Source organism: Blautia sp. MSK.20.85, from assembly GCF_013317245.1.
Classification (GTDB): Bacteria; Bacillota; Clostridia; order Lachnospirales; family Lachnospiraceae; genus Blautia_A.
Window position 1 is genome coordinate 1 of record NZ_JAAIUN010000011.1, and the last position, 104,944, is coordinate 104,944.

Genomic DNA, 104,944 nt, shown 5'->3' on the forward strand with positions numbered 1-104,944 from the left:
TGTCAATGAGAAAGAAAAGGTTCGTAGTAAGTTTGCGTCCAATTAAGTATTTAGAAGAGCTTTTAGAAGCTTAAAAAGTAGAAAAAAATAGAATTTGCAGTTGCTAACCATTCATGCGTTTGTCGTGCAGATTTTATCATAACTATGGAATTATAATAAGAAATCTGGTATAATGATAGATAACTTATGGTTTTTATTACGTTGAGAACAGGAAAAAGCAATGAACAACAAAGTCAAATTTAAAGGGCCTATGAAACACTTCATGCACTGGCCACTGTATCTTTCGGTTCTGGTGGTGCTGCTGGACCTGCTGGTGTTTATTGTAAGTGTGAAGGCCGGAATTCTGGTGTCTGTAGGTACTGTTATTTATATTTTTATCGCAGTACAGCTTTTCCGATATCACAAACCGCTGATCATCAATGATATGATAGCATTTGCCAATCAGTATGATGTGGTGGAAAAGAGGATGCTGGAAGAACTGGCACTTCCCTATGCCATTATGGATATGGAAGGCCGTATGATCTGGTCCAACCGGATCTTTTCGGAGATCACGGGCAGAGATCAGTTTTATAAAAAAAATATCAGCACAGTTTTTCCGGACATTACTCCGGACAAGCTTCCGGTAGCCGATGAGCTGGAAATTTCCGAGATGAGTACGCATTTCGGGGATCGGATCTATCGTGTGTCCATGCAGAGGGTGACCATGGGAGAAGTGGTAAGCCATGCAGATATTCTGGAGGATATGTCCCAGAATGTTAGCCTGATCGCCATGTATCTTTATGATGAGACAGAGCTTAAGGAATACATTCAGAAGAATGAAGATAATAAGCTTGTAGTAGCCCTGGCTTATCTGGATAATTATGAGGAAGCTCTTGAAAGTGTGGAGGATGTGCGGAGATCTCTTCTGATCGCACTGATCGACCGTAAGATCACGAAGTACTTTTCCAACTTTGACGGTCTTGTAAAGAAGCTGGAGAAAGATAAATATCTCCTGATCATGCGCCAGAGCTCGCTGGAAATTCTGAAGGAACAGAGATTCCATATTCTGGATGAGGTAAAGACTGTTAACATCGGAAACGAGATGGCAGTGACTTTAAGTATTGGAATCGGTCTGAATGCTTCCACTTATATTCAGAATTATGAATATGCCAGAATTGCCATTGAGATGGCACTGGGACGTGGCGGCGACCAGGTAGTGATCAAAAATGGCAATAATATCACCTACATTGGCGGTAAAGCTCAGCAGATGGAGAAATCCACCCGTGTAAAGGCCCGCGTGAAGGCCCAGGCGCTGAAGGAATTTATGAGTACCAAGGATCGTGTGGTTGTCATGGGACATAAGATCACCGATGTGGATGCTCTGGGAGCAGGCATTGGTATTTACCGTGCAGGCAAGACTCTTGGTAAGCCGGTGCACATTGTAATTAATGATCCGACCACATCCATCCGGCCTCTGATGAGTGGCTTTATGGAGAACCCGGATTATGAACCATCCATGTTTGTGGACAGTAATCAGGCCAAAGAGCTTGTGGATAATAATACGGTAGTGGTTGTAGTAGATACCAACAAGCCAAGTTATACAGAGTGTCAGGATCTTCTCTATATGACCAAGACTATCGTGGTACTGGATCATCACCGCCGTGGCAGTGAGGTAATACAGAATGCAGTTCTTTCCTATGTGGAGCCTTATGCATCTTCAAGCTGTGAGATGATCGCGGAGATCCTGCAGTATTTTGCAGACGGGCTGAAGCTTCGCAGCATTGAGGCGGACTGTATTTATGCAGGTATCATGATCGATACCAACAACTTTACAACAAGGGCAGGTGTGCGTACCTTTGAGGCTGCGGCATTTCTGCGAAGATGCGGGGCGGATGTGACACGTGTACGCAAGATGCTCCGTGACAATATTGATTCCTATAAGGCGAGAGCGGAGGCTGTCCGTACTGCTGAGATCTACCGGGATTATTTTGCCATTGCAAGATGCCCAAGTGAAGGTCTGGAAAGCCCTACCGTTGTAGGTGCACAGGCGGCCAATGAGCTTCTTAACATTGCCGGAGTCAAGGCATCTTTTGTTCTTACCAGCTATAATAACGAGGTTTACATCAGCGCCAGAGCCATTGATGAAGTCAATGTCCAGGTTATGATGGAACGGATGGGCGGCGGTGGACATCTGAATATTGCCGGCGCACAGGTGAAGGACACCATGGATGAGACAGAGAGAATGCTGAAAGAAATTATAGACCAGTTATATCAGGAAGGGGACAAATAGAAATGAAAGTAATTCTTCTGGAAGATGTAAAATCCCTGGGAAAAAAGGGACAGATTGTAAATGTAAGTGACGGATATGCAAGAAACATGATTCTGCCGAAAAAACTTGGTGTTGAGGCTACTTCCAAGAATCTTAATGATCTGAAACTCCGTAAGGCAAATGAGGAAAAGGTTGCGCAGGAGAACCTGGACGCTGCCAAGGCATTTGCAGAGGAGCTTTCCACAAAAGAGATCATCCTGACCCTGAAAGTGGGCGAGGGTGGAAGAACATTCGGTTCTGTATCCTCCAAGGAAATCTCAGAGGCAGCAAAAAAACAGATGAATCTGGATATCGATAAGAAAAAACTTCAGCTGGAGAATCCAATCCGGAACCTTGGTGTTACCAACGTTCCGGTACGTCTCCATCCGAAAGTAACCGGAAGTCTCAAGGTTTGGGTAAAAGAGGCGTAATCGATGGAAGAGGCACTGATCAAGAGGATTCTTCCTCACAGTATTGAGGCAGAGCAGTCAGTGATCGGTTCCATGATCCTGGACCGTGATGCGATTCTTGTGGCTTCCGAGATTCTGACCAGTGATGATTTTTATCAGAAACAGTATGGTATTATCTTTGATGCCATGGTAGAACTCTGTAATGAGGGACAGCCGGTAGATCTGATCACCCTGCAGAACCGTCTCAAGGAGAAAGAACTCCCTCCGGACATCAGCAGTATGGAATATGTCCGTGACCTGATCGCTGCAGTTCCTACCTCTGCCAATGTGAAATATTATGCCAATATTGTCAGTGAAAAGGCAGTTCTCCGCCGGCTGATCCGGACTACGGAAGAAGTTGCCAATGCCTGCTATCTGGAAAAGGACAGCACGGAGACCATTCTTGAGGAATCCGAAAAGAAACTGTTCAATATTCTGCAGAGAACAAACGGCAGTGATTATGTACCGATCCAGCAGGTTGTATTAAATGCAGTCAGTAACATTGAGAAGGCTTCCAAGCTGAAAGGCTCCGTCACCGGAATTCCTACCGGATTTGTAGATCTGGATTATAAGACCTCCGGTATGCATGCGTCCGACCTTGTACTGATTGCGGCGCGACCTTCCATGGGAAAAACTGCTTTTGTGCTGAATATTGCCCAGTATATGGCATTTCGTAAAGATGTGACCGTGGCGATCTTCAGTCTGGAGATGTCCAAGGAGCAGCTGGTAAACCGTCTTCTTGCCATGGAATCCCATGTGGATTCTCAGAATCTCCGTACCGGAAATCTGAAAGATGAAGACTGGACGAAGCTGGTGGAAGGTGCAGATATCATCGGTGGCTCCAATCTTATTATTGACGATACTCCTGGAATTTCTATTGCGGAACTTCGTTCCAAATGCAGGAAATATAAGCTGGAGCACAATCTTGGAATTATCATGATCGATTACCTGCAGCTGATGAGCGGAAGCGGAAAATCCGATTCCAGACAGCAGGAGATTTCCGATATTTCCAGATCTCTGAAAGCGCTGGCAAGAGAGATCGATGTGCCGGTGATCGCATTGTCTCAGCTGAGCCGTGCGGTAGAACAGAGACCAGATCACAGGCCGATGCTTTCGGATCTTCGAGAGTCCGGAGCTATTGAGCAGGATGCGGATGTGGTCATGTTCATCTATCGAGACGATTATTACCATAAAGATACCGAGAAAAAAGACATTGCAGAGATCATCATAGCCAAGCAGAGAAACGGCCCCATTGGAACCGTAGAACTGGTATGGCTGCCAAGGTATACGCAGTTTGTAAATATGAAAAAGTAGAGCCGTGCAGACGGAAAAACAAAATGCTGTCAGGATGAACACTTGTATTTAGCCTGACAGCATTTTGTTTTTCCGTCTGCACGGCTCTGCTGATAAGTCACATCCGGTAAAATTATGTCAACCGATTTTTCTTGCCATTTCCTGAATCCAGGGGTTATACTATAGACAGTAACAGTGAATCTCTACACAAGGGGGCGTTCACGATGGAAAAAAGATATACGGTGAGACAGGCTGTAACAATGACAGGCGTGAAATCTTATGTTCTGCGGTACTGGGAGGAAGAACTTGATCTTCGGATTGGGCGCAATGAACTGGGACACCGCTATTATACACCTTTTGATATCCAGCTTTTTCTTAAAATAAACGAGTTGAAAAACAGAGGTCTTCAGCTGAAAGCAATCCGAACGCTGATTCCGCAGGAAGCAAGAAATACTTATCCGTCAGACCTTGCAAAAACCGGCAGTGAAATCCTGGAGGGAGAAGCGGTTGAGATTGAAGATATTCCGGTAGGAACACCAGAAGAAGCAGCAGAAGACATGTTTATGGAGAAGCAGAAAACATCAAAGGAGCATAGAGAGGATGACAAAAAGATCCTCGAATTTCAGGAAATCCTGGAACGGCTGATCCATGAGGAAATGCAACGGAAAAAAGAAGGAGAATACAGGTGTCGTTCTTTGGATGAAGCCATCCGAAAGAAACAGCAGGCAAGAAGAGAGGCGGCAGCTGCCTGTGATGGAAAAAAGAATAAAAGAAACAGAAAAGGCTGCCGGTAAACCGGCAGCCTCATTCGTTACGGTAGCTTATCAAGCAAATGGTGCATTACTCAGCAGAGATAGCACCAACTGGACAGGCCTCAGCGCATGTTCCGCAGTCAACACAAGCGTCTGCGTCGATTACATAATGCTCATCTCCCTGAGAAATAGCTTCGTTCGGGCACTCACCCTCGCATGTTCCACAGCTAACGCACTCGTCAGAAATTACATATGCCATAATTGATATCCTCCTTTAAAATGGTGTATTGTATGTATCCCCTACCAGGGATTCTATTCCCATTCTAATATATATGTACAAAGAATACAAGTATAAATTTATATACAAAATAAAAATCAGAGAACCAGAGAAGCGCCGGTAAATAAAGGAAGCGATAAGGCGTTGATTCCCCTGGGATTTCGTATTATAATAGCAGAACGAAGTGGAAACATTTCGATAAATCAGTAAAGGAGAGTACGCACATGGCAAAGGTTACAAAGAGTATGCTGATCGGAGAACTTCTTACAGTAGACCCTAATATTGCACCAATCCTGATGCGGGCAGGAATGCATTGCCTTGGATGCCCGTCTTCTCAGATGGAATCTCTGGAAGAGGCAGCTATGGTTCATGGACTGGACGCAGATGTTCTTGTAGCACAGATCAATGATTTTCTCGGAGAGTAAGCAGTATCTGCTGTTTTACTGAAAAAAGACCGCTGTTGGAAATATGGATCAGCCATATCAGGGATGATCGTATTTCTGACAGCGGTTTATTTTTTGAAAATTTAAAGTTTAAGAAGTTTCTGAAGGGCATCATCTGCGATCAGTGTACCATGTTCACGAAGATAAGCCTCCCCGGCAGGAGTAAATGCACGACCAACTCCGTACTCAGAAAGAATGTTGCATACTTTATTAAACTCTTCCGGAGTGCAGTCAGACTGATGGAGAACAAGCTGGTATACTCCATCCTCGCCTTCGCGATAAAGGGTATTGTTTCCGGTAAAGAAACCGTTCATACCATGAGAAGCAGCGATAACATCGTCAAGTCCTGGGAAAGAGTACAGACGGATAAGCCGTACAGAATTCTCGGAAGCCTGTGAAGCATCCGGATTTTCCGGATTCGGTGATGCTGCGGGTTCGGATTTCTTTTCTTCCGGCTTCTGGGGAAGATTCTTAAGTTTGGATTCACAGAGTTTCTGGAAGATATCAATGATATTATCGGCTCCGTCAATCTCAACGGTATCCGAAGGCTTATTTCCTTTAAATGGAGCAAATTTGGAAAAACGGGTATCCAGTTCTTCAGGATCTTCCACCTTGGTGATGATAAGAATGATACTTTCCGCACTTACGGGAATTGCTTCGATCATCAGTGGAATGTTATCAGCTTCAAAACCAAACTGTATCTGAGCCTGCTGCATCATATCACGGAAGAGACGTTTGGCCTTCTCTGTTCCGTAAGCAAGTTCACTGATACGGATCTGGTGACTGTCCAGATCTTCCTTCGTCAGTGTGCAACGGATCTGATTGTCGTTGATCTTTTCTATTTTCATATAATCACATCCTATGGTCAATAAATTTAATCTTTTACATACTGTATTATATAACAGTTATATACAAGATGTAAAGATGCAGAATCTGATGAAAAAATAAAATTTCCGGATAAAAATAAATTTTTTTTTATAATCGGATAAAAGACTTGCATCTGAAAAGAAAAACGGTATAATAAAAACAGAAAAGCTGTCCGATCCATAGAAACAGGAAGACAGTAAAGATAGCTTAAAGTCATACTTTTTCTGAAGATAAGATCTCTGTGCAGATTTCATCGGCGTTTCTGCCGCAGCACAGAATAAATTTTTCCCCCTTTTTATTTATGTTTATGCAATATAAATTGGATCAGGACAGCTTTTCAAGAACCGTTGCTGGTGTTTTCTGAAAATCAAACCAGGAAAGGAGGTCGGGATACGGAAAATATATCACAGGTAAAAAAGAAATCCGCAAAAACCCTTCGCAGGGAACTAAAGCTTTACCGTGAAAACGGAGTTTCCCTTTATCTCAACGGTGAGCCCAGTACTCCGAAAAAAATCGCAAAAGCCTGTCAGATTGCGGAAGATGGAGTTTACATGCGGGATTATACGGAAGATGAAGAAGGCCATATTGCCTGTGTAAGCTTTGATTTAATTCGAAAAATGTAATACAACTTAAGAGAAAGCGGTTCCCCGGACGCAGAAGTTCCCCGGAACTCATACATACCATGTGGGGAACCGAAATTATAAAGAAACTGTGAAAATTTATTAAAAGTCGATTTTTGTAACGAAACGCAGAAGAAATATGTTATAATGAAAAAAACTATGACATTTATACCGAAAGGAAAAAAACAATGATAAAAAAACATATGCCGGTCCTGGTGGTATGTCTGCTGATCGTTCTGGTTTCTCTTATAGGAGGAGCCGTTTATGGAATTAACAAACTGATTCCGACCAGTAAGCAGATGGATCTGACAGAGTATTACGGTCAGAATGCAGATGGAGAGGCTTCACTGGTAGCAGGAACACAGAAACTTGAACAGAAAGCTCTGATCTCAGGAGATGAGGTTTATATTCCGCTGGATGTGGTAAATGGATATCTGAATCAGAGATATTATTGGGACAGTGCAAATAAAAAGATCCTGTATGCGACACCAACCAGTCTTACAGAGGAGGCAGCATCGGATCAGCCTGGCGGAAACGTATGGCTGAAGGAGAGTACTGTTTATCTGAAACTGGATTATGTGAAGAAATATACAGATATCGATTCATATATATATAAAGACCCTGCGAGAATAGCAATTCAGTATAAATTCAGCAATGTGCAGACGGTAACTGTAAAGAAGGATACCGTGATCCGGTACCGGGGCGGGATTAAATCCAAGATCCTGACAAAAACAGCAAAAGATACAGTTCTCAGGCTGATGAACGAAGGAGAAGACTGGGATCAGGTAGCCACAGATGACGGATATATTGGATACATCCAGAAAAAGAAAGTAAGTGCAGCGGATACAACCGACTATAAGCGGAGTTTTAAAGCTGAAGCTTATTCTTATTTCACGATGGATGAGCCTGTAAATCTTGCATGGCATCAGGTTACGAGTACAGACGCCAACAACTATTTCGCGGATACTACCCAGAATATGACAGGGGTGAATGTGATCTCACCGACCTGGTTCTCTGTTTCGGATAATGATGGAAATGTGAGCAGCCTTGCATCAGGGGAATATGTGATGCAGGCACATGAGAAAGGCCTGAAAGTATGGGGCTTGGTGGATAATTTCAGTGAGAATATGAGCACAACAACGGTTCTTTCCAATACAGCCGCAAGGCAGAATCTGGAGAACCAGCTGGTTACATATGCACTGAAGGCAGGTCTGGATGGAATTAATGTTGATTTTGAATCCCTGAGTGAGGATGTGGGAATCCATTTTCTACAGTTTCTGAGAGAACTTTCCATTCAGTGTCATGAGAATAATCTGGTACTTTCTGTAGATAATCCGGTTCCGGAGGATTTTACAAGTCATTATGACAGAGCGGAACAGGGAAAAGTTGTGGATTATGTGATCATTATGGGATATGATGAGCATTATGTAGGATCCGATACAGGATCCGTGGCTTCTCTTCCATGGGTGGAACAGGGAGTCAAGGATACACTTGCGGAAGTCCCGGCCAAGAGAACTATTCTTGCAATTCCGTTTTATACAAGACTCTGGAAAACAACAGATGGAGGAGCTCTGACCAGTGAAGCAATCGGAATGGATCAGGCACAGCAGGCAATCAGTGATAATGGAGCGGAGACTTACTGGGATAAGACAACCAGCCAGAATTACGGAACCTATGAAGGAGACGGCGCTACATACCAGATCTGGCTTGAGGATTCCAAGTCGATTGCGGAAAAAGTAAAACTTATCCCCAAATATAAACTGGCAGGCGTGGCGGAATGGAAACTGGGATTTGAGAACAGTGGAATCTGGAGCGTCATTACAGAAAATCTGTCCTGACAAAAGAAAACAATATATTTTATGCAATGAAAGCACTCCTGGCGACATATATTAAACTAAATACGCCGGGGGTGTTTTGCGTTGAAAAAGCGAGGGATAGAAATCGGAATGGCAGTTCTCATGCTGGTCTGCTTTTATATTCTGTCAAGGGAGGCAGCAGAGGCAACGGAGAAACTGAAAGATGTATCAGGGAATATACAGGCCGGACAGGTGATTCTGGTAGATGCCGGGCATGGAGGAATTGACTCCGGGATGGTAGGAATAGAGGGACTTAAAGAGAAGGGAATCAATCTGGAAATAGCAATAAAACTGAAAGCAGTTCTTGAGAAAAGGGGCTTTACGGTTATGATGACCCGGGAGGAAGATAAAGGCCTTTATAAAGATAATACACAAAATATGAAAGCGCAGGATCTGCAAAATCGGATTGCAATGATAAAGGAATATGCACCGGTGCTTTCTGTGAGCATCCATCAGAACAGCTACAGTGATCCCCAGGTAAAGGGACCACAGGTATTTTATTATGCGGATTCTGAAAACGGAAGAAATCTGGCTCTGGCAATCCAGGAAGAACTGAATCGACAGCTTTCAGTTGCACGTCCACGTGAAGCGAAAGGAAACAGGACCTATTATCTGCTGAAAAGAAGCCCCAGTGTGATCAATATTGTAGAGTGTGGATTTCTGACAAATCCGGAAGAAGCACAGCTGTTAAAAAAAGAAGAGTATCAGACGAAGATTGCCATGTCTGTGGCAGACGGTATTGATACATATCTTGCCAGCCAGGAAGAACACGAAAAAAATTGAAAAAAATGTGAATAGCCTTTTCACAGGAAGGCTATTCTGCTATACTTTACGTGAATTGAGGAGAATCTTATGTTTGGAATCTTTTATCTTATATTATGCGTGTTAACAGGAATGGAAATGGCGGGGTGTCTGTTTCCGCAGCAGATAACTGAAAAAGGAAATCGGATATGGGTGATCCTTCCGGCGGCTTTTGGAACGGGAGTTCTGATGCTGACTTGGGCAGTATATGTGGTTTCCTGGATGTTCAGTGTATGTGCGGGAGCAGAACATCCTCTTTTTTATGGAAATATTATTGTGATGTCGGTGACTGTGCTGTGTCTTCTTGGAATTTTCATCCGGAAGCGAAAAAGAACAGAAAAAATGTTTCCGGTATCGGAGAAGATGATCAGTAGAAAATGGATCCTGCGAAAAGAAATTTTACTTTTTGTGGTTCTGACGGCGTTTGTAACAGTAATGATGTTTTATGTCTTCCATATGAAAGACGGTCTTCTGTATTCGGGATTTTCCGTGTATGGTGATTATGCACCTCATACCGCAATGATGAGATCTTTTTCCAGAGGAAATAATTTTCCTACGCAGTATCCGCATTATGGAGGGCAGGACGTAAAGTATCATTTTATGTTTCAGTTTCTGGTAGGAAATCTGGAATATCTGGGGCTTCGGCTGGATCTGGGATATAATCTGGTAAGTATCATGTCTCTTTCTGGTTTTCTTATGGTCCTTTATGGAATCAGTTATCGGATGTTCCGGAGTTTCTGGGCCGGTGCTGCTGCTATGGTTTTCTTTTTCTTTCGCAGCGGAACTGCGTTCTGGCAGTATCTGTGGGAAAATGCGAAAGCAGGGAATCTTATCCAGGCACTGAAAGAGAACACAGCGTTCATTGGTTATACAACAAATGAAAACTGGGGATTATGGAATTTTAACGTATATCTCAATCAGAGACATCTGGCATTCGGGCTTCTGATCGTTGCAGTGGCTGTATGGATCTTCATGGACTGGGTAGAGGCTGGCTGCGGACACAAAGAGCATGGCTGGCTGTGGATCAGAAAACGTATTTTCTCAAAAGAAGCATGGGCATTCCGGAATGTGGAAATTGCAATTTTGCTGGGACTGTTCCTGGGTCTGACCGCTTTCTGGAATGGAGCTGCACTGATCGGGGGACTTTTGATCCTGGCTGGTTTTGCTGTATTTTCTGATGGAAAGCTGGATTATGCGGTGTGTGCGGCGCTGGCGGTATTCTTTTCGGAACTGCAGTCGAAGATTTTTGTGTCAGGAAGTGTGATGTCCCCTTCCTTTTACTGGGGATTTCTGGCAGAGAACAAGAGCATTTCAGGGGTACTCTGGTATCTGGTGGAGATCAGTGGATTTTTCTTTGTAGGACTGGTCGTGGCATCTGTATTTTTTAAAAGAAATGAGAGAGTGGTACTGGGGGGCTTTTTGCTTCCGGCAGTATTTGCGTTTGTGGTGTCCCTGACCCCGGATATCAATGTGAACCACAAATATATCATGATCTCCTATGCATTTGCGGCAGTGCTGTGGGGAGGGATACTCCGAAGCATATTTTTCGAGTTCAGAAAGAAAAGAATAAAATGGGCAGGCGCGGCCGTCTGTATTATTATGAGCATCTGTCTGACTGCAACCGGAGTTTACGATTATGTGATCATTTTGAGGGATAATGATTCCGGACACAGAATGACAGTAAACATGGAAAGCAGTCTTACAGACTGGCTTTCTGAAAATCTTGGGAAAAATGATCTTCTTCTGACCCCGGAATATACGATGAACGAGGTTACAATGTCTGGTGTGATGATGTACTGCGGATGGCCGTATTACGCCTGGTCGGCAGGATATGATACCAATTACCGCGCCGGACAGGCTGTGCTCATCTATACGACAGATGATCCGGAGATACTGAAAGCGACTGTCAAACAGGAGAAGATCACGTATATTCTGTTTGAGGACAACATGGAATTTGAGCAGCAGGAGTGTCGAGAGGATGTCATCAGGGAGACATATCCGCTGGTGTATACCTCGGAAGATGGGAGAATAAGAATCTATGAAACATGACAGCTTATATATCATTATGCCGGCATACAATGAAGAAAAAAATATCGGGACAGTGATCGAACAGTGGTATCCGGTCGTGGAGAGGATCGGAGGAGAAAGCCGCCTGGTGATCCTTAATGATGGAAGCAGAGATGGCACTTATGAAATGATTCGGAAATATCAGAAAAAATACGAGCGTCTTATCGGGATCGACAAACCAAATGAAGGACACGGGGGAACTATCCTCCGAGGATATCATTATGCAGTGGATGCCGGAGCGGATTATATATTTCAGACCGATTCCGATGGCCAGACACTTCCTGATGAATTCTGGCAGTTCTGGAAAAAGCGTAAAACATGCGGGTTACTGATCGGTTACAGAAAAAAAAGAGAAGATGGTTTTTCCAGGCTTTTTGTGACAAGAGTGCTGAGACTGGTACTGTTTCTGACCTTTGGGACATGGGTAAAAGATGCGAATACACCGTATCGTCTGATGAATGCGAAACAGTTGTCGAAAGTGCTGAAAAAGATCCCGGACGGATTTTTTCTTTCCAATGTTCTGATGACGGTAATTTATGAGAAGCATCATCTGCATGTGGAGTATATACCGATTACATTCCGTCCGCGTCAGGCAGGTAAAAATTCTATTAATATGAAACGCATCATAAAGATCGGCAGACAGGCATTTGGAGATTTTATCCGCCTTCGCCACAGAATCTGATACAGGAGGAAGAACGATGAAAATACAAATCAGAAAAATACTTCCGGAATCCATTGCGGCGGTAATTCTGATCGCACTTTCCGCATATCTCCTCGGAGGAGATGTGTGGACATTCTGGACCTGGTGGCTCCTTGCACTGTTTATGGGAATGGTTGCCATGCCAGTGACGGGAAGACTTTTTGAGGGATTTGAAGATAAAGGATGGCTGTTTTCAAAAGCACTGGCGATTGCAGTAACCGGATTTTTAACCTGGTTTCTGGTGGCAGTAAAACTTCTTCCGTTTACAGCTGCAACCTGCATAGGAGTATCTGTGATCTGCGGGATCTTCTGCGCCATTCTTTTTCATGTACAGCTGAAAAAGGGGATAGAATGTTACCCATCCGGAAAAATCCAGCTGATTGTTCGTGAAGAACTTCTTTTCTTCGGAATTTTTCTTCTCTGGACTTATCTGGCGGGATTCCGTCCACAGGCATATGGAACAGAGAAATTTATGGATTATGGATTTATGGAGGCGATGATGCGCAGCAAAACACTTCCTGCCCGTGATCTGTGGTATTCTCAGGGAACCATTAATTATTATTACGGAGGGCAGTATTTTGCGGTATTTCTCACGAAGCTTACAGGAAGCAGAGTAGAAGTAACCTACAATCTGATGCGTACTTTTGTAGCCGCTTTTGCATTTGTATATCCGTTTTCCCTGGTAAGACAGATGGCAAAGGACAGATTGTACGGACGCATGTCTGGGATAAAAAAATATCTTCCGTCACTGGCTGGAGTGACAGGTGGAATTGCGGTTTCCATTGCAGGAAATGTGCATTACATTGTATATCGCTGCGTGCTGCCTCTGATCCATAAAATTCAGGGAGTGGCAGAAACTGCCAGCTACTGGTTCCCGGATGCAACCCGATATATCGGTTATAATCCGGTGAATGAAAGTGACAAGACCATTCATGAATTTCCATGTTATTCCTTTGTACTGGGGGATCTTCACGCTCATGTGGTCAATGTAATGTTTGTTACCTTTCTTGTAGGGATGCTTTATGCATGGATGAAAAAAATCCGAAGTGCAGGTCCGGAACCGGAAAAACAGGATGTCAGGGATTTCTGGCTGAAGCAGCTTCTGATGCCGCATATCCTTCTGGCCGCAGTTCTTCTGGGAATGTTCCAGTGGACAAACTACTGGGATTTTGTGATTTATTTTGTTGTGACAGGCGGTGTCGTTCTGATCGCAAATATTATTCGATTTGAGGGGAAAGTAACCAGGATTCTGGCAGTAACAATTGCTCAGGCAGTGGAGATCATTGCGGTTTCCTATCTTGTGATCTTACCGTTTACTCTGAAATTTGAAACCATGGTTCAGGGAGTGGCTCTTGCACAGCATCATTCTCTGTGGTACCAGCTTCTGATCCTCTGGGGACTTCCGGTGTTTCTTACTGTGCTTCTGATCATCTCTGTTCTTACAGAAAAAATGAAAGGAATGAAGCACAAGAGCCTGTACAGACTTCTGGAGGCAGTTTCGGTTCCGGATCTGTTTGCTGTGATCATGGGACTTTGTGCGATTGGATTGATCCTTATTCCGGAAATTGTTTATGTAAGGGATATTTATGAGAATGGTAATGCGCGAGCCAACACCATGTTCAAACTTACCTATCAGGCATATATTCTGTTTGGGATGACTATGGGATATGGGATTTACCGGATGCTTGTAGTATCGAAGCAGAAAATCATCCGGATCTTTTCCGGTATTGGCCTTTTTGTGCTGATCTGGACGGTAGGATATTTTGGAAATGCTGTGCACTCCTGGTTCGGGGAGGTATGGAATCCTTCAAATTATCAGGGATTGAATGCTACTACATTTCTGGAAACAGATTTTCCGCAGGATGCGGCGGCAATCCGCTGGCTGAAAGATAACATTGAGGGATCGCCTGTGGTGCTGGAAGCTAATGGAGACAGTTACACAGGATATGAGAGAGTTTCGGCCACCACAGGACTTCCGACAGTGCTTGGCTGGTATGTTCACGAATGGCTTTGGAGAAATAATGTGCCGGATCTTAATGAGAAGAGTGCTGATATTCAGACAATTTATACTTCCACAGATGAAGAAAAGGTGAAGGAACTGATACAGCGATATGATATTTCGTATATCTTTGTAGGCGGACAGGAAAAAGAAAAATATGGCACAGAGCTGAATGACAGTCTCCTCCAGAGTCTTGGCAGTATTGTCTTTGAAGATGATACATCAGGAACTTATATTGTGAAAGTGGAGCAGGATTGACAATTTTTCCATAACAACGCTATAATAAAGTAACTATATGTATGGCAGCGAGAGGAGGATATTATGAACAGAATTGACAGGCTTTATATGGAAATGATACGTTACTATCAGGGTGACCCGAAGCATATTCAGCACTTTGTAAAGGTTCACAGCTTTTCAAGGCTGATCGGACAGGGAGAGGGACTGGACGAAGATACAATGTATATACTGGAAGCCGCAGCCCTTGTTCATGATATTGGAATCAAGGTTGGAATGGAGAAATATGGACGGTCTGACGGAAAGACGCAGGAAGCAGAGGGACCGGCAGCAGCCAGGGAGATGCTTACACACCTTGGATTTAAGGAGCAGGTGATCCGTAGAGTGGAATATCTGGTGGGACATCATCACACCTATAAAGACATTGACGGGCTGGATTATCAGATCCTTGTAGAAGCGGATTTTCTTGTAAATTACTTTGAGAACGGACTTGATAAAGAGCACATTAAAAAAAGTGCAGAAAAGATATTTAAGACAGAAACCGGTAAAAAAATTGTAAAAGAGATGTTTTTCCCGGAAGCTTTTCAGAAATCAGAGACCTGGGCACAGGATGCGCTGCAGGATCTGGAGGATTTTATTGAAGAACAGGGGATTTATATCAGACAGTAATGGAGTGTAAGATGAAAGCAGAAATAGCAGTTATGACAGCGGAAAATATAGACAGGGATGCGATAGCCAGAGGTGGCGAGATCCTGAAAAAAGGAGGTCTCGTGGCATTTCCGACAGAGACGGTATACGGCCTTGGAGGAAATGCGCTGGACCCGAAGGCATCCATGAAAATATATGCGGCAAAGGGCAGGCCTTCTGATAATCCTCTGATCGTACATATTGCGGATATTCATGATCTGGATAGGATTGTTACAGAGGTTCCCGAAAAAGCAAGGATCCTTGCAGAGAAATACTGGCCCGGTCCGCTGACTATGATTCTGCCGAAAGCAGATATCGTACCAAAAGAAACGACAGGCGGGCTCGACAGTGTAGCGGTACGTTTTCCAAGTGACCGTATCGCACAGGAACTGATTCTGGCGGCAGGAGGATATGTGGCAGCGCCAAGCGCCAATACTTCCGGAAGACCAAGTCCCACCACAGCAGGACATGTAGTGGAGGACCTGGGAAATGCCATTGATATGATCATTGATGGTGGACAGGTAAATATCGGACTGGAATCTACGATCGTGGATTTTACAGAGGAAGTGCCGGTTGTCCTGCGTCCGGGATATATTTCGCTCGAAATGCTGCGTGAAACGCTGGGAGATGTCCGGATGGATAAGGGTCTGATCAAACCGGACAGTAAGGTACATCCGAAGGCTCCGGGAATGAAATACCGTCATTATGCCCCAAAAGCAGATCTTGCGATCGTGGAAGGCCCGGACGAGAGAGTGATCGCAGAGATTGAAAAGAGAGCGCTGGAAGCGGAGAAAAATGGAGATACAGTGGGAATTATCGCAACCGATGAAACAAAAGACAGATATTCCCATGGAATCATAAAAAGTATTGGAAGCAGAGAACAGGAAGAAACCATCGCACATCATCTTTATGAGGTGTTGCGTGATTTTGACAGCTGTAATGTAAGTGCCATTTATTCTGAGGCATTTTTTACACCCAAAATGGGACAGGCGATCATGAACCGCTTACTGAAGGCGGCTGGTCATAAAATTATTAATGTTGAGGAGGAAACAAAATGATAGCACTGGGATGTGATCACGGCGGGTACGAGCTGATGCAGGAGGTCAAAAAACATCTGGAAGAGAGAGGACTGGAGTATAAAGATTTCGGATGTAATGGCCCTGAATCTGTAGATTATCCGGTTTACGGAAAAAAAGTTGCCGAGGCTATTGTAAACGGTGAATGTGAGAATGGTATTCTGATCTGTGGTACAGGAATCGGAATTTCCATCACGGCAAACAAGTTTAAGGGAATCCGTGCAGCACTTTGTACGGACTGCTTTACAGCCGAGGCTACCAGACTTCATAATGATGCCAATATCCTTGCTATGGGAGGACGCGTGGTAGGTCCTGGACTTGCTCTGAAGATTGTGGATACATTTCTGGATACCCCGTTTTCCGGCGATGAGCGTCATATCAGAAGGATCAATATGATCGAGGACTAAGCTTATGGATAACAAAGGACAGAAACGGCAGGGATATCTTTCCTGGGATGAATATTTTATGGGTGTTGCCATGCTTTCCGGCATGCGCTCCAAAGATCCTCATTCACAGGTTGGTGCCTGTATTGTAAGTGAAGACAATAAGATCCTGTCAATGGGATATAATGGCTTTCCCAAGGGATGTTCCGATGATGAATTCCCGTGGGGAAGAGAAGGGGAGCCACTGGATACCAAATATCTTTATGTGACTCACAGTGAGCTGAATGCCATCTTGAATTACAGAGGCGGAAGCCTGGAGGGAGCAAAGCTTTATGTATCACTGTTCCCGTGTAATGAATGTGCCAAAGCCATTATCCAGGCAGGAATCAAAACAATCGTGTATGACTGCGACAAATACGCAGATACACCTTCAGTGATCGCATCAAAAAAAATGCTGGATGCGGCAGGCGTACGGTATTATAAATATAACCGGACAGATCGGGAGATTACGATCAAGGTGTAAAAAATAACAGAAATAAGAAAAAAATAGCAGCTGGACACCGGATGTATATATCATCAGGGTTTCAGCTGCTGTTTTTATGTGTATTTAGAAGAGCGGATCATCTGACCCGGATAAATCTGCGGGAGATATTTTCTGCGGAAACTTCAGGCATACTTTAAAGAGATCACCGTCCAGATAAAGCTCAAAAGTTCCACCCTGAAGCTGAGTCAGGCTCTGGGCAATGGACAATCCAAGTCCGCTGCCCTCTGTATTTCTGGCAACATCGCCGCGGATAAAACGTTCGGTCAGTTCTTCGGCAGGGATATTCAGAGGCTGTGCAGAAATATTTTTCAGAGTAAAGATAACCTGATCATGTTTCAGAAGTACTTCGGCATAGACTCTTGTATTTTCCATGGCATATTTCAGGATATTGCCGAAAAGATTTTCAAGAATACGCCACATACGTCTGCCGTCGGCAGAGATCATGGCCGGAGTATCCGGGAAATGCGTCATTAACGTCAGATGCCGGTCTGCCAGACGTTCTTCAAATTCTCCCATCACCTGATAGAGCATTTCCACAAAATTGATATCAGTCATCTCCAGAGTCAGATTTCCGGTGCTTGCTTTGGAAGCTTCCACCACATCTTCTGTAAGACTTTTCAGTCGGTGAGCTTTTGCGTCCAGGACTTCCAGATATTTCAGGACTTCCGGATCTGTAAAATTTTTTCGTTTCAGAAGATCCACGTAATTGATGATGGAAGTCAGTGGTGTTTTCAGATCATGAGAAACATTGGTAATAAGTTCTGTTTTTAAGCGCTCATCTTTCAGACTTTTTTCTACGGCAGCATCCAGGCCGTCACCGATACGGTTGATATACTGGGCCATTGTTTTCTGATCTCCATGAAGCTTTTCTTTCGGGATCTTGTAAGAGAGTTCTCCATCCGTGATCCGCTTCAGACCATCAAGGAGAAGTTCCCGGCCAAGGGCTGTTTTGTAGACGAAGAAAAGTGCACCAAGATCCAGAAGAAAGAGAAGCAGAAATATCACAAACCAGCCATCAGATGCAGAAACCAGGATACTGAGGAAAAATTCAAGAAAAAGAAATATGCCAAGTGCCAGCAGCATACGGATCCGGCTGATGGTGTTTCTGGAGAAAAATTCGATCAGTTTACCGGCTTTCTGAAGGCACAGAAAGAGAAAATGCAGGCATTTGCGAAGCAGGCTGTTTTTCCAGAGGGTGTGTGCCTTGACTCTGCGGATCAGGCTTAAGTAACCGGTCCAGAACAGGCAGGAAATCAGAAAGATGATTATTCCAATGATGATCATGGAAGCGATATGGTTACTGGTGTTATACTGCAGATTTAGCCCTGTGGTTAATATGCCAAGTGCCGGGATACATACAAGTACTGTCGCTATTTCGGTATAGATCCGGTCAAAAAAGTTCAGATCCGGTTGCGTATTGCCTGTATTGGAGTTATCGGAATTCCTTCTTCCTGTATGGACAGTAAGCCAGATAAAATCTGCGATAAAGAGAAGAAAGCTGATCACGGAGATTACAGCAGCCGGAATAAATAAAGTACGGTAAGTCTGAAAATACTGTTTCGCAGTCCGGATGGAATCATATGCAGGAAGGCTGGTGTCTTCAATCCAGGCAAGGAAACTGCAGTTTTCATCATATGTGGAGTTTCGAAGGCAATCGATCCAGTTCCCCACAGAGGGGCTTGCAGCTGCGGAAAGGTTCAGATTTGTAAGACCGCCCTGAGTATCTTTTTCATCTCTGGCAGTGTCATTGACATTAAGGAGCACATAAGGCTTTTTGATTGAAAAACCGGAAATATGAGTCAGATCGGAAGTATAGCTGGCATCTGTGTTTGTGAAGATTTTTTTTGATATATTATCCGTATAGGCATAACGGATATTGGATTGCGCCCTGTTGTATTCATCCAGTGCCTGAGAGGCCACAGTCCAGTTGGAAAAAAGCTCCCGGGCATTAGCAAGCTGCTCAAAGGCATCGGTCAGAGTTCCTTTGAATCTTCTGTTTTTTGATGAAGTGGAATTCATATAATCCAGAAGACTGTCATATCCTTCCGGTGCACAGGGAATTTCAAGGCTTGGAGTGAGCATATCTGCCACATCGGTGTAAACTACATTTCCATTTTTGCCGGTAATGTTTTTCAGAGGTTCCTGTGACTGAATTCCTTCGTCTGTATATTCAGCTTTCAAAGAAGAAAGAATCCGTTTTGTCCAGTCATTGTGGGAAATTCCTTCGGATTTCAGAGCACCTGGAGTGGCGTTTAACTGCAGGGTTCCATTTTCCAGAGCTTTTTTGAAATCAGAATAGTACATATATTTTGTTTCGCCTTCCGGGGTGGTGAGCCCCAGGACGATCCAGTCATCATTGGAAGTGATACTCTGCGAGCTCCATTCCTTAAGATCGTTGAAGGAGTAGGCAAGTCCGGAAGTGTTTTTAAAGGAGAGAGAATCTCCGTTATAAAGTTCTCCGAGATCAATGTATGCGCTTTCGGCTGTTTTATCCAGGATTTCCCTGGCAGAGATTCCGGTCAGGATCGCAGAAGCTTTTGAGTAGAAGTTGTCAGCAAAAGCAGAAGTCTGGAAATAATCTTTTGTTTTCAGATCATCCACAGAGTCCATCTGGATACCCGCCCGAATCACCAGTGTCGCTGAAAAGAACATGATCAGAGGCAGGATCAGAGCAAGGACAAGAGCAGGAATTCCCATGAGCGATCTGCTTTTTCCTACAGGTTTGTTTGTATTCATAATACCCCTTTCTGAAGTGCGAAGACTTCATGTACCGGATGGTTTACCGGCTCAGTTTTTCGATTTTGTAACCCAGTCCCCAGACAACTTTCAGATAACGGGGTTCTCTGGGATTGATCTCGATCTTTTCACGGATATGGCGGACGTGGACAGCTACTGTGTTGTCTGCTGCCAGAGCGTCTTCATTCCAGATACTTTCATAAATCTGTGTTGTGGAAAAAACACGTCCGGGATTTTTCATGAGAAGAAGGAGAATGTTATATTCAATAGGTGTCATACGTACAGGCTCGCCGTCTATCAGAACTTCTTTTTTATCGTCATTTACAGTAAGTCCGCCAGTTGTATAGATATGTTCTGATGTGGCAGATGCGGCTGAACCAAGCTGTGTGTATCGACGCATCTGAGATTTCACTCTTGCGATCAGTTCCAGCGGATTGAAAGGTTTGGTGATGTAGTCATCCGCACCGATGTTAAGTCCGAGGATTTTGTCCGTGTCCTCAGATTTTGCGGACAGGATAATAATAGGCAGCGGATTGCTTTCCCGGATCTTCACGGTTGCCCGGATCCCGTCAAGACGGGGCATCATTACATCAATGATAAGAAGATCCACTTTTTCTGTATGGAGGATATCCAGGGCTTCCTGCCCGTCATAAGCTTTCAGAATGTGATATCCCTCCTGTGTAAGATAGATTTCAATTGCCTCCACGATGTCTTTGTCATCATCGCAAACAAGTATGTTAGCCACTTTTTTGTACCTCCCTGATGTTCTTAGAATAGCAGCCGGAAATTAAGACGAAAGGGGTAAATTCTTAAGATTCCATGAAATCTATTGTACTATATCACATAGGGAGTGTAAATAAAGCGCATGGATTGTTTGTGAAATGAGAAACTCATAGTATGCACAGCAACTCTCAAAAAAATATGAAAGCACAGAACAAACATTCGGTTTACCCTGTACTTTTTTTATATAGGATGATATACTGAAAATATAACCATACTAAAAGAAAACTACCTTAATTTTGGATAAATGAAATTTGATTAAAACAGGAGAAATCACATGGATCATTTCAAATTACACTCCGAATACCAACCCACCGGCGACCAGCCTCAGGCAATCGAGAAACTGGTCAGGGGATTTAAAGAAGGCAACCAGTTTGAGACTTTGCTTGGTGTCACCGGCTCCGGTAAGACCTTCACCATGGCGAATGTCATTGCCCAGTTAAACAAGCCAACTCTGGTACTTGCCCATAATAAAACACTGGCGGCACAGCTTTACGGCGAGATGAAAGAATTCTTCCCGGAAAACGCAGTAGAATATTTTGTCTCCTACTACGACTACTACCAGCCTGAGGCCTACGTTCCTTCCACAGACACCTACATCGCCAAGGATGCATCCACCAACGACGAGATCGATAAACTCCGTCTCTCCGCCACAGCGGCTTTATGTGAGCGGAAAGACGTGATCGTGGTTTCATCCGTATCCTGTATTTACGGCCTGGGTGCGCCCCAGGAATTTTTTGATATGATGATCTCGCTTCGTCCGGGGATGGAGAAGGATCGTGACGAGGTTATCAAACAGCTGATCGATATCCAGTATACAAGAAATGAGATGGATTTTCATAGAGGAACTTTTCGGGTGCGTGGCGATGTGCTGGAAATCTTTCCAGCTAACTCTACAGACCGGGCAGTGCGTGTGGAATTTTTTGGCGATGAGATCGAGCGGATCACAGATATCGATGTGCTTACCGGTGAGATCAAAAGTGTGGAAAGCCATGCGGCGATTTTCCCTGCATCTCATTACGTTGTGCCTCAGGAGCAGATCCGTCGTGCAGCAGATGCCATTTTGGAAGAGATGAAGCAGCAGGTGGAATACTTTAAAAGTGAGGATAAGCTGATCGAGGCTCAGCGAATTGCGGAGCGTACCAACTTTGATGTGGAAATGATGAAGGAAACAGGATTCTGTTCCGGAATCGAGAATTATTCCAGACATCTGACCGGGCTTGCACCGGGGCAGCCGCCGTATACACTGATGGATTACTTCGGAGATGATTTTTTACTTATTATAGATGAGTCCCATAAGACAGTTCCCCAGGTTGGCGGTATGTATGCCGGTGATCAGAGCCGTAAACAGACACTGGTGGATTACGGCTTCCGACTTCCATCTGCCAAGGATAACCGTCCATTGAGCTTTGATGAATTCGAGAACAAGCTTGACCAGGTAATGTTTGTATCTGCGACACCGGGAGAATATGAATATGACCATGAGTTTCTCCGCGCAGAGCAGATCATCCGTCCTACAGGGCTTCTTGATCCGAAGGTGGAGGTGCGTCCGATCGAAGGACAGATCGATGATCTTGTAGCAGAAGTAAATAAGGAAATTGAAAAGAAAAATAAAGTCCTGATCACGACCCTGACCAAACGTATGGCAGAGGACCTTACCGATTATATGAAGGATCTGGGAATCCGTGTCCGATACCTCCATTCAGATATTGACACTCTGGAGCGTGCAGAGATCATCCGCGATATGCGACTGGATGTGTTTGATGTGCTGGTTGGAATTAACCTTCTGCGAGAAGGTCTGGATATTCCGGAGATTACACTGGTAGCGATCTTGGATGCAGATAAGGAAGGCTTCCTTCGTTCGGAAACATCCCTGGTACAGACTATCGGCCGTGCTGCCCGGAACAGCGAAGGCCATGTGATCATGTATGCGGATAACATGACAGAATCCATGGAAAAAGCAATCTCGGAGACAGAAAGAAGGAGAGCGATACAGGAGGCTTACAACAGGGAGCATGGCATCACTCCAACCACGATCAAGAAGGCGGTCCGTGATCTGATCGCTGTTTCGAAGAAGGTGGCAGAGACAGAAGTGAAGCTTAAAAAGGATCCGGAATCCATGAACCGAAAAGAACTGACGAAGGTAATCGCTCAGGTAGAGAAGCAGATGCGTGCTGCGGCAGCAGACCTGAATTTCGAGCAGGCTGCTGAGCTGAGAGACAAGATGCTCGAATTAAAAAAGAATTTGGAAGAACTAACGGAATAGGCTGCAAAGCAGCTGACAGTACAACACCCCTGGCTGTAATAGCCAGGGGTGTTGTCGGGTATGCTCGATCTGTTTTTGGGAAAAGCTTATTTTGTAGTTGAAAAGCCCAGGGAGCGCAGGGTGATGCCGGAGCCCTTGAGAAGATCAGTCCAATATGGAACAGCCATATCCAGAGTGTCGTTGGCAAGCTCGGAAGCATCTTTTTGTGTCAGGATCTGCCTTAGCCTGGAAGAACTGATCCTGGGAGCGGCCTCTGTAACACAGACTGTGCCAGGCAGAATTGCCGATTCTGCCGGAAGCATGGCCAGTACAAAGACTGTTATCAGAGATATCAGGATTTTTTTCCATTTTTTCATAGCGATCCCTCCTTCGAAAAAATATGATGGTTCTCTTTATTGATTGATTATAAGTAAAATTCCGGAGAAGGGCACTGGCATTTGTGCCAGTAACTTTGTTATAAAGAAGAGAAGAAGTTATGTATGCTGTTCCCGGTAGGCGGAAGGTGTGATCCCCATTTTCTTTTTGAAGCTGGTGCTGAAATAATATTGATTGGCATAACCACATTTCAGGCTGATCTCCTTCAGACTCATAGTAGTCGTAGTCAGGTAACGGGCGGCTGCGGAAATACGCTGAGATGTGATAAAGTCGCTGATACTGATCCCCTGATTTTTTTTGAAAAGAGCACTTAAATAAGCAGGGCTTACATTGGCAGAGGCAGCAATATCATTGAGGCAGAGCGTATTGTCAGTGTAGTGTTCGTTGATATAGGAAATCACCAGTTCACAGAGCTTCTGGTGATAATCATTCATGGAGGAATCAAGCTTCCGGCATAAAAGATGGCACAGATCCTTCAGCCATTGACATAGCTCTTCCGTATTATGAAACTCATTTATGTGGTTGTAAACATACAAAATTTTAGCTTCAAGGTCATGCGTATCCAGATTTAATTCATAGAAAAATTTCAGGATCCGGCCAAGAAGAGAATAAATCTGTATGAAAGCGAAATTCTTTGTGCGAAATTTCTGAGTGAGCCAGTCGGAAAAATTCTGAAACCAGAGATCTATGGCAGCGGTATCCTTTTTGCAGAGAAGCCGGATCAGTTCATCCTCCTTTGTATCTGAAAAATCTGCAACAGACAGATCGGAACCCAGAGCCTCTCTTCCGTCAAAGATATTCTGATGCGGGAAAAAGAATCTGTATTCCAGTGCATGTACGGCGCTTTTATAAGAATGGTTCAGGTTCCAAAAATCTTGGACAATTGTTCCAATGCCTGCGTTGAGAGAAAGTCCCAGTGGCTGGCAGGCATCTGCGATTGAGGAAATAAGTCCGCTGGTAAGCTGGCGGAAGCTGTTGGACTGACAGCCGCTGTGTCCCAGAATGCACAGATAGCCATCCATATCCGGGAGAAGATACACAAAATCAAGAGAAGCGGTTTCCTCAGTTATCAGATCCTGAAGGTTGAAAAGCTCCATCTGAAACTTTTCAATCCCGTAAACAGCTTTTAGATCCGGAGCATTTTCAAGCTCCAGAATAACAACTGTATAAAAATCATAATTCAGCTCCAGGTTCAGATACTTAAGATAAGGCTTCAGTCGGTAGGCTGCTTCAGAAGACGGAAGGTGTGTGATCTCGCGGAAAAATTTTTCCGTAAGAAGAGGCCTGCTTTGTTTCAGAAGCTGGAGATTTTTCTGTTCCTTTTCCATCAGTGCAAAAGCGTTTTTTACCTTCTGGATAAGATAGGCATAATCCAGAGGCTTTTCGATATAATCCAGAGCACCGAGGAGCAGAGCACGTCTTGCATATTCAAATTTATCATAGGCACTGATCAGGATGATCTTCACCATAGGATTGATCTCAAGAGCTTGACGGCTCATGGAAATGCCGTCAAGATCAGGCATTTCAATGTCAGAAATGATCAGATCTGCCGGTTCTTTTTTCATGGCTTCGATAGCAGAGGTTCCATTGTAGCAGACATGGATGATCTCTGCATTCAGCGTTTCCCAGTCTATGTTTTTTTCGATACCTTCTGCAGATAAGTAATTATCATCTACGATCATTATTTTTTTCATCGATATCTTCCTCCATCTGTTCGAATTCAATGGTGACGTATGTGCCGTTTCCGGGGTTGCTGCGGATCCTTACGGAACCGTTTCCGTATAATGGGTTGGAAATACGGGAACTTACGTTGGAAATTCCAAAATGCTTCTCATAATCAATAACATTATGCTCAATAGCATGGCGCAGCTGTGCAAGGGTTTCGGAGTCCATGCCGGCACCGTTGTCCTCAATGGAGATCACAACCGTATCATCGCCATAAAGAACATGGATCGAAATGAAAACAGCTGGTGTGCCCGAAGAAATCCCGTGCAGAATGGAATTTTCGAGAAATGGCTGAAGTGTAAACTTGCAGATCAGGAAATTTTCGATTCCATCTTCTGCTTCGATCTCCCAGTCCAGATTATCTTTATGACAGAGCTTTTCCATTTCCAGATAAAGCCGGGCAATTTCCAATTCATCTTTAATAGGAATAAGTTCCTTTGATTTACGCAGGGTAAGACGGTAAAAGGCAGTCAGATTTGCAATCATCTGATCAGCAATGTCAAGCTTTCCAAGGGACTGGCAGGTACGGATCGATCCCAGGATATTGTAAAGAAAATGCGGATTGATCTGTGACTGGAGCAGCTGGTATTTCAGACGTTCTTCGTTTACGGAAAGATTTACAATGGACTTCAGGTTTCCGGCTATTGTGTGCTGCATATCTTCAAAGGTGATGCCCAGTCTGTCAATCTCATCATACCTGGAAGGATCATCCGGGTGGGGAACAGTAACGATAGATAGATGTTCCGGGTCATATCCCAGCTGAAAGGCTTCCATTGCATAGGAAAGTGCAGTGATCTTCCGGGTAAGATTTTCGGAAAACAGGATAACGATGATAACAGTAAGGAGCAAGAAAATAAGGACAGTGATCAGTAAGGCACGGATCAGGATGTGCGTGTTGCCCTGAATATAGCTTTCCGGGATTTCGGTAACATGAAGCCAGCCATTGCTTAAGGTGCAGCAGTTATAATATTTGTCGCCGCTGTGAAAAGAAGAATCTGCATTTCCTTTGAGTTTCTGAAACTGTGCTTTGGAAATTCCGGATAAATTCAGTGAGGATGTATTTTTTGCTGCAATCTCTCCGTGATCTGTGAGAATGTAGCTGTATATGCGGGAATCCAAAGCAGCAGGCTGCAGATAAGTGGTAAGCTCTGAGGTGTCCAGAGCAATGCCGTAGGCGTATTCCAGAATACCGGTGGCCTGATTTTTCAGTGCCCGGACGCAGAGGATCACATCGGCAGATGATTTTTTTGTGGACAGTATTTTAGGCAGAGGCATATTGGAAACCGGTATCCAGACAGAGGAAAAGCCTGAACCGGAAACAATATTTTTATCCAGACCATATGCAGAAAGCTCATCTGTGGAAAAGAAGTACAGGCTTTCTTTTGAACCGAGCTGATCGGGCTGCAGAAAAACATATATATGGAAGAAATCGAATGTGGATTTATACAGCGAAATATTGTTTTTTACAGTGGTGAATTTTTTCAGTGCATCTACCTTATTAGAGGAAGGCTGATTTAGGGAGTACATTTGAAACTGTATGGTATCTGCTACATTTTCAACCTGACCGAGGCGGTCGTTCAGCTGAGAGACCAGCTGCTTGTCAGTCATTACGGCAGAATCGATGATACGATCTCTGGCAATGTTATAGGAAATGTGATAGCTGATGAAGGTCAGGGAAATCAGAGGTACCATAGTTGCGATCAGAAATGCGAGCAGGAGCTTATAGCGAAATGAGGAAAAAATGGGTGGGATACATTTGTGGAATTTCATAGTACATACTCTCCTTTATGTCGAAAACAAATTAATGAAACCGAATCCAGCTGTGAAAAAAAGCCGTTACAAATATAGATTATATAAAAGGATTATAAAAAATTAACAACAAAAATACAAGAGAACGAAAAATAATATAAAGAAATCATAAAATATTGTATTTAGAATGAGGGGGCTCTCTGGTATCCTTAAACCATCAAAAACAGGTGTGGACAAACACGAAAATGTCCAGAAAGGAAGAAAGATATGAAGAAAAAAGTAATGAGTGCAGTTTTGGCAGCAGCGATGGTTGTGGGTATGGCAGGTAACGTGGTTACTGTTTCCGCAGAGGAGAAATATGATCTTACCTTATACAGCATCGACACCACAGACCCGGATTTTGAGGACTGGCTTGCAAATGTGGAAGATGCCACGGGCCTGAACATTAATGTAATTGCGGCACCTACAGATACAGATACCCGTCAGCAGAAGATCACCACAATGCTTTCCACAGGAGATGCTTCCGTGGATGTCATTCAGATCAACGATGAGATGAGTGCGGCATTTAAAAATTCCGGATGGCTGGAAGGACTGAATGATACAGTAATGACAGATGATATCGCTGATCAGTTTGCCCAGGGATATGTAAAGAATATGATCACAGATAAGGACGGAAACATTATCGGTGTTCCAGGCTATACAGGATATTTTGCATTCTGGGTAAATCAGGAGATCATGGATGAGGTCGGAATCAAATCCATTGATACAAAAGAGGATTTCATGAAGTATATGAAGGCTGTTTCCAAGGACGGAAGATTCGGCTACGGCGGTTCCTGGGAGAAAACTTATGCATTTAACGAGCTTGCACAGTTTGTAAACATGTTCGGCGGCGATTATTTTGACTGGACCAAAGAGGAAAACAAGGAAGCAGTTCAGTTCCTCCACGATCTGGTTGCTGATAAAGAAACATCCATCGAGCAGATCGCTGATAAATATGAGCAGATGAATCCGAAGATCAATGACGGAAAATACGGATGCTGGTTCATGTGGGGCCTTGGAACAGATTATGCAAAGGCAGATATGCTTGGCGCAGATAAGATCCACATGGAAATGGTACCGGATTTCAGCGGCAAGGGAGAGCGTGCGATCTTTACAGATTCCTGGAGCTATGTTCTCAACAAAGCATCCAAGAATAAAGATGCAGCTGTGAAATTCCTCCAGTATATGGCTGATGAAGGCGGAATGGAAGCTTCCTATAAAGCATTTGACAGATATCCTGCAAGAAAGGATGTTGCAGAGAAGGTAGTTCCGGATTCTGACCCGGCAAAAGAAATGTACAGCAGATATGCAAATGAATGCAATGTACAGGGACGTCCGATGGTGGCACAGACAATGGAATTTATCAGCGATATGGGAACAATCTTCCAGTCCTGTATGAAAGACGAGATTACAGTTGATGAGTTCTGCAAGAAGGCTCAGGATGTGGTAGATATGTATAAGTAAAAGATATAAAAAAACAGCAATGTAAAGCAGAGGTAAAAGTCTGCTTTACATTGCTTGATGAACAGGGAGGAAAGTTCCATGACAATAAGCAAAAAAAATATGAAGTGGATACCATGGCTTTTGATCCTGCCGGTTGTACTGATTCGAGGTTTTACAACAGTATATCCCATTCTGATGACTGTGAAAAACAGCTTCTTTAATATCAGTATCCTTGCAGGTATCAATGAATTTATAGGCTTCAAGAATTACCTGAAGGTATTTTCTGATCCTAAAGTGCTCACATCGATCAGCTTTACGGCAATATTTGTGGTTGCTTCCATGATCTTTCATGTGATCCTCGGAGTTATCCTGGCACTGATCCTGAATATGAAATTCAAAGGCCGCCGTTTTCTGAGGACCATCGTGCTGATCCCGTGGGCTATGCCTGCAGTAGTAGCCGGTATGGCTGCAAAATGGGCATTTAACAATGATTATGGTCTGATCAATGATTTTATCCGCTGGTTTGTACCGGGTTACCAGAACAGCTGGCTGATCAATACAGGTACTGCAAGAGCAGCGGTAATTGCAATGGACCTGTGGAAGGACCTTCCGTTCTTTGCAATTCTTGTACTTTCCGGACTTCAGTTTATTTCCGGCGATATCTATGAGGCAGCAAAGGTAGACGGTGCAAACGGGATCCAGAGCTTTTTCCGGATCACACTTCCGCTGATCGCAAAAAATGTCCTGACTTTATGTATTCCGTTCACACTCTGGAGACTGACAACCTTCGATCTGGTTTATTCCATGACATCTGGAGGCCCTGGAGAGGATACTGCGCTGATCGCATACAGAATCACAACAGAAGCATTTACAAATCTAAACGTAGGATATGCTTCGGCGCTGGCTATGCTGCTGTTTGTTGTAATGGCGATCTTCAGCTGGCTGAATATACGTGTTATGAATAAGTTTGACAGTTAGGGGGAATTATCGTGAAGAATACAGGAAAATATAATGTTTATCATGGAGTGGTAGCCGTTGGAAGATGGGTTCTGTTTGCAGTTGTGGCTTTTCTGATCCTGTTCCCGGTTTACTGGATCTTTATTTCTTCGATCACACCGTCAGGAGAACTGTTTAAAACACCGATCGATTATCTTCCGGATCATCCCACACTGGAAAGCTATAAATTTCTGATACAGAATGTAGGACTGCTTTCAAAGATCGGAAATACAGTTCTGATCGTAGGCATTACACTTGTGATCAGTACCGTGCTGTGTGCAATGGCTGCCTATGGCTTCTCAAGATTTAACTCAAAGGGAGTTTCTGTTGCATTTGCGTTTGTTCTGGCTACCATGCTGATCCCTGAGGTTGTCACAGCCCGCCCGCTGTATGAGTTTATGCAGAAGGTAAAGCTGTATGATACATATCCGGGACTTATCCTTCTTTATATCAGTACCGTTATACCGTTTACGGTTCTGATCCTCAGAAACTTTGTCGGTGAGATCCCGATCTCACTGGAGGAGGCAGCTGCTATTGACGGCGCATCTTTTTCACAGAGACTGTTTACGATCGTTCTGCCGCTGATGAAGCCGGCAATCGCTACGGTTTGCATTATCAACTTTATTACCTGTCTGAATAACTTTTTCACACCGTTGTTTTATTCAAATGGTATTCAGGTACTTTCTGTTTCCATCGTACAGCTTCCGTTACGTGACAACATGTATGGAGTTCCGTGGGATCTGGTCAGCGCCATGGGATGGATCATCCTTCTTCCGATCATTATCTTTGTAGCTGTTTTTGAGAAACAGATCATGGATGGTATCATGGCAGGTGGAGTAAAAGCGTAAATATAATATTTTTAATTTCCAAAAGAGAGGAGAAAACAGATATGTATCAGGCATTTACAGGCGGACTGGGAGGGATCGCACTTGCAAAGCATGGAAAAAGCCGTGCGATCAACGCAGAAAATCCTCATGGAGAAAAAGGCAGAGGCGGTATGGCTGCAAGTCATCTGGGACCGTCCAGAAAAGGAAGCCCGTGTCTCAGGGATATTGAGCCGGGAACTGTGGTAACTCTGGCAGAAATGGAAGGACCGGGACAGATCAATCATATCTGGATCACCGTTGATAACAAGACTACAGAGGCAGATTGCTTTGTACTGAGAGATCTTGTAATCCGTATGTACTGGGATGACGAGGAAACTCCTTCCGTGGAAAGTCCTCTGGGTGATTTCTTCTGCTGCGGATTCGGAAGGGAATGTTTTGTAAATTCTGTTCCGGTGGCTGTTGTTCCAAACAGGGGCTTTAACTGCTATTTCCCGATGCCGTTTAAGAAGAAAGCAAAGATCACACTGGAAAACCAGCATGCAAATAAAATCCCGGCTTTCTTTTATCAGGTAGATTACTGTCTCTATGATGAGCTTCCGGACGATATTGCTTATTTCCATGCGCAGTGGAGAAGGGAACGGTTGACAGAAAAAACAAAAGATTATACAATTTTGGATGGAGTAAAAGGAAAAGGCCATTATATAGGAACCTACATGGCACTTACCACACTGGAACGTTACTGGTGGGGCGAGGGAGAAATGAAGTTTTATATTGACGGAGATGAGGAGTATCCGACCATCTGTGGAACAGGAACGGAAGATTACTTTGGTGGTTCCTGGAGCTTTGCCAAACAGGTGGATGGAAAAACCGTGGAACAGAATTATAACACGCCGTATCTGGGATATCCGTATTATTCTGCCCATGACGAGCTGATCCACAATTTTTATCATAATGATGACTGCCCGCCAATGAGAGGCTTTTACAGATGGCATTTACAGGATCCAATCTGCTTTGAAGAGGATCTTCGCGTTACGATTCAGCAGATAGGCGTCGGATACCGTGGCCTGTTTGAACGACAGGATGATGTGGCAAGTGTAGCGTACTGGTATCAGACACTTCCTCATGCACCGTTCCAGCCGTTGATGTCAAAAGAGGATAGATGGCCCAGATAAAAAGGGTGGTAGAGATTGAAAAAACAGGTATTTTGCGGGGTATTTGCCCTGGCTCTGGCAGTGACAGGATGTGGAGTCCAGAAGAAGGAGGCTGCATCTGATATTGTGCCGGAGAACAGACAGGAACTGACGATCCTTCATGTGGATGCAGGCACAGAAGGCTTTGATTTTTTTATCAGCCAGGCGGAAAAAGATCTTGGAATAAAGATCCATATTGAAAAATGTCCGGCCAATGCGGACAATCGCCAGGCCAAAATAGCAACTCTTCTGACATCAGGAGATGATTCTGTTGATCTGATCACAGTAAATGATGAGATGATATCCGAATTTAAACATAAGGGATTTCTTCTTCCGTTGGAAGATACGGTTATGACAGAGGAGACAGCGGCGAATTTTCTGCAGGAATACCTGAAAGAAATATGCATGTCAGACGGACATATTTTTTCGGTACCGTTCAGGATGGATATCATGGCATTCTGGGTGAACCAGGAATTGCTGGATCAGGCTGGTCTGGACAGACTCTCCTGTCTCAGTGATCTTGAGATCCTTCAAAAAAAGCTTCAGAATACGGGAAAATATGCATATGGGGATGCATGGGAGATTTCTTACATATATAATAGTATCAGCGAGTATGTCGATTTTTTCGGAGGAGATTATACAGACTGGACGGATCCGAAAACAAGAGAAGCGGCAGAATATATGAAGCGAATGCTGGATACAGGGATGATATCAGAGGAGAATCTGATCGACCAGCATGACCAGCTGAATGAAAAATTTATAAACGGCCAGTATGGATGTATGTTTATGTATACCGGTGTGTTGAGTACTTTTCAGAATGCAGGCGTGTATGGAAAAGATAAGATCCATATGGCACCATTTCCGGAATTTGACGAGAAGGTGACCAATATCGCAACCTGGCAGTATGTACTGAATAAAAATTCTGATCATAAAGAAGCAGCTCTGAAGTTCCTTCAGTATGTGTCCGGATATGAGGCCAGTAAAAATTACGGACAGCTGACAAAAATGTGTCCGGCAAGACTGGATGTGATCGAGGATAAGAATTTTGATCTGGATGGCATTGAAATGATCCGGCAATATCTGAAAGATTATAAGCTGAAAGCAAGACCACTGTGTGCCGATTCCATAGAAGCCGTTTCGTCCATGGGAACGGAATTTCAGAAATATATGCTGGGACAGAAAACAGAAGCGGAATTTTTTGCCGGGGCACAGAACTGCATAGACCAGTATTACAAAAAAGCATCGTACTGATGCTTTTTTTGTTTTGAAAAAATAAGAACTTTTTTTCAAAACATATTGACAAATATTTTACATGGTGATATCTTAAAGACTGTAGATGTTAGCACTCCACTAAAATGAGTGCTAACAGATGTAAAAAAAGAATCAACATCCGTCAGGAAAGAATAAAAAGGAAAGGAGATGGATTCATGGAAGAGGTGTTGAATGAGCGCAAGCAAAAAATCTTAAAAGCAATCATCAAGACCTATATGGAAACCGGAGAACCGGTTGGTTCCAGGACCATTTCCAAGTATGCGGATCTCAATGTCAGTTCCGCAACGATCCGAAATGAAATGTCAGACCTGACAGATATGGGCTATATCGTCCAGCCTCATACCTCAGCAGGAAGGATTCCTTCAGATAAAGGCTACAGACTTTACGTCAATGAGCTGATGAAGGAGAAGGAAGCAGAGGTTGCAGAGCTGCGAGATCTGATCATTGAGAAGACAGATAAGATGGATAAGGTGCTTAAGAAGGTTGCGAAAGTTCTTGCTTCCAATACCAACTATGCTACCATGGTTTCCGTTCCGCAGTACAGTGGCAACAAGATCAAGTTCATCCAGCTGTCGAGAATGAGCGAGCTTCAGCTTGTGGCAGTAGTTGTCAGTGACAACAACACAGTCCGGAACCAGATCATCAATCTGGATGAGGAAATGGACGACCAGACGATCCTGAAACTGAATCTTCTTCTTAACACCAATCTCAATGGGATCCCGATCCAGGATATCAATCTTGGGATGATCGCCAGACTGAAGGAACAGGCAGGCAGCCACAGCGGTGTGGTGGCAACGGTTCTGGATGCAGTGGCAGCCACCATTCATGTGGAAGAGGAAGATATGGAGATCTATACTTCAGGTGCAACGAACATCTTCAAGTATCCGGAGCTTGCCGATAAAGAGAAGGCAACGGAGCTGATCTCCGCATTTGAGGAGAAGCATGAACTTGCCGATCTTGTAAAAGAACAGATGTCAGATGGAGAGAATACAGGAATCCAGGTTTACATCGGTGATGAGATGCCAATCCAGACCATGAAGGACTGCAGCATTGTAACTGCCAGATATGAACTGGGAGACGGAATGTACGGAACCATCGGGATCATCGGTCCCAAACGAATGGATTATGAGAATGTAGTGGACAGTCTGAAGGAACTTAAGAATCATCTGGATGACGTTTTGAAAAAGAAGAAAACTTAGAAAGGCGGTAGAAAAAAAGTGTCGGAGGAAACAAAGAAAACATCCGAAGAGCAGGAAGCGGAGAAGGAAATCCCCGTAACTGACGGAGATCAGGAAGAAGAAAACCTGACACCGGAGGGAGAAGATCTGCCGGAGGAAGAAAACAATACTCCAGGCGAAGAAGCTGCCTCAGAGGATAAAAAAGAAGAAAAATCAAAAACTTCCTTCTTCGGAAAGAAGAAAAAAGATAAATCTGAGCAGAAGGTGGAGGAACTTACCGATCGCCTGAAGCGTACCATGGCTGAATTTGATAATTTCCGTAAAAGAACGGAAAAAGAAAAATCCAGCATGTACATCATCGGAGCAAAAGAGATCGTTGAAAAGATCCTGCCGGTTGTGGATAACTTCGAAAGAGGTCTTGCACAGGCACAGGAAGGTGATGCTTTTGCAGATGGAATGAAAATGATCTACAAGCAGCTTACCACAACACTGGATGAGCTTGGTGTGAAGCCGATCGAAGCAGTGGGAAAGGAATTCAACCCGGATTTCCATAATGCAGTGATGCATGTGGAGGATGAAGAGGTTGGAGAGAACATCGTGGTGGAAGAATTCCAGAAGGGTTACACCTACAAGGATTTCGTAGTACGCCACAGTATGGTGAAGGTTGCGAACTAACTGACAACAAACTTTATTTTAACAGATACAGACTAAAACAGGAGGAAAAAATCATGGGAAAGATTATTGGTATTGACTTAGGTACAACAAACAGCTGTGTAGCTGTAATGGAAGGTGGACAGCCGACAGTTATCGCAAATACAGAAGGCGCAAGAACAACACCATCCGTTGTAGCATTCACAAAAACAGGAGAGCGTCTGGTAGGTGAGCCTGCAAAACGTCAGGCAGTTACAAATGCAGACAGAACGATCTCCTCTATCAAAAGAGAGATGGGTACCGATTACCGTGTAACCATCGATGACAAGAAATATTCTCCACAGGAGATCTCCGCAATGATCCTTCAGAAACTGAAAAAGGATGCAGAGGCATATCTTGGTGAGAAGGTAACAGAGGCAGTTATCACAGTTCCGGCTTACTTCAACGATGCTCAGCGTCAGGCTACCAAAGATGCAGGTAAGATCGCAGGTCTTGATGTAAAACGTATCATCAACGAGCCTACAGCAGCAGCTCTTGCATATGGTCTTGACAATGAGAAAGAGCAGAAGATCATGGTATACGACCTTGGCGGTGGTACATTCGATGTATCTGTGATCGAGATCGGTGATGGTGTTATCGAGGTTCTTTCCACAGCTGGTAACAACCGTCTTGGTGGAGATGACTTTGATAAGAAAGTCACAGATTACATGCTTGCTGAGTTCAAGAGAACAGAGGGCGTAGACTTAAGCAATGATAAGATGGCTCTTCAGAGACTGAAAGAGGCAGCTGAGAAGGCTAAGAAAGAGCTTTCTTCCGCAACAACAACAAACATCAACCTTCCGTTCATCACAGCTACAGCTGAGGGACCGAAGCATTTCGATATGAACCTTACAAGAGCTAAATTTGATGAGCTGACACATGATCTTGTAGAGATGACAGCAGAGCCGGTTCGCCGTGCACTGTCTGATGCAGGTATCACAGCTTCTGAGCTTGGCCAGGTACTTCTGGTTGGTGGTTCTTCCCGTATCCCGGCAGTACAGGATAAGGTAAGACAGTTAACAGGCAAAGAGCCGAGCAAGAACCTGAACCCGGATGAGTGTGTTGCACTTGGTGCTTCCGTACAGGGTGGTAAACTTGCAGGTGATGCAGGTGCCGGTGATATCCTTCTTCTGGATGTTACTCCACTGTCTCTGTCTATCGAGACAATGGGTGGTATCGCAACTCGTCTGATCGAGAGAAATACTACAATTCCTACAAAGAAGAGCCAGATCTTCTCCACAGCAGCAGACAACCAGACAGCTGTAGATATCAACGTTGTACAGGGTGAGCGTCAGTTCGCAAAAGACAACAAATCCCTCGGCCAGTTCCGTCTGGATGGAATCCCGCCAGCACGTCGTGGAGTTCCGCAGATTGAGGTAACATTTGATATTGATGCCAACGGTATCGTTAATGTATCCGCTAAAGACCTTGGAACAGGTAAGGAGCAGCACATCACAATCACAGCTGGTTCCAATATGTCCGATTCCGATATCGACAAAGCTGTCAAAGAAGCAGCGGAGTTCGAGGCTCAGGATAAGAAACGTAAAGAGGCGATCGACACAAGAAACAATGCAGACTCCATGGTATTCCAGGTTGAGAATGCACTGAAAGAAGCTGGCGACAAGCTTGACGCAAACGATAAAGCAAGTGTTGAGGCAGACCTCAATGCACTGAAGGATCTTCTTGCACAGACAGCAAATGCACAGGAGCTTACTGATTCTCAGGTTGCAGACATCAAAGCTGCACAGGAGAAGATGATGGAGAGCGCTCAGAAGCTGTTTTCCAAGATGTATGAGCAGACTCAGGGAGCTCAGGGTCAGGCTGGTCCTGGACCGGATATGGGTAACATGGGCGGAAACGCTGGTGCCCAGGGCGGAAATGAAGCAGGATACGGCGATGATGTTGTAGATGCTGATTACAAGGAAGTCTAAGACAAGTAGGAAATAATTACAATGGCTGATAAAAGAGATTATTATGAAGTCTTAGGTGTGGATAAAAACGCCGACGACGCAACATTAAAAAAAGCATATCGTAAGCTGGCCAAGAAATATCACCCGGATGTAAATCCGGGTGATAAAGAGGCTGAGGCGAAGTTCAAAGAGGCGACAGAGGCTTACTCCGTTTTAAGTGATGCCGACAAGAGAAGACAGTATGATCAGTTTGGTCATGCAGCATTCGAAAACGGCGGCGGAGGCGGTGCCGGCGGCTTTGGTGGATTCGACTTCAACGGTGCGGATATGGGAGACATCTTCGGAGATATCTTCGGAGACCTGTTCGGCGGCGGAGGCAGAACCAGACGGGCCAACAATGGACCGATGAAGGGTGCCAACCTTCGTGCACGTGTGAACATTACTTTTGAGGAAGCGGTTTTCGGATGCGAGAAAGAGCTGGAGATCGTTCTGAAGGATGAGTGTACCACATGTCACGGAACCGGAGCGAAACCTGGAACATCACCGGTCACATGTCCGAAATGCAAAGGCCAGGGCCAGATCGTTTACACCCAGCAGTCCATGTTTGGTATGGTACGTAATGTTCAGACCTGTCCGGATTGTAACGGAACCGGTAAGGTGATCAAGGACAAATGCAGTGCCTGCCGTGGAACCGGATATACCTCTTCCAGAAAGAAGATCCAGGTATCTGTACCGGCCGGTATCGACAATGGCCAGTGCATCCGTATCCGTGAAAAAGGTGAGCCGGGAACCAACGGCGGTCCGAGAGGAGATCTGCTGGTTGAGGTAAATGTAGCCCGTCATCCGATCTTCCAGAGACAGGATATGAATATCTTTTCAACAGCTCCGATCACATTTGCACAGGCTGCACTTGGCGGTGAGATGCGTATTAATACCGTTGACGGTGAGGTTTCCTATGAGGTGAAACCGGGAACACAGACGGATACAAGAATCCGCCTGAAGGGCAAAGGTGTTCCGTCATTACGTAACAAGAACGTTCGTGGTGACCACTATGTAACACTGGTAGTCCAGACTCCGACAAATCTCAATGAGGAAGCAAAGAAAGCTCTGGAAGCTTTTGATGCGGCATGTGGAAACCGTCCGTCAGAGGACAGCACATCCGAGACTTCCGAAAAAACCGAAAAGAAGAAAAAAGGTTTCCGTGAGAAAGTTAAGGAAATGTTTGAGGAATAAATAAAGTGAAAACAGGAAAGAGGCACAAAATGCCTCTTTCTTTTTTTTCTGTATTCGTGTATATTAAAAGAAGTGCCCGTTTTCGGGACAATAGAAAACAGGCGACAGACTGGAATGAAAATCCGTAAATGTGTATACAGCATAAGGAGATATAAAAGATGAAATGGAACCGTTTTACACTTAAGACAAAAACAGAGGCAGAGGATATTGTGATCTGTACACTTGCCGAGGTGGGAATTGAAGGTGTGGAGATCCAGGACAAGCAGCCGTTGACCGATGAGGATAAGGCACAGATGTTTGTGGATATTATGCCGGAAGGACCAGCAGATGACGGGATCGCATATCTGAACTTCTATCTGGAAGAGGATGCGGATACCGAGGCAATCCTGAAAGATGTGAAGGCTGCACTGGAGGATCTGAGAAGCTTTGTGGATATCGGAGAGGCAACCATCACAGAATCCCAGACAGAGGACAAGGACTGGATCAATAACTGGAAACAGTACTTCCATCAGTTTTATGTGGATGATATTCTGATCGTACCGTCCTGGGAAGAAGTGAAGGCAGAAGATAAGGACAAGATGATCCTCCACATTGATCCAGGAACTGCCTTTGGTACAGGAATGCATGAGACCACACAGCTTGTGATCCGTCAGCTGAAGAAATTTGTGAAGCCGGGAATGGAGATCCTTGATGTGGGAACCGGAAGTGGAATCCTGGGGATCGTTGCACTGAAGCTTGGTGCAGGCCATGTAGTTGGTACAGACCTTGATCCATGTGCCGTTCCGGCAGTATCCGAAAATAAGGAAGCAAACCAGATCGAGGAGAAATCCTTTGACATGATGATCGGAAACATCATCGATGACAAAGAAGTTCAGGATCAGGTTGGATATGAGAAATATGATATCGTAACTGCAAACATTCTGGCAGATGTTCTGGTACCGCTGACTCCGGTGATCGTTGCACAGATGAAAAAAGGCGCTTACTACATTACATCAGGCATTCTGGATGTAAAGGAGGATGTCGTAGTGAAGGCTGTAAAAGACGCTGGTCTGACTCTTGTTGAGGTGACTCATCAGGGCGAGTGGGTATCTGTGACAGCAAGAAAGGACTGATCTCATGCAGCGATTTTTTGTGGAACCTCATCAGATTGACGGGGACAGACATGAGATCCATATCACAGGAAGTGACGTCAACCATATCGTAAACGTGCTCCGTATGAAAAAAGGCGAGGAGCTCTGGATCAGCGACAAGGAAAAAGAATATCACTGTGTGATCGAAAACGCGGGGGAGGATGAAGTCCTGCTTCATATCCTCTATGTACAGGAGCCGGATTATGAGCTGCAGAACCGTATTTATCTTTTTCAGGGACTGCCGAAGGCTGATAAGATGGAGCTGATCATCCAGAAAGCTGTGGAGCTTGGGGCATATTCCGTAGTTCCGGTTTCAACCAGACGATGTGTGGTAAAACTGGATAACAAAAAAGCAGAGAAAAAAGTATCCCGCTGGCAGCAGATTGCGGAAAGTGCGGCAAAACAGTCCAAGCGTATGCTTGTTCCGGAAGTCCATTCTGTGATGACATTTAAAGAAGCTCTTGCTTACGCAAAAGAACTGGATGTTCTGCTGATCCCTTATGAACTTGCAAAAGGGATGAAAGAGACAAAGGAACTGATCCGGTCGATCGAACCGGGAAAAAGCATCGGTGTCTTTATCGGCCCTGAGGGTGGTTTTGAAGAGCAGGAAGTGGCAGATGCCATGGAAGCCGGTGCGAAACCCATCACCCTGGGACACCGGATCTTACGGACAGAAACCGCGGGACTCGCAGTACTTTCTGTTCTGATGTTTCAACTGGAGGATGAATAGATTATGGAAGCATATTTTGACAATTCCGCGACAACGAGATGCTTCGATGAAGTAAAGGATATTGTCTGCAAAACCATGACAGAAGATTTCGGAAATCCTTCTGCCATGCATAAAAAGGGAATGGAAGCGGAGAATTATGTCCGCAGAAGTGCCCAGACCCTTGCAAAATTACTGAAAGTGAATGAAAAAGAGATTCTTTTTACCTCCGGTGGAACAGAATCGGACAATCTTGCTATTATCGGCGGCGTGGAAGCCAACAAGCGTATGGGAAACCATATCATTACAACGGCAGTGGAGCACGCGGCAGTGGCCCAGCCTTTTGCCTATCTGAAAGACCAGGGTTATGAGGTGACCATCCTTCCTGTGGATCATCAGGGAGTTGTGAAACTGGAAGCGCTGGAAGCAGCTCTGCGCCCGGATACGATCCTGGTGTCTGTGATGTATGTGAACAATGAAGTGGGAGCTGTGATGCCGGTAGAAGAGATCGGAAAGCTCGTCCACGAAAAAAGCCCGAAAGCACTTTTTCATGTAGATGCCATCCAGGCATTCGGAAAGTATCGTATCTATCCGAAAAAGCTGGGGATCGATCTTCTTTCTGTGAGCAGCCACAAGATCCATGGACCAAAGGGCGTAGGCTTTCTCTATATTAACGAAAAAGTAAGAGTACAGCCGCAGATCCTTGGCGGCGGACAGCAGAACGGTATGCGTTCCGGAACAGACAATGTGCCGGGGATCGCAGGCCTTGGCGTTGCCGCAGATATGGTATACACAGATTTTGATAAAAAAATACAGCACCTTTATGACCTGAAAGAACGGATGGCAGAGGGACTTTCAAAGCTTGGAGACATCACCATCAACGGAATGCCTTTAAGAGAAGGGGCACCGCACATCATGAGTGTGACTTTCCACGGGGTCCGAAGCGAAGTCCTGCTCCATACACTGGAAGAATTCGGAGTATATATTTCCGCAGGAAGTGCCTGCTCCAGTCATAAGAGAAAACCAAGTGCAACACTGACAGCTATGGGACTTTCAAGAGCAGATGTGGAGAGTACCGTCCGCATCAGTTTCTGTGAGGAGAATACTTTCGAAGAAGTAGATTACTGCCTGGAAGCCCTGGGAAAAACCATCCCGATGTTACGCAGGTATGCACGTCGATAGAGAACACACAAGAAAGGAATTTTTATGTTAGTACATGCATTTTTGATCAAATATGCGGAAATCGCCCTGAAGGGAAAAAACCGCTACCGTTTTGAAGATGCTCTCGTACATCAGATGGAGATTGCGCTCTCCAAGATCGAGGGAGATTTTGAAGTAAAAAAAGAGCAGGGAAGAGTCTATGTATTCTGCCCGGAGAATTATGATTACGATGAGGCTGTAGACGCACTGCAGCACGTATTCGGTATCGTAGGTATCTGCCCGGTTATGATCTACGAAGAGCAGGGCTTTGAGAAACTTGCCGAAGACGTAGTAAGCTATATGAAACAGTGGCATCCGGACTTTAACGGAACCTTTAAGGTTTGGACACGCCGTGCAAAGAAATCCTATCCGATTAGCTCCATGGAAGTTAGCGCAGAGCTTGGCGGACGTATCCTGGATGCGTTCCCGGAGGCAAGTGTAGACGTTCATCATCCGGAATTGGATCTTTCTGTGGAGATCCGTGACAAGATCTATGTATATTCCCAGACCATTCCGGGCGCAGGCGGAATGCCTATCGGAACAAACGGAAAAGCCATGCTGCTTCTTTCTGGCGGAATCGACAGCCCGGTTGCCGGTTACATGATCGCAAAACGTGGCGTTAAGATCGATGCGGTATATTTCCATGCACCGCCTTACACCAGCGAGCGTGCAAAACAGAAGGTCGTGGATCTTGCCCGCCTGGTAGCCAAATACAGCGGACCGATCCGTCTCCATGTAGTTAATTTTACAGATATCCAGCTTTATATTTACGACCAGTGCCCACATGATGAGCTTACCATCATTATGAGAAGATACATGATGCGTATTGCCGAGCATTTTGCAAAAAAAGACCGCTGTCTCGGATTGATCACAGGTGAGAGTATCGGTCAGGTCGCAAGCCAGACATTACAGAGTCTTGCTTCCACAAACGAGGTCTGCACACTTCCGGTATATCGTCCGGTGATCGGTTTTGATAAAGAGGAGATTGTTCGGATTTCCAGAAAGATCGATACTTTTGAGACATCCATTCAGCCGTTTGAGGACTGCTGTACCATCTTTGTTGCAAAACATCCGGTAACCAAGCCGAATCTTAAGGTGATCCGCTGTTCCGAGCAGAAACTTTCTGAGAAGATCGATGAGCTGATGGAGACTGCTCTGAATACCACAGAGATCATTGAAATTCAGTGATTGTTTTTCTGTAAGAAAAAACAATCAGGGAACCCCGCTTTGGAGGTTCCCTGGGATTATCAAACGGTATCAGAAAAAGGGAGATCATTGAGATCAGAAAAATTCTGAAAACATGAAAAAAGAGGAACTGTATCCAATACAGTTCCTCTCAAATATACATCATAGATTAGTCGATTGTATATTTGGAAATAATCTGCATTACGTTATCCAGAGCAGCGCCGTCTGCGTGGATGTTGAGGTCGATCGGCTTGGAAAGATCCAGGCTGAAGATACCCATGATGGATTTTGCATCGATCACATATCTTCCGGATACTAAATCAAAATCGCAGTCGAATTTGCTGATCTCGTTTACGAATGCCTTCACCTTATCGATGGAGTTCAGTGAGATTTTAGCTGTTTTCATTATAATAACCTCCCTTGATAGATTTTTGTATTTACAGCTTTCATCTTACCTGTCGGCCCCAGAAAAGTCAAGGTAAAAAGAGATAAAAATTGTTTTAATAATTAGTTAAAGTGTAAAAAAAGTGAGGAAAAATGGGAAATAGAGTTGCATTACACAACCTGGGCTGCAAAGTAAATGCCTATGAAATTGAGGCCATGCAGCAGCTTCTGGAGGAGGCAGGATATGAGATTGTGCCTTTTGAGCCGGGAGCGGATATTTATGTAATCAATACCTGTACGGTAACGAATATTGCAGACAGAAAATCAAGACAGATGCTTCATAAAGCAAAAAAAATGAATCCGGAAGCAATCGTGGTAGCAACGGGATGTTATGTACAGACCGGTGGTGATAAGCTGGAAAAAGACGAAGCCATTGACCTTGTACTTGGAAATAACCAGAAGATCAATATTGTGGAAGCACTGGCAGAATATGCGGAAAATAAACCGGGACATGGCTCCCATGTGATTAAGATCAACCAGACAAAAGAGTATGAGGATCTTTCCATTGATCATACAGCAGAACATGTAAGGGCATACATCAAGGTTCAGGACGGATGTAATCAGTTCTGTACGTACTGTATTATTCCTTATGCTAGAGGCCGTGTCAGAAGCCGTAACATTGAAAGTGTGCTGAAGGAAGTCCATTCCCTTGCAGAAAAAGGGTATAAGGAAGTAGTTCTTACAGGAATTCATTTAAGTTCCTACGGCGTAGATTTTCCGGAGGAGAAAAAAGAGACACTGCTTTCCCTTATCCGTGCCGTACATGAGATCGAAGGAATCCAGCGTATCCGCCTGGGATCTCTGGAACCGGGAATCGTTACGAGAGAATTTGCCGAGGGGATTGCAGCGCTGCCAAAGGTATGCCCACATTTCCATCTTTCCCTGCAGAGCGGTTGTGATGAGACTCTGGAAAGGATGAACCGCAGATACAGAAGCGGGGAGTACAGAGAACGGTGTGAGCTTTTAAGAGAAGTCTATGGAAATCCGGCATTGACTACGGATGTGATCGTAGGTTTTCCACAGGAATCTGAAGAAGAATTCCAGAAGTCTTATGATTTTGTAGATGGTATCCATTTTTATGAGACCCATATCTTCAAATATTCCAGAAGGCAGGGAACGAAGGCAGCAGCCATGGATGGCCAGCTGACAGAGGCTGAAAAAGCCCGACGCAGCGAAAAGATGATCGAAATGCATCACCGCCATGCAAGTGATTATGAAAAGTCCATGATCGGAAAAGAACTGGAAGTTCTGATCGAGGAAGAGTATACAAACGATGGCCGGACCTGGTATCTGGGACACAGCCGTGAATATATAAAAACAGCGGTACCGAAATCTGAAAATTATGGTGTAAATGATATCATAAGAGTAAAGGCAGAGAGGTTCCTTGAAGAGCATATCATGACCGGTGAAGTTGTAAAATAAAGCGCTGAATCGTATGTTGACAGTTTGTATTCGCAATCCGCGTTAAATTTAAGATTGTAATTTATGTAAATATATATTAAAATAAAAAAGAATATATTTTAAGGACGTGAGAGACAATGGCAGAAAATAATCTGGGAAATACACAGTATTTCAGAACAAAACCGGATCAGGAGCTTCAGGTAAAGGAAGTCCTGGATCTGGTGTACAATGCAATGGATGAGAAGGGATACAATCCGGTGAATCAGATCGTAGGATATATTATGTCCGGAGACCCGACTTATATCACAAGCCACAAGGGTGCGAGAAGCATGATCATGAAAGTGGAGCGTGATGAGCTGGTAGAGGAACTTCTCACCGAGTATATCAAGAACAAGTCCTGGGAACGGTAATATGAGAGTACTGGGACTGGACTATGGCTCGAAGACTGTGGGAGTTGCGGTAAGCGACCCTCTCGGTCTGACAGCCCAGGGCGTAGAGACTGTATGGCGCAAGCAGGAGAACAAGCTTCGCCGTACACTGGCACGTATTGAAGAGATCATTTCGGAGTATCAGGTTACGGAGATCGTTCTGGGATATCCGAAGAACATGAACAATACCGTAGGAGAGCGGGCCGAGAAATCTCTGGAATTCAAGGAAATGCTGGAGAGACGTACAGGCCTGCCTGTTATTATGTGGGACGAAAGACTGACTACCATGGCGGCGGACCGCACCCTGGAAGAGACCGGCGTGCATAAGGAAGACCGCAAGCAGTATCTGGATCAGGTAGCAGCAGTCTTTATTTTGCAGGGATATCTGGATGCTGCCGCACATAAGAAAGAGCAGCAGGAAGAATCGGAATCATAACCCGGAAATACAGATATTTTTACAAGAACGGATAAGGAAGAATTAAATATGGAAAAAATAATATTTCAGTCAGACGACGGCACAACTGCTGAGTTTTACGTAGAGGAGCAGACCAACATTGCGGGTGTGACTTATCTTTTGGTGTCCGATTCACAGGATGAGGAAGCAGACGCATATATTCTGAAGGACATTTCTGCTCCGGGAAGCACGGAAGCCTGCTATGAGATGGTTGAAGATGAGGGTGAGCTTCAGGCCGTGTATGCGGTTTTTCAGCAGATGCTGGATGACGTGAATTTTGAATGGAGGAGCGATTTTTGAAAAGCGAGAACAACGAGGACAACAGAAACGCAGAGAGCAGAACAGTAAGTTCCGCAGGCGGCGCCAGAAGACAGGTGCCAAGACAGAAAAATGCCGGATCAAGGACAAGACAGTATCGTGGAGGTAAAAACCGCCAGGATAAACCATTCCGCCCGTCAGTGAAGAAAACAGCCGCAGGCGGTGCTGTAAAGAACAGCAGCAGAAACACACAGAGACCGGTTAAGAACAGCGGCAGACCATCCGGACGGAAAAACAGCCGCAGATCATCCTCAAAACTTAAGATCATACCACTTGGCGGTCTGGAACAGATCGGAATGAACATCACCGCTTTTGAGTATGAAGACAGTATTGTAGTGGTAGACTGTGGACTTTCTTTCCCTGAGGATGATATGCTGGGAATCGATCTGGTCATCCCGGATGTAACCTATCTTAAGGAAAATATTTCCAAGGTTAAGGGATTTGTGATCACCCACGGACACGAGGATCATATTGGAGCCCTTCCTTATGTACTGAAAGAGATCAATGTTCCAATCTATGCTACAAAGCTGACACTGGGACTGATCCGCAACAAACTGAAAGAGCACAATCTTGTGCGTTCTACGAAACTGAAAGAAGTAAAACACGGACAGGTGATCAATCTCGGAGATTTTGCTGTGGAATTTATCAAGACCAACCACAGTATCCAGGATGCATCCGCGCTTGCCATTTACTCTCCGGTAGGAATCGTGGTACACACAGGAGACTTCAAGGTAGATTACACACCGGTATTCGGAGATGCCATCGATCTGCAGCGCTTTGCAGAGATCGGAAAGAAAGGTGTACTTGCATTGATGTGTGAGAGTACCAATGCGGAGAGACCGGGATTTACCATGTCTGAGCGTACGGTGGGACATGTATTTGATAATCTTTTTAATGAGTACCGTACATCCAGGATCATCATTGCGACTTTTGCGTCCAATGTGGACCGTGTGCAGCAGATCATCAACACTGCATACCGTTTCGGAAGAAAGGTTGCGGTGGAAGGCCGCAGTATGGTCAATGTTATTTCTGTAGCATCAGAACTTGGATATCTGCAGATTCCGGAGAATACTCTGATCGAGATCGATCAGGTGAAGAATTATCCGGATGACAAGGTAGTTCTGATCACAACCGGAAGCCAGGGTGAGTCCATGGCGGCACTTTCCCGTATGGCAGCCAATATCCACAAGAAGATCACCATCAAACCGAACGATACCATCATCTTCAGTTCCAATCCGATCCCCGGAAATGAAAAAGCAGTTTCCAAGGTTATCAATGAGCTGTCCATGAAGGGCGCCAAGGTTATTTTCCAGGATGTCCATGTGTCCGGACATGCATGCCAGGAAGAAATCAAGCTGATCTATTCCCTTGTGAAACCGAAATATGCGATCCCGATCCATGGCGAGTACCGTCATCTGACTGCACAGAAACATATTGTGGAAGATCTGGGAATTCCGAAAGAGAATATCTTCATCCTTTCTTCCGGAAATGTACTGGAACTGGATGGACAGGATGCCAAGGTGACAGGAAGTGTTCACACAGGAGCAATTTTCGTAGACGGACTTGGCGTGGGTGATGTTGGAAATATCGTGCTCCGTGATCGTCAGCATCTGTCGGAGGACGGAATTATGATCGTAGTTATGACCCTGGAGCGTCACAGCAATGTGGTTCTTGCAGGACCTGACATTGTTTCCAGAGGTTTTGTATATGTAAGAGAATCCGAGGATCTTATGGAACATGCCAGACAGGTTGTGGAAACCGCACTGGATTCCTGCCTGGAAAACAATATCACAGACTGGGGCAAGATCAAAACAGAAGTCAAGGATGCACTTGGTGAATATCTGTGGAAACGTACCAAGAGAAGTCCTATGATCCTGCCGATCATTATGGAGGCATAGGAACATGGATGAGATCAGCATAGACATTGAGAAACTTCTCGATGCTGTGCACAGAAGCGACGAATACCAGGAATATCAGAAACAGGCGGCGGAGCTTGATAAGGAACCTGAGCTGAAGGCCAGGGTGATGAGATTCCGGGGAGATAATTTCAGACTTCAGAACCAGGCTGATAAGGATAAGCTGTTCCAGGTAGCGGAACAGCTCAACCGGGAGTCTGCAAGTCTGAGACAGAACCTGAAAGTAAATGCCTATCTTGACGCCGAGCTTGCACTGTGCAGACTGATGCAGAGAATCTGCAGAACGCTGGTAGTCGGGATAGACATACAGATTCCTGACTTATAGGAGGAAGAAAGACTATGGCAGACACAAGAGACAAGGCAGGCAGAGCCGGGGTTTTTCTGGCTGGAGGGGCATTTAAGATCGCTCTGTATATCTGTATCCTTGTATTTCTGATCTGGGTTGGAAAATCCGCATATCAGTTTGGATATGATGTATTTAATCAGCAGGCCATGAGTCCGGGAGAAGGACAGCAGGTAACTGTAGTCATAAAAGAAGGTGCGTCTGCATATAAGGTAGGTAAGACTCTGGAGCAGAAAGGGCTTATCAAGGATGCAGCTGCTTTTGTAGTGCAGGAGAGAATGTCCGCGTACCACGGTCAGATCAAGGCCGGTACATACCTTCTCAGTACAGCTTATACACCGACCAGGATCATAGCGGTACTGTCCGGAGAAGAGAGTGAGGAAGGATCGAACAGCCAGTGATCGTAGAAGAACGCATGAAGACCTATATCAATTCTCTTGATATGGGGAATACTCCGTTTCTGCAGGAGTTGGAATCAAGGGCACTTGCGGACCGGGTGCCGATCATCCGAAGGGATATGCAGAGTTTTATGAGGATGCTTCTGGCAGTAAAACAGCCGAAGCGAATTCTGGAGGTGGGGACTGCCGTAGGCTTCTCCACACTTCTTATGTGTGAATACGGCCCGAAAGATCTTAAGATCGTTACCATAGAAAATTACGAAAAAAGGATTCCTGTGGCAAAGGATAATTTCAGGCGTGCAGGAAGGGAATCCCAGATCACACTTCTGGAGGGAGATGCCGGTGAGATCCTGAAAACCCTTACCGGAACATTTGACATGATCTTCATGGACGCGGCCAAGGGACAGTATATCCACTGGCTTCCGGATGTGCTGCGTCTGATGAAAGAGGGAAGTGTACTGGTATCAGACAACGTGCTGCAGGAGGGAGACATTATCGAATCTCATTATCTTGTGGAACGGAGAAACCGGACAATTTATAAAAGAATGAGAGAATACCTCTGGCAGCTGACCCACAGCCCGGTGCTTCGTACATCGGTACTGCCACTTGGAGACGGGGCGGCTGTAAGTGTAAAAACAGGAGAACAGGCTTATGAAACGACCAGAACTTTTAGTTCCGGCGAGCAGCCTTGAGGTTTTAAAGGTTGCCGTCATATATGGTGCAGATGCCGTTTATATCGGCGGAGAAGCCTTTGGACTTCGTGCAAAGGCTAAGAATTTTTCAAAAGAGGACATGTGCGAGGGCATTGCTTTTGCCCATGCCCATGGTGTAAAAGTTTATGTGACAGTAAATATCCTGGCCCATAACCGGGATCTTGAAGGCGTAAGAGAATATCTTCAGGAACTGAAGGAAATCGGTCCTGACGCACTGATTATCGCAGATCCGGGAATCTTTATGTATGCAAAGGAAATCTGTCCGGAGATTGAGCGCCACATCAGTACACAGGCGAACAATACCAATTATGAGACATACCGTTTCTGGTATAATCTGGGAGCAAAACGTGTGGTAAGTGCAAGAGAACTTTCTCTGGAGGAAATCCGGGAAATTCGGGCACATATTCCGGATGACATGGAGATTGAGACGTTTATCCATGGAGCTATGTGTATTTCCTACTCCGGAAGATGCCTTCTGAGTAACTTTATGGCAGGCAGAGACGCCAATCAGGGAGCCTGTACGCATCCGTGCAGATGGAAATATTCCGTTGTGGAGGAGAAACGCCCGGGAGAATATATGCCGGTATTTGAAAATGAGAGAGGGACTTTTATTTTCAATTCCAAGGATCTCTGCATGGTAGAACATATGGAAGATATCCTTACCAGCGGTATTGACAGCCTGAAGATCGAAGGCCGCATGAAAACAGCTCTTTATGTGGCAACGGTAGCCAGAACTTACCGTAAGGCCATTGATGACTGTATGGAAAGTCCGGAAAAGTATCATGCCAATATGCCATGGTATCAGGAACAGATCTCAAACTGTACCTACCGTCAGTTTACGACCGGATTTTTCTATGGAAAACCGGATGAGAACACACAGATCTATGACAGTAATACCTATGTAAGAGAATATACTTATCTTGGATTTGCGGAAGAGATCGATGAGAGAGGTCTGGCAAGACTGACACAGAGAAATAAATTCTCTGTGGGGGAAACCATTGAGATCATGAAACCGGATGGAAGAAATATCCCGGTTACAGTGGAAGCCATTTATAACGAAGAAGGAGAATCCATGGAAAGTGCACCACATGCACAACAGAGAATTTATGTGAAACTGAACGAGACACCGGAGGTATTTGATATTCTTCGAAGAGGTGAGTAAAACAGATATTTAAGGGGAGAACGAAAAGAACGTTCTCCCCTTACTGTTTTTCGGGAAAAAGTGTTCGGAGTTTACGGAGCGCATTTTTTTCAATGCGGGATACATAGGAACGGCTGATGGAAAGATTTCTGGCAATTTCACGCTGTGTCAGAGGATCCTGACCGTTCAGACCGTAGCGGCAGCAGATCACTTCATATTCTTTTTGGGTAAGGATCTGAGGGATATGACTGAGAAGATGGGAAATACTGTCTTTCTGGAAACAGTCTTCCACAACATCTACGGGTGGACTTTCAATGATATCAAGAAGGCTGATCTCATTACCTTCCCGGTCTGTTCCGATAGGCTCATAAAGGGAAACTTCCCTGGATCGTTTTTTTCGGGCGCGGAGCATCATGAGAAGTTCGTTGTCAATGCAGCGTGCCGCATAGGTGGACAACTTGGAAGTACGGCAGGGATCAAAAGTAGAGATTGCTTTGATCAGGCCGATGGTGCCGATGGATATCAGATCATCGGGATCTTCGTCGCAACCCTGGTATTTTTTTGCGACATGGGCCACAAGACGGAGATTACGTTCGATGAGAATGTTTTTTGCCTCCGGATCGCCCCTTTGGAACTGCAGAAGATAAAATTTTTCTTCCGCAGCAGACAGCGGTTTCAAAAATGTTTTCAAAGATTCACCTCAAAGGGGATTTCCATACAGTTTATGAAATGGACGTGCTTTTCGTGCTTTTCCAACAGAATATTTACAGGGGTGTCATCCTGTTGCGCCAGTTTCTGATCTGGTGTATAATCATAAGACATGAGTGTTAATAATCAACGTACATTGACGAGGAGTATATATTTTGAAAAAGAGGATAGAACAGCTTCTTAACGGAAAATTTATTTATGAACAGCCGGAAATTCTGTTTTCCCAGGAGGAGATTTCCGTCACTCTGAAAGCAGGAGAAACGACGAAAGACGAACTTTATTTTGGCACAGATGACAATCGCAGGATCAGTGGATTTGTAACATCCTCTGATCGGAGACTGGTGCCTGGATTTGACCGCTTTTCAGGTACGACAGTACGTATGCCTTATGGCGTGGATGCAGAAGGAATGAAACCCGGGGAAAGTTTTGCGGGATGGTTGTGTTTTACTACCAGCATCGGAGAATACAGGCTGCCTTTTAAGGTAACAGTGCAGACAGAAGAAGTGAAGAGTTCAGGCAGAAAAGTGACTTCCATGGAAGAATTTATCCGGATCGCAAAGGAGGATTTCCATGAAGCATACAGGCTTTTTACGGAACGCCATTTTTCCCTGATCCTGAAAGAACAGAGTGAGAAGCTCCGTTCTCTTTATGAAGGAATGTCTCAGCAGCCGGTAACATACCAGCATCTGGAGGAATTTCTGATCACAGCCGGTGCCAAAGATAAGGTGACACTGGATCTGAACAGAGAAGAGGCGAATTTCTATGAGGTCAGTGAATCCATACAGGAGTCTTTTTATATTCACAGAAGCGGCTGGGGCCATCTGCGTGCAGATATTGAAGTGAATGGGGACTTCCTGGAAACAGGGAAACATGTTGTGACGGAAGAAGATTTTATTGGAAGTACCTGTGAAGTGGAATATGTGATCCATAAGGAAAAACTGGGAAAAGGTAACCAGTATGGTGAGATCATTGTACGGACTCCTTATCAGAAACTGGTGTATCATGTGTTGGCGTCCAGGGGAAACGGAAGCTCTGTCAATCTTGACCTTTTGGAGAAACAGTACCGCGTATCCATGCTCAGGGAGTATCTGACTTTTGCATGCGGGAAAACCGGCTTTCAGACATGGGCAGCCGAAGCACATGAAAAACTGGATAAAATGGGAGAGAGCGGACTGAAATATCCGGAATATCAGCTTCTGGAAGCGTATATTTTCCATCTGGAAGGAGAAGACCAGAAAGCAGAAGACATTCTGGTACGTTATCAGAATAAATCTTTTAATCATAATGAACTGGAACAGGCAGGGCTTTATCTGTATCTGTGTACCCTGACAGGACTGTACAGAGATGAGGAACAGGCGCTTCGTAAGATCCAGAATTTTCAGATGCAGAAAGAGGACAGTTACATTCTTCTGAAACTGGTATTTGAGATGGATCAGACTCTTTCCCCATCCAGAAAGATCTTTTTGATGGAAGAGCTTTTTGAAAGAGGATGTACCAGCCCGTTTCTGTATCTGGAAGCATGGAACAGCATCTGCCGGGATATGTCATTGCTTCACCGGATGAATCGTTTCTGGGCGCAGGTATTTCTTTTTGCCGGAAAAGAGAACATGCTTACAGAGGAACTTGTGATGCGGCTTGCTTATCTTTCCGGTTATGAGAAATCATTTAATGAAAGCCTGTACCGGGCTATGGTACTGGGGTGTGAGGCTTTTCCGTCGGATGACACAGTAGAAGCGATCTGTAAATATATCATGAAGGGAAATCCACGAAAAGCAGAATATTTCCGCTGGTTTTCCGCGGCAGTAGACCAGGGAATCCGGATCACACGTCTTTATGAATATTATGTAGAGACACTGGACACTTCTTACAGAAGAGTACTTCCGAAGCCGCTGCTTATGTATTTTACTTATAATAACAATAATCTCGGAGATTCCAAGAGAGCGTATCTTTATGCCTGCATCATCGCCCGGAAAGAGCAGGATCCGCAGACTTACGAAAGCTATCGGGACAGCATGAGAGATTTTGCCATGCGCAAGCTGAGAGAAGGAAGAATGAATGAAAATTATGCTGCTGTCTATCAGGAATTTATGCGCGAACCGGCAAATACGGAGGAAGCACAGGTTATTGCTTCAAGGATGTTTACGTACCGCCTGTATACAGATGATCCCAAGGTACGCAGCGTGATCATTCGTCACAGACAGATGAAACAGGAAGAAATTTATCCCTGTGTGCATGGAATCGCCTATCCGAGGATCTATACAGAAGATGCTGCAGTGATCTTTCAGGACGAAAAACAGAGACGCTATGCGTCAACAGTGGATTATAACATGACACCACTTTTTGACGACAGGGAAATGGTACCGACAGTATTGGAAAAGGGCGCAGATGAAGCAGGTGTGCTGCTTTATTATTGCCAGACACAGGATATTTGCCGCACAAATCTGGGGATTTTTCAGAAGCTGGTCCTTTCATCTGCGTTTACAGGAGAATACAGAGATGCTGTTCGAAAACGGATCCTGGAATATTACAGGGATCATGTACAGGGAGAAGATCTGGATGCCTGCCTGGAAATGATGGACTATCGGGAATATGCTATGGTCGATAAGAAGATACTGCTGGAAATCCTCATCCAGAGAGGCTTGTTCCCACAGGCAATGAGCGTTGTGGAGGCATTTGGCTTTGAAGGAGTAGAGGAATGTGAGCTGCTGAAACTGGCAAGCCGGATGATCATTCGCTGTGACTGTACGGAAGATGAAGAGCTGATCGCACTTTCTTCCCATGTATACAGAAATGGAATTTATGATGAAGTGATCCTTCAGTATCTGATGAAATTCCGGTTTGGTCCTGTGGAAGAACTTCTGGATATCTGGAAAAGTGCCTGCGGTTTTGAGATGGATACGTACAGCCTGGAGGAAAGGATACTTTCGCTTCTGATGTTCACTGCAGATTACCGGGAAGAAGGCGAAAAGATCCTGAAATCTTATATCAGTCATTCCGGAAAGGAACAGGTGATCGGAGCTTACCTGACACAGATGGCTTATGGAATGTTTGTAAAGGGGATGCCGGAGACTCCGTGTCTCAGAGAATATCTCAAAATCTGCAAACGGAAAGAATGGCCAACAGACAGAATCTGTGACCTGGAACTTCTGAAAATACTTTCCGAAGAAAAAGCATCCGAGGAGGAAGAACTTGCTCTGGAGGAAGAAATTCTGGCTTCCTGCGTAAAAGATGATATGGTATTTGAGTTTTTCCATGATCTGGATCAGAGGATCCTGCGCCCGTATCAGCTGGATGATAAGACTTTTGTAGAATATCATGCTTCGCCTGAGACTTCTGTTACTTTGTATTATTTGTTGGATACAGGACTTGGAACCATGCCGGAATATAAGAGCGAGCCGCTGCGTAATGTCTATGAGGGAATTTTTACCAAGACGTTTACTCTGTTTTACGGTGAGACTCTGCACTATTATTTTCAGACAGAAGATGAAAACGGTGTGCACAGGACTGAAGAGAAAATGCTGACCATGAATCTGACGGATGACAGAGCTTCCAGTAAATATCAGCTGATCAATCAGATCCTCTGTGCAAGAAAACTGGAGAAAGATCCGGAAGTGAAGGAGAAACTTTCACAGTATCTCCGGCAGGAACAGTACGTCAATGAAATGTTTGTCATAGAGAAGGAACCGGAAAGATGAATGAAATTCGAGATTTGCTGATAGGAATCGATATTGGAAAAGAATATACACAGATCTGCTATTATGACAGAAAAGCAGAAGAGGCCCGTTCTCTTTCCATGAAAGTGGGAACCAGCCAGTATGAGGCTCCGGGCTGTATCTGTTACCGTACAGAGCAGAACGATTACTGTGTGGGCCTGGAAGCACAGTATTTTTCCAGAGAAAAAGGCGGGATCATGCTCGGAAATATTTATGATATCTGCCAGAAGGAAGAAAGCATACAGGTGGCGGGAGAGGATAAGGAGCCGGCAGAGCTCCTTGCTCATTTCCTGAAAGGAATGCTGAAATTTCTTGGAATTCAGGACATTGTAAAAAACACAAAGTGCATGTGTATCACTTCTCCTGAGCTTGATGCCATACAGGTGCGTAATTATCAGAAGGCCTGTGGAATTGCCGGTTTTCCGGCAGAGAAATACATGCTTATGGATTACGGGGAAAGTTTTTATTACTATGCATTGGGCCAGAAAAGAGAAACCTGGAACCGAAGTGTGGCCTGGTATGCGTTTGATGGAGATAAAATTGCGTTTCGTAAGCTGACGATCAATGCTGCATCCAGACCTATACTTGTCAATCTCGAAGAACCGGTGAGTACAACGCTTGAAACGGAGGATGAGATCCGTGATGTGGAGTTTTGCCGTTTTATAACAAAAACTCTTGGAAAAGAACTTTTTTCCAGTGTGCAGATCACAGGAGAAGGGTTCGACCAGCAGTGGGCACAGCAGTCAGTAAAGCTTCTGTGTCATCAGGGACGCAAAGTATTTTACGGAAACAATCTCTTTGCAAAAGGAGCCTGCATCGCCGGTAAGGACAGACTTGAAGACAAAAAATTAAAAGGGTACAGATATTTAAGCGATTCCCTGGTTACTGCGGATGTGGGAATGGATATGCGGGTGATGGGTTCTCCTGCGTATTATCCGCTGATCGAAGGCGGCAGCAACTGGTATGAATGCAATGCAGAGTGTGAACTGATCCTGGATGATACGGAAGAATTGGTCTTTGTAGTAAATCTTCCGGATGAAACGGAGAGAAAGCGGGTGGCAATGGCGCTTAAAGGTTTGCCAAAACGACCAAACCGGACGACCAGACTTGCACTTACGTTGAAATACGTATCATCGAAAGACTGTGAGATCACAGTAAAGGATCTTGGATTTGGGGAAATGTATCCATCCAGCGGGAAGACATGGAAAGAACTGGTACGCTGGGATGAGACAGAAGAAAGGAAACAGGTATGAGCGGATATATTTTATGCCAGGTAAAGAAAGCAGAGAAACCATTTTACATTGAAAATATCAGCACGAATATTTATTCCATAGAAGAACTCTGCTATTATCTTTATAATAATCTTTACCTTGTGGATCGTTCTCTTATCAGTAATAAGCTGTGTACCTGGCTGGATGAGGAACTGAAACTTCCAAAACTTGCGGCGAAGCTTCGACCTTTCATTGGAAAAGAGGCAGGTCTGGAGGAAATTCTGTATCCGATATTTAAAGAGATCAATTATCTGGCTTATGAAGAACTTCGTATCCTGAATGGAAGGATTGAAAGAAGAAATAAGGAATCCGAGGAGATACGGGAAAAGAGAAAAGGGGATGCCCTCATGGAAAACCGGATGTACGTGAACGCAATCCGTGTTTATCAGAAGCTTCTGGAAAAAGATTCCAGAGAAATCTCCAGAGAAATGAGAGAGCGGATTCTGCATAATCAGGGATGTGCTTACAGTTATCTGTTTCAGATGGATAAGGCACTGGACTGTTTCTTTGCTGCATGGAAGGTAAACCAGTCAGAAAAGGCACTGAAGATTTATCTTCTGGCTTACCGAAGTGTGCATACACCGGAAGAATTTGAAAAGATACAGGAAGATCTGAAGGCAGAGGATTCCGTAAAAAAAGAAACTGCCAGAGCTCTGGAACAGTTTATCAGCCTCCCGGAGCAGAAGATTGCACCCGGAGAGACTGACAGGATATTGGAGGATCTTACAAGAGAATATCACAGAAGTACAGGCTCTTAAAGCTGTTCAAGAAGTCCCAGCAGGATCTTCCGGGCTTCTTTTTTTGTGTAGACAGCTTCTTCTTCGGAAAGAGAAGAGAGATAGTCGTCCAGAGCCTGTCCGATACTGGTTTCTTTCAGATAAACGCACATAAAAGTATCTTCTTTGGAAAGAAAACAGAGAAAAACAGAATAATCGGACAGAACTTCAAGATGGATTCCCGTTTCAGGGAGGACAGAATGCTTAAGGATCTTGCATTTTTCACCGCCCATATCTGTGTCAAGAATGTGCTGGATCGATTTTCTCCGTTCTTCTTTTGGAAGTGGTGTCTGATGATAGGAATATGGACCGTCCAGAAGACCGGTCTGTGCAAACTTCCGGATTCCATTCAGGGTGAAATAGTTACAGGAAGTGTCGTTTTCTGTAAAGGCAAACTGCGGCTGTTTTAAAATAGAAACCAGTTGTGTATAAACAGAGTTGGAATGATCAATATCTCTGTTTTCAAAGAGGGCCTGTACAAAGTCGGGTCCATAGGACATCAACGCAAGACATGGATGAGACTCCAGCGCAAAGTTTGTTGTAATATTGGTGTTCATAATGGAACCGAAAATCTCCAGGATCTGTGAAGGAGAATCCGACTGCTGGAAAAAACGGCTGGAGTTTTCCAGGATTTTCTGAAATTCCTGCTGATAGGAATGTATAACTTCCGGATTTTCTGTAGATATGAAAGTTGACATATCAGAAGAAATAAGCAGGAGTTTCTTTTCTGTAATAAAGAAAAACGGAAACAATTCATAACAGGAAAGTTCTCTTCCGGCCTGGGTGTAATAATAGTAGGGCTGATAATTGAGAAAGCCGCACAGGATCGGAAGAATGGTACACAAAAAAGTTTCCAGGTTCATATTATAGTCCGGTGATGCGGTAGGATTCTGGTGAAGCGGAAGAATCTGGATAACAGGAGGAAGCTTTTGATATTCCGGATAGAGATGTGCAGAAACTTGTACAATAAGCCGACAGTTTGCAGGAATGTTGGTGCAGATCTTTTCGTCGGAACCGGAGAGCAGGATATCTTCAAAAAGGTTTAAAACTTTTTTTTCCACATCAAGTGAAAAGTCTCCACTGTAAAACGGAAGAGAAGTAAGACTGTGAAAACCAGAGGAGAAAAGCATCTGCTGGGTGCTGATCACACGGAGAAGTTCCTGGATGTATTTCCGATTATAGTAAATTTCTTTTCCAATTTTTTCGATTTTATATAATTCAATCAGTTCCTGACGCTGGGATGGATTAATCCGGATCGAATCGCAGAACTGACGGACAAAATCCATTCCAGGCAGACGTTTGCCTGTGATCATACGCTGCAGAGAGGTACGGTCAAGGCCTGAGGATGCAGATAACTGGTATACCGTTTCTCCTGTATTTTTTAGATATTCACGGCATTTGCTGCTGAAGTCAGACATAATAATTCTCCTTTTTTCATACTTGTGGCATTATTATACAAAAACAGATCAGGAATTGCAATTATTTGTAAAAAATCCGAGCACAATTGGTGGCACATATTGCGAGACAGTTTTTTTGAAAATAGAATAGATCATATCAAGAAAGAACAGGGCGGAGGGAACCAGAACCATGGCAGTGATAACTATTGCGGTATGTGATGAAATACGAAAAGATGCTCAGAAGCTTTACAGACAGCTTTCAACGCTGCTTCCGGATGCGGAGATCCTGATATACCGTAGCAGGCAGAGCCTTCTTGACGGACTGACGGAAGGGCATAAGATCTGTAATGTGGTATTTATGGGTCTGGATGGTGAAAATGGAAAGAGCCTGGAGACAGTCCGTGCGATACGGCTTCGGGGAAATTATATTCCGGTCATCATGGTAGCGGAAAATGAGAAATTTTATAAAGAAGCTTTTGAGGTATTTGCTTTTAATTATCTGACGAAACCTGTAGAAAGCGGAGAACTGGAGCATGTGCTGTTACCTATCCTGACCACCTGTGAAAGAGAAGGCGGAAAGGCGCTGCATTTTCATTACAGAACTCAGGTTTATACACTCCAGCATAACAGTCTGGCGTACATATCCAGCAGCCTCCATAATGTAACCTTCCACCTTACCGACGGAAAGAAACTCAGCTGCAGAGCGCGTCTGGGAGATTTTGCGGGACAGCTTTCCGACAGTAATTTTATGAGATGCCATCAGAGCTTTTGCATCAATCTGGAGAAAGTGAACACACTCAAAAAGAACAGTTTTGTAATTGGACAGACTGAGATCCCTATTTCCAGAGCCTATTTAAAAACCGCAAGAAAGAAATACAAAGATTATCTGGCACAGCAGAAGGTTTGCTCTTGACAGCTCCTTTTTGGTATGGTACTATAACCATACGCTTTCACGTGGTAGAGTGACCACGTGATAAAGGAATAACGAAAAAAAGGAGAACAATCATGAAGAAGAGAACAGTTGCAGTAGTAATGGCGGCAGCGATGACAATAGGAATGATGGTAACAGGAGTAAGTGTACAGGCAGGTGTTGAGGATAAGACCCTGATCGTAGGATTTGATGCTGAGTACCCGCCATTTGGATATAAGGATGATAATGGTGATTATGTAGGATTTGACCTTGACCTGGCTCAGGAAGTATGTGATAATCTTGGATGGGAGCTTGTTAAGAAGCCGATCAACTGGGATTCCAAGGACATGGAACTGAATTCCGGAACCATTGACTGTATCTGGAACGGATTTACCATCAACGGACGTGAGGATGATTATACATGGACAGATCCTTACATCAACAATGAACAGGTAATCGTGGTTGCCAAGGATTCCGGAATCGAGAAACTTGCAGACCTTAAGGGTAAGAACGTAGTTGTACAGGCTGCATCCGCTGCACTGGACGCACTGAACAACGATGATAACAAGGATCTGAAGGACAGCTTCGCATCTCTCACAGAGAACCCGGATTACAACACCGCATTTATGAACATTGATTCTGGTGCTGCAGATGCGGTTGCTGTTGATATTGGTGTTGCCAATTATCAGCTTTCACAGAGAGGCAAGGATAAATACGTGATCCTTGACGAGCCGATCCAGAATGAGCAGTATGGCATCGGATTCAAGAAAGGTAACGATGAGCTGAAAGATCTGGTATGGGCAGAAGTTGAGAAACTTGACGAGTCCGGCGAAGTTGATAAGCTTGCAGATAAATATGAGCTGGATAAGAGTATGCTCTGCATCAGCGAGGATAAGGAGGACTCAGATTCCGATTCAGCAGAAGCTGACACAGAGGAAAGTGCAGATAGCACAGAGAAAGAAGCGGATTCTGAATCTAAGTGATCCAGTCTCAGATTACAGCAAAAGCTGTGAAGATATTTTTTCAGAAACTATCCAACAGCAGGAGAAATAAGAAACATAGCAGAAGTTTTTGAAGCTTCTGCATAAAAAGGAAATGAGGGTGCTTCGGCGTATGAAGAGCTGCCGGGCACGCTCATTTCCTGTTGTTTACAGGAATTACAGGTATCAGTCCGATAAATGGGACAGATACTCCGAACCAGGAGGAAAAAAATGAGTTTTAGTGTAATGCTTCAGCAGCTGGCAGGAGGAATGCTGGTCTCTATTGAGATCTTTTTTGTGACTTTGCTGTTTTCTCTGCCGCTGGGACTTCTGATCTGTTTTGGCAGAATGTCCAAAAACAAAGTGATCCGTGCCATTGTATCCGCGTACATATCCATTATGAGAGGAACTCCGCTGATGCTGCAGCTGATGGTTGTATACTTCGGCCCGTATTTTATCTTCGGAATCCGTATTTCCATGGGATACAGCCTGATCGCTGTATTTATTGCATTTGCCATCAACTATGCGGCTTATTTTGCAGAAATCTACCGTGGCGGCATTGAGTCCATGCCGGTTGGTCAGTATGAGGCTGCAAAGATCCTCGGATACAATAAAGTGCAGACGTTTTTCCGCATCATCCTTCCACAGGTGATCAAAAGGATCCTGCCATCCATTACCAATGAAGTTATTACACTGGTCAAGGATACTTCCCTTGCCTTTGTTGTGGCAGTAGCGGAGATGTTTACCATTGCCAAGCAGATCGCAAGTGCACAGACGACCATGATGCCCTTTGTGATCGCTGCTGTATTTTATTATGTATTCAATCTGATCGTGGCAGTTGTGATGCAGAAGGTTGAAAAGAGCATGAATTACTACCGTTAACCGGAATGGAGAGTACAGAATATGAAATTATTTGAAATGAAACATATCAAAAAAAGCTTTGACGGGCTGGAAGTTCTCAAAGACATTTCGCTTGATGTGGAAGAGGGGGAAGTTTTAAGTATCATCGGTCCTTCCGGTTCCGGCAAGTCCACCATCCTGCGCTGTGCCACAGGTCTTGAGACACCGGACAGCGGCGAGATCATCAAAACCGGAGATGTGGGACTGGTGTTCCAGCAGTTTAATCTGTTCCCGCATTTTTCCGTAATGAAAAATATCGTAGACGCACCCTTAAAAGTGCAGAAAAGAAAAAAAGACGAAGTCTATGCCCAGGCAAGAAGTCTTCTTAAAAAAATGGGTCTTGCAGATAAGGAAAATGCGTATCCTTTCCAGCTTTCAGGAGGACAGCAGCAACGAGTATCCATTGCCCGTGCCCTCTGCATGAATCCGAAGATCCTGTTTTTTGATGAACCGACATCTGCACTGGATCCGGAGCTCACCGGTGAGATCCTGAAGGTTATCAAGGATCTGGCACAGGAGCATATCACCATGGTGATCGTCACCCATGAGATGAATTTTGCAAGAGATATTTCCGACCGCATCATCTTTATGGACAAGGGTGTGATCGCGGTGGAGGGAACCCCACAGGAGGTATTTTCTTCCGATAATGGCAGAATGAAGGAATTTCTGGGAAAATTCCATCAGGGTATGGAGTAACAAACGGTTGCTTTTGAAGAGGCAATGTTATATAATTTCAAGAGGCGTGAATTAACCAGATCCGGGCAGATAACGGATCATTCGCCATTCCGGCCCGGATGTATGTAATCAGGAGGATAATAATGAATACAGACAGATATGTAAGCCCGCTGTCAGAGCGGTACGCAAGCAAAGAGATGCAGTACATTTTTTCCCCGGACATGAAATTCCGCACATGGAGAAAGCTGTGGATCGCACTTGCTGAGACGGAACGTGAGCTTGGCCTTAACATCACCCAGGAGCAGATTGATGAGATGAAAGCTCATGCGGATGATATCAACTATGATGTGGCTAAGGAGCGTGAGCGTCAGGTTCGCCATGATGTAATGTCTCACGTGTATGCGTTTGGTGTACAGTGCCCGAAGGCAAAAGGCATCATCCATCTGGGAGCAACCTCCTGTTATGTAGGAGATAACACCGACATTATCGTTATGACAGAGGCACTGAAACTTGTCCGCAAGAAACTTGTGAACGTGATCGCGGAGCTTTCCAAGTTTGCAGCACAGTATAAAGATCAGCCAACTCTGGCATTTACTCATTTCCAGCCGGCACAGCCGACAACAGTAGGTAAGAGGGCAACTCTCTGGACACAGGAATTCCTGATGGATCTTGAGGACCTTGAGTATGTATTAAGCACTATGAAACTTCTTGGTTCCAAGGGAACAACCGGTACACAGGCAAGCTTCCTGGAACTCTTTGACGGAGATCAGGAGACTATCGACAAGATCGATCCGATGATCGCCGAGAAGATGGGATTCAAGTCCTGCTATCCGGTTTCCGGACAGACTTATTCCAGAAAAGTGGACACCCGTGTGCTGAATATCCTTGCGGGAATCGCTGCAAGTGCACATAAGATGTCCAACGACATCCGTCTTCTTCAGCATCTGAAAGAAGTGGAGGAGCCATTTGAGAAATCCCAGATCGGATCTTCCGCCATGGCATATAAGAGAAACCCGATGAGAAGTGAGAGAATCGCTTCCCTGTCCAGATATGTGATGATCGATGCCCTGAATCCGGCTATCACATCTGCGACACAGTGGTTTGAGAGAACTCTGGATGACTCTGCAAACAAGCGTCTCAGCGTTCCGGAAGGATTCCTTGCAATTGACGGAATCCTGGATCTCTGCCTCAATGTTGTAGACGGACTGGTTGTTTATCCGAAGGTTATTGAGAAGAGACTGATGTCCGAGCTTCCGTTCATGGCGACTGAGAATATCATGATGGATGCAGTTAAGGCAGGTGGAGACCGTCAGGAGCTTCATGAGCGTATCCGTGAGCTTTCCATGGAAGCAGGCAAGAACGTGAAGGTAGAAGGCAAGGATAACAACCTTCTTGAACTGATCGCTGCGGATCCGGCATTTAACCTGACTCTTGAGGATCTTCAGAAATCCATGGATCCGTCCAGATATACAGGACGTGCAAAAGAGCAGACAGAGGCGTTTATTGCCAATGTGGTACAGCCGGTTCTGGATGCACATAAGGATCTGCTTGGGGTTAAGGTTGAGATCAACGTATAATTGCGGAAGGTTATAAACATTAAGAAATGAACACAGACAGGAATAGCATGTCTTCTGGCATTACAGACAGAGAACATGCCGTTCCGAATAATAGAGAAAGACACAAGGAGGAACTGTGTTATGGTAACTGCAGTAGTAGGAGCAAACTGGGGAGATGAAGGTAAGGGCAAGATCACAGATATGCTTGCTGAGAAAGCCGATATCATCGTAAGATTTCAGGGAGGAGCCAATGCCGGCCACACCATCGTAAATGATTACGGTAAATTCGCACTTCATACACTTCCGTCAGGTGTGTTTTACGGACATACAACAAGCATCATCGGAAACGGTGTTGCACTGAATATTCCTGTATTTTTCAAGGAGTACAATGAAGTGGTAAGCCGTGGAGTACCGGCACCGAAGATCCTGATCTCCAACAGAGCACAGATGGTAATGTCTTACCACATTCTGTTCGATCAGTATGAAGAGGAGCGTCTTGGCGGCAAGGCTTTCGGTTCCACAAAATCCGGAATCGCTCCGTTCTATTCTGACAAATATGCAAAGATCGGCTTCCAGGTAAGTGAGCTCTTTGATGAGGAAGCACTGAAAGAGAAAGTTGTACGTATCTGTGAGACCAAGAACGTAACACTTGAGCATCTCTATCACAAACCGCTTCTGAAACCGGAAGATATCATGAACGAGCTGATGGAATACAAGAAAATGGTTGAGCCATACGTATGTGACGTATCTCTCTATCTCTGGAATGCACTGAAAGAGGGCAAACAGGTTCTTCTTGAGGGACAGCTCGGAACTCTGAAAGACCCGGATCACGGAATCTATCCGATGGTTACATCCTCTTCCACACTGGCTGCTTATGGTGCCATCGGTGCAGGCCTGCCTCCATATGAGATCAAGAAGGTCGTAACCGTATGCAAAGCTTACTCCAGTGCAGTTGGAGCAGGTGCATTCGTTTCTGAGATCTTCGGCGAGGAAGCAGATGAGCTGAGAAAACGTGGCGGTGACGGTGGTGAGTTCGGTGCTACTACAGGCCGTCCGAGACGTATGGGATGGTTCGACTGTGTTGCATCCAAATACGGATGCCGTCTCCAGGGAGCTACAGACGTTGCTTTTACAGTACTGGATGTTCTGGGATATCTGGATGAGATCCCGGTTTGCACAGGCTATGAGATCGACGGAGAGGTAACAACAGAATTCCCGACAACTGTGCAGCTTGAGAAAGCAAAACCGGTTATTGAGAAGCTTCCGGGATGGAAATGCGATATCCGTGGAATCAAGAAATACGAGGATCTTCCGGAGAACTGCAGAAAATATGTAGAGTTCGTAGAGAAACACATCGGATTCCCGATCACCATGATCTCAAACGGACCAGGAAGAAACGACATCATTTACAGATAATCATTTACTGTGACAGGATTACGACAGGCAGCGCCGGGGAAATTTCTCCGGCGCCCTTTTGTTAAGAGGCTGATGATAATATTGGCTATAACAACTGGTATATCATGTGAAAGGATTCCGAATGAAAAATTTTAAAAGAATTGCGGCACTGGCAGGCGTTGTTATTTTGCTTCTCGTGTTCTGCCTTCCCATGGTGTTTGCATGGGGCAGCAGTGAGAACTCACAGGCTTTGTTCCGGGGCGCTTTTGCGGCAGCAGTACTGGTACCGATCGTGGCTTATGTTTTCTGGATGGCGTACCGGATCTGGGGACCTGAGAAACCAAAGGAGGATGAAAACCGTATGATCGAGAATGTTATTTTTGATGTGGGAAATGTGTTGATGGGATATGACTGGGAAGAGTATCTGAAGAGCTACAATTTTCCGGAAGAAAAATATGAAAAAATTGCGGATGCAACATTTCGAAACCCAATCTGGGAAGAACAGGACAGAGCACTCCACGAGGAGTCCTGGTATGTAGATAAATTTGTAGAAAGTGCACCGGAATATGAGAAGGATATCCGTGAAGTGGTACGACGGGATCCGGAATGCATGCATCTTTATGACTATGCGGAAACCTGGGTGAAATATCTCAAAAACCAGGGATATCATCTCTATGTTCTTTCTAATTACGGAACTTATATGCTGGAGAGAACCAAAAAAGATATGCCGTTCCTGAAATATATGGACGGAGTGGTATTTTCCTGCGACGTACAGCAGATCAAGCCGGAAGTGGATATTTATGAGACACTTCTGAAACGCTATGATCTGAAACCGGAGAAGTCGGTATTTATGGACGACCGGGCCATCAACTGTGAAGGGGCTAGAAAAGCAGGGATCCGTACCATTCAGTTCGAAAACCTGAAACAGGCGGCAAAAGAGCTTGAGGAACTTGGTGTGAAGTAATTTGTGATGATGCAGTATGAGTTGCTGTAAAAAGAGAAACGCAGAGAACCTGCACCATCGCGAAGCCCTCTGCGTCTAAAGGGGAGGATATGATAAGTATCTCCCGGAACGGAATCGGTTATACAGATAATATATAAAATTCTCCGTTTTTTTATGACAGCAGGATATTGCTTATCATGAAAAATTTATCCTGAAATTTTTTATTGCGGAACTTCTCTTTAACGAAAGGCAGATACATTTATCTGCCCGGATGGAGGTTCCGTATTTTTGACTACATTATTACGTTATTCTTTGTTCTTCTTCCGGTATTCACCGGGAGTCATTCCATAAGTTTTCTTAAAAGTACGCATAAAATGTTCCGGACTTTCGTAACCTACAAGTTCGCAGATGGCATGATTGCTGAGAGAAGTTTCCCTGAGGGCACGGCATGCCTGGTTCAACTTGATATCCCGGATGATCTGTAAGAATGTCCGGCCGGTACTTTCTTTGATCAGGGTGCTGAAATGGGAAGAACTGTAGCCAAAATGTTCTGCAGCTTCGCTTAAGGAAACACTCTGATAGTGACGGTTCAGATAGCCCAGGATTTCTGTTACGGAATTTCCGGTGCTGTCCTTTGTGAGGATGGATTCGATATCATTTTCGTGATAACGAAGCAGCATGGCCCAGAACATGATCAGCATGGAATTGAGGAAGGTGTAGCTGTATTTTGCGTGCCCCAGATATTCGATATAGAGATTTTCCAGCATGTCATGGATCTGTGGATCATTTCCGCTGTGAAAGATCAGATAATTTCCTTCGGTCTTGCGGTACAGCACATGGGCAAAAAACTGCGCCAGGGCACTGTCCGCAGTCAGTGACTGGAAGAAAGTGGACTGAAAGGTGGAACCACGTACCAGAATATTAAAAGCAACACTGTCATCAAAGATTCCCACACTGTGGGTAGTATGTGGTGGGATGATACAGATATCCCCGGTATGTAAAGTGTGTTCGATCCCCTGAATGGTAGTGTGGGTAGTTCCGTCATAAACACAGAGAATCTCAAAAAACTCGTGCTCATGGGAAAAAACAGGCGTATAACGGTAATGCTTGGAAAGTACGATATTGCCATTCATGTCATGAAAAAGATCGGCTTCTTTCATATAGGGATACCAGGCCTCTGCCTGAAGTTCCGGGACAAAAAGCCGGTGTTCATAGATCAGTTCACGGTCCAGTGTAAGACAATATTCATGAAAGGTTTCCGGATGTTCTTTCTCCTGAAGGTAAAGTGTTTTATAAAAAATCTCATCTTCATTGTAGGCATAAATGTATTTCTGAAATTCTTCTCTGGTAAGTTTCATAACAGTCCCCTTTTCGTGCGGATCTTTCATAAGAGATAAGGAAAGTATATCATAATCATCGAAAAAAACGTCAGTGTTTTACAAAAAAAATCACAATTGGAAGAAAAAGGGAAAAAGTGTACAGTAATGCCAGAAAGAAATTCGGAGGTAAAAGAGATGAACGAAGTTGAAAAGAAAGTAAAGATCGGCCTGTGGCGTCAGAGGATCGGTTATGGATCTTCCGATTTTGCCTGCAACCTGATCTGGCAGATGATCTCCCTGTATCTGCTGTATTTTTACACAAATGTCATGCATCTGAATGCCGGTGCAGTCAGTGTAATGTTCCTGGTAACAAAAGTAATTGACGGAATTTCCGACCTGATCGTAGGATTCCTCATTGACAAGACAAACACAAAATGGGGTAAATCAAGACCATGGATCCTGTTTGGTGCGGTTCCATTTGGTGTGGCTGCAGTCCTTGCATTCTCTGTACCGGATATCGGACAGACAGGTATGCTGATCTACGCATACATTACTTACATTCTGCTTTCCACTGCATACACCGTTGTAAATATCCCGATGGCATCCATTCTTCCGGCACTGAGCGAAGACCCGCATGAGAGAACCGTCCTTGCATCCTGCAGAACTTTCTTTTCATCCATCGGTTCCACTGTAGTCAGCGCTTTTGCCCTGACACTGGTAGACAAATTCGGAAACGGCAACGAGGCACTTGGATTCCGTATCGTTATGATGATCTTCGGTGTAGTCGGATGCCTTGTATTCTTCTTCTGCTTCTTTAACACAAAAGAGCGTGTAACCATCAAACAGGAAAAAGTCAGCCTTAAAGCAAACATTTCCTGTCTGCTCCACAACAAACCGTGGAAACTTTTTGCACTGAATATCGTCTGGTTCTTTGGTGGATTTGTGATCCAGGCAAGTGCGGTTATTTATTACTTTACTTATGTTGTACAGAACACGACACTGGTACAGATCGTTGCGACCATCACAACACTGGTACCAATCGTAGCAAATCTTTGTGCACCGTTCCTTGTAAAACTCACATCAAAACGAAATCTGATGGTTGGAGGAAGTTTTGTACATATGGGTGGTCTTCTGATCATCTTCTTTGGCGGCACAAATGTTCCGGTTCTTCTGGCTGGTGCGGTGATCGCGGCAGCAGGATACGGACTGAAGGGAAGTATGCATTTTGCAATGCAGCCGGACCCTGTTGATTATGGTGAGTGGAAATCCGGTGTAAATACAGCCGGAACTCTTTCCGCAGTAAATGGTTTCATTGGAAAAGTGGGAATGGCTATCGCCAGCAGTATCGGTGCGGCACTTCTTCAGTTTGGTGGATTTGACGCAAACCTTGCAACACAGACAGCAACGGCTCAGACTTATATCACAGCAATGTACATCTGGGTGCCGATCATCACAAATATCGCAACAATTATCACAATGATGTTCTATGATCTGGATAAGATCTATCCGCAGATCGTCAAAGAACTGGATGAAAGGAGAGCAAACGCATAATGCCAGAGGTAAGCATTGACCTTGAGATGGTCCGTGTGACCAATGAGGATTTTGTAAAAAAAGCAGAAGCATGCACACCAAAGTTACGGGAAACGGTAGTTCGTCCGGTTTCTATCGTAGATATCGTAAAAACAGAAGATGTTTATCCGGAAGTTCATAAAAAAGATGAGATCGGAAATCTTTCCAGCTATCACCTGGCAAAAGGAGATAAGATCTGTCTGGATTTAGGAGATCATCAGGTGGGATATGTGACCCTGAAACTGAACTCCGTAGGAAGCCCTCAGGATGCACCGGCATTTTTCAGACTGAAATTCGGTGAGATCGCCAAGGAGATGACAGAGGACTCCGCAGATTATGATGGGTGGATCAGCCGTGGATGGATCCAGGAAGAGTTTATCCATGTCGATGTCCTTCCGGCAGAGCTGAAGCTTCCAAGAAGATATGCATTCCGCTATATGGAGATCGAGGTGATAGATACATCACTGAAATGGCAGATGGTAGTGGAAGATGTATCCTGTGTCAGTGTTTCCGCTGTCAGTATGGAAGATGTAAAGCCGGTGGAAAGTGAGGATGAAATGATCCGAAAACTGGACCGTGTCAGCCTCCGTACCCTGCAAAACTGTATGCAGTCCGTATTCGAGGACGGACCAAAGAGAGACCGTCGTCTGTGGCTTGGCGACTTAAGGCTCCAGGCACTTGCGAACTATGAGACCTTCCACAACATGGATCTGGTAAAAAGATGTCTGTATCTGTTCGCTGGACAGACAAAGGATAATGGCCAGGTCAGCGCCTGCCTTTTCACAGAACCGAAATTTATCGTGGATGATACCTTCCTTCTGGATTATTCCATGTTCTTTGGAGCAACCCTCTGTGACTACTACGAAGCGTCCGGTGACAGGGAAACTTTAAAAGATTTAAGTGCCTGTGCATATCGTCAGATGGAAATTGCGAAAGAGCAGTTTGATGAAAAGGAACTTATGAAAAACGGAGATGGTTTCTGGGGCTTTATCGACTGGACGGATGGTCTGAACAAGCAGAGCGCAATGCAGGGTGTTTATATATACTGTGCAAAGAAGGTACAGAAGATCGCAGAAATCCTCGGAGACGCTGAAAAAGCCGAAGAGATGAAAAAAGAAGCTGCGGCGAAAACAGCAGCTGCGAAAAAATATCTTTTTGATAAAGAGAGCGGCCTTTTCATAAGCGGAGAGGAAAAACAGATCAATTATGCAAGTCAGGTATGGCTGATCCTGGCAGGCGCGGTAGACAGCGCAGAGGGAGCAGAAATCCTGGACCGTCTGGTGGAGTTAAAACCGGAAAAAGGAATGGTTTCTCCGTACATGAACCATCATTTTGTGGAAGCACTTCTGATGTGCGGAAAAAGAGACCAGGCAATGGAATATATGAAATATTACTGGGGCGGAATGTTAAGCCACGGTGCGGATACATTCTGGGAACTTTACAATCCGGAAAATCCGGCGGAATCTCCTTATGGAAGCAGCATTGTCAACAGCTACTGCCATGCATGGAGCTGCACCCCGACGTATCTTCTCAGGAAGTACTTTAACTAAATCAAGTAAGTCCCCTGCGAGGGGGACTTGCTTGTATCAGGAGGAGCGTAGCTCCTTCTGATAAACTGCGTAGCAGTTATTTGGTGTAGAGCTACGTAGCGAATGCGGATGCTTTTATCCGCTTGCCCAAAATATCCGCTTGAATTTAACTGGAAAAGGAGAGTCTGATTATGGTAAAATTAACAGTAAACATCGTATCCATGCAGGATGCAGATAAATTCAATAAACTTTGCAGCAAATTTGACTGCGACATGGATCTGCAGAGCGGTAAATATTATGTAGATGCAAAATCAATCATGGGAATCTTCAGCCTTGATCTTTCCAAGCCGCTAGTCCTGAATGCAGGTACAGATGACGAACAGAAAATAAAAGAAACATTTGCAGATTTTATCAGAGAGGAATAATCATGACACGTATTTTGAAAGAGAGAAAATTTTCCGGCACTACAGATCCCAAAGTGCAGCCATGGGAATTGGAACATCGTAAAGTGGCCCGCCGTGCAGCGGCAGAGGGAATCGTTTTACTAAAAAATGAAGATCATATCCTTCCGCTGAAAGCAGGAAGTAAAGTGGCACTTTATGGTGCCGGTGCAGGCAGGACCATCAAGGGAGGAACCGGCTCCGGAGATGTCAATGAGCGTGAACGCGTATCTGTTTTTCAGGGAATGAAAAATGCCGGATTCCAGGTGACAACAGAAGCGTGGATCGAAAGCTACGACCAGATCTATGAAAATGCACGTCAGGAGTGGAAGAGAAGTATCCTTTCAAAAACAGGAGAAGGTGCAGATACCATGGATTTCTTTACGGTATACAGCACCACTCCCTTTAAGATGCCGGCAGGAGATCCGATCCAGAAACCAGCCGAAGGAGAAGATACAGAAAACGCGATCTATGTTCTGAGCCGGATCGCAGGAGAAGGATCAGACCGTACTGCTGACAAAGGCGATTATGATCTCAGTGAAGAAGAGCATCAGATGCTGGCAGATATCTGTGCTTATTATAAGAATGTGGTTGTTGTGATCAATGCAGGTGCACAGGTGGATCTTTCCTTTATGGATGAGTTCCGCAATATCAGAGCCCTTCTGGTGATCGTACAGCCTGGAATGGAAGGCGGAAATGCCTTTGCGGATATCCTGTCCGGTAAGGTGAACCCATCCGGTAAACTGGCAGATACCTGGGCTTATAAATATGAGGATTATCCCAGCTCCGAGAAGTTTTCACATAATAACGGAAATGTGGAAACAGAGCTTTATGATGAGGGAATTTATGTGGGATACCGCTATTTTGATACTTTTGAAGTTCCGGTGCGCTATGGATTCGGTTACGGTCTTTCCTATACAGACTTTGAGATCACCGGATGTGCTCTGAAAGCGGTATCAGCAGAAAAGATCCGTGTTACGGCAACGGTCAGAAATACGGGAAATGTTTCCGGTAAAGAAGTCGTACAGGTTTACGCATCCCTGCCGGGCGGCATCCTCGAAAAAGAAGCACACCGTCTTGCAGCCTATGCAAAGACAAACGAGCTGAAACCGGGAGAAGCACAGGAAGTTACCATGGAAGTAAAGATGGATGGGCTGACTTCTTATGATGAGAAGAGAGCTGCATGGATCCTTGAGAGTGGTTTTTATGGCATATGGGTCGGAAACAGTCTTGCATCAGCAAAACTCTGCGGAGGCATAAAACTGGATCAGGAAGTGATCCGAAGACAGGTCAGAAATCTTTTCCCGCTGAAACAGGAACTGGAAGAAATTTCTCAGGAAGCATCCAAAACAGCAAAACGTGCGGCGGCAGCAGCGCAGCAGGCGAAAGAGGAGGAACTGACTGTTCTTAACATTCGTGGAGCAGACATTGCTACCGAGACTGTGGAATATAAGAAGAATGCAGACCTCTATGAAAAAGAAGCAATGGATTTTGTAAATACCTTGTCAGAAGAAGATCTGATCGATCTGGCAGCAGGAGATCCGGGCAAAGCACAGGGTGGCAATCTTGGCGCAGCAGGAATTTCCGTTCCAGGTTCTGCAGGTGAAACCCATCGCTGTGCAGTAGACAAAGGTCTTGCAAGCATCGTTCTGGCAGACGGACCGGCAGGACTTCGCCTGATGAAGTATTATCATGTAAATGACGGAAGCATTGTTTCCATGCCATTTGAGTTCAGTCTGGAAGGTGGATTGTTCTATGACGATTCCAGAGAACTTCCGGGAGAAAGATATTATCAGTACTGTACTGCGATCCCGGTAGGAACACTGCTTGCGCAGACCTGGAACCGGGAGCTGATCCGTGAAGTGGGAGCCATGATCGGAACAGAGATGGAACATTTCGGAGTAACACTCTGGTTGGCACCGGGAATGAATATCCACAGAAATCCTCTCTGCGGAAGAAACTTCGAATACTATTCCGAAGACCCGTATGTATCCGGAACCATTGCGGCAACTATGACAGAAGGTGTTCAGTCCAATTATGGATGTGGAACGACCATCAAACATTTTGCCTGCAACAATCAGGAAGACAATCGTATGGGATCAGACAGTGTTGTGTCTGAGCGTGCACTTCGCGAAGTTTATCTCAAAGGATTTGAAATTGCGGTAAAAGAAGCACAGCCAATGTCCATCATGACCAGTTACAATCTGATCAATGGTATTCATGCGGCAAACAATTATGATCTCTGTACAGAGTCCGCCAGAAACGAATGGGGATTTAAAGGAGCGATCATGACAGACTGGACGACTACAGAACAGGGAGACAGCTGTACAGCATCCGGCTGCATGAGAGCGGGAAATGACCTGGTAATGCCGGGATGTTTCGGAGATCATGACAATCTCAGAAAAGAACTGAAAGAGGGAACACTTAAGATCGAGGACCTGCGCGCATGCATTGCACGTCTGGTAAGTGTGATCTGGAAGTCCAATCAGTACCTTCAGTAAAATAAACAGGATATGATATAAGACACATAGGAAAAGGACAGTGAATGGGAAAAGTTGCTGTCCTTTTTCGTGATTTTCCAAAAAAATATTCTGCACAGTACAGTGACGGCTGCAGGTGAGAAAGTATCTTTTTTATGTGGATTTTTGTGGATATGAGATAGATGTATTTGCTTTCTTCGCCAAAAGATGATATAATAAACAAAAATTGCGAAGCGGAATGAAACGTCCGCTTTATTCATCTAAAATTTTGGAAAAGAGGATCAGACAATGAGCGATATGACAATTCTTGAGCAGTGGCGTTCCGTTGCTTATAATCAGAATGCAGATAAGAATAAGCTTCAGCGCTTCTGGGCAACTTATTTTAACATTGAGAAGAACATTTACGAGCAGCTTCTGGAGAACCCGGATGAGGTTGTTTCCGGAACTGTTAAAGAGCTTGCTGAGAAATACGGTCAGGATGTTATGACTATGGTTGGTTTCCTTGACGGAATCAACGACAGCCTGAAGGTTCCGAACCCGATCGAGACTATGGATGAGAACACCAAGGTTAACCTTGCATTTGATAAAGAAGCTCTCTATAAGAACATGGTAGACGCCAAGGCTGACTGGCTTTACAACCTTCCTCAGTGGGACAAGATCTTCACAGAAGAGAAGAAGAAAGCTCTCTACATGGAGCAGAAGAAATCCGGCACAGTTGTGAAACCACACAAAGTCGGAAGAAACGATCCGTGCCCATGCGGAAGCGGCAAGAAATACAAATACTGCTGCGGAAGATAATGAGCGTAAAGAAGAATCTGGATTACATTATCGTGTTAGGTGCCCACGTGGACGGAACACGGATGACACTTGCCCTTCTGGAACGAGCCAGAAGGGCTCTTCTTTATCTTAAGGAGAATCCCGGGACAAGGGCAGTTCTCTCCGGTGGAAAAGGTGACGGAGAAAACATTTCCGAGGCAGAGGCCATGTACCGTTATCTCATCGGACATGGGATAGAGGGGAACAGACTGATCCTGGAAGAAGAGTCCACCAGCACGAAGGAGAATCTGGAATTCAGCCGCAGGAAGATCGGAACCACAGATTGTTCCATAGGCGTGGTGACCAACAATTTTCATGTATGGAGAGGAGCAGCTATTGCAAGGAAATGCGGCTTCCGGGAAGTTGTTATGGTACCTTCCAGATATCGAAGCTGGCGTCTTCTGGTCTACATTCCAAGAGAAATTCTGGCAATCATCAAGGATAAAATGATGGGAAATCTGTGAAAATTTTTTTTAAACATGCGTTGACAAATAAAAATACTGCGCTTATAATGAACCACAGAAAAAGAAATAAAAACACGTTGACGAGACGAGTAAACTGTGAAATGTTACAGAGAGAGATGTGAAGTGCTGGAAACATCTTATCGGGAAACAGTTGAAAACTACCTCCGAGTGGCCCCAATCCGGTCCGGTGATTCCGTTATCATCATAATTGAGAGGCTTTGTATTTGACAGGTATCTGTTTATATGGAGCAAGCAGGGTGGAACCGCGAGAATGAATAAACTCGTCCCTTACAGTGCGTGATGTACTGTAAGGGATTTTTTTATTCCGGAGAAAATTACTCCACAGTATTTTCCGGGAAAAGATCTCCGGTACAGGAAAATGCACTGTGTATCATAGAAACTCGTTGAAAACGAAAGGAGAAACAATCATGATTATTACATTAAAAGACGGCTCAAAAAAAGAATACTCAGAAGCAAGATCAGTGATCGATATCGCATATGACATCAGCGAAGGCCTTGCACGTGCTGCATGTGCAGGAGAAGTAAACGGAGAGGTTGTAGATCTTCGTACAGTCCTTGAGGATGACTGTGAGCTTAACATCCTTACAGCAAGAGATGAGAAGGGCCTTGCAGTTCTCCGTCATACAGCATCTCATGTAATGGCACAGGCTGTACAGAATCTGTATCCGGAGGCAAAGGTTGCCATCGGACCATCCATTGATACAGGATTCTACTATGATTTCGACCACGAGCCATTTTCCCGTGAGGATCTTGATGCCATCGAAAAAGAGATGAAGAAGATCATCAAAAAAGGCGCAAAGATTGAGCGTTTCACAAAATCCCGTGAGGATGCCATCGCATACTTCAAAGAGAAAAATGAGCCATATAAGGTAGAGCTGATCGAGGATCTTCCGGAGGGAGAGGAGATTTCCTTCTATTCCCAGGGAGACTGGACAGACCTCTGTGCAGGACCACACCTGATGAGCGTAAAAGGAGTCAAAGCATTCAAGCTTCTTTCTTCTTCCAGCGCATACTGGAGAGGAAGCGAGAAAAACGCAATGCTCACACGTATCTACGGAACTGCATATGCAACAAAGGATGAGCTGAAAGAGCATCTGGAGCAGATGGAAGAGGCTAAGAGACGCGATCATAACAAACTTGGCCGTGAGATGAAGATCTTCACAACAGTAGACGTAATCGGACAGGGACTTCCGCTTATCATGCCAAACGGTGTGATCATGATGCAGGAGCTTCAGCGCTGGATCGAGGATGAGGAGACAAAACGTGGCTATGTAAGAACAAAAACTCCTCTGATGGCAAAGAGTGATCTCTACAAGATCTCCGGACACTGGGATCATTACAAAGACGGCATGTTCGTACTTGGGGACGAGGAAAAGGACAAAGAGGTTTACGCACTTCGTCCGATGACATGCCCGTTCCAGTACTATGTATACAAAGCAGAGCAGCACAGCTACCGTGATCTGCCGATCCGTCTGGGCGAGACATCCACACTGTTCCGTAACGAGGATTCCGGTGAGATGCATGGCCTGACACGAGTTCGTCAGTTTACGATTTCCGAGGGACATCTGATTGTAAGACCGGACCAGATGGTAAAAGAGTTCAAAGACTGTATCGCACTTGCACAGTACTGCCTGCAGGTACTTGGTGTTGAGGAAGATGTAACCTATCACCTTTCCAAATGGGACCCGACAAACAAAGAGAAATATATCGGTGAGCCGGAAGTATGGGAGGAGACAGAGGGTCATATCCGCCAGATGCTGAACGAGCTGAACATTCCGTTCACAGAGGATGTAGGAGAGGCTGCTTTCTACGGACCGAAGGTTGATATCAATGCCAAGAACGTATACGGAAAAGAAGACACCATGATCACAATCCAGTGGGATGCACTTCTTGCAGAACAGTTTGATATGTACTATATTGATGAGAACGGCGACAAACAGCGTCCGTACATCATCCACCGTACATCTATGGGATGCTATGAGAGAACTCTTGCATGGCTCATTGAGAAGTATGCAGGAATGTTCCCGACATGGCTCTGCCCGGAGCAGGTTCGTGTGATCCCGATCTCCGAGAAGTTCAACGATTATGCGCAGAAGGTAGAGGCCCAGATGAAAGAGGCAGGCATCCGCTGCTCCGTAGACGGACGTTCTGAGAAGATGGGATACAAGATCCGTGAGGCACGTCTTGAGAGAGTACCATACATGCTTATCGTTGGTGCAAAAGAGGAAGAAGAGGGCAAGGTTTCCGTAAGAAGCCGTTACCTTGGTGATGAAGGAATGAAAGATCTTGGCGAGTTCATCAGCTTCATCAAAGAAGAGATCAAGAATAAGACTATCCGTAAGATCGAAGTTCAGGAAGAAAAGAAATAAGAAGATATAAAATAACATAACCAAACTCCCGCTGACAGAGACAGCTGTTTATAGCTGCCTGTTGGTGGGAGTTTTTTTGCAGGGAATACCTCCGTAAAGTCAGGAGTTATTAATGAAGATGAAGAATATCTTCTTTCAAAATCTGGAGCTGAAGCATTTCGCCCATATTGCGCTGCCGGTTGGTTTCAAACAGGGTATCTGCCCGTAATTCGATACCATCGCAGTCTATGGTGTAGGAAATGGTAGTTCCACGCAGCATCACACCGGTGATCTTTCCCTGGAAATGAACGGCATCATTCAGCGTTTCCGGAGAAATCAGGACGGCTTCCGGACGGATTGCGACAAAGTCACAGTCTGAGGAAAGACCGCACAGTTTTTTGAGATCCGGATTGCTGAGGATGTTATAGTGTCCGATAAAATTGGCTGCAAATTTTGTCTGCGGGTGGGTATAGATATCTGCCGGTGATCCGGACTGTTCAATCTGACCCACATTAAACAGATGGATGGTGTCGGACATAACCATGGCCTCTTCCTGATCATGTGTGACGAAAATGGTAGTCATTTTCAGACTCTGCTGAATTTTACGGATTTCCACCTGAAGGTTTCTTCGCAGCAGGGCATCAATTGCGCTTAAAGGCTCATCCAGAAGAAGAACTTTTGGTTCCATGATAATGGCACGGGCCAGGGCAACACGCTGCTGCTGGCCGCCGGACAGCTGACGTGGATACTGATCCAGCTTGTCGGAAAGTCCTACGGTATGAAGAACATCATTTACTTTTTCTGCAATAAAATGTTTGTCTTTTTTCTGCATCTGAAGGCCGAAGGCAACATTCTGGCGCACAGTCATATTGGGGAACAGACTGTACTGCTGGAAAACCATGCCGATTTTTCTCTGTTTGGGAGTAAAATCTGTGATGTTAGTTCCGTCCAGATAAATTTCTCCTTCCGTAACGGTCTCCAGGCCTGAAAAACAGCGGAGAAGCGTACTTTTTCCACAGCCGGAGGGACCGAGAAGAGTGACAAATTCTCCCTCATCAATAGAAAGATTGATGCCTTTCAGAACTTCGTTATTTCCGAAACTTTTATGAACATTTCTGAATTCAATATATGCCATTTATATCACCTATCTCTTTCTGTTCTGAAATTTAAAAACAAGCTGTGAAATAACCAGAGTAACTGTAAACATGATGATTACAATTACACACTGATACTGCAGTACAATCAGACGGCTGTTGTACAGAAGCATCTGAATGGTTTCGTATTTGTTTCCCGCAATGATTTTTATGACTGCAAAATCTCCGAAAACTGTGGAGAGAGCGAGAAGAGAAGATACCAGGATACCGGCCAGCATATTCGGAAGAATAATCCGGATAAATGCGTATAATTTTCCGGCACCCAGGATTTCCGCTGCTTCCAGAAGACGGGTAACGTTGATTCCGTGCAGATTGTTTCGGATTCCCTGATATACAAAAGGCAGGATGGAAATACTGTAAATACAGACCAGCATTACCATTCGGTTGGAAAAGAAAGTTACTCCGCCTGCGTAAAGTGCCAGTACAGGAATTGCAATCGTTACACCCTTCAGGGAATTTGGAATCATACAGATGGTCTGGATGTATTTTTCAAGTTTTGGATAATAGACCACTGAAGTATACAGAGCCAGAATTACAACGATGTTGCAGATCAGAATCGGAGGGATACTGATCAGAACGCCTCGAAGGATAGCGGGCCACAGTGTTGGCTCGGTAAACGCCTGTATCCAGTATTTAAAAGTCCATCCTGCAGGAAACAGTTTTGTCCATCCGATGGTAAAGGAGTAGACAAGGGTTGCAGCAAATGGAATCAGGAGAAAAATACAGGCGAGGATAATGATAACATAAGGCAGTTTTTTTCTTCGTTTCATACCTGTTCCCCTCCTTTATACGTCAGCTTTTTCAGAAGATTGCAGATACAGATAACGGCCAGCATGATGATGATCATCCAGATCGCCAGAGCAGATCCCATTTCTTTCTGCGGTGTCATTTCTCCGGTAAACATGGTTGTGATTTTTACCGGAAGAAGAGGAATACTGGTGGTTACCAGAAGAAGAACTGTGGCGTAAGCTGTGATCGCATTGGCGAAAAGCAGTGCAAAGGTGTCAAGAAGACTGGGAAGCATTACCGGAATTCCAATTCTCGTCCAGAACTGGAACGGGGAAGCTTCCAGAATCTCAGCTGCTTCCTTCCAGGAATAATCCACTGCCTGAAAAGCAGGAACCAGCATCAGGCTGCCCAGGGGCAGCTGAAAGTAAATAAACATCAGCAAAAGCCCCTGGATGGAATACAGACGGAAAACGGTAGACAGCTGTATACCGATGGCACGCAGTGCAAGTACAAAAATTCCGGTGTTTCCAAGAATAACTACAAATGAAAAATAAAGTGGTAAGCCAGCAAAATTTGATACCATATTCAACATGGATAACATACGGCTCTGTCCGTTTTTTCCAAGTTCATTGACTGCCCAGGCAATAAAGAAAGAGAGGATCAGTCCAATGATAGTGGAAGCAAAGGACAGATACAGACTGTTGCTGGTTGCTACCTGATAAACGGAATCTGTAAAGATTGTTTTGTAATTATTGAATGTAAAAGCACCCGTTTCCGGTGATAAAAAGCTTTTCTGGACCATGCTTATAATCGGCAGAAAGATAAACAGGATAGCCAGCAAAAGTAGCGGAAGAAGCGGTATCAGTTTTTGAAGGTTACGAACTTTTTTCATCTGTCAGCCCTCCCTTTTACTGAACCAGTGGAAGAACTTCTCTTTCCCATAATTCAGCGATTTCTGCACATGCGCTGTTTAATGCGTCAACATCAGAGATATTTGTACAGTTTTTGTATAAATCATCATCAAGAAGTTTGGATTTTACATCGTCAGGAAGTGTTACGTCCTGTTTGGTCGGACGTGCATATCCTTCTGCACGGTTGATGGCACCTTCGTCGCTGCAGAGATATTCAATGGCAAGACCTGCCGCATTTGGATGAGGCGCGTATTTGTTGATGATCTGCGCGTATCCGTTTGTTACGGAACCGTCAGACGGGATTGTGATATCAAGTTCCATGGTTGGATTTTCTGCTACAATGTTATCTCTCCATGCAAGGACAGAATAATCATAATTACCTACACAGCAGACCATTTCACCGCTTGCAAGGCGGGCGGAAGTGGTGTCGCCGGTGTCAAGACGTCCGGCTTTGGCCAGTTCTTTAAAGTAATCAATTCCTGGCTGGACATTATCCATGGAACCGCCATTGGCGATCGCACAGGATAATACAGCAACCTGTGATGCGGCACCGCCAAGAACATTTCCGACAGATACCAGATAATCCCCGTTCTTTACATCTTCCCAGGATGTCGGGCATTTTCCGCCGGTAAACTCTGTGTTTGCGATGAAGGCAAGAGATCCGGTATAGGTCATGATCCAGTGGCCGTCAGGATCTTTTGCCCAGTCCGGGAAGGAATCCCAGGTGGAAGCTTTGTAGGTGCCGATGACATCCTGTTTGATGGCTTCTGGTGTCATGGAAAGACCGATATCACCGATATCTTTTGTAGGATCATCTTTTTCAGCTGCAAACTGAGAAAGCTCTTCTGCGGAAGTCATATCAACATCGCCGTGGGTGATTCCGTAAGTATCTGTGATTGCATCCCAGGAACCTTTCCAGTTTGCCCAGTCATCAGGCATTCCCACAGACTGCAGATCCCCTTCTTCTTTGGCGTTTTTGATCAGGTCATCAAGACTCATTTCTTCGCCGTTTAAAACAACGGTTGAAGCGTCCGCAGCGCTGACAGGAATGGCACAGATCAGCATGGATGCGGAAAGTGCGGCTGCAAGTACAGTGCTCATTAAAGATAAGTTACGTTTTCTCATAGTTAAACCCTCCTTTGTTATGGTATGAGTGAAATAGCATCTGCCATATTGATCGGAATCTCTGCCATCATATCCGGGGATGGCTCGATATCAAGAAGCCAGCACAGAAGCGGGGCAATGCAAAGCTGTGAAATATACTGATTTTCAAATCGACCGGCAGATACCTGATCGCTGAAAATATAAAGTGGAACATCACGCTGTGCACAATCGTTTCCTCCGTGGATGCCAAGTTCGTTGATGCCGTGGTCTGCAGTGACAACCACATGGTATCCTGCGGCTCTCCATGTGGGAAGCAGATTGGCGATCATATGCCCTGCAATAGCGATGGCTTCTTCGTATTCTTTTGAACCGGATCCGTGCTTATGTCCCTGATCGTCAATTGCCATAGAATGAATCAGGAGGAAATCCGGGTTCTGATTCTGCCGGAGAAATTCGCCATCAGCAAAAAGATGGGAATCCGGGTAAGTGTCATCCCAGTAGTAAATTCCGGAATTAATGGTTTCGGAAGACTGAAGCTGTATTCTTTCACGGTCAATGCGAAATGGAATGTGGTTATAAAGTTCTCCGAACCAGTGATAAGCGGCGGCTGCGGTTTTTCCACCCTGTTTCTGACAGAGGGAAAAAACATTGTCACAGTCCAGGGTCCTCAGGGTATCATTGGTCGTAATCCCATGGGAAAAGACCGGAGTTCCTGTAAGAAGCGTTGCATACATAGGTCTGGAAAGAGAAGGAAGTTCTCCTTTTACTTTATATTTGGCACCTTTTTTGTAATCAATCAGATGTTCCAGATATCCGAGATTTCGTGTGCCGGCTTCATACTGGCAGGCATCCAGAAGTACAAAAATTGTTTTTTTCATAGAGGCCTCCTTTAATAGTCTTCAATGGTGGAAAATGAGGTTGTCGTTTCCCTGGAATCGTTGATTGCTTTGATTTTTTTCGGATCTGTTTTGAACTGATGATCTTCATCGAGAAGCCCATTCTGTTCCTGCTGGATATCAGATAGCTGTGTGTAGCAGAAACCACAAAGCAGATCAGAAGCGTAGATGGATCGGATTACATGGCTGTAAGCTGCGAGAAAACTTTCTTCGCTGTCTGTATCAGAATAGCCCCAGCTTTTTTTATCCTTTCCTGTTTTAAGGGAAATTCCTCCGGCTTCTGTAAGCATAACCGGCTGCCCTTCATAAACAAAGCTGTCTGCAAAAAGCGGTCGTTCTACCAGGCTTTCAAGTCCGGAAAGAGATTGAAGTCCCAGAGAAAATGCGGCCTGAGCATCCGGGTTATCCGGAGATCCGTGTTTGTAGGAGTGAAATGCACAGATGTCATTTTCCGTCATTTCCCATCCATCATTGGCGATTACAAGTCTGGAAGGATCCAGGCCATGAGCCAGATGATACAGAGACCGCGCAAAATGTTGTTGTTGTGTGTTATCGTAAAGTCTGGGGACTCCCCAGCTTTCGTTCATCATGTTCCACAGAATAATGCAGGGGTGATTGTAGTCTCTCTGTATGGTACGGGTCCATTCCTGTGAAAAAACACCTGCTGACTGCGGAGAAAAACTCCAGAAACTGGCGGTGCTTTCCCATACGAGAAATCCAAGTTTATCGGCCCAGTAAAGAAAGAGAGGATCTTCTGCTTTTTCATGTTTACGGCAGCCATTAAATCCCATTTCCTTGGCTTTCTGAATATCCTGGATATAGTTTTCTTCGGATGGGGCGGTAACAAGTCCGTCCTTCCAGTAGCCCTGATCCAGAAGCAGTTTCTGATAATAAGGCTGATTGTTAAGATAAACTCTGCCGTCGTGGACGTGCACCTTACGCATTCCAAAGTAAGTTTCCACCTGATCCAGAAGGATATTTCTGGATTTCAGAAGTGCACTTACTGTAAAAAGATTCGGATGTTCCGGAGACCAGTACCATCCGGTAAAGTGGAAGGAACCGCGCAGTGCCTTGTTTTTGAAAATATCAACAATGATCTTTCCGCGTTTTTCGGAAACAGTAAGGGAACCGTGAGAAACCGGATTGTTCTTAAACCGGATATCCCATTCCAGTTCACATGGAAAAACAGTGCAGTCGGAAAGAGAATAAGTGATTTCTACAGTACCCTGATCAATATCCGGAGTAAAATGAATCCATTCCAGGTGGGCTTCATTTACCGGCTCCAGCCATACGGACTGCCAGATGCCGCTGGACTGCGTGTACCAGATAAACTCGCCGGATGATTTCCAGAACTGTTTGCCTCTGGGAACGGTTTCATCATGCAGGTAATCGGTAACTGCCACGGTGAGTGTTTCTTCACCTCCGGAAAGAAAATCTGTGATATCAAAGGTGAAGGAGGACTGACCGCCTTCATGAAAGCCGACACAATGATCGTTGATAAATACGCTGCATTTGTAGTCAACAGCTCCGAAGTGAAGAAGAATTCTCTGACCGATCCACTCTGCCGGGATAAAAAAATTTCGCTGATAGGTGATTCTGTCAGAAGTAAGTTCTTTCTGAAACCCGCTGAGTCTGCTCTGGGGCGGGAAGGGAACCTGGATTTTTACGGGAGTTTTGTCGGTTCCGTCCTGAAAATTCCAGGTACCATTTAAAGGCATCCATTTCTCCCGGATGAAATCAGGGCGCGGATATTCATTTCTCATAGAGTTAAATCCTTTCTTTGAGTAAAATCAATATTGAAATATCCGTAATGGGTATTGCCCGGGATATAAAAAGAATGTTGTCAGGTTACGCTGGCTGCCATATAATAGGGTTAATAAATTTATTACATAATTACTGGAAGTAGAGGAAAAAACGAAGCTTCAAAAAGTTTTTTCTCTTTTTTATACTCATAATTGTAGTCATAAAATTCGAAAAAATCAATGGTTTTAATGCAAAATGACGCAAATCTGCGATTGTAACAAGAATGTATAATGCAATTTGTATATATTTTTGAAAAAATGATATTTATTACATAAATAATGAAATAAATAAGAAAAGAAGCAGATATTCATTACATGAATCTTGAAACGGAGGAAAAAGAATGGCGGAAGAAAGAATCAGTCAGGGAATTACAACAGAAAAGGAACTGGAACTGAACCTGTCAACAGAGAGTCACAAACCATGGATCACAGCAATCGGAAAGGCGCTGTCTTCAGCGGTACGGATTGATATTTTGAATCTGATAAAGGTGCATCCGTTGTCACTGCAGGAAATTTCCAGGAGACTGGGAATCCCGTTGTCTTCAACAGCGCTGCATATCCGCTGTCTGGAGGATGCTCATCTGGTATCTACAGAAAGCCAGCCGGGAATTCATGGCTCCATGAGAGTCTGCATGTGCGATTTTATTTCGTTTCATCTGGAAGCGTATGATACGGATATCAGCGCGGCGGAAAATACGCTGGTATACCAGATGCCCCTTGGAAATTATACAGATTTTCAGGTGGAACCTTCCTGTGGCCTGGCGGGAATGAACGGGGTAATTGATACTTTTGATGATCCAAGGTCTTTTTATTCGACGGACAGGCAGCAGGCGCAGCTGATCTGGTTCAGCCGGGGATATATAGAATATCGTTTTCCCAACAAAATAAATCCCCTCTGGAACATCCAGGAGATGAACTTTTCCATGGAACTCTGTTCGGAAGCACCTGGATATAATGCCCAGTGGCCGTCGGATATTACTTTTTCAGTTAATGGAACAGAGATTGGGACTTATACATGTCCGGGAGATCTGGGAGCAAGAAGAGGAAGACTGACACCAAATGTATGGCCCATAGGTCTGACGCAGTATGGATTTATGACAGGAGTTTCTCTGCGAAAAGATGGATGTTACATCAATGAGATTAAGGTGAACGATGAGAATATACTGGAAACCGTGCGCCTGTCAGGAAAACCGTATATTTCTCTGAGGATCGGAGTGCGCCCGGATGCCATAAATCAGGGTGGAATCAATCTCTTCGGAGAAAAATACGGAGATTTCCCACAGGGAATTAATATGCGGATCGTGTATTAACAGGGATGGATTATTTAAAATATTTCTCTCTTACAATCTCAACCGGCATATCCAGTCCGGTCCAGATGTGGAATGCTTTTACGCCCTGGTGAAGCAGCATGTACATTCCGTTAAAGGTTGGACATCCGGCTTCCCGGGCTTCTCTAAGAAGTCTTGTTTCTCTTGGTTCATACACAACATCGGCTACCGTAAGTTCCGGATGGAACAGAGTTTTGTCCGGGATGACTGTGCCGGTCACATCCGGAACCATTCCCACAGAGGTAGCGTTGATCAGAAGAGTGCTTTCTTCCAGTGCGTCTTTCAGAGCGGCGTGATCATCCATCTCATGAAGGATCATCTGACATTCTGTCATATGAGACATTTTTTCTGCCATGGCAGCGGCACGTTCCCAGTAACGGCTGGTAGGACGTGCAAAAACATGGATCTTTTTTGCACCTTCCAGGGCGGACTGTCCGCAGATTGCCATTCCGGCACCGCCCACACCCATAACGGTGATGGTGCGTCCCTTCACATCACAGCCTGCATCTCTGGCAGACTGGGTAAATCCATAACCATCGGTATTAAATCCCTTTAATTTTCCATTATCATTGCGGACGGTATTTACCGCTCCAATCAGCTGTGCGGTAGGAGAAAGTTCGTCCAGGAGCTCCACGATCTTATTCTTGTTTGGCATGGTCAGGTTAAAGCCCTTGATCCCGCAGGCTTTCAGTCCTTCCACTGCCTGGGGAAGGGTCTCCTCTGTCACATCAAAACAGAGATACACATAATCAAGCCCGAGGTAACGAAATGCTTCATTGTGCATTAAAGGTGATACGCTGTGTGCCACTGGGCTTCCCAGAAGGCCGGTAAGCCCGGTATGTCCGGTAATATTGATCATTGTTCGATTCCCTCCTGTATCTCATAAAATAGAATTTTTTTACGAAATATATAATAAAAAATATTTTAACACTATAAAGTGCGAAAATCAATAAATACACATATTGTACGGAAATTTATACATTTTTGTCGCTGATCCATAGAAAAAATCTATAAATGTCGATGCAGACAGAAATGCCCCGATAAGTTTGAAGAATCGACATCCAACTTTGACAAAATATGCACAGAGCCTGCCCTATAATAAATGTACTTACCAAAGTTGAGAATCAATGGCAGATAAAACAGCAGTGGGGGAGTCTTATGTATCAGAATATATACATAGATATCGTTTTTATGACGAATTTCCTTATGGATTATATGCTTTTAAGACTTGTGGGAAAATTTCTGCATCTTGACGGGAAACGCTTAAGATGCGTGTTATCCGCTGCCTTTGGATCTTTTGTATCCTGCCTGCTTCTTTGTGTACCTTTTAAGATTATTTTTCCTGCTGCTGTACTGATCCATGGCGGCTGCGCTTTTTTTATGGCATCCTTTGCTTTTCGCCTGAAAAAAGGAGGCCTTCTTGCGAAAACCATTCTGGCTTTGTATTTCACAGCTTTTGTGGTAGGCGGGATCTATCAGGCACTGGAAACGGAAAGGACCATGACGGTGAAAACATTTCTGCTTTTTGTGGCAGGGATTTACGGTGCATTTTATACACTGGGGTGTGCAGCCGAGACCTTCCGATTTGGCAGAAGGAATATTTATCCGGTCACGCTTAAATATCAGGGGAAGATACAGCAGACATATGGATTTTTTGATACGGGAAACTTCCTTATGGATCCCGTGAAAAAACAGCCGGTATCTGTTATAAAACAGGAACTTCTGGGAAGCCTGGTATCGGAAGAACTGGTAAAAAAACTGATGGATATCAGAGATAAGCCAGAGGGACTGGAAAATACGGAGCTTGTCAGTCTGCAGCCACATTTTCTGAGTTGTCGTACCGCAGATGGAAAAAAAGGATTGCTGCTGGCAGTGGTTCTTGACGAATTTCTGATCCAAACTCCCGGAAGGGTGGTACATGTGGGAAAACCAGTGCTTGCCATAACATCCGAGCCCTCAGCTTTGGGAGAAGAGTACGGGATACTTTTGAATTCCAGACTATTAAATTAAGAAGGGGGCTTATATTATGAACAGAGCAGCTGTAAGATCTTATCCATTTCAGGTGATCCAGAGGTTTATGATCAATCGACCGGGAGATGTTTTTTATATTGGGGGAAATGATATCCTTCCGGCACCGCTGCCGGCGGAGCGTGAAGCTGAAGTGATAGCAATGCTTGGGACAGAAAAGGAAAAAGAGGCAAAGGCCGTTCTGATCGAGCATAATCTCCGGCTTGTGGTTTATATTGCAAAAAAATTTGACAACACAGGAGTTAGTGTGGAAGATCTGATCTCTATCGGAACCATAGGACTTATAAAGGCTATCAATACATTTAATCCGGTAAAAAATATCAAACTTGCTACCTATGCATCCAGATGTATTGAAAATGAGATTTTGATGTACCTCCGGAGAAACAGCAAGACCAAGATGGAAGTTTCCATCGACGAGCCGTTGAATGTGGACTGGGATGGAAATGAGTTACTGCTTTCTGATATCCTGGGAACGGACGATGATGTGATCTCCAGACGTCTGGAAGATGAGGTGGAGATCGCGCTTCTGGGAAAAGCCATCAGTAAACTGACGAAGCGGGAGCAGATGATCATCCGTCTGCGTTTTGGAATCGGAAACCGGGAAGGAATGGAGAAAACACAGAAGGAGGTGGCAGATCTCCTGGGAATTTCACAGTCTTATATTTCACGCCTGGAAAAACGCATCATGAAGCGGCTGCGGAAAGAAATCGTGAAATATGAATAAATTAAAATAAAAAGTTTAAATATTTTAAAAAGCGTTATTGAAGGATAGCGCTTTTTTTGATACCATTTTTATAAACGGGGGATTCTTTGCAGGGGATATCAGAGGAACAGAAGAAAAGTCAGGAGGTGCGTGGCGGGATGATCGATATTGAACACGCAAAGCAGGAATTTGAAAATTATCTGGATGAATACGACCGGCAGGATGAGCAGATCTATCTGAAGATCGAGCATACTTACGGTGTGGTGAAATACGCAGGGGAGATCGCCAGGAGGATGGAGTGTTCCAGGGAAGATGTGGAACTTGCAGAGCTGATCGGGCTGCTTCACGATATCGGACGTTTTGAACAGATCCGAAGATTTCACAGTTTTGAGCCGGGAACCATGGATCATGCAGTATTCGGGGCGGAACTTCTCTTCGGGGAGGAAAAGATGATCCGGCGTTTTGTCCGTGAGGATCTGTTTGATGATCTGATCAATGCGGCGATCCGTAAGCACAGTGATTTTAAACTGGAAGGAATCCATGATGCCAGAACGTTGTTTCATGCAAAACTGATCCGGGATGCAGATAAACTGGATAACTGCCGGGTGAAACTGGTGGCATCCATTGAAGCCATGCTGGGAGTTTCCGAGGAAACAGCCGGAGAAGGCCTGATCTCGCCGGCAGTGTGGGAATCCTGTCTCAGAAGGGAGTCAGTATTATCTGCAGACAGACAGGTGCCGGTGGACTACTGGGTATCTTATCTTGCCCAGTACTATGATATTAATTTCCCGGAGACCTGTGAGATCATTGAAGAGGAGGATTATATTACCAGGATCGCCAGCCGGCTGACTTACAAAGAGCAAGACACCAGAGACAAGATCCGTATTCTCACGGAAGATCTGAACCGGTATCTGGAAATGCCGGCGGTGTCTGTGAAAGAGTAGAGACATAGTGGGGCAAAAAAGAATCAGGGAAAAGCAGAAACAGACGTTGACTTAAAGACTAAAATTAACTATAATACAGCTAAAATTAGCTTTATAAAATAAAGCGCAGAAGCGTTGACAGGTTTTGGGGAAGTCATAAAGTCAGATCGTAAAGATCCGCTTAATAATATAAAAAAGGAGAAGGCACATGTCAGTTACGTTTAATGAAGAGAAAAAGATCTTCCGTCTTGATACGGAAAAAAGCACCTATGTGATGGGGGTAAGCCCGGAAGGTTTTCTGGGACATATTTATTACGGGGACAGACTTTTTATGGAGGCAGACAATTATCTTCTTCGAATGGAAGAGCCGCCGTATACACCATCGGTAAACAAAAGAGAGAAATCCGCATTCCTTGATTTCTTTCCCATGGAGTATCCAACCGGAGGAATCGGAGATTACCGGGAAAGCTGCCTGAATATCCGAAATGCAGCCGGAAATATGGGATGTGAACTGCATTACACAGGACATGAGATCTATAAAGGCAAAAAAGGACTGAAAGGGCTTCCGGCATCTTTTGCCACAGAGGATGAGGCAGAAACACTGGAGATTACCCTGAAAGATGCAGATCTGGATCTCGAGGTGGTCCTTTCCTATACTGCCTTTGAGAAAGAAAATGTAATTACGCGAAGCGTCCGTGTACAGAATCAGGGAAAAGAAGATCTCCGCATCGAGAAGATCTTAAGTGCCTGCCTGGATATGGACAATGAGAATTTTTCCATGCTGTCTCTTCACGGAACCTGGGCAAGAGAGCGTCACATCCAGACCGGAGAGCTCCATTACGGAAAACAGGTGATCTCTTCCGCAAGAGGAGAGTCCAGCCACCAGGAACATCCGTTTATTGCCCTTGTGACAAACGGAACCGAGCAGGAAAACGGTAAAGTTTACGCCATGCATTTCGTGTATTCCGGAAACTTTATGGCGGAGACAGAGCTGTGCCAGTTTGATAACCTCCGTATGACTATGGGAATCAATCCGGAGGAATTTTCCTGGCTCCTTACACCGGGAGAGGAATTCCAGGCACCGGAGGTGGTTATAGTTTACTCCGGAAACGGTCTTGGAGCGATGACAAGAAGTTATCATGACTTTTACCGGAACCATCTCATCCGCAGCAAATTTAAATATGAGAAACGTCCGATCCTGATCAACAACTGGGAGGCTACATATTTTGATTTTAATACGGACAAGCTTCTTGACATTGCCAGAGAGGCAAAAAAATGTGGCATTGAGATGCTGGTCATGGATGATGGATGGTTCGGAAAACGTAATTCCGACAACTGTTCTCTTGGTGACTGGAAAGTCAACGAAGAGAAGATCACAGGCGGCCTGAAACATCTGGTAGATGAAGTAAACAAGATCGGCCTTCAGTTTGGAATCTGGTTTGAGCCGGAGATGATCTCACCGGATTCTGACCTTTACCGTGCACATCCGGACTGGGCGATCCAGATCCAGGGCCGTGAGGCAACCCAGAGCAGAAACCAGTATGTTCTGGATTTTTCCAGACCGGAAGTAAGAGATTATGCCTACGAATGTGTGGCATCTGTTCTTCGAAGTGCAAACATTGCCTATGTGAAATGGGATATGAACCGTCAGCTTTCTGACCTTGGCAGCAGCTATCTTCCCAAAGAAAGACAGCAGGAGCTTTTCCACAGATATGTGCTTGGTGTTTATGAGCTTCAGGAGAGACTGGTTACGGAGTTTCCGGATCTTCTTCTTGAGAACTGCTCCGGCGGCGGCGCACGTTTTGATCCGGGAATGCTTTATTACAGCCCGCAGATCTGGTGTTCCGACAATACGGATGCAGTGGAGCGTCTGATGATCCAGGAAGGAAGCGCACTGATATATCCCCTTTCTGTGATCGGTGCCCATGTCAGCGACTGCCCGAACCACTCTGTGGGACGTGTGACACCATTTGAGACAAGGGGCCATGTGGCTCTTGCAGGAACCTTCGGCTATGAGCTGGATATCACAAAGATCCCGGAGGAGGACAGAGCGCTGATTCCGGAGCAGACGGCAACCTACAATAAATACAGACACCTGATCCAGCAGGGAGAGTATTACCGGATCGCATCCTACCGGGAAAACCATAAATATGACTGCTGGGCACTTTCCTCACAGGACAAAAAAGAAGTGCTGGTAACTTATGTACAGGTACTTGGCGTACCAAACAGCCATTCCAGAAAAGTATTTCTGAGAGGCTTTGATCCGAAGGTAACATACAGACTGGAAGGAACAGAGGAAACTTACACAGGAGAGATGCTGATGAAGGGTGGATTCCTGATGAAAGATTTCTGGGGCGATTTCAAGAGTAGACTGTATCATTTTACTGCAAAATAAAACAACGGCATTTAGGCCAGTAGTATAACGACTCAGAGAGGCACTGTAAAAGTAACAAAAACAGTGCCTCTTTTTTTGTGCGTATTAGACAAAGTTAAGTACATTGCAAAATTAACGGGCTGATCAGATTGAGATTTAGCTAAAAAGATATTAAAATTTAGCCAAATAAAAAACAAATAAACATTCTACTTACTTAAATGTGAAGAATGTCAGGAATTGTGACGAGGAGAACCTATGCGGAAATCCGAAGTAAGAAAATGGCCGGAAATGGACCGGCAGCAGAAAATACAATATCTGAAAGACTATTATCTCCTTACGGCAGTGGGAGTGATCCTTCTTATTGCTGTGGCAGTATCCCTGATATGGCATGTGGCAAGGCCGAGAACGGAGAATCTTCTCTATGCGGCAGTGATCGATGAATTTCTGGATGAGAAGAAACTTGCACAGGTTACAGCGGATATGAGTAATCTTCTGGGAGCAGATGGAAAACGGAAAACCGTGCAGATCGATGTGGTGATCCTGGATCGGGAGCTGTTTGAGGAATATGCAGGTTATGGCTATTTTGAAAGCCTGGATGAGGTAACAGAAGAAGACCTGGAGAAAAAATACGGGGAATCTTATCAGTATGCAGCCGGTTATAAAGAGGATGACGAGGTTTCCTTTGAGGATCATGAAACCGGTCAGGGAGAGGTGAAACCTTACGGGATCAGTCTTTCCGGGGACAATCGGTTCACGGAGATGTCGGAATATATCAAAGATCCGGTATTTGCAGTAGCGGTTGGAACAAAAAATCCGGAGAACGCACTGAAGTTTCTGGAGTATCTGATGGAGGAATGAGTGGCCGGTCGGATATTTGCAATCCATATTCGTTACGCAGATCTACATCGAATAACGGTGAAGTAATTATTTGGTTAAATATTTCTTTTTGGGGAGGAAAAGATAATGGCTTTTAAAGATAATTTTCGCGGCGACAGTGCTTACACACAGATCATGACAAAGATCTTCAACATTTTCTGGCTGAGCATCCTGTGGCTTTTGTGCTGTATCCCGGTGATCACCATCGGCGCATCTACCATTGCTCTGTACTATGTGATGCTGAAGCTTGTAAAAGATGAAGAAACCACTGTGACAAGAGAATTTTTCCATTCTTTTAAACAGAATTTTCTTCAGTCATTACCGGTAACTGTGATCGTTCTGGTGGTGGTTGTGGTGCTGGTCGCGGATTTTCATATCCTGGGAGCAGCAGGAAGGGCACAGGGAGCTTCTTTTATGTACGGCTTCTGTATTGTTCTCGGGATTATCTGCGCAGCAGTCTTTTCCTATGTATTTCCGCTTCTTGCAAAGTTTGAGAATACGGTAAAAAAGACATTTGAGAACGGTGCCAGACTGGCAGCCAGCCACATCGGACAGACTCTTGTGATCACAGTTGTGAATCTTTTTCCTGTGCTCTGGTTTCTGATCTCTCCGCAGACCTTTTCCGCGATCTTCTGGATCTGGGTATTTGTGGGCGGCGGTGTGCAGGCATTTGTGAATTCGCTGTTTCTGGTGAAGATCTTTGACCGGCTGGCAGAAGCGTAACCAGAAAAAACTGACGGGATATAAGGTTTTGATATTGGATATTTGACGGGAAAGTAAAGTCACATGGGCTGCTTCATAGGAAGGCTGTGTGCGGGAAATTTCCAGTTAAGTATTGTAAAAAATAATAAAAATCAGGGAGGATGTAAAAAGATGAGTTATCAGGAAACCTACAAAAAGTGGTGTACAGACCCGTATTTCGACGCACAGACCCAGGAGGAACTGAAAAACCTTGAGGGGAACGAAAAAGAGATCGAGGACCGTTTTTACCGTCAGCTGGAGTTTGGAACCGGCGGACTCCGCGGAATGATCGGAGCAGGAACCAACCGTATGAATATCTATACTGTGCGTCAGGCCACACAGGGACTTGCCAATTATATCATTGCCATGAACGGTCAGGACAAAGGCGTTGCCATTGCCCATGATTCCCGTATCATGTCACCGGAGTTTGCCAGAGAGGCAGCTCTCTGCCTGAATGCAAACGGCATCCATACCTATCTTTTTGAGTCACTTCGTCCAACACCGGAGCTTTCCTTTGCAGTACGGGAACTTGGCTGTATTGCCGGTATTGTGATCACAGCCAGCCATAACCCGAGAGAATACAACGGATACAAAGTATACTGGGAAGACGGTGCCCAGATCACACCGCCTCATGATAAAAACATTCTTGCAGAAGTGGCAAAAGTAACGGATTTTTCCATGGTAAAAACAATGGAAGAGGATGAAGCCAGAGCAGAGAATCTGTTCAGCATCATCGGAACCGATTTTGATGACAAATATACCGCGCAGCTGAAAAAACAGAGCATCCACCCGGAGATCATCCCGGAGGCTGCCAAGGATATGAAGATCGTTTACACACCACTTCACGGAACCGGAAATATTCCTGTCCGAAGAGTTCTCCGTGAGCTTGGTTTCACACAGGTTTATGTTGTGGAAGAGCAGAAAGTTCCGGACGGAAACTTCCCGACAGTTCCATATCCGAACCCGGAGGACAAAAATGCCTGGACACTTGCCCTTGAGCTGGCAAAAAAAGTAGATGCAGATATTATTCTTGCCACAGATCCGGATGCAGACCGTCTTGGTGTCCATGCAAAAGATACGAAAACCGGTGAATATGTAAGCTTTACCGGAAATATGTCCGGCATGCTCATCGCCGAGTATATTTTGCGGGAGCGTACCAAAACAGGCACCATGCCGGAAAATCCTGCGCTTGTTGAGACCATTGTTACTACAGATATGGCAAAAGCTGTTGCAAAAGAATACAACACAGCTCTGATCGAAGTGCTGACAGGCTTTAAGTATATCGGGGAGCAGATCCGCCTGTTTGATGAGACAGGAAGCCATCACTACGTATTCGGACTTGAGGAGAGCTACGGCTGTCTGGCGGGAACCTATGCAAGAGACAAGGATGCGCCGGTTGCAGTGATGATGCTGTGTGAGGTTGCGGCTTATTACAAACTCCAGGGAAAAACGCTTTGGGATGCCATGGTGGAACTGTATGAGAAATATGGCTACTACAAAGAAGACCTTGCAACAGTAACCTTGAAAGGAATCGACGGTTCCCAGAAGATCACAGCCATGATGAATGCCTTCCGTGAGAATCCGCCGAAAGAGCTTGGCGGGTTCAAAGTCCTTGCATGCCGCGATTACAAGAGTGACTGCCGCAGGGATATGATCACAGGAGAAACCACATCCACAGGACTTCCCACATCCAATGTTCTCTATTATGAGCTGGAAAACAATGCATGGTGCTGTGTTCGTCCTTCCGGAACTGAGCCAAAGATCAAATACTATTTCGGTGTAAAAGGCGAAAACTTTAAAGATGCCGAGGAGAAACTTGAGGCTTTGAAAAAGGCGATGACAGAGTAAAAAAGCTTATAGTTTAACCAAATAAACTGCGGAGCAGTTATTTGGTTATGAGCAAGTAGCGAAGCGGATTGCGAATATCCGCTTGACAATTGTCAAAACCTCTTGATTTTGCGGGACATCTATGATAGCGTTAAAACAGAATATATAGTAAAAAAGAGGTTAAAAAATGGCTAAAGCAGTCAGACTTGCAGATATAGGAAAGAAACTGAATGTCAGTACCGTGACCGTGTCCAAGGCTCTTTCCGGTCAGAAGGGCGTCAGTGAGGAACTACGGGCAAAGATCATCCAGCTGGCAGATGAGATGGGATATCAGAAAAGTGAGTCCCGAAAAAATACAAATGAAGGCAAAAGCTTCACACTGGGCATCATTGTTGCGGATCGTTATGTGTCCGAGAATCAGTCCTTCTATTGGAAACTTTATCAGGAGATCGCCAGGCAGGCGGTCTCCAGAACCTGTTTTGCCATGCTGGAAGTGATCAGCAGCGAAGTGGAGAAACGGAGAGAACTTCCTAAGGTGCTCCTTGAGAAAAAGGCAGACGGCCTGATCATAATGGGAGAGTTTGAGAGAGGATATGCGGAATTTCTGGCAGAAGATGCAGGGGTTCCCCTGATCAGCCTGGATACTACGGGAAGAGGAAAATCCAGTGACTGTGTGGTGTCCAACAACCTGATGGGTGGTTACGAGATGACCAACTATCTGTTTTCCATGGGCCATTCCAAAATTGGTTTTGTGGGAAAAAGACTGATGACCACCAGTATTGATGACCGGTATTTCGGATACTTGAAATCCCTGATGGAACATGGCGTTCCCTGGAGGGAAGACTGGGTGATCGATGACCGTGACAGTGATGGCGTGATGGATAATGAGAAAGAATTTATCCTTCCGGAAGATATGCCAACCGCCTTTTTCTGTAACAGTGACCTGGCGGCAAGCATGATGTACCAGAAGCTTGTACGGGAAGGGTACGATGTGACAGGAGATATCTCCATTGTTGGTTTTGATAATTATCTGGCAGACCAGTTTGCCGGTATCGGACTTACTACCTATGAGATAGACACCAAGGAGATGGCCAAGCGGGTGGTGCATATTATCCTGCATAAATTACTGAATGCCAGGTACAGCACCGGAACCTTTGTGATCCCGGGCAGATTCATTGAACGGGAAAGTGTGAGGAGAATCGGTCCTCCAGTGCCTTTTGTCTGAATTTCCCAGGTGTGGAGCCGACATATTTTTTAAACAGATTAATAAAGTGGTTCGTATTTTCGTAACCGATCATACTGCTTACTTCATGGATGGAAAAATCCGTGGTAAGCAGTATTTTTTTTGCCTCTTCCTTCACTTCCTCCCGGAGTTGTGATCCTTCCGCTGCCCATGGTGGTAAGAAGGAGCAGATGGCAATCCATGGAAGAAAAACGAAATGCCAGGGGAGAGTCGGTATGGATACTTCCACCACCCAGAAGATACAAAAAGCTTTCCGGTGAGAGAGGGGAAAACAGCTCTTTTTCGTAGTGATAATTATTGGGAATGAGAAAATCCGGCGTATATTCAGGACAAAACAAGACTTTGTACCGTTGCAACTTCACTTTACACATTTACCGGACCTCTGGGAAGCCAGTATAACCTGATCTGTGCAGGTGTTATCATCTCTCTTCTTCCTGCACTGATCGTGTTCATCATTTTCCAGAATCAGATCTACAGCGGTGTTGCTGCCGGTGCGGTCAAGGGTTAAAAAGGAGCAGACAATTATGTTAAATGAGATCAGAGAACATCTGAAAAACGGGATCATTCCTTTCTGGGAAGGCCTGAAGGATGAAGAATTCGGCGGATATTACGGCTACATGGATTACGATTTAAAGCTGGATAAAAAATTTGAAAAAGGCTGCATCTTAAACAGCAGGATCCTCTGGTTCTTTTCCAGTGTCAGCCGTATTGAGGGCTTTGAAAAAGAAAGGGAATATGCAGATCATGCCTATCAGTTCCTGAAGGAAAAATGTCTGGATCAGGAATGTGGAGGTGTGTTCTGGTCTGTGACATATGACGGAAAACCTCTGGATACCACAAAGCATACCTACAATCAGGCATTTGCCATCTATGCCCTTTCTTCCTATTATGATACCACCGGAAACGAGGAAGCATTAGAGATCGCCAAAGGTCTTCAGAAGATCATCGAGGAAAAATGCACCGATGAATTCGGATATCTGGAAGCCTTCAACCGGAATTTCCAGCCGGAAGAGAACGACAAGCTTTCCGAGAACGGTGTGATCGCAGAGAAAACCATGAATACCCTGCTTCATGTGTTTGAGGCGTACACAGAGTTTTACCGTGTAACAAAAGATAAATTCACCGGAGACCGCCTGCGTTTTATGCTGGATATTTTTGCAGACAAGGTATATAACCCGGCACAGAAAAGACAGGAAGTATTTTTTGACAGAGAGTGGAACACTCTTATTGATCTTTACTCCTATGGACATGATATTGAAACTTCCTGGCTGATTGACCGTGGACTTGAAGTGCTGGATGATCCGGCGTACACCGCAAAGGTTGCGCCCATCACAAAAGAAATCCTTGCAAATGTATACAAAACAGCATACCGCGACCATTCTCTTATGAACGAGTGTGAAAACGGTGTCAATGATACCACCAGAGTATGGTGGGTACAGGCGGAATCCGTAGTTGGTTTTCTGAACGGATACCAGAAAGATCCTGCAGAGAAAAAATATCTCCAGGCGGCAGAGGATGTCTGGGATTATATCAAAAATTACATGATCGACAAGAGAAACGGTTCCGAGTGGTACTGGTGTATCCATGAGGACCATACTCCGGTGGAGAAACCTATCGTGGAGCCGTGGAAATGCCCGTATCATAACGGACGTATGTGTATAGAAGTGATCAGGAGGATGAAAGACATTGCATAAACAGTATTATATCGAAAAAGAAAAAGTGGACAGACTGGTTGCCAGAAAAAACCAGAAAACACAGTGGTACAACGGAATCTATGACCGCTACGAATATCCGGTACTTACCAGAGAGTTTGCACCGGTACACTGGAGATACGATCTGGATGAAAAAACAAATCCGAATTTCCAGGAACGTCTCGGCATCAACGCAGTGATGAATTCCGGAGCCATCAAGCTTAATGGAAAATATTATCTCGTAGTCCGTGTGGAGGGAAACGACCGTAAATCTTTCTTTGCAGTGGCAGAGAGTGACAACGGAATCGATGGTTTCCATTTCTGGGATTACCCGGTAGTTCTGCCGGATACCTGCCCGGAGGAGACCAATGTATATGATATGCGTCTTACCCAGCATGAAGACGGCTGTATCTACGGAGTGTTCTGCTCTGAGAGTAAAGATCCGGACAACAGTGACCTTTCCGCAGCAGTTGCAGAGGCGGGAATCGTCCGTACCAAAGATCTCAAAACCTGGGAGCGTCTTGATAATTTAAAAACTCTCCAGTCTCCGCAGCAGAGAAATGTCTGCCTGCATCCGGAGTTTTCCTTGTTCCCTTCGGCGAGGAAAGAGTGGGAGATGTCTCCAATGTAGTGTTCACAAACGGAGCCATTGCTGACGAGGACGGAACCATTTATATCTACTACGCTTCCTGTGATACCAGAATGCATGTGGCAACCACCACTATCGATAAAATGGAAGATTATCTTTTCAACACACCGGAAGATCCCAAGCGTTCTCCGGACTGCGTAAAACAGCGCTGTGAGCTGATTGCAAAAAATCTTGAGATCTTAAAAGCAGAAGGAGAAAAATAATATGAGCAAATATAAAATGATCAGCCCGGCAGTTCCAAACGTGCCGTGGCAGGACAAACCGGAAAATCATGAAGGAGCACCACTGTGGAGATATACGGAAAACCCGGTGATCGGACGTAATCCGGTAGAGGGAGTTGCCAGAATCTTCAACAGTGCGGTTATTCCTTATGAAGGAAAATTTATCGGCGTGTTCCGTGGTGAGCAGGTGAACGGCATTCCGTTCATTTATCTTGGAAGAAGTGAGGACGGACTTCACTGGACATTTGATAAAGAAAAGATCAATTTTGTCAACGAAAAAGGCGAGTCTTTTATGCCGAAATATGCATACGATCCACGTCTCGTAAAAGTAAAAGATACCTATTATGTGATCTGGTGCCAGGATTTTTACGGTGCATCTATCGGTGTTGCAAAAACAACAGATTTCAAGACTTTTACAAGAATTGAAAATCCGTTCATTCCATTTAACAGAAATGCAGTTCTTTTCCCGAGAAAAATTAACGGCAATTATGTGATGCTTTCCAGACCATCTGACAGCGGCCATACACCGTTTGGTGATATTTTCTTAAGTGAGAGCCCGGATATGACTTTCTGGGGAAAACACCGTCACGTAATGGGAAAAACATCTGAGTGGTGGGAGTCCGTAAAGATCGGCGGCGGTGCTGCTCCGATCGAAACCAGTGAAGGATGGCTTCTGTTTTACCATGGTGTTACAGGAACCTGCAACGGTTATGTATATTCCATCGGTGGTGCGATCCTGGATATCGATGAGCCTTCCAGAGTGAAATATCGCTGTGAGAACTTCCTTCTTACACCGGAAACCTGGTATGAGGAGAGAGGTTTTGTGCCGAATGTATGCTTCCCATGTGCGACCATCCATGATTCTGAGACAGGAAAGATCGCTCTTTACTATGGAGCAGCAGACAGCTATGTTGGTGTTGCATTTACAACACTGGATGAGATTGTTGACTATATTAAGGATCACAGCCTTGTACGTGAGGAAGATACAGAGCTGGGAATCCGATAATAATGAAGGGATGTCACAGAGACATCGAACAAGATAAAGCGGGCGTGACAGTCCGCTTTATCCGGTATAGATGAAAGAAAGGAAGACAGATTATGGCAATTTTGAAATTAAAACCCAGCTGCAAGGATTATCTGTGGGGCGGCACAAGACTGATGACAGAATTTGGAAAAGAATATGACGGCGACAAGCTTGCAGAGACCTGGGAGCTTTCCTGCCACCCGGACGGACCCAGCTATGTGGCAAACGGAGAATATGCCGGAGAAACACTCAGCGAGTATATCCTCATGGAGGGAAAGAAGGTTACCGGTACTCACAGCCGCCATTACAGCCAGTTTCCGCTGCTGATCAAATTTATTGATGCGAAGGATGATCTGTCTATCCAGGTACATCCGGATGATGAGTATGCCATGAAGAATGAAGGTCAGTATGGCAAGACGGAGATGTGGTATATCGTGGACTGCGAGGAAGGTGCCAGCCTGTATTATGGATTTTCCCGTGAAGTTTCCAAGGAGGAGTTTGAGGAGAGAATTAAGAATAAGACCCTTCTGGAAGTTCTGAACAAGGTTGAAGTTCATAAAGGGGATGTGCTTTTTATCGAGCCGGGTACCATTCATGCAATTGGTAAAGGAAATCTGATCGCGGAGATCCAGGAAAATTCCAATGTGACTTACAGGGTTTATGATTATGGCCGTAAGGACGCTAATGGTAAGGAGAGGGATCTTCATATTGAGAAGGCACTTCAGGTGACGAAGAGGGTGCCGATCCTTCGGAAGAAGTCTTTTGAGCCGCATATTGTGGACTGTGATTATTTTACGGTTGATAAGGTGGTTCTGGATGGACAGAGGATGAAGAAGATCTTTGGGGAGATTGATAAGACTTCTTTTGCAAGTTTACTCGTCTTAGACGGTACCGGGAAGGTACAGTCCGGAGAGGAGTGCGTTGAGGTGCAGAAGGGAGATAGCGTGTTTATTACGGCTAATGCCGGCGAGTATGAAATGGAAGGAAAATTTGAGGCACTGTTGACAACAGTGTAGAAAACCGCAGGGGAGGGAAAGGCGCTCGGAGTTTCGCCCGCTTTTCCCTCCCCTGCACCCCTCCCTTTCCGGGCACGGGTACGGCGTTGGAGAGTGGACGGGAAGGCGGGCGCTTGCGCCCTGTTCCCTGGGGTGTGGATGTGCGTTAAAAAATAGGCCTGTTCTTTGGGGCGCTGTTGGGTATTGCCTGAGTGCAGGTCTGATTTTTATTTTCTTGAGTTGTGGATGTACATAAAAAAAGTGGCCTGCAAGTGCAGGCCGCCTTTTTTTAATTGCGGGATTTGATGAAGGTTTCTACTTCTTTTTTGGTTGGCATTACGCGGAGGGCGCCTTTTTTGGTGGTGATGAGGGAAGCGGCTGCGTTTGCGAAGGTGAGGAGTTCTTTCAGGTTTTCATCGGTGAGGTTTTCGAGGCCGTGGTCAAGGACGTAGTTCAGGGTGCTGGCGCAGAAGGTGTCGCCGGCGCCGGTGGTTTCGATGGTGTGTTCCTGAAGGAATGGTGCGGCTTCTACTTTTCGGCCATGGTAGTATGCACGGCTTCCGTCTTTTCCAAGGGTGATCAGGACAAGGGGGATGTGGTATTTTTCTTCGATGAGAGTTGCGCCTTTATCGTAGTCTGTAGTATCAAAAAGGAATTCCACTTCGTTGTCGGAGATCTTCAGCACATCGCAGCGTTCCATGCCGTATTCGATCTCTTTGCGGGCGTCATTAAGGTCTTTCCAGAGAGGTGGGCGAAGGTTTGGATCGAAAGTGATGATACAGTTGGCTTCTTTTGCCACATCAAGAGCGTAGCGGGTTGCTTCGCGGACGCCTTCGTGTGTGGATGAAAGAGTACCGAAATGAAAAATTCTGGAGTTGCGGATCAGTTCGGCATCTACTTCGTCTTTGGTGAGCATCATATCTGCGCCTGGATTGCGGTAGAAGGAGAAATCACGGTCTCCATCTGGATATGTATGTACAAAAGCAAGAGTGGTATGGATTTCATCGTCCATAACAAGGTTTCTGGTATCGATACCGCATTCTTCAACAGCTGCTTTCAGCTGTTTGCCGAACATATCGTTTCCAACTTTTCCGATAAATGCTGTTTTTTTGCCAAGGCGGTTCAGCATGGCGAGTACATTGCAGGGAGCGCCGCCCGGGTTTGCTTCAAAAGTAGGATTTCCCTGGGAACTGTTGCCGTTTTCAGTAAAGTCGATCAGAAGTTCGCCGAGAGCGGTTACATCATACAGTTTGTTTTCCATTGATAATTCCTCCTGGTAAGTTGTTTTTTATAGCGGAATAAGAATACCCGCCTGTTTTTCTGCCTTATATTATAAGCTCTGGAAGGTATTTTGGGAAGAACCAAATTGATTTATTTTCTGTTCTGTTACCGGTTACTTGAGTGCTTTTTTGCGAAGATTAAGAAGAGTTTTCTTTATTTTTCAGTAAAAAAGTGGTAAACTGAGTCTATAAAACAACAGATATAACGGAGGAGACGATTATGGCTGATAAAGCGTATGAATATATGGACTGGCCCCGGATCGAGGCGATCGTTTATGGTGAGGAAGCTGCGCCGAGGGACGTGATGCAGCCGAGAGTGACAGATGACGGAGTGCTTATTCAGGGATTTTTTCCGGGGACGGAAGCTGCGGAAGTAATAGTTGGAAAAAAGTCTTATCCAATGACACTGGAAGATGAGGCTGGCTATTATGCGGTAATGCTTCCTCTGAAAAGAATTCCGGAGTATCGTTTTCAGGTTACACGGGGCAGCATGAAAGAGGCTTTTTTTGATGCTTATGAATATCCCTGCCAGATTACAGAAGAAGAGGAAAGAGCATTTTGTGCAGGCGTTTATTATAAAGCCTATAAGAAACTTGGTGCACATCCGGTTGTCTGTGGAGGTGTGCGTGGAACTTATTTTGCGGTATGGGCACCCAATGCGATCCGTGTAAGCATAGTTGGTGATTTTGACAGATGGGATGGAAGACGGCTTCCGATGCATCGTATGCCGATGTCCGGTATTTTTGAACTTTTTGTTCCGGGCGTAAAGGCAGGCGCTTCTTATCAATATGAAATCAAGATAAAAGGCGGGGCTGTACAGCGCAAGTCAGATCCTTACGGAAACGGGGTGCAGGAGGCTCCGTCTGTGATCTCGGTTGTGGCAGAGCTGGGAGAGTTTTCCTGGCAGGATGAAGAGTGGATGAAAGAACGTGAAAAGTTTGTAAGCCGTGAAGTTCCGGTGTCTGTTTATGAAACAGATATAACAGAGTGGAAAAAACATGGTGAACTGGCAGCATTTTTAAAAGAAACAGGGTATACACATGTGGAATTTCATCCGGTTATGGAGTATCTGGATCAGAATTCAGGGGGATATTCCACTTCATCTTATTTTGCGCTGACGAATCGTTTTGGAACACCGGCAGATTTCCGTGCTCTGGTGGAAGAACTTCACCAGGAAGGAATTGGTGTGATCCTGGACTGGACACCTGCACAGTTTCCACGATTTGATGCAGGACTGGAGAAATTTGATGGAACACCTCTTTATGAAGTTCAGGATCCGGCTATGGCGGTCCATCCGATGTGGGGGACGATGCTTTATAATTATGGAAGCCCTATGGTTAAGGATTTTCTTCTCTCGAATGCATTTTTCTGGCTGGATGAGTTCCATGTAGATGGATTTCGCCTGGATGATGTAGATGCCATGCTGTATCTGGATTTTGGAAGAGAGGCAGGACAGTGGAGACCAAATCTTTATGGCTCTAATGAAAATCTCCAGGCTGTGGAGTTTCTGAAACATCTGAATTCTATTGTTAAGAAACGCAATCCGGGAGTTCTTTTGATCGCACAGGAGGATGGACTTTGGCCTCAGCTTACAGACAGCGTGGAGAATGATCATCTGGGATTTGATTATAAGTGGAGTGGCGGATGGACGAAAGATCTTCTCTCCTATATAGAAGTAGAACCGCTGGAAAGAAAGGATTATTATGATCAGCTGACGCTTTCCATGATGTATGCGTACAGTGAACATTATGTACTGACCCTGGGACGAAGGGATGTAGGAACTCTGAAGGAATTTCTTGAAAAACTTCCGGGATCTCCGAAACAGAAACTGGCTCAGGTACGTGCGGCCTACGCTTATCTGATGCTTCATCCGGGAGTGAAGATGACAGCACCGGATAAAGAGTGCATAGAAGAAATGAAAGCATATATTCATGATCTGAATGCGATGTACAGAAGTTGTCCGGCGCTGTATGCGATGGATGGTAATTCGGATGGTTTTGAATGGATCCAGTTTACCAACTATGACGAAAATATTGTTGCTTTTCTGAGAAAAACGGAAAAAATGGAAGAGACGCTTCTTATAGTATGTAATTTTTCACCGGTGTCTTATGACAGCTATCAGGTCGGTGTGCCTTTTGCTGGAAAGTATAAAGAGATTTTTAACAGTGATAATGGAAAATATGGTGGTCTGGGTGTTGTGAATACCAGGGCCAAAAATGCGGTGCATGCGGAGTGTGATAACAGGGAAAATTCTCTGAAAATGAAGCTCCCGGCTTATGGAGTGACTGTTTTTAGCTGTACTCCTGAGAAAAAAGTTTCATCCGTAAAGAGGGTGGGGAAGAAAGTAAAGATCAGCAGAAAATAGTGAGGGATGTTGTATGAAAAAGAAATTGGCAGCCGGGATTTTTGCGGCGGTATTCTTTACTATGTTTGCTACGGTAACGGTCTGGGCAGAGAAGTCTACAGTTCTGGAACAGGTGATCTATGACGAAAATAATATAAAGGTTTCGGTTTCGGAAGCTTCTCTGGATGCAGAGCAGAATATTGTCATACCGCTTCATATTGAAAATAATACGGATGAAAAAAATGGGTTTGATAGCCGAAAATTGTTATATTAATGGCTGTAAAGTAGAAGCAAACAGTTTGTTTTTTGACAAGGCAGAACCAGGTGGGGAAACTGATGGATTACTGGTGGTTTCGAAACAGGAATGTGATGGATATGGAATTGACCGTGTGGCGGATGTGGAATGTGGCTTGCGTTTTTATGAGGATAAGACGTATGATGATATTGCTGTAGTGGATAATATTTCCATAAAGACTGATATCAGTGGATCGTATGAGCAGGAGATTGGCGGTGGTGGGATTGTTCTTTACGATGACAAGGGTGTTAAGATTATCGAAAAGGGTATTGTGAAGAATAGTGTCATGGGGCTTACTCCAAGGTTTTGTGTAGTGAATGATACGGAACAGGATATTGATGTCAGATGTAGAAATGTTAAGGTTAATGGTAAGGAGTGTAAGACGGCGAATATTTCGTGTGAGGGGATTCCGGCAGGGAAGAGTGAGATTGTAAAGATGTATTTCCTGGGAAAAAATGCTGGTATCAATGAGCTTTCGGTTTCTTTTCGGGTTTTCCAGAAGGATAATGATTCGAAGGTGATCTGTAAGACGGATGATTTTGTGATTGGGTATGGGGGTGCGGATAAAAAATAAAAAATTGCTTGCATTTTCTGAAAAATAAGGTATAATATCATTTGTGTTTAACACAAGCTGGAATAGCTCAGTCGGTAGAGCACTTCACTCGTAATGAAGGGGTCGTGAGTTCGAGTCTCATTTCCAGCTTGACTGATATGGGCCTGGCGCTCTGGGATGAATGTGAATCCTGGGGTTCCAGGCTTTTTTGTTTGGATTTATGGAGGGAGAGAATGTCGGTGTGGGCAAGGGTTCCGTGAGGGGAATGGAAAGTTGGTACGCCAGAGGGATGTGGCATCGATTCGGGGAGAAAGCCGGACGCCAGAGGGAGAGGATATCGGCCCGGGCAAGGACTCCGTCGGGGGATACAACTAAGGTTCCGTGAGATGGCTAAAACCATTGCGGCAGGGCCAGAACTCGCCGCTGGCTCAAACAGCTGACCCTGCCGCAATAACGCCCTCTCCCGGGACCTAAGTTGTATCACCCCTCCTCCGCAACAGCCCGAACCGATATCCTCTCCCTCTGGCTGACACTTCCAGCCGGCAGGAAAAAAGATAAAAGCCGGGGCGGGAACGGAAGCGGACGCGGGCGTCCTGTCCTGGGATTGTGGGAGTGTAGCTGTATCGGCGTAGCGTCTCACTATAAATACTGAAGAATCCAGGAAGCAGATCGGCACAGTGTTTCACTATAAATATCGAAGAATCCAGGAAGCAGATCGGCACAGTGTACCACTATAAATATCGAAGAATCCAGGAAGCAGATTGGCACAGTGTACCATTATAAATATCGAAGAACCCAAGAAGCAGATCAGCACAGTGTACCATTATAAATGCCGAAGAACCCAGGAAGCAGATCGGCACAGTGTACCATTATAAATGCCGAAGAACCCAGGAACCCAGATCGGCACAGCGTCCCACTCTGGATACCGCAGCATACAGACAAAAAGTCAACCGTGTTACACATCGAAGATGTAACACTCTTTCCGTGCCCAACGGGGTGGGAGCGCGAGGGAGGGCGTTCGGGCTTCGGAACTTTGAGATCGCCTTCCCTCGCACTTACCTCATTGGAAATGTGACCGGCGTAGTGCACCCGACGTAGCGCACCCAGCAAGGGGAAATTTCTATTAATAAAGGCCACAAGGATAATAGGAAAAATTGCCCTATAAAAATAAACTTCCAGGAAAATCAAAAAAAATTGAATTTTATGGTTGACAACCATAACTCCCAGTGTTATTATAACTGAGCTGTCGCAAATAATTGTTTTTAAAAAATAAACAATTAAAAAGAATTTCAGAAAAATGAAATCTACAGTTGACAAAAGACAGAAGATATGATAAAGTATCCAAGTCGTCAACAAAACGACAACAAAATCTTAACTCAAAAATGTTTGAAAAAACTTGAAAAAAGTACTTGACAAACAAAAAGAGATGAGATAAAATAAACGAGCTGTCTGAGAGACAGAACGAAAAAACCTTGATAACTAAACAGTGAAACACATACGATTCTCGAAAATTTCTTTACAT

General features: G+C 44.8%; 91 protein-coding genes, 1 tRNA gene, 2 pseudogenes and 1 other annotated feature. Of the genes and pseudogenes, 73 read left to right on the forward strand and 21 right to left on the reverse strand.

The window, feature by feature from the left end:
* Positions 1–220: 220 nt before the first annotated feature.
* The 4 genes from G5B12_RS08060 to G5B12_RS08075 all read left to right on the forward strand — a co-directional run bounded on the left by G5B12_RS08060 (position 221) and on the right by G5B12_RS08075 (position 4,823).
* Positions 221–2,269: a DHH family phosphoesterase gene (locus G5B12_RS08060; RefSeq protein WP_174088024.1), complete on the forward strand. Its 2,049-nt coding sequence runs from the start codon at positions 221–223 to the stop codon at positions 2,267–2,269.
* 2 nt (positions 2,270–2,271) lie between these two features.
* Positions 2,272–2,718: a 50S ribosomal protein L9 gene (rplI, locus tag G5B12_RS08065; protein WP_174088025.1), complete on the forward strand. Its 447-nt coding sequence runs from the start codon at positions 2,272–2,274 to the stop codon at positions 2,716–2,718.
* Positions 2,719–2,721: 3 nt separating this feature from the next.
* Positions 2,722–4,050, forward strand: a complete 1,329-nt coding sequence (gene dnaB, locus G5B12_RS08070; RefSeq protein WP_015527183.1) for a replicative DNA helicase — start codon at positions 2,722–2,724, stop codon at positions 4,048–4,050.
* A 203-nt stretch (positions 4,051–4,253) separates the two neighbouring features.
* Positions 4,254–4,823 carry a MerR family transcriptional regulator gene (locus tag G5B12_RS08075; protein WP_021977101.1) on the forward strand — a complete coding sequence of 190 codons (570 nt, stop codon included), beginning with the start codon at positions 4,254–4,256 and terminating at the stop codon, positions 4,821–4,823.
* Between the two features lie 46 nt (positions 4,824–4,869).
* Here G5B12_RS08075 and G5B12_RS08080 read toward each other — a convergent pair whose 3' ends face one another.
* A complete protein-coding gene (locus G5B12_RS08080; protein ID WP_015527180.1) occupies positions 4,870–5,040 on the reverse strand; it encodes a DUF362 domain-containing protein in 171 nt (56 codons plus the stop codon).
* Positions 5,041–5,282: 242 nt separating this feature from the next.
* Between G5B12_RS08080 and G5B12_RS08085 the strand changes: the two genes are divergently transcribed.
* Entirely contained in the window at positions 5,283–5,483 is a 201-nt protein-coding gene (locus G5B12_RS08085) for a DUF1858 domain-containing protein (RefSeq protein WP_015527179.1), read from the forward strand.
* Between the two features lie 101 nt (positions 5,484–5,584).
* On the opposite strand, the gene G5B12_RS08090 is transcribed toward G5B12_RS08085, so the two are convergent.
* Positions 5,585–6,349 (reverse strand): adaptor protein MecA, encoded by a 765-nt coding sequence (locus tag G5B12_RS08090; protein ID WP_118062767.1) that lies wholly within the window; start codon positions 6,347–6,349, stop codon positions 5,585–5,587.
* A gap of 372 nt (positions 6,350–6,721) precedes the next feature.
* Here G5B12_RS08090 and G5B12_RS08095 point away from each other — a divergent pair, with 372 nt between their 5' ends.
* From G5B12_RS08095 to G5B12_RS08140, 10 genes are all read left to right on the forward strand, one after another.
* Entirely contained in the window at positions 6,722–6,991 is a 270-nt protein-coding gene (locus G5B12_RS08095; RefSeq protein WP_242996938.1) for a hypothetical protein, read from the forward strand.
* A gap of 185 nt (positions 6,992–7,176) precedes the next feature.
* Positions 7,177–8,826 (forward strand): glycosyl hydrolase family 18 protein, encoded by a 1,650-nt coding sequence (locus G5B12_RS08100; protein WP_174088026.1) that lies wholly within the window; start codon positions 7,177–7,179, stop codon positions 8,824–8,826.
* Between the two features lie 81 nt (positions 8,827–8,907).
* Positions 8,908–9,627 (forward strand): N-acetylmuramoyl-L-alanine amidase, encoded by a 720-nt coding sequence (locus tag G5B12_RS08105; RefSeq protein WP_243003857.1) that lies wholly within the window; start codon positions 8,908–8,910, stop codon positions 9,625–9,627.
* Between the two features lie 69 nt (positions 9,628–9,696).
* Positions 9,697–11,694, forward strand: a complete 1,998-nt coding sequence (locus tag G5B12_RS08110) for a hypothetical protein (protein ID WP_174088027.1) — start codon at positions 9,697–9,699, stop codon at positions 11,692–11,694.
* Positions 11,684–12,394 (forward strand): glycosyltransferase family 2 protein, encoded by a 711-nt coding sequence (locus G5B12_RS08115; protein WP_021976689.1) that lies wholly within the window; start codon positions 11,684–11,686, stop codon positions 12,392–12,394. The genes G5B12_RS08110 and G5B12_RS08115 overlap by 11 nt, the downstream gene beginning before the upstream one ends.
* Before the next feature lie 16 nt (positions 12,395–12,410).
* Positions 12,411–14,669, forward strand: coding sequence for a DUF2298 domain-containing protein (locus G5B12_RS08120; protein ID WP_174088028.1), 2,259 nt, complete (start codon positions 12,411–12,413; stop codon positions 14,667–14,669).
* A gap of 63 nt (positions 14,670–14,732) precedes the next feature.
* Positions 14,733–15,314: an HD domain-containing protein gene (locus tag G5B12_RS08125; RefSeq protein WP_021976687.1), complete on the forward strand. Its 582-nt coding sequence runs from the start codon at positions 14,733–14,735 to the stop codon at positions 15,312–15,314.
* 11 nt (positions 15,315–15,325) lie between these two features.
* Positions 15,326–16,390: an L-threonylcarbamoyladenylate synthase gene (locus tag G5B12_RS08130; RefSeq protein ID WP_118062824.1), complete on the forward strand. Its 1,065-nt coding sequence runs from the start codon at positions 15,326–15,328 to the stop codon at positions 16,388–16,390.
* The gene (gene rpiB, locus G5B12_RS08135) at positions 16,387–16,815 is read left to right on the forward strand and encodes a ribose 5-phosphate isomerase B (RefSeq protein WP_021976685.1); all 429 of its coding nucleotides are present in this window, start codon (positions 16,387–16,389) and stop codon (positions 16,813–16,815) included. Before G5B12_RS08130 ends, rpiB begins: the two co-directional genes overlap by 4 nt.
* Before the next feature lie 4 nt (positions 16,816–16,819).
* A complete protein-coding gene (locus G5B12_RS08140; RefSeq protein WP_021976684.1) occupies positions 16,820–17,314 on the forward strand; it encodes a deoxycytidylate deaminase in 495 nt (164 codons plus the stop codon).
* An 84-nt stretch (positions 17,315–17,398) separates the two neighbouring features.
* Here G5B12_RS08140 and G5B12_RS08145 read toward each other — a convergent pair whose 3' ends face one another.
* A complete protein-coding gene (locus G5B12_RS08145) occupies positions 17,399–20,071 on the reverse strand; it encodes a sensor histidine kinase (RefSeq protein ID WP_174088029.1) in 2,673 nt (890 codons plus the stop codon).
* A gap of 43 nt (positions 20,072–20,114) precedes the next feature.
* Entirely contained in the window at positions 20,115–20,816 is a 702-nt protein-coding gene (locus G5B12_RS08150) for a response regulator transcription factor (protein WP_021976682.1), read from the reverse strand.
* A gap of 312 nt (positions 20,817–21,128) precedes the next feature.
* Here G5B12_RS08150 and uvrB point away from each other — a divergent pair, with 312 nt between their 5' ends.
* Positions 21,129–23,117, forward strand: coding sequence for an excinuclease ABC subunit UvrB (gene uvrB / locus G5B12_RS08155; RefSeq protein ID WP_174088030.1), 1,989 nt, complete (start codon positions 21,129–21,131; stop codon positions 23,115–23,117).
* Positions 23,118–23,203: 86 nt separating this feature from the next.
* On the opposite strand, the gene G5B12_RS08160 is transcribed toward uvrB, so the two are convergent.
* From G5B12_RS08160 to G5B12_RS08170, 3 genes are all read right to left on the reverse strand, one after another.
* Complete coding sequence (locus G5B12_RS08160; RefSeq protein WP_021652320.1) at positions 23,204–23,473, reverse strand: hypothetical protein; 270 nt, start codon at positions 23,471–23,473, stop codon at positions 23,204–23,206.
* Positions 23,474–23,590: 117 nt separating this feature from the next.
* The gene (locus G5B12_RS08165) at positions 23,591–25,186 is read right to left on the reverse strand and encodes a response regulator (protein WP_243269388.1); all 1,596 of its coding nucleotides are present in this window, start codon (positions 25,184–25,186) and stop codon (positions 23,591–23,593) included.
* Positions 25,161–26,987, reverse strand: a complete 1,827-nt coding sequence (locus tag G5B12_RS08170; protein WP_059085385.1) for a sensor histidine kinase — start codon at positions 26,985–26,987, stop codon at positions 25,161–25,163. Before G5B12_RS08170 ends, G5B12_RS08165 begins: the two co-directional genes overlap by 26 nt.
* Before the next feature lie 246 nt (positions 26,988–27,233).
* On the opposite strand from G5B12_RS08170, the gene G5B12_RS08175 reads away from it, so the two are divergent.
* The 13 genes from G5B12_RS08175 to thiI all read left to right on the forward strand — a co-directional run bounded on the left by G5B12_RS08175 (position 27,234) and on the right by thiI (position 41,968).
* Positions 27,234–28,469 (forward strand): ABC transporter substrate-binding protein, encoded by a 1,236-nt coding sequence (locus tag G5B12_RS08175; RefSeq protein ID WP_015527072.1) that lies wholly within the window; start codon positions 27,234–27,236, stop codon positions 28,467–28,469.
* Between the two features lie 78 nt (positions 28,470–28,547).
* Positions 28,548–29,426, forward strand: coding sequence for a carbohydrate ABC transporter permease (locus G5B12_RS08180; RefSeq protein ID WP_044961978.1), 879 nt, complete (start codon positions 28,548–28,550; stop codon positions 29,424–29,426).
* A gap of 11 nt (positions 29,427–29,437) precedes the next feature.
* A complete protein-coding gene (locus G5B12_RS08185; RefSeq protein ID WP_021652326.1) occupies positions 29,438–30,292 on the forward strand; it encodes a carbohydrate ABC transporter permease in 855 nt (284 codons plus the stop codon).
* A gap of 41 nt (positions 30,293–30,333) precedes the next feature.
* Entirely contained in the window at positions 30,334–31,443 is a 1,110-nt protein-coding gene (locus G5B12_RS08190; protein WP_021652327.1) for a glycoside hydrolase family 172 protein, read from the forward strand.
* Positions 31,444–31,458: 15 nt separating this feature from the next.
* Positions 31,459–32,712 carry an ABC transporter substrate-binding protein gene (locus tag G5B12_RS08195; protein WP_244096065.1) on the forward strand — a complete coding sequence of 418 codons (1,254 nt, stop codon included), beginning with the start codon at positions 31,459–31,461 and terminating at the stop codon, positions 32,710–32,712.
* Between the two features lie 176 nt (positions 32,713–32,888).
* Positions 32,889–33,932 (forward strand): heat-inducible transcriptional repressor HrcA, encoded by a 1,044-nt coding sequence (hrcA, locus tag G5B12_RS08200; protein ID WP_015527075.1) that lies wholly within the window; start codon positions 32,889–32,891, stop codon positions 33,930–33,932.
* An 18-nt stretch (positions 33,933–33,950) separates the two neighbouring features.
* Positions 33,951–34,586: a nucleotide exchange factor GrpE gene (grpE, locus tag G5B12_RS08205; RefSeq protein ID WP_059085388.1), complete on the forward strand. Its 636-nt coding sequence runs from the start codon at positions 33,951–33,953 to the stop codon at positions 34,584–34,586.
* 53 nt (positions 34,587–34,639) lie between these two features.
* Entirely contained in the window at positions 34,640–36,532 is a 1,893-nt protein-coding gene (gene dnaK, locus G5B12_RS08210; protein ID WP_110102502.1) for a molecular chaperone DnaK, read from the forward strand.
* Positions 36,533–36,553: 21 nt separating this feature from the next.
* Positions 36,554–37,744, forward strand: a complete 1,191-nt coding sequence (dnaJ, locus tag G5B12_RS08215) for a molecular chaperone DnaJ (protein WP_021652330.1) — start codon at positions 36,554–36,556, stop codon at positions 37,742–37,744.
* 158 nt (positions 37,745–37,902) lie between these two features.
* On the forward strand, positions 37,903–38,856 hold the full coding sequence (gene prmA, locus G5B12_RS08220) for a 50S ribosomal protein L11 methyltransferase (protein ID WP_118513084.1): 954 nt from the start codon (positions 37,903–37,905) through the stop codon (positions 38,854–38,856).
* Between the two features lie 4 nt (positions 38,857–38,860).
* Positions 38,861–39,604, forward strand: a complete 744-nt coding sequence (locus tag G5B12_RS08225) for a 16S rRNA (uracil(1498)-N(3))-methyltransferase (RefSeq protein ID WP_173741616.1) — start codon at positions 38,861–38,863, stop codon at positions 39,602–39,604.
* Between the two features lie 3 nt (positions 39,605–39,607).
* Positions 39,608–40,762: a cysteine desulfurase family protein gene (locus G5B12_RS08230; RefSeq protein WP_174088031.1), complete on the forward strand. Its 1,155-nt coding sequence runs from the start codon at positions 39,608–39,610 to the stop codon at positions 40,760–40,762.
* Positions 40,763–40,786: 24 nt separating this feature from the next.
* Positions 40,787–41,968 (forward strand): tRNA uracil 4-sulfurtransferase ThiI, encoded by a 1,182-nt coding sequence (gene thiI, locus G5B12_RS08235; protein WP_174088032.1) that lies wholly within the window; start codon positions 40,787–40,789, stop codon positions 41,966–41,968.
* A gap of 166 nt (positions 41,969–42,134) precedes the next feature.
* Here thiI and G5B12_RS08240 read toward each other — a convergent pair whose 3' ends face one another.
* Entirely contained in the window at positions 42,135–42,371 is a 237-nt protein-coding gene (locus G5B12_RS08240; RefSeq protein ID WP_015527084.1) for an HPr family phosphocarrier protein, read from the reverse strand.
* A 131-nt stretch (positions 42,372–42,502) separates the two neighbouring features.
* On the opposite strand from G5B12_RS08240, the gene mtaB reads away from it, so the two are divergent.
* The 9 genes from mtaB (at position 42,503) to G5B12_RS08285 (ending at position 49,542) form a co-directional block, all read left to right on the forward strand.
* The gene (gene mtaB / locus G5B12_RS08245) at positions 42,503–43,831 is read left to right on the forward strand and encodes a tRNA (N(6)-L-threonylcarbamoyladenosine(37)-C(2))-methylthiotransferase MtaB (RefSeq protein ID WP_021977654.1); all 1,329 of its coding nucleotides are present in this window, start codon (positions 42,503–42,505) and stop codon (positions 43,829–43,831) included.
* A gap of 116 nt (positions 43,832–43,947) precedes the next feature.
* A complete protein-coding gene (locus G5B12_RS08250; RefSeq protein ID WP_015527087.1) occupies positions 43,948–44,220 on the forward strand; it encodes an IreB family regulatory phosphoprotein in 273 nt (90 codons plus the stop codon).
* A gap of 1 nt (position 44,221) precedes the next feature.
* The gene (gene ruvX, locus G5B12_RS08255; RefSeq protein ID WP_021977653.1) at positions 44,222–44,674 is read left to right on the forward strand and encodes a Holliday junction resolvase RuvX; all 453 of its coding nucleotides are present in this window, start codon (positions 44,222–44,224) and stop codon (positions 44,672–44,674) included.
* Between the two features lie 48 nt (positions 44,675–44,722).
* Positions 44,723–44,992 carry a DUF1292 domain-containing protein gene (locus G5B12_RS08260; protein WP_118071202.1) on the forward strand — a complete coding sequence of 90 codons (270 nt, stop codon included), beginning with the start codon at positions 44,723–44,725 and terminating at the stop codon, positions 44,990–44,992.
* 281 nt (positions 44,993–45,273) lie between these two features.
* Positions 45,274–46,908 (forward strand): ribonuclease J, encoded by a 1,635-nt coding sequence (locus G5B12_RS08265; protein WP_118062827.1) that lies wholly within the window; start codon positions 45,274–45,276, stop codon positions 46,906–46,908.
* 4 nt (positions 46,909–46,912) lie between these two features.
* Positions 46,913–47,251: a YlbF family regulator gene (locus G5B12_RS08270; protein WP_174088033.1), complete on the forward strand. Its 339-nt coding sequence runs from the start codon at positions 46,913–46,915 to the stop codon at positions 47,249–47,251.
* 14 nt (positions 47,252–47,265) lie between these two features.
* Entirely contained in the window at positions 47,266–47,670 is a 405-nt protein-coding gene (locus G5B12_RS08275; RefSeq protein ID WP_021977649.1) for an endolytic transglycosylase MltG, read from the forward strand.
* Positions 47,667–48,359: an O-methyltransferase gene (locus G5B12_RS08280; RefSeq protein ID WP_021977648.1), complete on the forward strand. Its 693-nt coding sequence runs from the start codon at positions 47,667–47,669 to the stop codon at positions 48,357–48,359. The genes G5B12_RS08275 and G5B12_RS08280 overlap by 4 nt, the downstream gene beginning before the upstream one ends.
* Positions 48,319–49,542: a peptidase U32 family protein gene (locus G5B12_RS08285; protein WP_174088034.1), complete on the forward strand. Its 1,224-nt coding sequence runs from the start codon at positions 48,319–48,321 to the stop codon at positions 49,540–49,542. The genes G5B12_RS08280 and G5B12_RS08285 overlap by 41 nt, the downstream gene beginning before the upstream one ends.
* 40 nt (positions 49,543–49,582) lie before the next feature.
* On the opposite strand, the gene sigK is transcribed toward G5B12_RS08285, so the two are convergent.
* Entirely contained in the window at positions 49,583–50,212 is a 630-nt protein-coding gene (gene sigK / locus G5B12_RS08290; protein WP_021977646.1) for an RNA polymerase sporulation sigma factor SigK, read from the reverse strand.
* Positions 50,213–50,384: 172 nt separating this feature from the next.
* Here sigK and G5B12_RS17440 point away from each other — a divergent pair, with 172 nt between their 5' ends.
* The 3 genes from G5B12_RS17440 to G5B12_RS08305 are packed head-to-tail and all read left to right on the forward strand — an operon-like array spanning position 50,385 to position 55,971.
* On the forward strand, positions 50,385–53,924 hold the full coding sequence (locus G5B12_RS17440; RefSeq protein ID WP_244096066.1) for a DUF5717 family protein: 3,540 nt from the start codon (positions 50,385–50,387) through the stop codon (positions 53,922–53,924).
* Positions 53,921–55,195, forward strand: a complete 1,275-nt coding sequence (locus G5B12_RS08300) for a DUF5716 family protein (protein ID WP_021977643.1) — start codon at positions 53,921–53,923, stop codon at positions 55,193–55,195. The genes G5B12_RS17440 and G5B12_RS08300 overlap by 4 nt, the downstream gene beginning before the upstream one ends.
* The gene (locus G5B12_RS08305; RefSeq protein ID WP_118170419.1) at positions 55,192–55,971 is read left to right on the forward strand and encodes a hypothetical protein; all 780 of its coding nucleotides are present in this window, start codon (positions 55,192–55,194) and stop codon (positions 55,969–55,971) included. The genes G5B12_RS08300 and G5B12_RS08305 overlap by 4 nt, the downstream gene beginning before the upstream one ends.
* Here the strand turns inward: G5B12_RS08305 and G5B12_RS08310 are convergent.
* Positions 55,968–57,407 (reverse strand): helix-turn-helix transcriptional regulator, encoded by a 1,440-nt coding sequence (locus tag G5B12_RS08310; RefSeq protein WP_174088035.1) that lies wholly within the window; start codon positions 57,405–57,407, stop codon positions 55,968–55,970. The two genes, G5B12_RS08305 and G5B12_RS08310, sit on opposite strands and share 4 nt — an antisense overlap.
* Before the next feature lie 169 nt (positions 57,408–57,576).
* On the opposite strand from G5B12_RS08310, the gene G5B12_RS08315 reads away from it, so the two are divergent.
* From G5B12_RS08315 to G5B12_RS08345, 7 genes are all read left to right on the forward strand, one after another.
* Positions 57,577–58,299, forward strand: a complete 723-nt coding sequence (locus tag G5B12_RS08315) for a LytR/AlgR family response regulator transcription factor (RefSeq protein ID WP_174088036.1) — start codon at positions 57,577–57,579, stop codon at positions 58,297–58,299.
* A gap of 92 nt (positions 58,300–58,391) precedes the next feature.
* Positions 58,392–59,279, forward strand: coding sequence for an amino acid ABC transporter substrate-binding protein (locus tag G5B12_RS08320; RefSeq protein WP_174088037.1), 888 nt, complete (start codon positions 58,392–58,394; stop codon positions 59,277–59,279).
* 228 nt (positions 59,280–59,507) lie between these two features.
* The gene (locus tag G5B12_RS08325; RefSeq protein ID WP_021977638.1) at positions 59,508–60,158 is read left to right on the forward strand and encodes an amino acid ABC transporter permease; all 651 of its coding nucleotides are present in this window, start codon (positions 59,508–59,510) and stop codon (positions 60,156–60,158) included.
* A 21-nt stretch (positions 60,159–60,179) separates the two neighbouring features.
* Entirely contained in the window at positions 60,180–60,872 is a 693-nt protein-coding gene (locus G5B12_RS08330) for an amino acid ABC transporter ATP-binding protein (protein WP_021977637.1), read from the forward strand.
* 122 nt (positions 60,873–60,994) lie between these two features.
* Entirely contained in the window at positions 60,995–62,428 is a 1,434-nt protein-coding gene (purB, locus tag G5B12_RS08335; RefSeq protein ID WP_015527100.1) for an adenylosuccinate lyase, read from the forward strand.
* Between the two features lie 120 nt (positions 62,429–62,548).
* Positions 62,549–63,823 carry an adenylosuccinate synthase gene (locus G5B12_RS08340; protein ID WP_174088038.1) on the forward strand — a complete coding sequence of 425 codons (1,275 nt, stop codon included), beginning with the start codon at positions 62,549–62,551 and terminating at the stop codon, positions 63,821–63,823.
* Between the two features lie 121 nt (positions 63,824–63,944).
* Positions 63,945–64,766: an HAD family hydrolase gene (locus G5B12_RS08345; protein ID WP_118170412.1), complete on the forward strand. Its 822-nt coding sequence runs from the start codon at positions 63,945–63,947 to the stop codon at positions 64,764–64,766.
* A 284-nt stretch (positions 64,767–65,050) separates the two neighbouring features.
* Here G5B12_RS08345 and G5B12_RS08350 read toward each other — a convergent pair whose 3' ends face one another.
* Positions 65,051–66,103 (reverse strand): helix-turn-helix transcriptional regulator, encoded by a 1,053-nt coding sequence (locus G5B12_RS08350; protein WP_174088039.1) that lies wholly within the window; start codon positions 66,101–66,103, stop codon positions 65,051–65,053.
* 156 nt (positions 66,104–66,259) lie between these two features.
* Between G5B12_RS08350 and G5B12_RS08355 the strand changes: the two genes are divergently transcribed.
* From G5B12_RS08355 to thrS, 7 genes are all read left to right on the forward strand, one after another.
* The gene (locus G5B12_RS08355) at positions 66,260–67,615 is read left to right on the forward strand and encodes an MFS transporter (protein ID WP_021977633.1); all 1,356 of its coding nucleotides are present in this window, start codon (positions 66,260–66,262) and stop codon (positions 67,613–67,615) included.
* Positions 67,615–69,183 carry an alpha-L-rhamnosidase-related protein gene (locus G5B12_RS08360; protein WP_174088040.1) on the forward strand — a complete coding sequence of 523 codons (1,569 nt, stop codon included), beginning with the start codon at positions 67,615–67,617 and terminating at the stop codon, positions 69,181–69,183. The genes G5B12_RS08355 and G5B12_RS08360 overlap by 1 nt, the downstream gene beginning before the upstream one ends.
* Positions 69,184–69,353: 170 nt before the next feature.
* Complete coding sequence (locus tag G5B12_RS08365; RefSeq protein WP_021977631.1) at positions 69,354–69,587, forward strand: HPr family phosphocarrier protein; 234 nt, start codon at positions 69,354–69,356, stop codon at positions 69,585–69,587.
* A gap of 2 nt (positions 69,588–69,589) precedes the next feature.
* Entirely contained in the window at positions 69,590–72,103 is a 2,514-nt protein-coding gene (locus G5B12_RS08370; RefSeq protein WP_174088041.1) for a glycoside hydrolase family 3 protein, read from the forward strand.
* Between the two features lie 267 nt (positions 72,104–72,370).
* A complete protein-coding gene (locus G5B12_RS08375; protein ID WP_021977629.1) occupies positions 72,371–72,880 on the forward strand; it encodes an SEC-C metal-binding domain-containing protein in 510 nt (169 codons plus the stop codon).
* Entirely contained in the window at positions 72,880–73,362 is a 483-nt protein-coding gene (locus G5B12_RS08380) for a YdcF family protein (protein WP_118071190.1), read from the forward strand. The genes G5B12_RS08375 and G5B12_RS08380 overlap by 1 nt, the downstream gene beginning before the upstream one ends.
* Before the next feature lie 68 nt (positions 73,363–73,430).
* Positions 73,431–73,654, forward strand: a binding site (T-box leader).
* A 136-nt stretch (positions 73,655–73,790) separates the two neighbouring features.
* Complete coding sequence (thrS, locus tag G5B12_RS08385; RefSeq protein WP_118071189.1) at positions 73,791–75,752, forward strand: threonine--tRNA ligase; 1,962 nt, start codon at positions 73,791–73,793, stop codon at positions 75,750–75,752.
* Positions 75,753–75,861: 109 nt separating this feature from the next.
* On the opposite strand, the gene G5B12_RS08390 is transcribed toward thrS, so the two are convergent.
* The 6 genes from G5B12_RS08390 to G5B12_RS08415 are packed head-to-tail and all read right to left on the reverse strand — an operon-like array spanning position 75,862 to position 82,288.
* Positions 75,862–76,866, reverse strand: a complete 1,005-nt coding sequence (locus tag G5B12_RS08390) for an ABC transporter ATP-binding protein (RefSeq protein WP_174088042.1) — start codon at positions 76,864–76,866, stop codon at positions 75,862–75,864.
* A gap of 9 nt (positions 76,867–76,875) precedes the next feature.
* A complete protein-coding gene (locus tag G5B12_RS08395) occupies positions 76,876–77,655 on the reverse strand; it encodes an ABC transporter permease (RefSeq protein ID WP_118062800.1) in 780 nt (259 codons plus the stop codon).
* Positions 77,652–78,506, reverse strand: a complete 855-nt coding sequence (locus tag G5B12_RS08400; protein ID WP_174088043.1) for an ABC transporter permease — start codon at positions 78,504–78,506, stop codon at positions 77,652–77,654. The genes G5B12_RS08395 and G5B12_RS08400 overlap by 4 nt, the downstream gene beginning before the upstream one ends.
* Before the next feature lie 16 nt (positions 78,507–78,522).
* Positions 78,523–79,650: an extracellular solute-binding protein gene (locus G5B12_RS08405; protein ID WP_173771438.1), complete on the reverse strand. Its 1,128-nt coding sequence runs from the start codon at positions 79,648–79,650 to the stop codon at positions 78,523–78,525.
* Positions 79,651–79,667: 17 nt separating this feature from the next.
* Positions 79,668–80,507, reverse strand: a complete 840-nt coding sequence (locus G5B12_RS08410; protein ID WP_174088044.1) for an alkaline phosphatase family protein — start codon at positions 80,505–80,507, stop codon at positions 79,668–79,670.
* Positions 80,508–80,518: 11 nt separating this feature from the next.
* Positions 80,519–82,288 carry a glycoside hydrolase family 2 protein gene (locus G5B12_RS08415; protein ID WP_174088045.1) on the reverse strand — a complete coding sequence of 590 codons (1,770 nt, stop codon included), beginning with the start codon at positions 82,286–82,288 and terminating at the stop codon, positions 80,519–80,521.
* A gap of 380 nt (positions 82,289–82,668) precedes the next feature.
* Here G5B12_RS08415 and G5B12_RS08420 point away from each other — a divergent pair, with 380 nt between their 5' ends.
* A complete protein-coding gene (locus tag G5B12_RS08420) occupies positions 82,669–83,637 on the forward strand; it encodes an ArsR/SmtB family transcription factor (protein WP_021977625.1) in 969 nt (322 codons plus the stop codon).
* Positions 83,638–83,647: 10 nt separating this feature from the next.
* Here G5B12_RS08420 and G5B12_RS08425 read toward each other — a convergent pair whose 3' ends face one another.
* A complete protein-coding gene (locus tag G5B12_RS08425; RefSeq protein WP_021977624.1) occupies positions 83,648–84,514 on the reverse strand; it encodes a shikimate dehydrogenase in 867 nt (288 codons plus the stop codon).
* A gap of 299 nt (positions 84,515–84,813) precedes the next feature.
* Here G5B12_RS08425 and G5B12_RS08430 point away from each other — a divergent pair, with 299 nt between their 5' ends.
* The 8 genes from G5B12_RS08430 to G5B12_RS08465 all read left to right on the forward strand — a co-directional run bounded on the left by G5B12_RS08430 (position 84,814) and on the right by G5B12_RS08465 (position 94,352).
* Complete coding sequence (locus G5B12_RS08430) at positions 84,814–85,665, forward strand: sigma-E processing peptidase SpoIIGA (RefSeq protein WP_021977623.1); 852 nt, start codon at positions 84,814–84,816, stop codon at positions 85,663–85,665.
* 16 nt (positions 85,666–85,681) lie between these two features.
* On the forward strand, positions 85,682–86,407 hold the full coding sequence (gene sigE, locus G5B12_RS08435) for an RNA polymerase sporulation sigma factor SigE (protein WP_021977622.1): 726 nt from the start codon (positions 85,682–85,684) through the stop codon (positions 86,405–86,407).
* Between the two features lie 137 nt (positions 86,408–86,544).
* The gene (locus G5B12_RS08440) at positions 86,545–87,330 is read left to right on the forward strand and encodes an HD domain-containing protein (RefSeq protein WP_021977621.1); all 786 of its coding nucleotides are present in this window, start codon (positions 86,545–86,547) and stop codon (positions 87,328–87,330) included.
* A gap of 187 nt (positions 87,331–87,517) precedes the next feature.
* On the forward strand, positions 87,518–89,704 hold the full coding sequence (locus G5B12_RS08445) for an alpha-galactosidase (protein WP_021977620.1): 2,187 nt from the start codon (positions 87,518–87,520) through the stop codon (positions 89,702–89,704).
* Positions 89,705–89,938: 234 nt separating this feature from the next.
* Positions 89,939–90,541: a hypothetical protein gene (locus G5B12_RS08450; RefSeq protein ID WP_174088046.1), complete on the forward strand. Its 603-nt coding sequence runs from the start codon at positions 89,939–89,941 to the stop codon at positions 90,539–90,541.
* 105 nt (positions 90,542–90,646) lie between these two features.
* Positions 90,647–91,282: a YesL family protein gene (locus G5B12_RS08455; protein WP_118071184.1), complete on the forward strand. Its 636-nt coding sequence runs from the start codon at positions 90,647–90,649 to the stop codon at positions 91,280–91,282.
* Between the two features lie 150 nt (positions 91,283–91,432).
* Entirely contained in the window at positions 91,433–93,148 is a 1,716-nt protein-coding gene (locus tag G5B12_RS08460; protein WP_174088047.1) for a phospho-sugar mutase, read from the forward strand.
* Positions 93,149–93,314: 166 nt separating this feature from the next.
* On the forward strand, positions 93,315–94,352 hold the full coding sequence (locus G5B12_RS08465) for a LacI family DNA-binding transcriptional regulator (protein ID WP_118062810.1): 1,038 nt from the start codon (positions 93,315–93,317) through the stop codon (positions 94,350–94,352).
* On the opposite strand, the gene G5B12_RS18290 is transcribed toward G5B12_RS08465, so the two are convergent.
* Positions 94,300–94,425, reverse strand: coding sequence for a hypothetical protein (locus G5B12_RS18290; RefSeq protein WP_242997112.1), 126 nt, complete (start codon positions 94,423–94,425; stop codon positions 94,300–94,302). The genes G5B12_RS08465 and G5B12_RS18290 overlap by 53 nt on opposite strands.
* A gap of 10 nt (positions 94,426–94,435) precedes the next feature.
* Positions 94,436–94,741, reverse strand: a complete 306-nt coding sequence (locus G5B12_RS17450) for a hypothetical protein (protein ID WP_244096067.1) — start codon at positions 94,739–94,741, stop codon at positions 94,436–94,438.
* On the opposite strand from G5B12_RS17450, the pseudogene G5B12_RS18295 reads away from it, so the two are divergent.
* The 5 genes and pseudogenes from G5B12_RS18295 to G5B12_RS08490 all read left to right on the forward strand — a co-directional run.
* Positions 94,690–94,878 (forward strand): annotated as a pseudogene (locus G5B12_RS18295) (carbohydrate ABC transporter permease); the annotation flags it as partial. The gene G5B12_RS17450 and the pseudogene G5B12_RS18295 overlap by 52 nt on opposite strands.
* Before the next feature lie 16 nt (positions 94,879–94,894).
* The gene (locus G5B12_RS08475) at positions 94,895–96,064 is read left to right on the forward strand and encodes an AGE family epimerase/isomerase (protein WP_021977612.1); all 1,170 of its coding nucleotides are present in this window, start codon (positions 94,895–94,897) and stop codon (positions 96,062–96,064) included.
* Positions 96,057–96,901: pseudogene (locus G5B12_RS08480) on the forward strand (glycoside hydrolase family 130 protein); the annotation flags it as partial. The gene G5B12_RS08475 and the pseudogene G5B12_RS08480, both read left to right, overlap by 8 nt.
* Before the next feature lie 13 nt (positions 96,902–96,914).
* A complete protein-coding gene (locus tag G5B12_RS08485) occupies positions 96,915–97,937 on the forward strand; it encodes a glycoside hydrolase family 130 protein (RefSeq protein WP_174088048.1) in 1,023 nt (340 codons plus the stop codon).
* A gap of 92 nt (positions 97,938–98,029) precedes the next feature.
* A complete protein-coding gene (locus G5B12_RS08490; protein ID WP_118071178.1) occupies positions 98,030–98,971 on the forward strand; it encodes a type I phosphomannose isomerase catalytic subunit in 942 nt (313 codons plus the stop codon).
* Positions 98,972–99,239: 268 nt separating this feature from the next.
* Here G5B12_RS08490 and G5B12_RS08495 read toward each other — a convergent pair whose 3' ends face one another.
* Positions 99,240–100,211, reverse strand: a complete 972-nt coding sequence (locus tag G5B12_RS08495) for a carbohydrate kinase family protein (RefSeq protein WP_174088049.1) — start codon at positions 100,209–100,211, stop codon at positions 99,240–99,242.
* A gap of 239 nt (positions 100,212–100,450) precedes the next feature.
* Here G5B12_RS08495 and glgB point away from each other — a divergent pair, with 239 nt between their 5' ends.
* From glgB to G5B12_RS08515, 4 genes are all read left to right on the forward strand, one after another.
* Positions 100,451–102,595, forward strand: a complete 2,145-nt coding sequence (gene glgB / locus G5B12_RS08500; RefSeq protein ID WP_118062816.1) for a 1,4-alpha-glucan branching enzyme — start codon at positions 100,451–100,453, stop codon at positions 102,593–102,595.
* Between the two features lie 13 nt (positions 102,596–102,608).
* Complete coding sequence (locus G5B12_RS08505) at positions 102,609–102,848, forward strand: hypothetical protein (RefSeq protein ID WP_118071175.1); 240 nt, start codon at positions 102,609–102,611, stop codon at positions 102,846–102,848.
* On the forward strand, positions 102,817–103,443 hold the full coding sequence (locus tag G5B12_RS08510; RefSeq protein WP_118071174.1) for a hypothetical protein: 627 nt from the start codon (positions 102,817–102,819) through the stop codon (positions 103,441–103,443). Before G5B12_RS08505 ends, G5B12_RS08510 begins: the two co-directional genes overlap by 32 nt.
* Before the next feature lie 56 nt (positions 103,444–103,499).
* Positions 103,500–103,572: transfer RNA gene (locus G5B12_RS08515), tRNA-Thr, on the forward strand.
* Positions 103,573–104,944: the final 1,372 nt, after the last annotated feature.

Bases quoted from the DNA above. Each gene is read 5' to 3' on its own strand.
- G5B12_RS08060 (WP_174088024.1), top strand. From the start codon at position 221: ATGAACAACAAAGTCAAATTTAAAGGGCCTATGAAACACTTCATGCAC.
- rplI (WP_174088025.1), top strand. From the start codon at position 2,272: ATGAAAGTAATTCTTCTGGAAGATGTAAAATCCCTGGGAAAAAAGGGA.
- dnaB (WP_015527183.1), top strand. From the start codon at position 2,722: ATGGAAGAGGCACTGATCAAGAGGATTCTTCCTCACAGTATTGAGGCA.
- G5B12_RS08075 (WP_021977101.1), top strand. From the start codon at position 4,254: ATGGAAAAAAGATATACGGTGAGACAGGCTGTAACAATGACAGGCGTG.
- G5B12_RS08080 (WP_015527180.1), bottom strand. From the start codon at position 5,040: ATGGCATATGTAATTTCTGACGAGTGCGTTAGCTGTGGAACATGCGAG.
- G5B12_RS08085 (WP_015527179.1), top strand. From the start codon at position 5,283: ATGGCAAAGGTTACAAAGAGTATGCTGATCGGAGAACTTCTTACAGTA.
- G5B12_RS08090 (WP_118062767.1), bottom strand. From the start codon at position 6,349: ATGAAAATAGAAAAGATCAACGACAATCAGATCCGTTGCACACTGACG.
- G5B12_RS08100 (WP_174088026.1), top strand. From the start codon at position 7,177: ATGATAAAAAAACATATGCCGGTCCTGGTGGTATGTCTGCTGATCGTT.
- G5B12_RS08110 (WP_174088027.1), top strand. From the start codon at position 9,697: ATGTTTGGAATCTTTTATCTTATATTATGCGTGTTAACAGGAATGGAA.
- G5B12_RS08115 (WP_021976689.1), top strand. From the start codon at position 11,684: ATGAAACATGACAGCTTATATATCATTATGCCGGCATACAATGAAGAA.
- G5B12_RS08120 (WP_174088028.1), top strand. From the start codon at position 12,411: ATGAAAATACAAATCAGAAAAATACTTCCGGAATCCATTGCGGCGGTA.
- G5B12_RS08125 (WP_021976687.1), top strand. From the start codon at position 14,733: ATGAACAGAATTGACAGGCTTTATATGGAAATGATACGTTACTATCAG.
- G5B12_RS08130 (WP_118062824.1), top strand. From the start codon at position 15,326: ATGAAAGCAGAAATAGCAGTTATGACAGCGGAAAATATAGACAGGGAT.
- rpiB (WP_021976685.1), top strand. From the start codon at position 16,387: ATGATAGCACTGGGATGTGATCACGGCGGGTACGAGCTGATGCAGGAG.
- G5B12_RS08140 (WP_021976684.1), top strand. From the start codon at position 16,820: ATGGATAACAAAGGACAGAAACGGCAGGGATATCTTTCCTGGGATGAA.
- G5B12_RS08145 (WP_174088029.1), bottom strand. From the start codon at position 20,071: ATGAATACAAACAAACCTGTAGGAAAAAGCAGATCGCTCATGGGAATT.
- uvrB (WP_174088030.1), top strand. From the start codon at position 21,129: ATGGATCATTTCAAATTACACTCCGAATACCAACCCACCGGCGACCAG.
- G5B12_RS08160 (WP_021652320.1), bottom strand. From the start codon at position 23,473: ATGAAAAAATGGAAAAAAATCCTGATATCTCTGATAACAGTCTTTGTA.
- G5B12_RS08165 (WP_243269388.1), bottom strand. From the start codon at position 25,186: ATGAAAAAAATAATGATCGTAGATGATAATTACTTATCTGCAGAAGGT.
- G5B12_RS08170 (WP_059085385.1), bottom strand. From the start codon at position 26,987: ATGAAATTCCACAAATGTATCCCACCCATTTTTTCCTCATTTCGCTAT.
- G5B12_RS08175 (WP_015527072.1), top strand. From the start codon at position 27,234: ATGAAGAAAAAAGTAATGAGTGCAGTTTTGGCAGCAGCGATGGTTGTG.
- G5B12_RS08180 (WP_044961978.1), top strand. From the start codon at position 28,548: ATGACAATAAGCAAAAAAAATATGAAGTGGATACCATGGCTTTTGATC.
- G5B12_RS08190 (WP_021652327.1), top strand. From the start codon at position 30,334: ATGTATCAGGCATTTACAGGCGGACTGGGAGGGATCGCACTTGCAAAG.
- hrcA (WP_015527075.1), top strand. From the start codon at position 32,889: ATGGAAGAGGTGTTGAATGAGCGCAAGCAAAAAATCTTAAAAGCAATC.
- dnaK (WP_110102502.1), top strand. From the start codon at position 34,640: ATGGGAAAGATTATTGGTATTGACTTAGGTACAACAAACAGCTGTGTA.
- dnaJ (WP_021652330.1), top strand. From the start codon at position 36,554: ATGGCTGATAAAAGAGATTATTATGAAGTCTTAGGTGTGGATAAAAAC.
- prmA (WP_118513084.1), top strand. From the start codon at position 37,903: ATGAAATGGAACCGTTTTACACTTAAGACAAAAACAGAGGCAGAGGAT.
- G5B12_RS08225 (WP_173741616.1), top strand. From the start codon at position 38,861: ATGCAGCGATTTTTTGTGGAACCTCATCAGATTGACGGGGACAGACAT.
- G5B12_RS08230 (WP_174088031.1), top strand. From the start codon at position 39,608: ATGGAAGCATATTTTGACAATTCCGCGACAACGAGATGCTTCGATGAA.
- thiI (WP_174088032.1), top strand. From the start codon at position 40,787: ATGTTAGTACATGCATTTTTGATCAAATATGCGGAAATCGCCCTGAAG.
- G5B12_RS08240 (WP_015527084.1), bottom strand. From the start codon at position 42,371: ATGAAAACAGCTAAAATCTCACTGAACTCCATCGATAAGGTGAAGGCA.
- mtaB (WP_021977654.1), top strand. From the start codon at position 42,503: ATGGGAAATAGAGTTGCATTACACAACCTGGGCTGCAAAGTAAATGCC.
- G5B12_RS08250 (WP_015527087.1), top strand. From the start codon at position 43,948: ATGGCAGAAAATAATCTGGGAAATACACAGTATTTCAGAACAAAACCG.
- ruvX (WP_021977653.1), top strand. From the start codon at position 44,222: ATGAGAGTACTGGGACTGGACTATGGCTCGAAGACTGTGGGAGTTGCG.
- G5B12_RS08260 (WP_118071202.1), top strand. From the start codon at position 44,723: ATGGAAAAAATAATATTTCAGTCAGACGACGGCACAACTGCTGAGTTT.
- G5B12_RS08270 (WP_174088033.1), top strand. From the start codon at position 46,913: ATGGATGAGATCAGCATAGACATTGAGAAACTTCTCGATGCTGTGCAC.
- G5B12_RS08275 (WP_021977649.1), top strand. From the start codon at position 47,266: ATGGCAGACACAAGAGACAAGGCAGGCAGAGCCGGGGTTTTTCTGGCT.
- G5B12_RS08285 (WP_174088034.1), top strand. From the start codon at position 48,319: ATGAAACGACCAGAACTTTTAGTTCCGGCGAGCAGCCTTGAGGTTTTA.
- G5B12_RS08300 (WP_021977643.1), top strand. From the start codon at position 53,921: ATGAATGAAATTCGAGATTTGCTGATAGGAATCGATATTGGAAAAGAA.
- G5B12_RS08305 (WP_118170419.1), top strand. From the start codon at position 55,192: ATGAGCGGATATATTTTATGCCAGGTAAAGAAAGCAGAGAAACCATTT.
- G5B12_RS08310 (WP_174088035.1), bottom strand. From the start codon at position 57,407: ATGTCTGACTTCAGCAGCAAATGCCGTGAATATCTAAAAAATACAGGA.
- G5B12_RS08315 (WP_174088036.1), top strand. From the start codon at position 57,577: ATGGCAGTGATAACTATTGCGGTATGTGATGAAATACGAAAAGATGCT.
- G5B12_RS08320 (WP_174088037.1), top strand. From the start codon at position 58,392: ATGAAGAAGAGAACAGTTGCAGTAGTAATGGCGGCAGCGATGACAATA.
- G5B12_RS08325 (WP_021977638.1), top strand. From the start codon at position 59,508: ATGAGTTTTAGTGTAATGCTTCAGCAGCTGGCAGGAGGAATGCTGGTC.
- G5B12_RS08330 (WP_021977637.1), top strand. From the start codon at position 60,180: ATGAAATTATTTGAAATGAAACATATCAAAAAAAGCTTTGACGGGCTG.
- purB (WP_015527100.1), top strand. From the start codon at position 60,995: ATGAATACAGACAGATATGTAAGCCCGCTGTCAGAGCGGTACGCAAGC.
- G5B12_RS08340 (WP_174088038.1), top strand. From the start codon at position 62,549: ATGGTAACTGCAGTAGTAGGAGCAAACTGGGGAGATGAAGGTAAGGGC.
- G5B12_RS08345 (WP_118170412.1), top strand. From the start codon at position 63,945: ATGAAAAATTTTAAAAGAATTGCGGCACTGGCAGGCGTTGTTATTTTG.
- G5B12_RS08350 (WP_174088039.1), bottom strand. From the start codon at position 66,103: ATGAAACTTACCAGAGAAGAATTTCAGAAATACATTTATGCCTACAAT.
- G5B12_RS08355 (WP_021977633.1), top strand. From the start codon at position 66,260: ATGAACGAAGTTGAAAAGAAAGTAAAGATCGGCCTGTGGCGTCAGAGG.
- G5B12_RS08360 (WP_174088040.1), top strand. From the start codon at position 67,615: ATGCCAGAGGTAAGCATTGACCTTGAGATGGTCCGTGTGACCAATGAG.
- G5B12_RS08365 (WP_021977631.1), top strand. From the start codon at position 69,354: ATGGTAAAATTAACAGTAAACATCGTATCCATGCAGGATGCAGATAAA.
- G5B12_RS08370 (WP_174088041.1), top strand. From the start codon at position 69,590: ATGACACGTATTTTGAAAGAGAGAAAATTTTCCGGCACTACAGATCCC.
- G5B12_RS08375 (WP_021977629.1), top strand. From the start codon at position 72,371: ATGAGCGATATGACAATTCTTGAGCAGTGGCGTTCCGTTGCTTATAAT.
- G5B12_RS08380 (WP_118071190.1), top strand. From the start codon at position 72,880: ATGAGCGTAAAGAAGAATCTGGATTACATTATCGTGTTAGGTGCCCAC.
- thrS (WP_118071189.1), top strand. From the start codon at position 73,791: ATGATTATTACATTAAAAGACGGCTCAAAAAAAGAATACTCAGAAGCA.
- G5B12_RS08390 (WP_174088042.1), bottom strand. From the start codon at position 76,866: ATGGCATATATTGAATTCAGAAATGTTCATAAAAGTTTCGGAAATAAC.
- G5B12_RS08395 (WP_118062800.1), bottom strand. From the start codon at position 77,655: ATGAAACGAAGAAAAAAACTGCCTTATGTTATCATTATCCTCGCCTGT.
- G5B12_RS08400 (WP_174088043.1), bottom strand. From the start codon at position 78,506: ATGAAAAAAGTTCGTAACCTTCAAAAACTGATACCGCTTCTTCCGCTA.
- G5B12_RS08405 (WP_173771438.1), bottom strand. From the start codon at position 79,650: ATGAGAAAACGTAACTTATCTTTAATGAGCACTGTACTTGCAGCCGCA.
- G5B12_RS08410 (WP_174088044.1), bottom strand. From the start codon at position 80,507: ATGAAAAAAACAATTTTTGTACTTCTGGATGCCTGCCAGTATGAAGCC.
- G5B12_RS08415 (WP_174088045.1), bottom strand. From the start codon at position 82,288: ATGAGAAATGAATATCCGCGCCCTGATTTCATCCGGGAGAAATGGATG.
- G5B12_RS08420 (WP_021977625.1), top strand. From the start codon at position 82,669: ATGGCGGAAGAAAGAATCAGTCAGGGAATTACAACAGAAAAGGAACTG.
- G5B12_RS08425 (WP_021977624.1), bottom strand. From the start codon at position 84,514: ATGATCAATATTACCGGACATACCGGGCTTACCGGCCTTCTGGGAAGC.
- G5B12_RS08430 (WP_021977623.1), top strand. From the start codon at position 84,814: ATGTATCAGAATATATACATAGATATCGTTTTTATGACGAATTTCCTT.
- sigE (WP_021977622.1), top strand. From the start codon at position 85,682: ATGAACAGAGCAGCTGTAAGATCTTATCCATTTCAGGTGATCCAGAGG.
- G5B12_RS08440 (WP_021977621.1), top strand. From the start codon at position 86,545: ATGATCGATATTGAACACGCAAAGCAGGAATTTGAAAATTATCTGGAT.
- G5B12_RS08445 (WP_021977620.1), top strand. From the start codon at position 87,518: ATGTCAGTTACGTTTAATGAAGAGAAAAAGATCTTCCGTCTTGATACG.
- G5B12_RS08450 (WP_174088046.1), top strand. From the start codon at position 89,939: ATGCGGAAATCCGAAGTAAGAAAATGGCCGGAAATGGACCGGCAGCAG.
- G5B12_RS08455 (WP_118071184.1), top strand. From the start codon at position 90,647: ATGGCTTTTAAAGATAATTTTCGCGGCGACAGTGCTTACACACAGATC.
- G5B12_RS08460 (WP_174088047.1), top strand. From the start codon at position 91,433: ATGAGTTATCAGGAAACCTACAAAAAGTGGTGTACAGACCCGTATTTC.
- G5B12_RS08465 (WP_118062810.1), top strand. From the start codon at position 93,315: ATGGCTAAAGCAGTCAGACTTGCAGATATAGGAAAGAAACTGAATGTC.
- G5B12_RS18290 (WP_242997112.1), bottom strand. From the start codon at position 94,425: ATGATCGGTTACGAAAATACGAACCACTTTATTAATCTGTTTAAAAAA.
- G5B12_RS17450 (WP_244096067.1), bottom strand. From the start codon at position 94,741: ATGTGTAAAGTGAAGTTGCAACGGTACAAAGTCTTGTTTTGTCCTGAA.
- G5B12_RS08475 (WP_021977612.1), top strand. From the start codon at position 94,895: ATGTTAAATGAGATCAGAGAACATCTGAAAAACGGGATCATTCCTTTC.
- G5B12_RS08485 (WP_174088048.1), top strand. From the start codon at position 96,915: ATGAGCAAATATAAAATGATCAGCCCGGCAGTTCCAAACGTGCCGTGG.
- G5B12_RS08490 (WP_118071178.1), top strand. From the start codon at position 98,030: ATGGCAATTTTGAAATTAAAACCCAGCTGCAAGGATTATCTGTGGGGC.
- G5B12_RS08495 (WP_174088049.1), bottom strand. From the start codon at position 100,211: ATGGAAAACAAACTGTATGATGTAACCGCTCTCGGCGAACTTCTGATC.
- glgB (WP_118062816.1), top strand. From the start codon at position 100,451: ATGGCTGATAAAGCGTATGAATATATGGACTGGCCCCGGATCGAGGCG.
- G5B12_RS08505 (WP_118071175.1), top strand. From the start codon at position 102,609: ATGAAAAAGAAATTGGCAGCCGGGATTTTTGCGGCGGTATTCTTTACT.
- G5B12_RS08510 (WP_118071174.1), top strand. From the start codon at position 102,817: ATGGGTTTGATAGCCGAAAATTGTTATATTAATGGCTGTAAAGTAGAA.